Source organism: Klebsiella sp. Q2 (assembly GCF_009900705.1).
GTDB lineage: Bacteria > Pseudomonadota > Gammaproteobacteria > Enterobacterales > Enterobacteriaceae > Klebsiella > Klebsiella quasipneumoniae.
In genome coordinates, this window is record NZ_JAAABE010000007.1 from 57672 (window position 1) to 171797 (window position 114126).

General features: G+C 57.4%; 110 protein-coding genes, 3 tRNA genes and 1 pseudogene (2 of these 114 running past the window's edge). 47 read left to right on the forward strand and 67 right to left on the reverse strand.

Features of this window, described 5'->3' with window-relative positions; all coding sequences use genetic code 11:
- Together mgtA and mgtL are read right to left on the reverse strand one after the other, a co-directional pair.
- Positions 1–2121, reverse strand: partial view of a magnesium-translocating P-type ATPase gene (gene mgtA / locus GT756_RS22530; RefSeq protein WP_049092405.1) — the 5' portion only. The gene continues 588 nt to the left of window position 1, outside the view; the window shows 2121 of its 2709 coding nt (coding positions 1–2121); it begins with the start codon at positions 2119–2121; the stop codon falls past the left edge of the window.
- A 145-nt stretch (positions 2122–2266) separates the two neighbouring features.
- On the reverse strand, positions 2267–2518 hold the full coding sequence (mgtL, locus tag GT756_RS26400) for a mgtA regulatory leader peptide MgtL (protein ID WP_349817321.1): 252 nt from the start codon (positions 2516–2518) through the stop codon (positions 2267–2269).
- Between mgtL and treR the strand changes: the two genes are divergently transcribed.
- The 5 genes from treR (at position 2499) to nrdG (ending at position 9999) form a co-directional block, all read left to right on the forward strand.
- Positions 2499–3446, forward strand: a complete 948-nt coding sequence (gene treR, locus GT756_RS22535) for a trehalose operon repressor TreR (RefSeq protein ID WP_004206520.1) — start codon at positions 2499–2501, stop codon at positions 3444–3446. The genes mgtL and treR overlap by 20 nt on opposite strands.
- Positions 3447–3576: 130 nt before the next feature.
- Entirely contained in the window at positions 3577–4995 is a 1419-nt protein-coding gene (gene treB / locus GT756_RS22540; RefSeq protein WP_049092406.1) for a PTS trehalose transporter subunit IIBC, read from the forward strand.
- A gap of 51 nt (positions 4996–5046) precedes the next feature.
- Complete coding sequence (gene treC / locus GT756_RS22545; RefSeq protein ID WP_049092407.1) at positions 5047–6702, forward strand: alpha,alpha-phosphotrehalase; 1656 nt, start codon at positions 5047–5049, stop codon at positions 6700–6702.
- 385 nt (positions 6703–7087) lie between these two features.
- Positions 7088–9226: an anaerobic ribonucleoside-triphosphate reductase gene (gene nrdD / locus GT756_RS22550; RefSeq protein ID WP_160125084.1), complete on the forward strand. Its 2139-nt coding sequence runs from the start codon at positions 7088–7090 to the stop codon at positions 9224–9226.
- A 308-nt stretch (positions 9227–9534) separates the two neighbouring features.
- The gene (nrdG, locus tag GT756_RS22555; RefSeq protein WP_032456904.1) at positions 9535–9999 is read left to right on the forward strand and encodes an anaerobic ribonucleoside-triphosphate reductase-activating protein; all 465 of its coding nucleotides are present in this window, start codon (positions 9535–9537) and stop codon (positions 9997–9999) included.
- A 3-nt stretch (positions 10000–10002) separates the two neighbouring features.
- On the opposite strand, the gene GT756_RS22560 is transcribed toward nrdG, so the two are convergent.
- The 14 genes from GT756_RS22560 to pmbA all read right to left on the reverse strand — a co-directional run bounded on the left by GT756_RS22560 (position 10003) and on the right by pmbA (position 21364).
- Positions 10003–10284, reverse strand: coding sequence for a type II toxin-antitoxin system RelE/ParE family toxin (locus GT756_RS22560; RefSeq protein ID WP_049092408.1), 282 nt, complete (start codon positions 10282–10284; stop codon positions 10003–10005).
- Positions 10274–10516 (reverse strand): type II toxin-antitoxin system RelB/DinJ family antitoxin, encoded by a 243-nt coding sequence (locus GT756_RS22565; RefSeq protein ID WP_101839288.1) that lies wholly within the window; start codon positions 10514–10516, stop codon positions 10274–10276. The genes GT756_RS22560 and GT756_RS22565 overlap by 11 nt, the downstream gene beginning before the upstream one ends.
- Before the next feature lie 77 nt (positions 10517–10593).
- Positions 10594–12504, reverse strand: coding sequence for a transcription antiterminator (locus GT756_RS22570; protein ID WP_160125085.1), 1911 nt, complete (start codon positions 12502–12504; stop codon positions 10594–10596).
- A gap of 22 nt (positions 12505–12526) precedes the next feature.
- Positions 12527–13678 (reverse strand): lactonase family protein, encoded by a 1152-nt coding sequence (locus GT756_RS22575; RefSeq protein WP_094309608.1) that lies wholly within the window; start codon positions 13676–13678, stop codon positions 12527–12529.
- Positions 13679–13744: 66 nt separating this feature from the next.
- On the reverse strand, positions 13745–14485 hold the full coding sequence (locus GT756_RS22580) for a KDGP aldolase family protein (RefSeq protein WP_017900574.1): 741 nt from the start codon (positions 14483–14485) through the stop codon (positions 13745–13747).
- Complete coding sequence (locus GT756_RS22585) at positions 14482–15600, reverse strand: DgaE family pyridoxal phosphate-dependent ammonia lyase (RefSeq protein WP_130972176.1); 1119 nt, start codon at positions 15598–15600, stop codon at positions 14482–14484. The genes GT756_RS22580 and GT756_RS22585 overlap by 4 nt, the downstream gene beginning before the upstream one ends.
- A complete protein-coding gene (locus GT756_RS22590; protein ID WP_049114974.1) occupies positions 15584–16717 on the reverse strand; it encodes an amidohydrolase/deacetylase family metallohydrolase in 1134 nt (377 codons plus the stop codon). The genes GT756_RS22585 and GT756_RS22590 overlap by 17 nt, the downstream gene beginning before the upstream one ends.
- Positions 16718–16829: 112 nt before the next feature.
- Positions 16830–17474, reverse strand: a complete 645-nt coding sequence (locus GT756_RS22595) for a DUF4310 family protein (protein ID WP_004206504.1) — start codon at positions 17472–17474, stop codon at positions 16830–16832.
- A gap of 13 nt (positions 17475–17487) precedes the next feature.
- Positions 17488–18264: a DUF4311 domain-containing protein gene (locus tag GT756_RS22600; protein ID WP_002886897.1), complete on the reverse strand. Its 777-nt coding sequence runs from the start codon at positions 18262–18264 to the stop codon at positions 17488–17490.
- Between the two features lie 21 nt (positions 18265–18285).
- Positions 18286–18585 (reverse strand): DUF4312 family protein, encoded by a 300-nt coding sequence (locus GT756_RS22605; RefSeq protein ID WP_004206503.1) that lies wholly within the window; start codon positions 18583–18585, stop codon positions 18286–18288.
- A gap of 2 nt (positions 18586–18587) precedes the next feature.
- Positions 18588–18950, reverse strand: a complete 363-nt coding sequence (locus tag GT756_RS22610) for an SFCGS family glycine-rich protein (RefSeq protein ID WP_004206501.1) — start codon at positions 18948–18950, stop codon at positions 18588–18590.
- A gap of 10 nt (positions 18951–18960) precedes the next feature.
- A complete protein-coding gene (locus GT756_RS22615; RefSeq protein WP_004206500.1) occupies positions 18961–19299 on the reverse strand; it encodes a PRD domain-containing protein in 339 nt (112 codons plus the stop codon).
- A gap of 289 nt (positions 19300–19588) precedes the next feature.
- Positions 19589–19975 (reverse strand): cytochrome b562, encoded by a 387-nt coding sequence (gene cybC / locus GT756_RS22620; protein WP_002886893.1) that lies wholly within the window; start codon positions 19973–19975, stop codon positions 19589–19591.
- 36 nt (positions 19976–20011) lie between these two features.
- Positions 20012–21364, reverse strand: a complete 1353-nt coding sequence (gene pmbA, locus GT756_RS22625; RefSeq protein WP_160125086.1) for a metalloprotease PmbA — start codon at positions 21362–21364, stop codon at positions 20012–20014.
- A gap of 95 nt (positions 21365–21459) precedes the next feature.
- Here pmbA and yjgA point away from each other — a divergent pair, with 95 nt between their 5' ends.
- Together yjgA and GT756_RS22635 are read left to right on the forward strand one after the other, a co-directional pair.
- Positions 21460–22011 carry a ribosome biogenesis factor YjgA gene (gene yjgA / locus GT756_RS22630; protein WP_004206498.1) on the forward strand — a complete coding sequence of 184 codons (552 nt, stop codon included), beginning with the start codon at positions 21460–21462 and terminating at the stop codon, positions 22009–22011.
- Between the two features lie 565 nt (positions 22012–22576).
- A complete protein-coding gene (locus tag GT756_RS22635) occupies positions 22577–23785 on the forward strand; it encodes an aldose 1-epimerase family protein (protein ID WP_017900577.1) in 1209 nt (402 codons plus the stop codon).
- Between the two features lie 43 nt (positions 23786–23828).
- On the opposite strand, the gene GT756_RS22640 is transcribed toward GT756_RS22635, so the two are convergent.
- Together GT756_RS22640 and mpl are read right to left on the reverse strand one after the other, a co-directional pair.
- On the reverse strand, positions 23829–24356 hold the full coding sequence (locus tag GT756_RS22640) for a GNAT family N-acetyltransferase (RefSeq protein ID WP_017900578.1): 528 nt from the start codon (positions 24354–24356) through the stop codon (positions 23829–23831).
- A 68-nt stretch (positions 24357–24424) separates the two neighbouring features.
- On the reverse strand, positions 24425–25798 hold the full coding sequence (gene mpl / locus GT756_RS22645) for a UDP-N-acetylmuramate:L-alanyl-gamma-D-glutamyl-meso-diaminopimelate ligase (protein WP_004206494.1): 1374 nt from the start codon (positions 25796–25798) through the stop codon (positions 24425–24427).
- Positions 25799–25973: 175 nt separating this feature from the next.
- Between mpl and fbp the strand changes: the two genes are divergently transcribed.
- On the forward strand, positions 25974–26972 hold the full coding sequence (fbp, locus tag GT756_RS22650; protein WP_004206493.1) for a class 1 fructose-bisphosphatase: 999 nt from the start codon (positions 25974–25976) through the stop codon (positions 26970–26972).
- Between the two features lie 44 nt (positions 26973–27016).
- Here fbp and yjfF read toward each other — a convergent pair whose 3' ends face one another.
- From yjfF to ytfQ, 4 genes are all read right to left on the reverse strand, one after another.
- Entirely contained in the window at positions 27017–28015 is a 999-nt protein-coding gene (gene yjfF / locus GT756_RS22655; protein WP_002886825.1) for a galactofuranose ABC transporter, permease protein YjfF, read from the reverse strand.
- A complete protein-coding gene (gene ytfT, locus GT756_RS22660; protein WP_004206491.1) occupies positions 28002–29027 on the reverse strand; it encodes a galactofuranose ABC transporter, ATP-binding protein YtfT in 1026 nt (341 codons plus the stop codon). Before ytfT ends, yjfF begins: the two co-directional genes overlap by 14 nt.
- A 10-nt stretch (positions 29028–29037) precedes the next feature.
- Complete coding sequence (gene ytfR, locus GT756_RS22665) at positions 29038–30540, reverse strand: galactofuranose ABC transporter, ATP-binding protein YtfR (RefSeq protein WP_008807146.1); 1503 nt, start codon at positions 30538–30540, stop codon at positions 29038–29040.
- Between the two features lie 123 nt (positions 30541–30663).
- On the reverse strand, positions 30664–31620 hold the full coding sequence (gene ytfQ / locus GT756_RS22670) for a galactofuranose ABC transporter, galactofuranose-binding protein YtfQ (protein ID WP_002886769.1): 957 nt from the start codon (positions 31618–31620) through the stop codon (positions 30664–30666).
- A 403-nt stretch (positions 31621–32023) separates the two neighbouring features.
- On the opposite strand from ytfQ, the gene ppa reads away from it, so the two are divergent.
- Positions 32024–32554, forward strand: a complete 531-nt coding sequence (gene ppa / locus GT756_RS22675) for an inorganic diphosphatase (RefSeq protein WP_002886766.1) — start codon at positions 32024–32026, stop codon at positions 32552–32554.
- A 74-nt stretch (positions 32555–32628) separates the two neighbouring features.
- Entirely contained in the window at positions 32629–33816 is a 1188-nt protein-coding gene (locus tag GT756_RS22680) for a hypothetical protein (RefSeq protein WP_160125087.1), read from the forward strand.
- Between the two features lie 144 nt (positions 33817–33960).
- Here GT756_RS22680 and GT756_RS22685 read toward each other — a convergent pair whose 3' ends face one another.
- Genes GT756_RS22685 through tamA form a run of 3 tightly spaced genes read right to left on the reverse strand, consistent with a single transcriptional unit; the run spans position 33961 to position 39814 of the window.
- Positions 33961–34305 (reverse strand): gamma-glutamylcyclotransferase, encoded by a 345-nt coding sequence (locus tag GT756_RS22685; RefSeq protein ID WP_002886724.1) that lies wholly within the window; start codon positions 34303–34305, stop codon positions 33961–33963.
- Between the two features lie 2 nt (positions 34306–34307).
- Complete coding sequence (tamB, locus tag GT756_RS22690) at positions 34308–38084, reverse strand: autotransporter assembly complex protein TamB (RefSeq protein ID WP_064187970.1); 3777 nt, start codon at positions 38082–38084, stop codon at positions 34308–34310.
- A complete protein-coding gene (tamA, locus tag GT756_RS22695) occupies positions 38081–39814 on the reverse strand; it encodes an autotransporter assembly complex protein TamA (RefSeq protein ID WP_057212400.1) in 1734 nt (577 codons plus the stop codon). The genes tamB and tamA overlap by 4 nt, the downstream gene beginning before the upstream one ends.
- A 209-nt stretch (positions 39815–40023) precedes the next feature.
- Between tamA and msrA the strand changes: the two genes are divergently transcribed.
- From msrA to araC, 5 genes are all read left to right on the forward strand, one after another.
- Positions 40024–40662: a peptide-methionine (S)-S-oxide reductase MsrA gene (msrA, locus tag GT756_RS22700; RefSeq protein WP_032456893.1), complete on the forward strand. Its 639-nt coding sequence runs from the start codon at positions 40024–40026 to the stop codon at positions 40660–40662.
- A gap of 180 nt (positions 40663–40842) precedes the next feature.
- Positions 40843–42180, forward strand: a complete 1338-nt coding sequence (locus GT756_RS22705) for a hemolysin family protein (protein ID WP_004206485.1) — start codon at positions 40843–40845, stop codon at positions 42178–42180.
- A 200-nt stretch (positions 42181–42380) separates the two neighbouring features.
- Positions 42381–43613, forward strand: coding sequence for an oligosaccharide MFS transporter (locus GT756_RS22710; RefSeq protein WP_032456891.1), 1233 nt, complete (start codon positions 42381–42383; stop codon positions 43611–43613).
- An 18-nt stretch (positions 43614–43631) separates the two neighbouring features.
- Positions 43632–45641, forward strand: a complete 2010-nt coding sequence (locus tag GT756_RS22715; RefSeq protein WP_151629295.1) for a beta-galactosidase — start codon at positions 43632–43634, stop codon at positions 45639–45641.
- Positions 45642–45671: 30 nt separating this feature from the next.
- On the forward strand, positions 45672–46544 hold the full coding sequence (gene araC / locus GT756_RS22720) for an arabinose operon transcriptional regulator AraC (RefSeq protein WP_004206480.1): 873 nt from the start codon (positions 45672–45674) through the stop codon (positions 46542–46544).
- Positions 46545–46605: 61 nt separating this feature from the next.
- On the opposite strand, the gene GT756_RS22725 is transcribed toward araC, so the two are convergent.
- A complete protein-coding gene (locus GT756_RS22725; RefSeq protein WP_002886707.1) occupies positions 46606–46812 on the reverse strand; it encodes a DUF1107 domain-containing protein in 207 nt (68 codons plus the stop codon).
- Between the two features lie 324 nt (positions 46813–47136).
- Here GT756_RS22725 and GT756_RS22730 point away from each other — a divergent pair, with 324 nt between their 5' ends.
- Positions 47137–47694 (forward strand): YtfJ family protein, encoded by a 558-nt coding sequence (locus tag GT756_RS22730; RefSeq protein ID WP_004206478.1) that lies wholly within the window; start codon positions 47137–47139, stop codon positions 47692–47694.
- On the opposite strand, the gene cysQ is transcribed toward GT756_RS22730, so the two are convergent.
- Positions 47684–48427: a 3'(2'),5'-bisphosphate nucleotidase CysQ gene (gene cysQ, locus GT756_RS22735; protein WP_017900585.1), complete on the reverse strand. Its 744-nt coding sequence runs from the start codon at positions 48425–48427 to the stop codon at positions 47684–47686. The two genes, GT756_RS22730 and cysQ, sit on opposite strands and share 11 nt — an antisense overlap.
- Before the next feature lie 191 nt (positions 48428–48618).
- Here cysQ and cpdB point away from each other — a divergent pair, with 191 nt between their 5' ends.
- Positions 48619–50562: a 2',3'-cyclic-nucleotide 2'-phosphodiesterase gene (gene cpdB / locus GT756_RS22740; protein ID WP_108433169.1), complete on the forward strand. Its 1944-nt coding sequence runs from the start codon at positions 48619–48621 to the stop codon at positions 50560–50562.
- Positions 50563–50788: 226 nt separating this feature from the next.
- Here cpdB and GT756_RS22745 read toward each other — a convergent pair whose 3' ends face one another.
- The gene (locus GT756_RS22745) at positions 50789–51160 is read right to left on the reverse strand and encodes a helix-turn-helix domain-containing protein (RefSeq protein ID WP_004206475.1); all 372 of its coding nucleotides are present in this window, start codon (positions 51158–51160) and stop codon (positions 50789–50791) included.
- A 90-nt stretch (positions 51161–51250) separates the two neighbouring features.
- Here GT756_RS22745 and GT756_RS22750 point away from each other — a divergent pair, with 90 nt between their 5' ends.
- The 4 genes from GT756_RS22750 (at position 51251) to ytfE (ending at position 54794) form a co-directional block, all read left to right on the forward strand.
- Positions 51251–52099: an SDR family oxidoreductase gene (locus GT756_RS22750; RefSeq protein WP_017900587.1), complete on the forward strand. Its 849-nt coding sequence runs from the start codon at positions 51251–51253 to the stop codon at positions 52097–52099.
- Between the two features lie 78 nt (positions 52100–52177).
- Positions 52178–53002, forward strand: a complete 825-nt coding sequence (locus tag GT756_RS22755) for an AraC family transcriptional regulator (RefSeq protein WP_048294052.1) — start codon at positions 52178–52180, stop codon at positions 53000–53002.
- A gap of 75 nt (positions 53003–53077) precedes the next feature.
- Positions 53078–54049: a DMT family transporter gene (locus GT756_RS22760; protein ID WP_004206472.1), complete on the forward strand. Its 972-nt coding sequence runs from the start codon at positions 53078–53080 to the stop codon at positions 54047–54049.
- Positions 54050–54131: 82 nt separating this feature from the next.
- Positions 54132–54794: an iron-sulfur cluster repair protein YtfE gene (ytfE, locus tag GT756_RS22765; RefSeq protein ID WP_004206471.1), complete on the forward strand. Its 663-nt coding sequence runs from the start codon at positions 54132–54134 to the stop codon at positions 54792–54794.
- Positions 54795–54898: 104 nt separating this feature from the next.
- On the opposite strand, the gene cycA is transcribed toward ytfE, so the two are convergent.
- A complete protein-coding gene (gene cycA / locus GT756_RS22770) occupies positions 54899–56302 on the reverse strand; it encodes a D-serine/D-alanine/glycine transporter (protein WP_004206470.1) in 1404 nt (467 codons plus the stop codon).
- Positions 56303–56607: 305 nt separating this feature from the next.
- Positions 56608–57228 (reverse strand): FKBP-type peptidyl-prolyl cis-trans isomerase, encoded by a 621-nt coding sequence (gene fklB, locus GT756_RS22775; protein WP_002886687.1) that lies wholly within the window; start codon positions 57226–57228, stop codon positions 56608–56610.
- A 219-nt stretch (positions 57229–57447) separates the two neighbouring features.
- On the opposite strand from fklB, the gene GT756_RS22780 reads away from it, so the two are divergent.
- Positions 57448–58122, forward strand: a complete 675-nt coding sequence (locus GT756_RS22780; RefSeq protein ID WP_004206465.1) for a LysM-like peptidoglycan-binding domain-containing protein — start codon at positions 57448–57450, stop codon at positions 58120–58122.
- Positions 58123–58230: 108 nt separating this feature from the next.
- On the opposite strand, the gene rplI is transcribed toward GT756_RS22780, so the two are convergent.
- From rplI to rpsF, 4 genes are read right to left on the reverse strand one after another with little or no spacing between them, the layout of a single operon-like run.
- The gene (rplI, locus tag GT756_RS22785; RefSeq protein ID WP_004206464.1) at positions 58231–58680 is read right to left on the reverse strand and encodes a 50S ribosomal protein L9; all 450 of its coding nucleotides are present in this window, start codon (positions 58678–58680) and stop codon (positions 58231–58233) included.
- Between the two features lie 41 nt (positions 58681–58721).
- On the reverse strand, positions 58722–58949 hold the full coding sequence (gene rpsR / locus GT756_RS22790) for a 30S ribosomal protein S18 (protein WP_000135199.1): 228 nt from the start codon (positions 58947–58949) through the stop codon (positions 58722–58724).
- A gap of 4 nt (positions 58950–58953) precedes the next feature.
- Positions 58954–59268, reverse strand: coding sequence for a primosomal replication protein N (gene priB / locus GT756_RS22795; protein WP_002885722.1), 315 nt, complete (start codon positions 59266–59268; stop codon positions 58954–58956).
- A gap of 5 nt (positions 59269–59273) precedes the next feature.
- A complete protein-coding gene (gene rpsF, locus GT756_RS22800) occupies positions 59274–59669 on the reverse strand; it encodes a 30S ribosomal protein S6 (protein ID WP_002885691.1) in 396 nt (131 codons plus the stop codon).
- A 341-nt stretch (positions 59670–60010) separates the two neighbouring features.
- Here rpsF and GT756_RS22805 point away from each other — a divergent pair, with 341 nt between their 5' ends.
- Entirely contained in the window at positions 60011–60286 is a 276-nt protein-coding gene (locus GT756_RS22805) for a DUF1471 domain-containing protein (protein WP_004206463.1), read from the forward strand.
- A gap of 149 nt (positions 60287–60435) precedes the next feature.
- A complete protein-coding gene (locus GT756_RS22810) occupies positions 60436–61629 on the forward strand; it encodes an MFS transporter (RefSeq protein WP_160125088.1) in 1194 nt (397 codons plus the stop codon).
- A 63-nt stretch (positions 61630–61692) separates the two neighbouring features.
- On the opposite strand, the gene GT756_RS22815 is transcribed toward GT756_RS22810, so the two are convergent.
- From GT756_RS22815 to ulaA, 6 genes are read right to left on the reverse strand one after another with little or no spacing between them, the layout of a single operon-like run.
- On the reverse strand, positions 61693–62379 hold the full coding sequence (locus tag GT756_RS22815; protein ID WP_160125089.1) for an L-ribulose-5-phosphate 4-epimerase: 687 nt from the start codon (positions 62377–62379) through the stop codon (positions 61693–61695).
- The gene (locus tag GT756_RS22820; RefSeq protein ID WP_108433167.1) at positions 62379–63233 is read right to left on the reverse strand and encodes an L-ribulose-5-phosphate 3-epimerase; all 855 of its coding nucleotides are present in this window, start codon (positions 63231–63233) and stop codon (positions 62379–62381) included. The genes GT756_RS22815 and GT756_RS22820 overlap by 1 nt, the downstream gene beginning before the upstream one ends.
- 9 nt (positions 63234–63242) lie before the next feature.
- Entirely contained in the window at positions 63243–63893 is a 651-nt protein-coding gene (gene ulaD / locus GT756_RS22825) for a 3-keto-L-gulonate-6-phosphate decarboxylase UlaD (protein ID WP_008807179.1), read from the reverse strand.
- A gap of 13 nt (positions 63894–63906) precedes the next feature.
- On the reverse strand, positions 63907–64374 hold the full coding sequence (gene ulaC, locus GT756_RS22830) for a PTS ascorbate transporter subunit IIA (protein ID WP_023319570.1): 468 nt from the start codon (positions 64372–64374) through the stop codon (positions 63907–63909).
- Between the two features lie 9 nt (positions 64375–64383).
- Positions 64384–64689: a PTS ascorbate transporter subunit IIB gene (ulaB, locus tag GT756_RS22835; RefSeq protein WP_002885682.1), complete on the reverse strand. Its 306-nt coding sequence runs from the start codon at positions 64687–64689 to the stop codon at positions 64384–64386.
- A gap of 12 nt (positions 64690–64701) precedes the next feature.
- A complete protein-coding gene (gene ulaA, locus GT756_RS22840) occupies positions 64702–66102 on the reverse strand; it encodes a PTS ascorbate transporter subunit IIC (RefSeq protein ID WP_023319569.1) in 1401 nt (466 codons plus the stop codon).
- A 363-nt stretch (positions 66103–66465) separates the two neighbouring features.
- Between ulaA and ulaG the strand changes: the two genes are divergently transcribed.
- Together ulaG and ulaR are read left to right on the forward strand one after the other, a co-directional pair.
- Positions 66466–67530, forward strand: a complete 1065-nt coding sequence (gene ulaG, locus GT756_RS22845; protein WP_048294047.1) for an L-ascorbate 6-phosphate lactonase — start codon at positions 66466–66468, stop codon at positions 67528–67530.
- Positions 67531–67637: 107 nt separating this feature from the next.
- Positions 67638–68393, forward strand: coding sequence for an HTH-type transcriptional regulator UlaR (gene ulaR / locus GT756_RS22850; protein WP_004206453.1), 756 nt, complete (start codon positions 67638–67640; stop codon positions 68391–68393).
- Here the strand turns inward: ulaR and yjfP are convergent.
- Entirely contained in the window at positions 68390–69106 is a 717-nt protein-coding gene (gene yjfP, locus GT756_RS22855; RefSeq protein WP_004206452.1) for an esterase, read from the reverse strand. The genes ulaR and yjfP overlap by 4 nt on opposite strands.
- A 209-nt stretch (positions 69107–69315) precedes the next feature.
- Here yjfP and bsmA point away from each other — a divergent pair, with 209 nt between their 5' ends.
- Both bsmA and yjfN read left to right on the forward strand, forming a co-directional pair.
- A complete protein-coding gene (gene bsmA, locus GT756_RS22860) occupies positions 69316–69624 on the forward strand; it encodes a biofilm peroxide resistance protein BsmA (protein WP_004206451.1) in 309 nt (102 codons plus the stop codon).
- Between the two features lie 137 nt (positions 69625–69761).
- Complete coding sequence (yjfN, locus tag GT756_RS22865; RefSeq protein ID WP_004206450.1) at positions 69762–70037, forward strand: DUF1471 family protease activator YjfN; 276 nt, start codon at positions 69762–69764, stop codon at positions 70035–70037.
- Here the strand turns inward: yjfN and GT756_RS22870 are convergent.
- From GT756_RS22870 to GT756_RS22895, 6 genes are all read right to left on the reverse strand, one after another.
- Positions 70028–71665: an isovaleryl-CoA dehydrogenase gene (locus GT756_RS22870; protein ID WP_126065784.1), complete on the reverse strand. Its 1638-nt coding sequence runs from the start codon at positions 71663–71665 to the stop codon at positions 70028–70030. The genes yjfN and GT756_RS22870 overlap by 10 nt on opposite strands.
- A gap of 124 nt (positions 71666–71789) precedes the next feature.
- Positions 71790–72521 (reverse strand): 23S rRNA (guanosine(2251)-2'-O)-methyltransferase RlmB, encoded by a 732-nt coding sequence (gene rlmB, locus GT756_RS22875; RefSeq protein WP_002885669.1) that lies wholly within the window; start codon positions 72519–72521, stop codon positions 71790–71792.
- A gap of 79 nt (positions 72522–72600) precedes the next feature.
- A complete protein-coding gene (rnr, locus tag GT756_RS22880) occupies positions 72601–75039 on the reverse strand; it encodes a ribonuclease R (protein ID WP_004206447.1) in 2439 nt (812 codons plus the stop codon).
- 36 nt (positions 75040–75075) lie between these two features.
- Positions 75076–75501 carry a nitric oxide-sensing transcriptional repressor NsrR gene (gene nsrR, locus GT756_RS22885; protein WP_002885667.1) on the reverse strand — a complete coding sequence of 142 codons (426 nt, stop codon included), beginning with the start codon at positions 75499–75501 and terminating at the stop codon, positions 75076–75078.
- Between the two features lie 150 nt (positions 75502–75651).
- Positions 75652–76950 carry an adenylosuccinate synthase gene (locus tag GT756_RS22890; protein WP_004206445.1) on the reverse strand — a complete coding sequence of 433 codons (1299 nt, stop codon included), beginning with the start codon at positions 76948–76950 and terminating at the stop codon, positions 75652–75654.
- Positions 76951–77052: 102 nt separating this feature from the next.
- Complete coding sequence (locus GT756_RS22895; RefSeq protein WP_002885664.1) at positions 77053–77250, reverse strand: DUF2065 domain-containing protein; 198 nt, start codon at positions 77248–77250, stop codon at positions 77053–77055.
- Positions 77251–77473: 223 nt separating this feature from the next.
- Between GT756_RS22895 and GT756_RS22900 the strand changes: the two genes are divergently transcribed.
- The gene (locus GT756_RS22900) at positions 77474–77764 is read left to right on the forward strand and encodes a hypothetical protein (RefSeq protein ID WP_087771117.1); all 291 of its coding nucleotides are present in this window, start codon (positions 77474–77476) and stop codon (positions 77762–77764) included.
- An 83-nt stretch (positions 77765–77847) separates the two neighbouring features.
- Here the strand turns inward: GT756_RS22900 and hflC are convergent, their stop codons facing one another.
- From hflC to nnr, 9 genes are all read right to left on the reverse strand, one after another.
- Complete coding sequence (gene hflC / locus GT756_RS22905) at positions 77848–78852, reverse strand: protease modulator HflC (RefSeq protein WP_004192484.1); 1005 nt, start codon at positions 78850–78852, stop codon at positions 77848–77850.
- Positions 78853–78854: 2 nt separating this feature from the next.
- Positions 78855–80117 (reverse strand): FtsH protease activity modulator HflK, encoded by a 1263-nt coding sequence (gene hflK, locus GT756_RS22910; protein ID WP_004206443.1) that lies wholly within the window; start codon positions 80115–80117, stop codon positions 78855–78857.
- A 65-nt stretch (positions 80118–80182) separates the two neighbouring features.
- A complete protein-coding gene (hflX, locus tag GT756_RS22915; RefSeq protein WP_004146725.1) occupies positions 80183–81463 on the reverse strand; it encodes a ribosome rescue GTPase HflX in 1281 nt (426 codons plus the stop codon).
- 75 nt (positions 81464–81538) lie between these two features.
- Positions 81539–81847: an RNA chaperone Hfq gene (hfq, locus tag GT756_RS22920; protein ID WP_043519288.1), complete on the reverse strand. Its 309-nt coding sequence runs from the start codon at positions 81845–81847 to the stop codon at positions 81539–81541.
- A gap of 92 nt (positions 81848–81939) precedes the next feature.
- Positions 81940–82890, reverse strand: a complete 951-nt coding sequence (miaA, locus tag GT756_RS22925) for a tRNA (adenosine(37)-N6)-dimethylallyltransferase MiaA (protein ID WP_049114992.1) — start codon at positions 82888–82890, stop codon at positions 81940–81942.
- Positions 82883–84742, reverse strand: a complete 1860-nt coding sequence (mutL, locus tag GT756_RS22930; protein WP_064178448.1) for a DNA mismatch repair endonuclease MutL — start codon at positions 84740–84742, stop codon at positions 82883–82885. The genes miaA and mutL overlap by 8 nt, the downstream gene beginning before the upstream one ends.
- Positions 84743–84752: 10 nt before the next feature.
- Positions 84753–86105, reverse strand: coding sequence for an N-acetylmuramoyl-L-alanine amidase AmiB (gene amiB / locus GT756_RS22935; protein ID WP_080841775.1), 1353 nt, complete (start codon positions 86103–86105; stop codon positions 84753–84755).
- A 16-nt stretch (positions 86106–86121) separates the two neighbouring features.
- Positions 86122–86583 (reverse strand): tRNA (adenosine(37)-N6)-threonylcarbamoyltransferase complex ATPase subunit type 1 TsaE, encoded by a 462-nt coding sequence (gene tsaE / locus GT756_RS22940; protein ID WP_004206439.1) that lies wholly within the window; start codon positions 86581–86583, stop codon positions 86122–86124.
- The gene (nnr, locus tag GT756_RS22945; protein WP_174562452.1) at positions 86576–88087 is read right to left on the reverse strand and encodes a bifunctional ADP-dependent NAD(P)H-hydrate dehydratase/NAD(P)H-hydrate epimerase; all 1512 of its coding nucleotides are present in this window, start codon (positions 88085–88087) and stop codon (positions 86576–86578) included. Before nnr ends, tsaE begins: the two co-directional genes overlap by 8 nt.
- A gap of 13 nt (positions 88088–88100) precedes the next feature.
- On the opposite strand from nnr, the gene queG reads away from it, so the two are divergent.
- On the forward strand, positions 88101–89240 hold the full coding sequence (gene queG / locus GT756_RS22950; protein ID WP_017900602.1) for a tRNA epoxyqueuosine(34) reductase QueG: 1140 nt from the start codon (positions 88101–88103) through the stop codon (positions 89238–89240).
- A 270-nt stretch (positions 89241–89510) separates the two neighbouring features.
- Here the strand turns inward: queG and GT756_RS22955 are convergent.
- The 3 genes from GT756_RS22955 to GT756_RS22965 form a co-directional block, all read right to left on the reverse strand.
- Positions 89511–89586, reverse strand: a tRNA-Gly gene (locus GT756_RS22955).
- A 72-nt stretch (positions 89587–89658) separates the two neighbouring features.
- Positions 89659–89734: transfer RNA gene (locus tag GT756_RS22960), tRNA-Gly, on the reverse strand.
- Positions 89735–89802: 68 nt separating this feature from the next.
- Positions 89803–89878, reverse strand: a tRNA-Gly gene (locus GT756_RS22965).
- 294 nt (positions 89879–90172) lie between these two features.
- Here GT756_RS22965 and GT756_RS22970 point away from each other — a divergent pair.
- Positions 90173–90904 (forward strand): transporter substrate-binding domain-containing protein, encoded by a 732-nt coding sequence (locus tag GT756_RS22970; protein ID WP_004206436.1) that lies wholly within the window; start codon positions 90173–90175, stop codon positions 90902–90904.
- Between the two features lie 43 nt (positions 90905–90947).
- On the opposite strand, the gene orn is transcribed toward GT756_RS22970, so the two are convergent.
- Complete coding sequence (orn, locus tag GT756_RS22975; protein ID WP_004206435.1) at positions 90948–91493, reverse strand: oligoribonuclease; 546 nt, start codon at positions 91491–91493, stop codon at positions 90948–90950.
- 94 nt (positions 91494–91587) lie between these two features.
- On the opposite strand from orn, the gene rsgA reads away from it, so the two are divergent.
- From rsgA to mscM, 3 genes are all read left to right on the forward strand, one after another.
- Positions 91588–92649 (forward strand): small ribosomal subunit biogenesis GTPase RsgA, encoded by a 1062-nt coding sequence (gene rsgA, locus GT756_RS22980; RefSeq protein ID WP_114465944.1) that lies wholly within the window; start codon positions 91588–91590, stop codon positions 92647–92649.
- A gap of 160 nt (positions 92650–92809) precedes the next feature.
- A complete protein-coding gene (gene asd / locus GT756_RS22985) occupies positions 92810–93772 on the forward strand; it encodes an archaetidylserine decarboxylase (RefSeq protein WP_160125091.1) in 963 nt (320 codons plus the stop codon).
- A 23-nt stretch (positions 93773–93795) separates the two neighbouring features.
- A complete protein-coding gene (gene mscM, locus GT756_RS22990) occupies positions 93796–97125 on the forward strand; it encodes a miniconductance mechanosensitive channel MscM (RefSeq protein WP_064183821.1) in 3330 nt (1109 codons plus the stop codon).
- Positions 97126–97162: 37 nt separating this feature from the next.
- Here mscM and GT756_RS22995 read toward each other — a convergent pair.
- Positions 97163–97369 (reverse strand): annotated as a pseudogene (locus tag GT756_RS22995) (glutamate/gamma-aminobutyrate family transporter YjeM); the annotation flags it as partial.
- A gap of 149 nt (positions 97370–97518) precedes the next feature.
- Entirely contained in the window at positions 97519–98496 is a 978-nt protein-coding gene (gene epmA, locus GT756_RS23000; RefSeq protein WP_004206428.1) for an elongation factor P--(R)-beta-lysine ligase, read from the reverse strand.
- Between the two features lie 274 nt (positions 98497–98770).
- On the opposite strand from epmA, the gene frdA reads away from it, so the two are divergent.
- From frdA to GT756_RS23025, 5 genes are all read left to right on the forward strand, one after another.
- Positions 98771–100561, forward strand: a complete 1791-nt coding sequence (gene frdA / locus GT756_RS23005; protein WP_017900930.1) for a fumarate reductase (quinol) flavoprotein subunit — start codon at positions 98771–98773, stop codon at positions 100559–100561.
- Positions 100554–101288 (forward strand): fumarate reductase iron-sulfur protein, encoded by a 735-nt coding sequence (frdB, locus tag GT756_RS23010; RefSeq protein ID WP_004177729.1) that lies wholly within the window; start codon positions 100554–100556, stop codon positions 101286–101288. Before frdA ends, frdB begins: the two co-directional genes overlap by 8 nt.
- Before the next feature lie 10 nt (positions 101289–101298).
- Complete coding sequence (frdC, locus tag GT756_RS23015) at positions 101299–101694, forward strand: fumarate reductase subunit FrdC (protein ID WP_160125092.1); 396 nt, start codon at positions 101299–101301, stop codon at positions 101692–101694.
- Between the two features lie 10 nt (positions 101695–101704).
- Complete coding sequence (frdD, locus tag GT756_RS23020; RefSeq protein ID WP_002885526.1) at positions 101705–102064, forward strand: fumarate reductase subunit FrdD; 360 nt, start codon at positions 101705–101707, stop codon at positions 102062–102064.
- A 113-nt stretch (positions 102065–102177) separates the two neighbouring features.
- Positions 102178–102711 carry a lipocalin family protein gene (locus GT756_RS23025; RefSeq protein WP_004206426.1) on the forward strand — a complete coding sequence of 178 codons (534 nt, stop codon included), beginning with the start codon at positions 102178–102180 and terminating at the stop codon, positions 102709–102711.
- Here GT756_RS23025 and sugE read toward each other — a convergent pair.
- The 4 genes from sugE to efp form a co-directional block, all read right to left on the reverse strand.
- A complete protein-coding gene (gene sugE / locus GT756_RS23030) occupies positions 102708–103025 on the reverse strand; it encodes a quaternary ammonium compound efflux SMR transporter SugE (protein WP_004206425.1) in 318 nt (105 codons plus the stop codon). The two genes, GT756_RS23025 and sugE, sit on opposite strands and share 4 nt — an antisense overlap.
- Positions 103026–103168: 143 nt before the next feature.
- The gene (gene ecnB / locus GT756_RS23035) at positions 103169–103315 is read right to left on the reverse strand and encodes a lipoprotein toxin entericidin B (protein WP_004206423.1); all 147 of its coding nucleotides are present in this window, start codon (positions 103313–103315) and stop codon (positions 103169–103171) included.
- Positions 103316–103472: 157 nt separating this feature from the next.
- On the reverse strand, positions 103473–103604 hold the full coding sequence (locus GT756_RS23040) for an entericidin A/B family lipoprotein (RefSeq protein ID WP_004206422.1): 132 nt from the start codon (positions 103602–103604) through the stop codon (positions 103473–103475).
- 73 nt (positions 103605–103677) lie between these two features.
- The gene (gene efp, locus GT756_RS23045; protein WP_004206421.1) at positions 103678–104244 is read right to left on the reverse strand and encodes an elongation factor P; all 567 of its coding nucleotides are present in this window, start codon (positions 104242–104244) and stop codon (positions 103678–103680) included.
- Between the two features lie 41 nt (positions 104245–104285).
- Here efp and epmB point away from each other — a divergent pair, with 41 nt between their 5' ends.
- On the forward strand, positions 104286–105314 hold the full coding sequence (gene epmB, locus GT756_RS23050; RefSeq protein WP_004206420.1) for an EF-P beta-lysylation protein EpmB: 1029 nt from the start codon (positions 104286–104288) through the stop codon (positions 105312–105314).
- 129 nt (positions 105315–105443) lie between these two features.
- Here the strand turns inward: epmB and GT756_RS23055 are convergent, their stop codons facing one another.
- The gene (locus GT756_RS23055; RefSeq protein ID WP_032426204.1) at positions 105444–106088 is read right to left on the reverse strand and encodes a winged helix-turn-helix domain-containing protein; all 645 of its coding nucleotides are present in this window, start codon (positions 106086–106088) and stop codon (positions 105444–105446) included.
- Positions 106089–106564: 476 nt separating this feature from the next.
- Between GT756_RS23055 and GT756_RS23060 the strand changes: the two genes are divergently transcribed.
- The 7 genes from GT756_RS23060 to GT756_RS23090 form a co-directional block, all read left to right on the forward strand.
- Positions 106565–107125 (forward strand): fimbrial protein, encoded by a 561-nt coding sequence (locus GT756_RS23060; RefSeq protein WP_004206418.1) that lies wholly within the window; start codon positions 106565–106567, stop codon positions 107123–107125.
- A gap of 58 nt (positions 107126–107183) precedes the next feature.
- A complete protein-coding gene (locus GT756_RS23065) occupies positions 107184–107870 on the forward strand; it encodes a molecular chaperone (protein ID WP_004206417.1) in 687 nt (228 codons plus the stop codon).
- Positions 107871–107905: 35 nt separating this feature from the next.
- Positions 107906–110449: a fimbria/pilus outer membrane usher protein gene (locus GT756_RS23070; protein ID WP_023291699.1), complete on the forward strand. Its 2544-nt coding sequence runs from the start codon at positions 107906–107908 to the stop codon at positions 110447–110449.
- 22 nt (positions 110450–110471) lie between these two features.
- Complete coding sequence (locus GT756_RS23075) at positions 110472–111488, forward strand: fimbrial protein (protein ID WP_043519272.1); 1017 nt, start codon at positions 110472–110474, stop codon at positions 111486–111488.
- 336 nt (positions 111489–111824) lie between these two features.
- Positions 111825–112175, forward strand: coding sequence for a hypothetical protein (locus GT756_RS23080; protein WP_043519271.1), 351 nt, complete (start codon positions 111825–111827; stop codon positions 112173–112175).
- 102 nt (positions 112176–112277) lie between these two features.
- The gene (locus tag GT756_RS23085; RefSeq protein WP_023291696.1) at positions 112278–113564 is read left to right on the forward strand and encodes an HlyD family secretion protein; all 1287 of its coding nucleotides are present in this window, start codon (positions 112278–112280) and stop codon (positions 113562–113564) included.
- Positions 113557–114126, forward strand: the start of a protein-coding gene (locus GT756_RS23090; RefSeq protein WP_043519268.1) for a peptidase domain-containing ABC transporter. The gene runs 1554 nt beyond the window's last position; 570 of the gene's 2124 nt are visible here — the first part of the coding sequence; the start codon lies at positions 113557–113559; the stop codon falls past the right edge of the window. Before GT756_RS23085 ends, GT756_RS23090 begins: the two co-directional genes overlap by 8 nt.

Below are 114126 nucleotides of genomic sequence, written 5' to 3' on the forward strand. Positions count from 1 at the left end.
GGCGGTCATTTTGATGTACTTAAGCATGTTGGCGAAGGTGCGGCGTCCTTCGATCACCCCCTCCTCCAGTACCATCAGGCTCTTCTCCAGCAGAATGATATCCGCCGCCTCGCGGGCAATATCCACCGCGCCGTCGACCGAGATGCCGATGTCCGCCGCGCGCAGCGCCGGGGCGTCGTTGATGCCGTCGCCCATAAAGCCCACCACGTGGCCTTCGCGTTTCAGCAGCGTCACGATACGCTCCTTATGCAGCGGCGCCAGGCGGGCGAAGAGCGTGGTGCGTTTCGCCAGCGCCGCCAGCTCGTCGTCGCTCATCGCTTCAATCTGGCTGCCAATCACCACTTCGCCGGCATCCAGCCCCACTTCATGGCACACCTTGGCCGCCACCAGCTCGCTGTCGCCGGTGAGGATCTTCACCGTGATGCCGCTGGCTTTTAACGCTTTCAGCGCCGGAGCGGTGGTCTCTTTCGGCGGATCGAGGAAAGCGATGTAGCCTTCCAGGATCAGGTCCGACTCATCGGCGCGCTGGTAGTCGCCTTCGCGGGCCGGCAGATATTTGGTCGCTACCGCCACCACCCGCAGCCCCTGCCGGTTGAGGGTGTCGGTCACCCGGCGAATGCGGCGCAGCATGGTGTCGTCAAGCGGCACGATATCGCCGTTGTAGCGCACCTGGGTTGAGACGTTGAGGATCTCCTGCAGCGCCCCTTTGCAGATCAGTTGATGCGCGTCGTCCTGCTCTTTCACCACCACCGACATGCGGCGGCGTTCGAAGTCGAAGGGGATCTCATCTACCTTCTGCCAGCGCGCCGCCAGCCCGCGGGCGGCCTCCAGCTCAACGCCCTCCAGCACCGCGGTGTCGAGCAGGTTTTTCAGGCCGGTCTGGTAGTGGCTGTTGAGCCAGGCGGCATGCAGTACCCGCTCGCTGACCTTGCCGGAGACGTCGGTATGGTTCTCCAGCACGATTTTATCCTGGGTCAGGGTGCCGGTTTTATCGGTGCAGAGGATGTCCATCGCGCCAAAATTCTGAATGGCGTCGAGGTGTTTGACGATCACCTTTTGTTTTGACAGCTTCACCGCCCCGCGCGCCAGCGTCGAGGTGACGATCATCGGCAGCATCTCCGGCGTCAGGCCGACCGCCACCGACAGCGCGAACAGCGCCGCCTCCCACCAGTCGCCTTTGGTGTAGCCATTGATCAGCAGCACCACCGGGGCCATTACCAGCATAAAGCGGATCAGCAACATGCTCACCCGACTGATGCCTTTCTGGAAGGCGTTCGGCTCGTTCTCCTGCTCGCTGACGCGGCCGGCCAGTTGACCAAACCAGGTGTGGCCGCCGGTGGCGAAAACGATGGCCTGCGCCGAGCCGCTCACCACGTTGGTGCCCATAAAGCACAGGGTGTCGCACTCCAGCGGGTTCTGCTGCAGCGGATCGCGGCTGCGGGCCACTTTCTCCACCGGCAGCGATTCGCCGGTCAGCGAGGCCTGGGCGACGAACAGATCCCGCGCCTGCAGGATACGCAGGTCGGCCGGGATCATGTCTCCCGCCGACAGCCTGATGATGTCGCCCGGCACCAGCTGGTCGATAGGCAGTTCCAGCCAGCGGCTCTCCCCCTGCTCGTTGACCACCCGCAGCACGGTGGCGGTATTGCTCACCATCGCCTTCAGCGCATCCGCCGCTTTGGTCGAGCGCGCCTCCTGGATGAAGTTGAGCAGCGTCGAGATCCCCACCATCAGGGCGATAACCCCGGCGGCGAACAGATCCTCGGTGGAATAGGAGACGATGCCGAGCACCGTCAACAGCAGATTGAACGGGTTGCGGTAGCAGGTCCACAGATGCACCCACCACGGCGAGGGCTTCTGCGCCGGGATCTGGTTGTCACCGTGTTTGAGGATTTTCGCCGCCACTTCGCCTTCATTGAGCCCTTCAGGGTGGCTGTCAAAGGCGCGCCAGATCTCCTGGTCGTCCATCGCCGCCACGTCCAGGCACTGTTTGCCCAGCGACTCAGGAATGGGGCCGCTCGCCAGATGACGGGCGTCCGGCAGCGGATCGCGCTGGACTAAACGGCGTGGCAGATGGCGGCTAAGCTGTGCGAACAGCTGCCGGGTATAATTTTTCAGCATAAACAGTCCCTCCGCGCTCGCGCAAGCGAACGCAGCGTTGCCGACGGGCGTAGCAAAACCTACCTGTCAGGCATGTTATTTTTATGGCAGGGACATCAAGGACGCCACTGCTTTACGCTTTCCGGTAAAGCAGTGTTAAACAGGCTTACCGGAAAGAAAGGTTGCTCCATCGAGGATGAGGAGTGGGATCGGGGTCCATAACTATCTCCGGTAAGTGAATATAAACGGCGCGGATTATAGCGCCCTCGTTAAGGATTGTGTGGCAATAATGGCGATGATAAACCCGCGCAACTAAACCGAACGTAAACCAGACTTTGCTCATTGCGGTTTGGTTGAGTAGCATTATGCTCACTTCTACCCCCTGACGAGAATTCCGCATGCAGAACCGGCTGACCATCAAAGATATCGCGCGCTTAAGCGGCGTAGGGAAATCAACGGTATCCCGCGTCCTCAACAACGAGAGCGGGGTCAGCGAACGGACCCGCGAGCGCGTCGAAGCGGTGATGCAGCAGCACGGTTTCTCGCCCTCTCGCTCCGCCCGCGCCATGCGCGGCCAGAGCGATAAAGTGGTGGCGATTATCGTCACCCGTCTCGATTCGCTGTCGGAAAACCTCGCCGTGCAGACCATGCTGCCCGCCTTTTATGAGCAGGGTTACGACCCGATTATGATGGAGAGTCAGTTCTCCCCGGGGCTGGTGGAGGAGCATCTCGGCATGCTCGCCCGGCGTAATATTGACGGCGTGGTACTGTTCGGTTTTACCGGCATCGACGAGGCGATGCTCGCCCCCTGGCGCGACACCCTGGTGCTGATGGCCCGCGACGCCCCCGGCTTCGCCTCGGTGTGCTATGACGACGAGGGGGCCATCACGCTGCTGATGCAGCGGCTCTACGAACGCGGACATCGCCACATCAGCTTCCTTGGTGTACCGCACAGCGACGTCACCACCGGCGAACGCCGCCATCTCGCCTACCTCGCCTTCTGTAAAAAGCATCGTCTGACGCCCACCGCCGCCCTGCCGGGGCTGGGCATGAAGCAGGGGTATGACACCGTCGCCAGCGTGTTGACGGCCGAGACCAGCGCCCTGGTCTGCGCCACCGATACCCTCGCCCTCGGCGCCAGCAAATATCTCCAGCAGCAGGGCCGCGATGCGCTGCAGCTCGCCAGCGTCGGCAGCACGCCGCTGATGAAGTTTCTCCACCCGGAAATATTGACCGTCGATCCTGGCTATGCCGAGTCCGGACGCCGGGCCGCCCGGCAGTTGATCGAGCAGATCGCCGGCAGCGTCGATCCCCGCCAGATCGTGATTCCCGCCGCCCTGAATTAATCTCGTTCGGGCGATTTATGTGATCGTCGCCGGGTTTCGGGAACGTTCCCATTTTGCAAATTAAGCGGAACGGTTAGGATGCCCTCAAGGTAAAAACGGCATCTCTCCCCTCTGTTTTTGAGGCTTCATCATGAGCAAAGTAAACCAGCAGGACATCGATAAACTGATCGAACTGGTGGGCGGGCGCGGCAATATCGCCACCGTCAGCCACTGTATTACCCGTTTGCGCTTTGTGCTGAACGACCCGGCCATCGCCAGACCAAAAGAGATTGAGCAGCTGCGCATGGTGAAGGGATGCTTCACTAACGCCGGCCAGTTCCAGGTGGTCATCGGCACCGAGGTGGGCGATTACTACAAAGCCCTGCTGGCGACGACTGGCCAGACTTCCGCCGATAAAGAGCAGGTCAAACAGGCCGCGCGGCAAAATATGAAGTGGCATGAACAGCTGATCTCGCACTTCGCCGAGATCTTCTTCCCACTGCTGCCGGCGCTGATCAGCGGCGGTCTGATCCTCGGTTTCCGCAACGTCATCGGCGACCTGCCCATGAGCAACGGCCAGACGCTGGCCCAGATGCACCCGTCGCTGAAAACCATCTATGACTTCCTGTGGCTGATTGGCGAGGCGATCTTCTTCTATCTGCCGGTGGGGATCTGCTGGTCAGCGGTGAAGAAGATGGGCGGCACGCCGATCCTCGGGATCGTCCTTGGCGTCACCCTGGTGTCCCCGCAGCTGATGAACGCCTATCTCCTCGGCCAGCAGGTGCCGGAGGTGTGGAACTTCGGCCTGTTTACCATTGCCAAAGTCGGCTACCAGGCGCAGGTGATCCCGGCCCTGCTGGCTGGCCTGGCCTTAGGCTTTATCGAGACGCGCCTCAAGCGCATTGTGCCGGACTACCTCTACCTGGTCATTGTCCCGGTCTGCTCGCTGATCCTCGCGGTGTTCCTCGCGCACGCCATTATCGGTCCGTTCGGCCGCCTGATCGGCGACGGCGTGGCCTTCGCGGTACGCCATCTGTTAACCGGCAGCTTCGCGCCGATCGGCGCCGCGCTGTTTGGCTTCCTCTACGCGCCGCTGGTGATCACCGGCGTCCACCAGACCACCCTCGCCATCGATATGCAGATGATCCAAAGCATGGGCGGCACCCCGGTGTGGCCGCTGATTGCGCTGTCCAACATTGCCCAGGCATCGGCGGTGGTCGGCATCATCATCGCCAGCCGCAAGCAGAATGAACGTGAAATCTCGGTGCCGGCGGCGATCTCCGCCTATCTCGGGGTCACCGAGCCGGCAATGTACGGTATCAACCTGAAGTACCGCTTCCCGATGCTGTGCGCAATGATCGGCTCCGGCCTCGCCGGCCTGCTGTGCGGCCTGAACGGCGTGCTGGCGAACGGCATCGGCGTCGGCGGCCTGCCGGGGATCCTCTCCATCCAGCCAACCTACTGGCAGGTGTACGCCATGGCGATGGCCATCGCAGTGGTGGTGCCGATTATCCTCACCACCGTGGTGTATCAGCGCAAGTACCGTCATGGCACCTTGCAGATTGTCTAACTTCTTCTTTCGGGGCGCCTTTGGCGCCCCTCGTTGCAGCAGGAAAGTACTATGAATCAACTCCCCCACTGGTGGCAAAACGGCGTTATTTATCAAATCTATCCGAAGAGTTTTCAGGATACCACCGGCAGCGGTACCGGCGACCTGCGCGGCGTCACCTCCCGCCTCGACTATCTGCAAAAGCTTGGGGTAGACGCCATCTGGCTGACGCCGTTCTACGTCTCTCCGCAGGTGGATAACGGCTACGACGTGGCGAACTACACCGCCATCGATCCCTCCTACGGCACGATGGCCGACTTTGACGCCCTGGTGGCGGAGGCGAAGGCGCGCGGGATCCGCATCGTGCTGGATATGGTGCTGAACCATACCTCGACCGAACACGAATGGTTCCGTCAGTCGCTGAATAAGGAGAGTCCCTACCGCCAGTTCTATATCTGGCGCGACGGCGAACCGGACGCCCTGCCGAACAACTGGCGCTCTAAATTTGGCGGTAACGCCTGGCAGTGGCACGCCGACAGCGGGCAGTATTATCTGCACCTGTTCGCCATTGAGCAGGCGGATCTCAACTGGGAGAATCCGGCGGTGCGCGCCGAGCTGAAAAAGGTCTGCGAATTCTGGGCTGACCGCGGCGTCGACGGTCTGCGCCTCGACGTGGTCAACCTGATCTCAAAAGACCAGACCTTTCCCTGCGATCTGGACGGGGATGGCCGCCGCTTCTATACCGACGGCCCGCGGGTGCATGAGTTCCTGCAGGAGATGAGCCGCGATGTCTTCACCCCGCGTAACCTGATGACCGTCGGCGAGATGTCTTCCACCTCGCTGGAACACTGCCAGCAGTACGCCGCGCTGGACGGCCGCGAGCTGTCGATGACCTTTAACTTCCACCATTTAAAAGTCGATTATCCCGGCGGAGAGAAATGGACCCTCGCCCGCCCGGACTATGTGGCGCTGAAGGCGCTGTTCCGCCACTGGCAGCAGGGGATGCACAACCGGGCATGGAACGCGCTGTTCTGGTGTAACCACGATCAGCCGCGCATCGTCTCGCGCTTTGGCGACGAAGGCGCGTACCGGGTGCCGGCGGCGAAGATGCTGGCGATGGTGCTGCACGGCATGCAGGGCACGCCCTATATTTATCAGGGCGAAGAGATCGGCATGACCAATCCGCACTTCAACAGCATCAGCGATTATCGCGACGTCGAGAGCCACAATATGTTTATCGAACGTGCGGCGCAGGGACAAAGCCCGGACGAACTGCTGGCAATCCTTGCCAGCAAATCGCGCGACAACAGCCGCACGCCGATGCCGTGGCATAGTGGCGAGAACGGTGGCTTTAGCGATGGCGAACCGTGGATCGGCCTTGGCGATAATTACCAGGAGATCAACGTCGAGGCGGCGCTGGCGGACCCCGATTCAGTGTTTTATGCCTATCAGCAGCTGATTACGCTGCGTAAAACCCTGCCGCTGCTGACCTGGGGCGATTACGAGGATCTGCTGCCGGAGCATCCGTCGCTGTGGTGCTATCGCCGTCAGTGGCAGGGGCAAACGCTGGTGGTCGCCGCCAACCTGAGCCGCGACCTGCAGACCTGGCAGCCAGAGGAGGCCCCAGGCGACTGGAAGATGATTATCAGCAACTATGCCGAGACCACGCCCCGCCCGACCGGGCTGACGCTGCGGCCGTTCGAAGCGGTATGGTGGCTGCAGGCGTAAGGTATCCCCTGCCCTCCCGAGATGAGAATGTCATGCCTGGCGCCGGAGGCGAACGCCAGGCATTTTTGCTTATTTTCCAGCCAGATAAATTTACATTTATCGCCAGCGCCCATCATCCGTACTCTCACCTTTTTACCTTGTTCTGGGTCAATAAAATCGCAAACATCTTTGATGCAAATCACTACATATAGAACTTAAAATGCGTCCCGGCCCTACATGTTGTATTAATCGTCTATTATGTCACCATATCTTGTCGATGTCTGGCGGTGATGAGATGTGGATAAAACGGGCCGGACCTGAAGGCAAACAGCACGAGCCGTAGCGTGCAGCGCCTTCGGGATAACCTCCGCCTCTGTGGATAACCTGTTCTATATATGGAGTGATCATGACACCGCATGTGATGAAACGTGATGGCTGTAAAGTGCCGTTCAAGTCAGAGCGCATTCAGGAAGCGATTCTGCGTGCAGCTAAAGCAGCGGGAGTCGATGACGCAGACTATTGCGCCACCGTCGCAGAAGTCGTTAGCCAACAAATGCAGGGCCGCGCCCAGGTCGACATCAATGAGATCCAGACCGCGGTGGAAAACCAGCTGATGTCCGGCCCCTATAAGCAGCTGGCGCGCGCCTACATTGAGTATCGCCATGACCGCGATAGCCAGCGTGAGAAGCGCGGCCGCCTCAATCAGGAGATCCGCGGTCTCGTCGAGCAGACCAACTCCGCGCTGCTCAACGAAAACGCCAACAAGGACAGTAAAGTCATCCCGACCCAGCGCGACCTGCTGGCCGGTATCGTCGCCAAGCACTACGCCCGGCAGCACCTGCTGCCTCACGATGTGGTGATGGCCCACGAACGCGGCATGATCCACTATCATGACCTCGATTACTCGCCCTTTTTCCCCATGTTTAACTGCATGCTGATCGACCTGAAAGGCATGCTGACCCAGGGCTTTAAGATGGGCAACGCGGAGATCGAGCCGCCGAAGTCTATCTCTACCGCCACCGCGGTGACAGCGCAGATCATCGCCCAGGTCGCCAGCCATATTTACGGCGGCACCACCATTAACCGCATCGATGAAGTGCTGGCGCCGTTCGTCAGCGAAAGCTTTAACAAGCATCGCAAAATCGCCGAAGAGTGGCAGATCCCGGATGCCGAAGGCTATGCCCGCGCCCGTACCGAAAAAGAGTGCTACGACGCCTTCCAGTCGCTGGAGTATGAGGTTAACACGCTGCATACCGCCAACGGCCAGACGCCGTTCGTCACCTTCGGGTTCGGCCTCGGCACCAGCTGGGAATCGCGGCTGATCCAGCAGTCGATTCTGCGTAACCGCATTGCCGGCCTCGGTAAAAACCGTAAGACCGCGGTGTTCCCGAAACTGGTGTTCGCGATCCGTGACGGCCTGAACCATAAGTTCGGCGATCCGAACTACGACATCAAACAGCTGGCGCTGGAGTGCGCCAGCAAGCGCATGTACCCGGATATCCTCAACTACGACCAGGTGGTGAAGGTTACCGGGTCGTTTAAAACGCCGATGGGCTGCCGCAGCTTCCTCGGGGTGTGGGAAAACGAGAACGGCGAGCAGGTGCACGATGGGCGCAATAACCTCGGCGTTATCAGCCTCAACCTGCCGCGCATCGCCCTGGAAGCGAAAGGCGACGAAGCCGCCTTCTGGGCGTTGCTGGACGATCGCCTGCAGCTGGCGCGCAAAGCGCTGATGACCCGTATTGCCCGCCTGGAAGGGGTAAAAGCGCGCGTGGCGCCGATCCTCTATATGGAAGGGGCCTGCGGCGTGCGACTGAAAGCCGACGACGACGTCTCCGAGATTTTCAAAAACGGCCGGGCGTCGATTTCGCTGGGCTATATCGGTATCCATGAAACCATCAATGCACTGTACGGCAATCAGCACATGTACGACAGCGAGGCGCTGCGCGAGAAGGGTGTGGCCATCGTCCAGCGCCTGCGCGACGCCGTCGATTTGTGGAAGGAAGAGACCGGCTACGGCTTTAGCTTGTACAGCACGCCGAGCGAAAACCTGTGCGATCGCTTCTGCCGTCTCGATACCGCCGAGTTTGGCGTGGTGGAAGGGGTGACCGACAAAGGTTACTACACCAACAGCTTCCACCTCGACGTGGAGAAGAAGGTCAACCCGTACGACAAGATCGATTTTGAAGCGCCGTATCCGCCGCTGGCCAACGGGGGCTTCATTTGCTACGGCGAATACCCGAACATCCAGCACAACCTGAAGGCGCTGGAGGACGTGTGGGATTACAGCTATCAGCATGTGCCGTATTACGGAACCAATACGCCGATCGATGAATGCTACGAGTGTGGTTTCACCGGCGAGTTCGAGTGCACCAGCAAGGGTTTTACCTGCCCGAAATGCGGTAACCACGACGCCTCCCGCGTTTCCGTTACCCGCCGGGTGTGCGGCTACCTCGGTAGCCCGGACGCGCGTCCGTTCAACGCCGGCAAGCAGGAAGAAGTGAAGCGCCGCGTGAAGCACCTGGGCAATGGGCAGATCGGTTAAAGAACAATGCGCTTTTCCCGGATAGCGGCGCGCAGCGCCTTATCCGGGCTACCACTGCCTGGTGAGTCGTAGCCCGGCCGAGCGCAGCGACGCCGGGAAATGGCCGCACTCCTCCGTTTTCGCAAAGCAAATAACGTCAGAGCAAGGCGGCAAACGAAGGGATCCCAGACAGCCAGGTGGGTTTCCTCAAATCAGTTGGCGTTGTAGCAAGGCGGCAAACGAGTAAGTCCCGGGGAGCTTACTGGAGTAAGTGACCCGGGCGAGCGAGCGCAGCCAACGCCGCTATGGCGTTAATTGAGAAGCGAAAAATGAATTACCATCAGTACTACCCGGTAGATATTGTCAACGGCCCCGGCACCCGCTGCACCCTGTTTGTCTCCGGCTGCGTCCATGAGTGCCCGGGCTGCTACAACAAAAGCACCTGGAGGGTGAATTCCGGCATGCCCTTCACGACCGAGATGGCCGACCGCATCATTGCCGACCTCAACGATACCCGCATCAAGCGCCAGGGGATTTCACTCTCCGGCGGCGATCCGCTGCATCCGCAAAACATCGCGGAGATCTTAAAGCTGGTTCAGCGCGTGCGCGCCGAATGCCCCGGCAAAGATATCTGGGTCTGGACCGGCTATAAGCTGGAAGAGCTGAATGAGGCGCAGATGCAGGTGGTGAACCTGATCAACGTGCTGGTCGACGGTAAGTTTGTGCAGGATTTAAAAGACCCGGCGCTGATCTGGCGCGGCAGCAGCAACCAGGTCGTGCATCATTTGCGATAGCGTTTAGAGCCGTTTATTCGCCTGATGATAAACGGCCGCTTTCTCTCTTTTGCCAATGGCAATAACGTAAACCACCACCACCCTATCTCGTACTTGATACACCAGCCGATAACCTGACGCCTTAAGCTTGATTTTGTCGCAATCCGGCAAATCGCTCAGCCTGGCCGACTCAATTCGCGGATTCTGCACAATCTGCTGGAGCTTATTTTTGAACTGTTTTTTGACCGTCTCGCCAAGCTGCCATTCGCGCCAGGCTCGTGGATCAAACTCCAGTTCATAGGTCATCCAGACTCACCTTAACCCCCGGCCGTGGGTTTTCCAGCCGCTCGCGGACGGTGCGTAATAATGCCGCTTCGCTATCGCTGATAGTCATACTTTTCACCGGCATGCGGCCATTTTCCGCAATGTATTGAAACAGCAGGCGTACCGCCTCCGTTGGCGTCATATCGAGTTTCTCCAGCACGGCATAAGCCTCTTTTTTGAGTTTATCATCCAGTCGAACGTTGAGCGTGGCCATTATGCCTCCAGAAAGGGATATTTTGTAATGCATTATAGCATTACATTTGAATTACACTCGAATCTGGAAAACGCCTCTCAAAACCGGCTGACGCATTCCATCGCCACCATTTTAAACTCATCGAAGCTGCGGGTCGTGGCGAGGCGGCTCATGGCGCGCTCGCGCAGGAAAGTCACGAAAATATCGTAGATCGCCATCGCCTCTTCATACTCGCGCTTGCTGATAGCGAGCAGGAAGATGATATGGGCGGTTTCGTCCCCCCAGGCGATGCCCTGCGGGGCAATAACGGTATAGACCACCGTCTTTTTCGCCAGCAGACCCAGGGAGTGCGGCAGCGCAATACCGTCGCCGAGCATGGTGCTGACGATCGCTTCACGCTCCACCACCGAAGCATGAAACTCCGCATCGACGAAGCCTTCCTCCAGCAGCTGCTGACACAGTCCGGCGAACAGCGTTTGCTGATCCATCGGCGTGTCGATCACCCGGAAATGGGCGGCATCGAAGTACTTATTCAGCATCCACGGACGGGTGCGGTCCACCAGCACCAGCTTGCCGATCTGATCCAGTTGATAGTCAGTGGGGAACGGCGCGATGGTCACTACCGGCTTGTCTTTTTCGCTGATCCGCACCGTGGAGATAACAAAATCCGCCTCGATCGCGTCCCGCTGTTCGTACTCGCGCTGGGAAATAGTGGCGGCGATCTCCAGCTGCGGATATTTGCGCTGCAGGATCGCCTCAATCATCCGCACCATCGCATTGCTGGTATCGCACACCAGCAGCACCTGCGGCTGACGCTGGTAACCGATGTTGTAGTGGCGCTCCAGCCCGACGCCGATATGCAGCACCAGAAAACCGATTTCGTTTTCGCTAATGGTATAAGGCGTGTATTTGCCCCAGCTGGAGACCGCGGCGAGGGTCATATCCCAGGCCATCGGGTAGTGCTGTTTGATGTTATCCAGCAGCGGATTGGGGATCATGATCTGGTAGCGTACGCGGGTGATCATGGTCTTTATGTGGGTCAGCAGATCGGCGTGCAGCTGGGCATCGTCCAGCAGATTGTAGTTATACTGGCTGTTGATGTAGCGCAGGATGTAGTTGACCAGCGCTTCGTCATCGTCGGCGCTGATGGTTTCCGGGTCCACGTCCTGTACCTGACGGGCGGCGATATGCACGCACAGCCACTCTTCTTCCGCGGGCGATAAAGGTTTACCGGCCAGCCGCTGCAGTTCGCCCGCCAGATCGCGCGCGGCATCACGGACGTTCTGCGCCACATCTTCAGCACTGAAATCCGCCAGCGGGTAGCCTTCGCTGACGCGGCGCACCACCACCGCCCCGTACAGGCAGATAAAGCGCTCGCCGACGTCGGTGAGGCGAATATGGTGCCGGGTTAGCGTCTCCTGCAGCACGGGCTCCAGCAGCGCAGGCACCTCCGCGGCAAAGGCCTCGGCGCCGATCGGCGGCGCGATACCGCCCTGCTGGGCCAGCTCCCACAGCAGGTCGGTGAGGCAGGCGCGAACCGATACCTCGCTGCCAAACAGCTTCATACCGTGGCGCGGGCGGTTTTCAAGGGTGAGCTGATAGCGCTGGAAGCGCTCGCGCACCTCGACCATATCGTTCTGCAGCGTGGCGCGGCTGACGAACCACTCATCCGCCAGGTCTTCCAGCTTGATGGAGAACGCCGATGTCAGAAAACGCACCAGCAGAAACGTGATGCGATCCTGGGCGGTACGCGGGACATGCTGCGCCTTCGGCGACGTCTCCTCCAGTGTCTGAAAGCTCGCCGGGTTATCAATTTTCAGCTGATAACCACTGCCGCGGTTAAGGATAAACTGCGCGCCATACTGCGCCAGTAGCGCATTCAGGGCGGTAATATCGGCGCGCACGGTACGGGTGGAAACCGACAGGCGTTGCGCCAGCTCATCCTGCGGCAGCGTTTCATTCCGCAGCAGGGTGAAGAGTTGCGCTAAGCGTTGGTTGGGAAATCGCATGTCAGTTCCTTGTGGTTACGGCTCAGGGTTGGGCGGATATCACCATCTGCGATGGGCTGCCGACCGGCGTGTAGTCTGAGACAAAGGTCAATTTGCCATCCTTCGGCGCCACGCTGAAGCGGGTAATATTATCGCTACGCTGGTTCATGACGTACAGCCACTGCCCCTGAGTATCCAGGGTCAGCGTGCGGGGGTAATCTCCGCGCGTCCAGATATCCTCCTGGTGGCTCAGGCGGCCATCGGCCTGCACCGTAAAGTGGGCGATGCTGTTATGCAGACGGTTGGCGACGTACAGCTGTTTGCCGTCGTTGCTCAGCGCCAGACCGGCGGCAAAGCTGGTGCCCTTATACTCTTTCGGCAGCGCGGAGACGGTTTTGCCTTCGCGCAGCAGACCGCTTTGCTGATCCAGATGATAGAAGGTCAGCGTCGACGCTTCTTCGTTAATCAGCCACAGGCCGTCGCCCTTTGGCGTAAAGACGAAGTGGCGCGGGCCGGCTCCCGGCGACGAAGCGGCGATAAATGGCGGATCGTTCGGCGTCAGCTTGCCGCTGGCGCTATCCAGCCGGTACTGATAGATCCGATCCAGCCCCAGATCGGTAGAGTAAACGTATTTTCCGCTGGGATCGGCGGCGATCATATGGGCGTGCGGGCCATTGTGATCGCTGATGGCGAAGCTGCCCTCGACGGCCGCCGCCGGGCGTTCGGCCCCTGCCGGGCCTTCATCCTGATGCCTGTCCACCGCCTCACCCAGGCTACCATCTTCTTTGACCGGTAGCACGGCGATGCTGCCGCTGACGTAGTTGGCTACCAGCAGCTGTTTACCGTTTGGCGTCAGGGAGAGATAAACCGGCCCGGCGCCGCCGGAGGCGACCTGATTGAGTGCGGTCAGCTCACCGTTCTTCTCAATGCGCCACGCCTGCACCACGCCTTTCTCTACCTCGCTGGCGGCATACAGCGTTTTGCCATCGCGCGAGACGGTCAGCTGCGCGACATTCGCCAGCGAGCTCACCAGCGCCTTGTCCCGCAGCGCGCCGGTTTGGCCATCAACGGTAAAGCGGTACAGACCTTCGCCATTGGGATTATAGGTGCCAATCCAGGCGTAGTGGGTTTGCGCGGCGGCGCCGGCCGCAAGCAAAGACAGTGAAGCAACAAGCAGGTGACGAGCGGTTGGCATGGTAACTCCTTGATGGTTCGGTGGGATCAGTTGCCCCTCACCCTTTGAGGGTGAGGGGCAAGGGCACTACTTCACTAACTGTTTGGTCATCTCCAGCAGCTGGCGAACATCGGCCGGGCGGGTGTTGCCGCTGGCCTTATCGATAATCGAGCTGTAGATATGCGGGATGATTTTGCTCACCCCGGCATCGAGGGCGATCTTCAGGATCGCGCTGTAGTTTTCCAGATCGATACCGCCGGTCGGCTCCAGCCAGAAATCGTGCGCGGCGCAGGCTTTGGCCACTGCTTCGAACTCGTCGCGGTGCTTCAGGCCGCCCATCGGGAAGTATTTGATGGAGCTGCCGCCCATATCTTTTAACAGCGCGATGGCGGTTTCCAGCGGCACAATCCCATCCGCCGCGCCGCTGCTCAGCGGGCCGGTGGAGATCTTCACCATCCCCGGGGTGCCGGTGGGCGAAACCAGGCCGTTGACCACCGTCTCGTTCTGCCCGAGCAGCGCGCGGCTGGTGGCCACGCCGGTGAAGACCTGGTTGACGTGCTGCGGCTGCACCTGGCGAGAAATCTCGCTCACCATCGCCGACTGATTCGGATCCCCCGCGCCCAGCCCGACGGAGAGGGCGTTATCAATCAGCTTCGCGTAGTCGCGCATATCGGCCACCGCGCTGGCGACGTCCGGGTAATTTTTGGAGAGCACGCCGACCAGGACATGACCTTCCGCCGCGTCGTAGATTTCCCGAGCGTTGTCTTTGCTGCCCGCCAGGACGTTCAGGCACACGCGGTCACGGTAAAAGTTTGGGGTCAGTTTCATGCTTGTTTCTCCTTGTGTAGAACTTCCGCGATGCGACGGGCGACCACCGCCAGCTGCTGTGCGTTAACGCTGCGGACATCGGCTTCGATAATGCCTTCATTCGCTTTATAGCCGCGGAAGTAGATGGCGTATTCGCCTTGCTTCAGCGCGTTAACCAGATCGCCGGTCTTCACGCCGGTCACCGCTTCGTCGAATTTGATTTCGGCGCGGGCGATATCGCGGCCGGCGCTGTCCCATACCACACGGGCAGTGACGCCGTTGAGGGTGTTGAGCTGTTCGATAAACGGCGTCATCTTCGTCACCATCTCCTCACCGCTCTCTTTGCTCGCCGTCAGGTAGTGTTCAATGGCGCAGGTCAGGCCGAGGATCCCCTCTTTCCCCACTTTCATCGCCCGGCCAATGCCCATCGACTGGCGTTTAACCCACTCAACGTACTGCGTTTTGCCGATCACCAGCCCGCTGGTCGGCCCTTCAATCGCTTTCGCGCCGCTGTAGATAACCAGGTCGGCGCCCATGCGGTAGTAGCACTGCAGATCTTCCTCCGCCGCCGCGTCGACGATCAGCGGTAAATGATGCTGACGCGCTACTTCCGCGGCCTGCGCGACGTTGAGCATGCTTTTCTGCACGCAGTGGTGGGATTTGATGTAGAGGATCGCCGCGGTGCGCGGGGTGATCGCCGCCGCCAGCTGTTCGGCAGAGCATTCGTTGGCGTAGCCCGCTTCCACCAGCTTACCGCCGCCCAGCGCCACCATGGTGCCGACCGGCGCGCCGAAGTTGACGTTGTGGCCCTTCGGCAGGACGATTTCGTTATTCTCTATCGGCGTAACGTGCAGGTTCTCCAGCAGCCAGTCGCTGTCTTTCACCAGCACCGCCGCCACCGACTGGGCAATCCCTGCCGACGCGCAGGAGACCACGGTCGCCCCTTCCACGTCCAGCAGCCTGGCGATGTACTCGCCGGTCTTATTCACCAGGTCTTTCATTTCAAAGTACTGGTTCATACCGGCCATCGCGGCTTCCACCACTTCCGGGCGCGGCGTGGAGACGCCCAGCGCCGTCATCCGGCCGGAAGTGTTAATTACTTGTTTTAAACGGTATTTTTCAAAAATCGAAGGCATGTTCCGCGCTCCCTTGTTCGGTCAGATAGCCTTTGCCCGCGCGGATCGCGGCCAGCGGCACCAGAATGTTGTCTGCCTGGAGGCTCTCTTTTTCGGCATCCACCAGCAGCGTTGGCTGGCGCTCCAGGCGAAATAGCGTGAGATCGGCGTCGAAACCCACTTCCAGCCGCCCTTTACGCGACAGGCGCAGCCCCTCGGCGGCGCTGACGGTCACGCAGTCAATCACCTGCGGCAGGGTCATGCCGATAGCGAGGAATTTCGACATCACCAGCGCCAGCGAACGTACCGGGCCGTCGATGCGGTTGCGGCAGTAAATATCCGAGCTGATGGTGTGCGGCAGAATGCCCAGCGCAATCGCCCGGCGCGCCACTTCAAAGCTGAAGCTGGCGGTACCGTGGCCGACGTCAAGGCGCACGCCGCGGTGCAGGGCGCGGGTAATCGAACTGCGCAGTTCGCCGGCAGGATTCAGAATGCGGTTCGGCTTGCCGTTATAGCAGTGGGTAATGATGTCGCCGCGACTCAACAGCTCGGCAATTTCATCGAGGTTCGGCGGATTATTGCCGATGTGTACCATCAGCGGCAGATCGCCGTTTTCCTGCTGCATAGTCTTGGCGCGCGCCAGCGGCGTAATGCCGTTTTCCCCCACCACGCTGCTGCTCATGCGCGCCTTCAGGCCGACGATAAAGTCGGGATGGCGCTGCACCGCCTGCTTCACCGCCTCGGCGTCGATATTGGCCATAATGGCCAGTTCGTTCTGGGCAATCAGCCCGACGCGGGAAATATTGAGCAGGGCATAGACTTCCGTCACCGCTTTGCGGGTTAACTGGTAGAAGTCGTCCACATCGTCGGCGCCGGTGCTGCCAGCATCAATCACGGTGGTGACGCCGGTGGCGATGCCGACGCTGTCCGGCTCATCGTGATATATCGGCGAATTCGGGTAGCAGTGAACGTGGGAGTCAATCCAGCCGGCGCTGACGTAGCTGTTGCCCTGCAGATCGATGGTTTTACGGGAGGGCGCGCTAATCTCGCCCAGCGCCGCGATTTTCCCGTCCTGAATGGCGATATCAGTCAGGGTATCGTCGACGAGGCGCGCGCGGCGCAGGAGTAAATCAAACATAGCTATCTCCTGATGAAAGAGTGAATCTGTTGCCGGATGGCGGCGTACCGCCTTATCCGGCCTACACATCGCGCTGACCTGTAGGCCCGATAAGCGCAGCGCCATCGGGCGATTAGCTAATCGCCACCGGGAAGATCGAGCCAAGGATCATCGCGCCGAGGATGGCGCCACCGGTGATCGGTTTCTGCCAGATGTAGAACAGCAGTGCGCCAACCAGCGAGCCGATCCCGATAGGAATCGAGGCGGTCATTGCGCTGAGGATAATCAACGGCCCCAGGAAGCGGCCGGAGGCGTTACCTGCGCCCATCATCACGTCGGCGCCGTAGGTGGAGTCGCTCTGGTTGATGGTGAACTTACGCGCCAGAATGATGATGTAGCCCACCGCCAGGCCGAGGATCAGGCCGGTTGCCAGCGAGGCGGCGAAGTTCGCCACCGGGAAGACAAAGCCCGCGCCGAGCAGCAGCGCCGGGACGCCAAGACCGATCCCGGTCTGAATAGCGCCGCCGATATCGAGGATCCCCACCAGCGACCCTTCGATGATGCGGGCGAACAGGAAGCTGGCGCCAAACGCCGCCACCGCGCCGTAAACGCCGGTATCAATCCCCGACTTCAGCATCGCCACGAAGGCGACTTCGTTAAAGGCGCCGATGCCGTACAGGTAGTACATGTGGGTCCCGGCGAAGACGCCGGAGGAGAGCAGGCCAACGAAGATCGGGAACGACCAGTCGGCATACCAAAAACCTTTATTCTGTTCCATTATCAGGCTCCCGTTATTTGCCGCTGAGTGAGTTGTGGATCATGTCCAGCCAGTTCGGCACGGTCAGATGGAAGGATTCGATCATCTTCATGTCGAAGCCGCGGAAGAAGCCGCTGAGGACGAACAGGGCGACAATGGCCACCATCATCACTTTGGTGACCCGGTTCCAGCCGCTCTCTTCAACGCCTTTGCCGATCAGAATACCCAGCACCAGCCCCGGTACGGCGTTGCCCATAATCAGCTGCGCCGCGCCGCCGAAGATGGTCGCCCAGAAGCCTGATTTTTTACCGGCGTCGATCGCCGCCAGCCAGAAGATCACCGGCATCACGGTGTTCACCAGCAGGTTTGCCGCCGGTACCAGTACCTTAACCGCGGTCACCTGCAGCGCTTCCGGTACGGACGAGGCGGTAAGGTTGAGGAAGGCGACGACAATCATGCCGATGATGCCGCAGGAGATGGCCATTTTTTTCGGATCGTGCAGCGTTTCGCCGACGTTACGATTTTTCAGCATCAGCGCCGCCGCGCCCCAGTTGGGGATAATGCGGTGGTCAACATCCTGGGTGAAGGAGCCTGCTGCAACGGAAGAGGCCCAGGCGTTAAAGAAGAAACCGAGGCCAAAGGAGAAGTGGGAAGCCGGATCGCCCTCACAGGAGTTCAGCTCGCCCAGGGTTCGAAACGCCCCCATCCCCTGGGTGGTAGGGGCATGAAACATGCGTGCCGCTCCGGCGCCCACGCCGACGCCGACCAGGCCGCCGATGATAAGCGATTTTATTAAAATTATCAGGAACATAGTCAGACCCTTTGCTAACAATCAGGTTTGCGTGACGAAATCCACTTTATCGAGATCGATGGCGGTCACGTTGACGGTGACGTCCAGCTCCACGCTGTAGGTCCGTCGTTCACGGCGCAAAAAGAAAAACAGGAAGGCCTCTTTTCGTACCGCTTCGCGCGCATGAACAACCGTCACGTCCTGTGGCTCAATACGCAGCAGAATGTGCGATGAGGTTTTCATCACCGCAGCCTGCACATGGTTCAGGGCATCGGCGAAGGCCCGTGATTTGCTTTCGCCTTTGCCGGCAACCCTCACCGTGGTGGTGAATTGCTCTTTCATACTTATGCGCCGTATTTCTTTTTCCAGGCTTCTACCAGGCGCTCGCCCAGCTCTTCTTTATCCATAAAGCCGAAGCCCAGCACGTTGCAGCCTTCGTTGATGGCGGTGACGCCCTCTTCAACAGAACGCATGCCGTATTTCGCTTTGTAGCCGTATTTGGTCTGGGCGGTGATGGCGCCGGCGCCGCCGCTGCCGCAGAAGGAGATGCCGAAGGTGGCGTTTTCCGCTTTCATCATGTCGCCAAGCTTCATGTCGGCAGCAACGCCAGGGACGACCACTGCGCGTGCGCCGGCTTTCTCTGCGCCTGCGGCGACCTTTTGGCCTTTACCCAGGCGGTCGCCAATAACTACGGTGATTTGTTCCATGTTTTGCTCCTTACAGGTTTTCTTTTGCGACTTCGAAGTGGACGGAGAGCAGCCAGGCCTCTTCATCAGGCAGGTTGCCGAACTGCGCGACCACTTCGCGGGCCAACGTCATTGAATCTGGTGAAATCTCTTCGAACAGGCTGGCATCCACTTCCGGCAGCGGTTCGCCGCTGATTGACCGGTGGGCCATCGCCCGCACGTGGGAAGTCAGCATTTGCTCCTGAACGTCGTTAGGGACGATGCCGTGACGGCTTAACAGGGCAAAAACCTGCTGCAGCATCTTGTCAGCCAGGCGTTCGGTCTGCGCTGCCTGCTCCCCTACGTCGTGTATTACCGCTCCGTTATTCACTTCTGATACCCCGCTGATGTCTCTGGGAATCAAAGTAGCGCCGGGGGGTGGGAGTTTGTAGCGAGTTGTTTTCCACTTCGAAGTGGAAAGGGAGACGGCAGGCGTGATCGACACCACATATTCACTGGAAAAATGAAAAAACAGCAATTATGGCGTGAGACGTATCACAACAATGCGCGCGAATGAGCCGCCCGCGGCTGCGGAAAGGCCGGAAAAAGAAAAGGGAAAAATGTGATACAGGTAGGTTTTCAGGCGGGAGACATCGGCTGATGCCTCCCGAAAAGAACAGTTAGCGGTACTTCTTATGGTAGGTGTTGCGGGTGGTTTTAAACTCCTCCGCGGCGGCCTGCGCCTCTTTCACCTTGCCTTCATTCGCCAGCTTCAGCGCGCCGTCGATCTGGCCGATCAGAATATCCAGACCGTGACGGTAATCTTTCATCTCAGCGCTGTCGGCCGCTTTGCCTTCCAGCTTCGGCGGGGTCTCTTTCTGGGCATCAACCGCGGCGGTACGCATCTTATTCAGCGCCGCTTTCAGCTCGCCGGCGTCGGAGGTCTTCTGTACCACTTGCAGGTTTTCTGCCAGAGTGTCCATGTCTTCGCCCAGGTCGGCGAAGGCCGACGCTGAACCGAGCGCAAAAGCAGAGACAGCCAGCATCGCTAACAGTTTTTTACGCATTGCTCACTTCCTTTTTATTATTTAAGCAAACAGGTGTTATTGTCCGGCGATTTTCATCTCCGGCAGCAGCACAGAACCACACTGAATGTTGCTGCGCGTTTCAATATCATCGCCAATGGTCACGATATTACGCCACATTTCTTTCAGATTTCCTGCAATGGTGATCTCACTGACAGGATATTGAATTTCGCCATTTTCTACCCAGAAGCCGGATGCGCCGCGTGAGTAGTCTCCGGTGACGCCACTGACACCCTGCCCCATCAGTTCGGTAACCACAAGACCGGTGCCCATCTCTTTAAGCATCTTTGCAAAACTCAGGCCGCGGCCGTTAATGCGCCAGTTATGGATGCCCCCGGCGTGGCCGGTGCTTTTCATCCCCAGCTTGCGGGCGGAGTAGTTGGTCAGCAGCCACTGGGTCAGTACGCCATCTTTGACGATATCGCGACGCTCGGTGCGCACGCCTTCGCTGTCGAAAGGCGTGGAGGCCAGCCCTTTCAGCAGGTGCGGATGCTCTTCAATGGTCAGCCACTCCGGCAAAATTTGTTTGCCCAGCGAATCGAGCAGGAAGGTGGATTTGCGGTATACCGAACCACCGGCAATCGCTCCGACCAGGTGGCCAAACAGCCCGGTCGCCACTTCGTTGGCGAAAATCACCGGCGCCTTCATGGTCGACAGCTTACGCGGCGCCAGGCGCGACAGGGTGCGGCGGGCGCACTCTTCCCCGACCCATTCCGGGGATTGCAGATCCTCGATTGCCCGGCCAATGGTGTAGGCGTAGTCGCGTTCCATATCGCCGTCATCTTCCGCAATGACGCAGCTGGAGAGCGAATGGCGAGTCGAGCAGTAGCTTTGCAGCATGCCATGGCTGTTGCCGAACACTTTGATGCCATAGTGGCTGTTAAAGCTGCCGCCTTCGGTGTTGGTGATGCGTTTATCGGCCTTCAGCGCCGCTTGCTCCGCGCGGGCGGCCAGTTCAATGGCGTCGTCCGGGGAGACCTCCGCCGGGTGGAACAGGTCCAGATCCAGGGCGTCAAAGGCCAGCAGCTCTTTATCGGCCACGCCGGCAAACGGGTCCGGGGAGGTATAGCGCGCGATATCCAGCGCCGCCTGCACGGTACGGGCGATGGCGTCCGGGCTGAGATCGGTGGAAGAGGCGCTGCCCTTGCGGTTCTGGTGGTAAACCGTGATGCCTAACGCCCCATCGCTATTGAATTCTACATTCTCCACTTCGCCATAGCGGGTGCTGACGCCGATGCCTGTCGTTTTGCTGACGGAGACTTCTGCGCCATCGGATTTACCTGCCGCCAGTTCCAGCGCCGTGGTCACGGCCTCTTCCAGCGTCTTACGTTGCTGGGCAACTTGAGAGATCACTTTCATTGCTAATGCCATAATGTAAGAAGGAGTTAACTGAAGTCTAACAGAGAACCGTTTTTCAGTGCGCGCCTTAACTGGTAACATTAGCCTCTTTTTTTAAGGAGCCTGAGATGACAAAGCAGCCCGAAGACTGGCTCGACGACGTTCCCGGTGATGATATCGAGGATGAAGACGATGAAATTATCTGGGTCAGTAAGAGTGAAATTAAGCGCGACGCGGAAGAACTGAAGCGTCTTGGCGCTGAACTCGTTGACCTGGGGAAAAACGCGCTGGATAAAATTCCGCTGGATACTGACCTGCGCGACGCCATCGAACTCGCCCAGCGAATCAAAAAAGAGGGTCGCCGCCGCCAGCTGCAGCTTATCGGTAAGATGCTGCGCAATCGCGATGTCGATCCGATTCGTCAGGCGCTGGATAAGCTAAAAAACCGCCACAACCAGCAGGTTGCGCTGTTCCACAAGCTGGAGCAGATTCGTGACCGACTGATTGACGACGGGGATGACGCCGTAGCTGAAGTGCTGAACCTGTGGCCAGATGCTGACCGTCAGCAGCTGCGTTCCCTAATCCGCAATGCGAAGAAAGAGAAAGAAGGCAACAAACCGCCGAAATCCGCGCGCCTGATCTTCCAGTATCTGCGCGAACTGGCGGAAAACGAAGGCTAATTCCCGCCGCTTTTGCCGCACAAGTCACCCGGATGGCGGCGCGCTGCGCCTTATCCGGGCTACTCCGCTGTTTCCGGCGTTGTGCCGGATGGCGGCTACGCCTTATCCGGCCTACGAAAGGCTGCTTAACCTGATTTATCAAACGCTTGCTCAACACCGTAGGCCCGCGCAAGCGCAGCGCCGCCGGGCAAACTGTATCCGGCGCCGTTTCCGGCGTTGTACCGGATGGCGGCTACGCCTTATCCGGCCTACCTTCCCCAGCTACAACGCCAACATCGCGCCAGCAGGGGGTTCCCGCTGCATCTCCTGAGTCCCCCTAATCCGCACAACGATACTTTTGTTTATTGCCTCACCACCGCTGAATCGTTAAAGCTAAAAGCAATGCAGATCACATCTTGTGGTGATAATTAATCATGCCTTAGCACAATAATACGACACTTATCGCATTTAACATCTTCAAAACGGCCACTTTCTCACCAGGTGAGGCGCTTCACATTTTAATCACCCCCATGCCGGTAGATTTCACACGTCAATGACACAATCGATTCAGCAAAAGGGAATAAAAATGAAAAAGACATTGGTTCTGACGGCTATCGCTCTGCTGGTTTCTGGCTCCGCCGCGGCAAAAACATGGGTGCTGACGAGTGCTGAAGAGGGCATGGATAAAGGAAACTGGCAGATCAGCAGCGATCAGCTGAAGGTGAAAGACCATACGTTCAGCATTGAGCAAAAAGTCCTGCACGGCGGCAAGCAGGAAGGCAGCAAAATCCTCACCATTCGCAGTAAAGACGGCCTGACAATCACCCTCAGCCCGACGCGGGGCATGAACTTGCTGCGAGTGGAAGGCTTCGGCAGCCGGATGGGCTGGGATTCGCCGGTCAAAGAGGTTGTTAACCCGGCGTTTATCAACCTGGAGAGCCGCAACGGACTCGGCTGGCTGGAAGGGTTCAACGAGATGATGGTCCGCTGCGGCTATGAGTGGACCGGCCATCCAGTCACCGCGGACGGGCAAATTTATACCCTGCACGGCAAGGCCGGCAACACGCCGGCCTCCCTGGTGGAGGTTGAGGTGGCCGACAGCGCGCCGTATGAAATTCGCGTCCGCGGGCTGGTGAAAGAGAGCACCTTCAAAAAAGCCGATCTGCAGACCATGACCGAGCTGCGCTATATCCCGGGCAGTAACAGCTTCAGCCTGCACGATGTCTTAACCAATCACGCCGACTATCCGCATGATTATCAGATCATCTACCACAGCAACTTCGGTACCCCGATCCTCGAAGAAGGCGCACGTTTCCTCGCCCCGATGTCCAGCATCAGCCCGTTCAATGATTACGCCAAGAGCGGGTTAAAAACCTGGCAAACCTATCAGGGACCGACCAAAGACTTTGACGAGATGGTATTTAATATTCAGCCGCTGGCCGATGAAAATCACCAGACGCTGGCCGCCGTGGTCAACAAGGCTGGCGATAAAGGCGCCTCTATTCAGTTCGACACCCGCCAGCTGCCGGTCCTGACGCTGTGGAAAAACACCGACACCGTCAAACAGGGTTACGTCACCGGTATCGAGCCAGGGACCAGCTACGCCTATCCGGTGACCATTGAACGCGAGCAAAAACGCGTGAAGCAGCTGCAGCCGGGCGCCAGCGCGCAGTTTGATCTGACCTACACCTTGCTGCACGACAGCGCCCAGGTGGCCGCCGTCGAGCAGAAGATCGCGCAGATTCAGGGCGACAATAAAGTGGTGGAGAACGAAACGCCGATCGCCAAAGAGTAAAAATACCCCCAGCCGAACGCCCGGAGCGGTACGCCGCGCCGGGCTACTCCCGCCCCATCACCTCGTGCCCGAGATCCCGGGCAAACTGCTGGTACTGTCGCTCATCGATTGGCTGCGGGTAGCTCAGCACCAGCAGCTCATGATCCGCGATGCCCTGATGATAGGTGGGATGACGATGCGCCCAGGGGTTAGCGTGAAATCCCATCGACTGATAAAAGCGCAGTCGTTTATGGGCGATCTCGCTGGTGAGCGGATCGATTTCCAGAATAGTCAGCGGGGCGCGCGTCAGGATCTGCGCCAGCAGCTGTTTACCATAGCCACGGGAGCGCAGCGTATCGTCGATCGCCAGATGTTCGACATAACCGTAGCCGGCAAAAAGCCAGCAGCCGCTGAGGCCGATAAATACGTTCTCATCGAACCACGCCTCCAGCGCGTAGTGCGGGTGGCTCAGCGCCTGAAGTTTGGCCTCGCTTTCGCGCTGCTCGTGCCACGGAAAGGCGCGTGCGTAGAGCGCGTCCAGCATGGCGAAATGGGGCGAGTCGGTAGTTAGTACGCTTTCGCAGGTCAGCATCACACCCTCCCTGTTGGTAAAAACAAAACTGCCCTCACGCGGAGGGCAGTGACCGGAGGCGCTCGGGCTTACTCTGCCGCGGCCGCTTTTTGCGCCAGCTTATCCAGCAGCTTTTGATGAATGCCGCCGAAGCCGCCGTTGCTCATCACCAGGATATGGTCGCCAGGATGGGCGGTTTTGACCACCATCTCCGCCAGGGTATCGACGTCGGCGCTCCAGTGGGCCGGCTGGACGCAGGCTTCCGCCACTTCCGCTACCTGCCATGGAATATGCTGCGGCTGCAGGAGGAACACTTCATCGGCGCGGCCAAGGGACGGCGCCAGATCGTCCTTGCAGACGCCCATTTTCATGGTATTAGAGCGCGGCTCCAGCACGGCGAGAATGCGCGCGGTGCCGCCCACTTTGCCGCGCAGCGCCTGCAGCGTGGCGAGGATCGCCGTCGGATGATGAGCGAAATCGTCATACACGGTGACGCCGTTGGCTTCGCCGCGCAGCTCCAGACGACGGCGGGCGTTGATAAAGCTGCCCAGCGCGTTCGCGGCATCCGCCGGCAGTACCCCGACGTGACGCGCCGCGGCAATGGCCATCAGGCCGTTATGCATATTATGTTCGCCGACCAGCGCCCACTTCACCTCGCCGACCTTTTCGCCGTCAAACAGCACTTCCCACTGCGAGGCGTCGGCGTTCAGCTTCTTCGCCTGCCAGTGGCCCTGCTCGCCCACCAGCTCCTGCTCGCTCCAGCAGCCCATCGCCATCACCTGCTTCAGGTTGATGTCGTTCTCCGGCAGGATAATTTTGCCTTTGCCCGGCACGATGCGCACCAGATGGTGGAACTGCTTCTGAATCGCCTTCAGGTCGTCAAAGATATCCGCGTGGTCGAACTCAAGGTTGTTAAGGATCAGCGTCCGCGGGCAGTAGTGAACAAATTTGGAGCGCTTGTCGAAGAAGGCGCAGTCGTATTCATCCGCTTCAATGACGAAGAACGGGCTGTCGCCCAGGCGCGCAGAGACGTCGAAATTGCCCGGAACGCCGCCAATAACGAAGCCCGGCTGGTAACCGCAGGCTTCAAGGATCCAGGTCGCCATGCCGGCGGTGGTGGTTTTGCCGTGGGTCCCGGCGACGGCCAGCACCCAGCGATCGCGCAGCACGAAGTCGTGCAGCCACTGCGGGCCGGACATATAGGGAATATTGTTTTCCAGCACCGCTTCAACGCACGGGTTGCCGCGAGTCATGGCGTTACCGATGATCACCAGGTCCGGCCGGGGCTCCAACTGGCTGGGGTCATAGCCCTGAATTAAATCAATCCCCTGGTTTTCCAGCAGGGTGCTCATCGGCGGATAGACGTTAGCATCCGACCCCGTTACCTCATGACCGAGGGAGCGCGCCAGCATGGCCAGGCCCCCCATAAACGTGCCACAGATTCCTAAAATATGAATGCGCATTCGTCATTTCCTTCTCTTATCCGGGGCACATTTTACCCATATCCCGGGCCCTGGCGAAATGCATTTCAGGCGAATCTGTATTTTGCTGGCGCGATTCACCAGTGCGCACTTTTTTGATTCTTTGTTAAGATTGTTGCGTTCGTTTTACTCAACATAAAAATGCAGGGAACGAGTTATGAAAACGTTAGGTGAGTTTATTGTTGAAAAGCAGCACGAGTTCTCCCACGCCACCGGTGAGCTGACTGCTTTGTTGTCAGCAATAAAGCTGGGCGCCAAGATCATCCACCGCGATATCAACAAGGCCGGTCTGGTCGATATCCTGGGTGCCAGCGGTGCTGAAAACGTTCAGGGCGAGGTTCAGCAAAAACTCGATCTGTTCGCTAATGAAAAATTAAAAGCCGCACTGCGAGCACGCGATATTGTTGCCGGGATCGCCTCTGAAGAAGAAGATGAGATTGTCGTCTTCGAAGGGTGTGAACACGCCAAATACGTGGTGCTGATGGACCCTCTGGATGGCTCCTCTAACATCGACGTTAACGTCTCTGTCGGTACGATCTTCTCTATCTATCGCCGTGTGACGCCTGTTGGCACGCCGGTGACAGAAGAAGATTTCCTGCAGCCGGGAAACAAGCAGGTGGCAGCGGGCTATGTGGTCTATGGCTCTTCGACAATGCTGGTGTATACCACCGGCTGCGGCGTCCACGCCTTCACCTATGACCCGTCCCTCGGCGTCTTCTGTCTGTGCCAGGAGCGCATGCGCTTCCCGGAGAAGGGCAATACCTACTCCATTAACGAAGGCAACTACATCAAATTCCCGCAGGGCGTGAAGAAGTACATTAAGTACTGCCAGGAAGAAGACAAAGCGACGCAGCGTCCTTATACCTCACGCTATATCGGCTCTCTGGTGGCGGACTTCCACCGCAACCTGCTGAAAGGCGGCATCTACCTCTATCCAAGCACCGCCAGCCACCCGGATGGTAAGCTGCGCCTGCTGTATGAATGCAACCCGATGGCCTTCCTTGCCGAACAGGCGGGCGGTAAGGCCAGCGATGGTAAAGAGCGTATTCTGGATATTGTTCCGGAAAGCCTGCACCAGCGCCGCTCCTTCTTCGTCGGCAACAACCACATGGTGGAAGACGTCGAGAACTTTATTAAGTCGTTCCCGGACGCCTAAACGCCCTGCCCGCTCCTCCCGCGCCTGCGGGAGGAGCCTCTCGCTTAGCGACTCCCCGCCCCGCTCACCCGCGTCACCGCCGCATTCTGCCGGTTTTCCCACAGCACGGTCAGCCCACGCTGCAGCGCGATAAAGATAAACAGCAAAATGCCGATGGCGATTTTCGTCCACCATGAGCTGAGGGTGCCGTCGAAGTTGATGTAGGTCTGAATCAGCCCCTGGATCGCCACCCCGAACAGGGTTCCCAGCACGGTGCCAACGCCGCCGCTGAGCAGCGTGCCGCCGATCACCACCGAGGCAATGGCGTCCAGCTCCACGCCGACGCCCGCCAGCGCATAGCCCGCCTGGGTATAAATGGAAAAGACGATCCCGGCCAGCGTCGCCAGCCCGGTGGAGAGCATATAGATACGGATTGTGGCGCTGCGGGTGGAAATCCCCATCAGATTCGCCGACGTCGCGTTGCCGCCGATGGCATACACCTGATTGCCGAAGCGGGTGCGGTGGGCGACAAAAATACCGGCCACCACCACCAGCAGCATCAGCAGCCCCATGGCGCTGAGGCGTCCGCCGCCGGGAATGGTCCATGCCAGCCCGGACAGGGTGTCATACACCGGGTGGTTAATCGGAATCGACTCCTCTGATACCAGATAGCTCACGCCGCGCAGGAAGAACATGCCGGCGAGGGTGATGATAAAGGCCGGGATCTTCAGGGCGTCAATCAGCAGCCCCATAAACGCGCCGAAGGCGCAGCCCATCACCAGCACCAGCGGAAACGCCACCAGCGGTGATATTCCCCAAAAGCCAATCGCTTTGGCGAGAAAGACGCCGGTAAAGGCGATCACCGACCCGACAGACAGATCGATCCCGCCGGAGAGGATCACGAAGGTCATGCCCACGGCGATGATCCCGAGGAAGGCGTTATCCGTCAGGATATTGCAGATCACCCGCGTCGAGGCAAAGCCGGGGAATTGCGTCAGGCAGTAGAGATAGCCCAGCACAAACACCGCGAGGGTGATCATCAACGGTAAATTACGTTTTATCATGGCCGCGTACCCCTTTCAGTAAACCGATAAAGCGCGGCGACTGGACAATCAGTACGCACAGCACCACCACCGCTTTCACCACCTGGTTGAGCTCCGGCGGGAAGCCGGAGAGCAAAATCCCGGTGTTCATGCCCTGGATAATCAGCGCCCCCACCACCGACAGCAGCAGGTTGAATCGCCCGCCCATCAGCGAAGCGCCGCCGATGACCACCGCCAGAATGGCGTCCAGCTCCAGCCATAGCCCGGCGTTATTGGCATCCGCGCCGCGAATGTCCGCCGCCACGATGATCCCGGCGATCGCCGCGCAGACGCCGCTCAGGACATAGGCCAGCATCACCACGATGCGGGTATTAACGCCGGCGTTTTTCGCCGCGCGGATATTGATCCCCACCGCTTCGATAAACATGCCCAGCGCCGTTTTACGGGTAAACAGCCAGAACAGCAGCAGCGTAGCAGCGGCGACGATCACTGGCGTCGGAAACAGCAGAAACGATCCGCTGCCAAGCCACGCCAGCGCAGGGGAATCAAAGGTGACGATCTGCCCGGCGGTGATCAACTGCGCTACCCCGCGTCCGGCCACCATCAGGATCAACGTCGCTACAAAGGGCTGGATCTTAAGGACCGCCACGAGGATGCCGTTCCACAGCCCGGCCAGCGCGCCCGCCGCCAGCGAGGCCAGCAGCACCACCGCCAGGCTGTGTCCGGCGACGGTCATCGAGGCGGCCGTCGCGCCGGCAATCGCCATCACCGCCCCCACCGACAGGTCGATGCCGCCGGTGGCGATCACCAGCGTCATGCCGATGGCCAGCAGCGCCACCGGAGCGGCGCGGTTGAGAATATCGATTGGGCTGCCAAACAGGCGGCCATCCTGGAGCACTACCTGATAAAAATGGGGCGCCACCAGGCTGTCGACCAGCAGAACCAGCAGCAGAGCAATGATCTGCGGGGTGCCCTTCGGCCAGGTGAAGCGTCGCTTCTCCGGGCCGGTTTGCGAAAGAGATCGAGGCATCATGAGTTACTCCTTATGCCGCAATAGCGTTCATGATCGCCGGTACAGAGAGCTCGGCGAGCGGGATCTCGGCCACCTGCCGGCGATCGCGCATGATAATGACCCGATCGGCGTAACCCACTAGCTCCTCCAGTTCAGAGGAGATGACCAGCAGCGCCAGACCATCGGCGCAGAGGGTTTCAATCAGGCGAATAATTTCCGCGTGGGCGCCGACGTCAATGCCGCGGGTCGGTTCATCGAGGATCAGGAACTGCGGTTTGGTCAGCAGCCAGCGGGAAAGTAATACCTTCTGCTGGTTGCCGCCGGAGAGAAACTCGATCGGCTGCTCCGCGCTGGGGGTACGGATCCCCAGCTGGCGAATAAAGCGCTCGGCGATCTCGTTCTGTTCACGCCGGGGTATCGGCCGCAGCCAGCCGCGCTGCGCCTGCAGGGCAAGGACGATATTTTCCCGCACCGAAGCGGCGGCGATAATGCCGTCGGTTTTGCGATCCTCCGGACAGAAGCCGATCCCGAGGCAGGAGGCCTGATGCGGAGAGCGCAGGGTTTGCGGTTTGCCTTTGATCCATGCCTTCCCGCTGTCCGCCGTTTTAATGCCGAAGATCACCTCGGCGGTTTCAGTGCGTCCGGAACCCAACAGGCCGGCGAGGCCGACAATTTCGCCCGGACGGACCTGCAGGTCGAACGGGGCGATGGTGCCTTTCTTGCCGTAGCCTTCGAACGCCGCCACCGGCTTATCGCTCAGCAGGGTTCGGCCCGCCCGCTGCAGGGCGTTGTGGTCCAGTTCGCGGCCCAGCATCATTTTCACCAGCTCAATCTGCGGCAGCTCGCGGGTTTCGCGGCAGCCGACGAAGCTGCCGTTGCGCAGCACGGTAATGCGGTCGCTGACCGCATAGACCTGGTCGAGAAAATGGGTGACGAAGATCAGGCTGACGCCGTTATCCCTGAGCTGGCGCATCAGGGTAAACAGCATCTCCACCTCCTGAGTATCGAGGCTGGCGGTGGGCTCGTCGAGGATCAGCACCTTGGCCGACAGGTCGATAGCCCGACAGATAGCAACGATCTGCTGCATCGCTACTGAAAAGCGGTTCAGCGGCTCGCGCACATCGAGGGAAAAGCCATAGGAGGCCATCAGCGCCGTCGCCCTGGCCTCCATCTCTTTACGCCGCAGCAGGCCAAACCGCCGCGGCTCACGGCCGATAAACAGGTTGTCCGCCACCGACATATTCGGCAGCAGGTTCACTTCCTGATAAACGGTGCCGATCCCCAGCTGCTGGGCATGGGCGGTATTTTTCGGGGAAATGGCCTGGCCTTCCAGCCAGATGGTGCCGCGATCGGCATGGTAAACGCCGGTAAGCGCTTTGATCAGCGTCGATTTTCCGGCGCCGTTTTCGCCCAACAGGGCCATGATTTCGCCGCGCCGCAGGCTAAAGTTGACGTTATCCAGCGCCTTAACGCCGGGGAAGAATTTACTGAGTCCTTCGGTGCGAAGGATCTCCTGGTGTGCCTCGGCGCTCATAATCGATATCACCTTCAAATGATGTCAGGTTGCCCCGGTTCGCGCTCTGCTTGCCGGGGTTACTGGAACGCTGCCTGTTACCCTCTCCGCTTGCGGAGAGGGCCGGGATGAGGGGCTAGCCACTCAGTAGCCCATATTTTTCTTCTTCTCTAACTCTTCTTTCGCCGTATCCGGCAGATACAGCGTCGATTTGGTAATGGTCAGCTTCTCCGGCAGGGTGCCGTCTTTTTTGTATTTCTCCAGCGCATCAAACGCCGGGCCGGCCATATTCGGCGTCAGCTCGACGCTGGCGTTGGCTTCGCCGGCGATCATCGCTTTATAGATATCCGGCACGCCGTCGATGGAGCCGGTCAGAATATCTTTGCCCGGCTTCAGACCGGCTTCTTTAATGGCCTGGATGGCGCCGATGGCCATATCGTCGTTATGAGCGAATACCATGCAGATGTTTTTGCCGTTATTCTCCGCCTTGATAAAGCTCTCCATGACCTCTTTCCCTTTGCTGCGGGTGAAGTCGCCGGACTGAGAGCGGATAATTTTGATATTCGACGCTTTGGCGATAGCGTCGGCGAAGCCTTTCTTACGGTCGATGGCCACGCTGGCCCCGACGGTGCCCTGCAGTTCAACGACGTTACACGGCTTACCGTCGACGGTTTTCACCAGCCAGTCGCCAATCAGCTGGCCTTCCAGCACGTTGTTGGCGGTCACGGTGGTCATGTAGAGATCTTTATCTTTCACATCAATGGAACGGTCGAGGAGGAAGACCGGGATCTTGGCCTCTTTCGCCTCTTTCAGCACCGGCTCCCAGCCGGTGGCCACCACCGGCGCAATGAAGATCGCGTCAACCCCCTGGGCGATAAAGGAGCGCACCGCTTTGATCTGGTTTTCCTGTTTTTGCTGACCATCAGCGATCTTCAGCGTAATACCGCGCTTGGCGGCTTCCTCTTTCGCGACGCTGGTTTCCGCCGCACGCCAGCCGGATTCAGAACCGACCTGCGAAAAACCTACGGTTAGCGGGGCAGCTATCGCCATAGACGACATAGCTGCGGAAACTGCTGTGACAAGAAGTAAGCGCTTCCACATAAGGGTATCCTCGTAGGGTTATTGTTGGTTAAAGTCTCACCTGCGGACAAACTATAGACAATCGGTGATGTAACTGAATGCGTTACATCACACTTCAAAAAAGTAAATGAGATGTTAATGACGGCCCCATTGCCCAGCGGAGAGCGGATAAGGCTTAGCGGGGAGCGCGGCAGCGGCGGTTTGTGACGTTTTTTTAAGCAGTTTGATAAATCAATCACATGCAATGAAAACGGTTACATAAATTTATTCATGATGTGGCTATGTTTATGGATTTTCATGTCATTATGGCGTGCAAAATTCAGAGCACTCCGCGGCGAGATCGGGAAAAAGAAGCGAAGACATTCGATGTGAGTTGGCTATAATACCGAGCACTTGTTTGCCATACATTTTAAAGGAAACAGACATGAGCTTACTCAACGTACCTGCGGGCAAAGATCTGCCGGAAGACATCTACGTCGTGATCGAGATCCCGGCGAACGCAGATCCCATCAAATACGAAGTCGACAAAGAGAGCGGTGCACTGTTTGTTGACCGTTTCATGTCCACAGCGATGTTCTATCCGTGCAACTACGGCTACATCAACCACACCCTGTCCCTGGACGGCGACCCGGTTGACGTGCTGGTCCCGACTCCGTACCCGCTGCAGCCGGGCTCCGTGATCCGCTGCCGTCCGGTTGGCGTTCTGAAGATGACCGACGAATCCGGTGAAGATGCGAAACTGGTTGCCGTACCGCACACCAAGCTGAGCAAAGAATACGATCACATCAACGATGTGAACGACCTGCCGGAACTGCTGAAAGCCCAGATCACTCACTTCTTTGAGCACTACAAAGATCTGGAAAAAGGCAAATGGGTTAAAGTCGACGGTTGGGACAACGCGGAAGCGGCGAAAGCCGAAATCGTTGCCTCTTTCGAGCGCGCTAAGCAGAAGTAATTCTGTCTCAGGCAGGGTCATCCCCTGCCTGATTGCGGCACGGATTGCCGCGATAACACCATGGAGGGTGTCCCGTGAAAAGCGTTCGCTATTTCACTCTTAACTTTTCTGGCTTCACGACCGCCGCCTCTGAAAAACAGGGGTATCTGCGCCTTATCGCCGGCGAGCATGTCTTTTATACCGATAAACGCTATTTTAACGACCCCTCGCTTTTTGACCGTCTGAAGATCAATCAGCCCCTGCATCTTGGCACCCGCCGCCTGGACAACGGCAGTTACTGGATCCACTGGCTCAGCGATGGCGAAACGCTCCTTGAGCCCAGTCAACACGTAAAGCGCTGGGCCCGGCCACTGCTGTTTATCAGCCTGCTGACGCTCATCGTCACCCTTATCCCGCTCCTGGTGAGCGCCTCGGAATGGGGTAGGTTCGGCTGCGGCATTATCGCGATACTGGCCTTCATCGCGCTGTTAACCGGGCTCTGGGAGCGACTGTTCCACCCGGCGCTAAAACGGCACCCCGCCATGCGCGATCTGCTGGCGAAGATGGCAATGGCTCGCCGCCGCGACGTCTCCTTTTGCCAGCCGCTACCCGCCACGACGCAAGCCCTCCGCCAGTCGGCAATGCCTTTTACGCAAGCCCTGCCGGAACGCTATGCCGCTCAGGCAGACATCATCACCGACACCCACTTTAAGAAGTGGTACGCAGGCAATCCGACCCGGGAATATCACGGTCTCGGGATACAATTCGGTTCCCTGCCGCTGGCCTTCTGGTGGCAGGCAGGCTGCGCTAATTTCGCGCTGCATCCGGTGTTTTACCGTTGTCAGCCGCCGTTTCTTGCCACCGGCGATCGCATCCTCGCCGTATACGAGCGCGACAGCCGGGCGATCCATGCGCTATACAATGCCAGCGACGGCGCGGCTTATATAAAAAACCATCCGCTCTATCCTGGACGCCGACAGCTGTCGCTGCTCTATTACCTGTTTTACGGCCTCGCGCTGGTGATGTATCTGTTATTTCTCGGGGTAGAACTCGTCAGCGCCCTTCAGTCAGGCCGGCGCGTCTGGTGGCAGGTTCAGGATTCACTGGACATGCTGTCCTTATTGTTACTCTGTTTTGGCGGGGTACTGGCGGTGCTGGAGCTGATAGGCCCAACGGCCTGGTTATTGTCACACCGGGTGGCTGACTGGCTGAAGCTGCGATCGGCGATGCGGCGTTACCTGCGGGGGGCTGCCCCTCCTACCACGCTAGAGGAGGTCATGTAATGTTCAGCACCCCAACACGACGATTAGTATTCCTCGCGCTGACGACGCTGGCTTCCACAGCGTGGCTGGCGAAGGATTATCTTCCGCTCTGGTAAGAGGTAGGCGCAGAAAAAACAACGCCACCCGAAGGTGGCGCTGTCATGGTTAATACTGGTCGCGATCCAACCAGTTGCCGTTCGCTATCAACGTACAACCCTCAACGGAACGTTGATAGACATACATCCATGCGCTGCCGTAAGGCGTCTGAATCAGGTGGCGCGCATACTCGCCCCCCTTGGTGCGGAGCGCATCCAGTTCGGCCAGCGTCGATGCATCAATACGATAAACTTCACCATGTACTGTGCCTTCGCCGGGCACCGCGCCTGGATAGTGGCCCAGGCTGTACAGCTGATAATCGTCGACACTATGAGCGCCCAGCCACTGGGCGTTGGTCATCCAGTGGCTGTTGCCTTGTTTGCGTCGTAAACTGCCGTAAACAAATATTCGCATTGCTAAAACTCAAACTGATAGAGCAAATCGAGCGCCTGGTCGATGCCAGACACCGCTTCCACATATAGCTTAGGCATCAGGCGATAACGTAAAGTCAGCGTCGCCAGGGAATCGAAGATACCGACCCCGTATTTTACCTGCAGACCCGGCAGTACATAGCCGCTGACCACCACCTGGGAAGAGTCGCCTACCCCTTCGGTGTCCAACGCCAAATTGCTTACGCCAAACGTCTCGCCGATTTTACCCACAACCTGACCACTTTGTGCAACCCCCATACCAATAAGCATTGAGGTCATCGCGGCGCTATCGCTCTGTCCGCTGCTCAAACCCTGGCCGCGCAGCAGATAAGACAGCGCTTCCTGCTGGGACATAACCGGGTCAGAGAAGATCTCCGCTTTCGGCTGATCGGCGGAGCCGGTGACGCGAACGCCGGCGATCACGTCGTCTTCGGTGGCATCCGGGTTACGAATTGCTTCGATATTCAGTAATGGCTGATCCGGCGGACCGGAGAACAGCAGTTCCCCTTTGCGCACAATCAAATCCTGGCCATAGGCGTGGAAGCGGCCGTCCGGAATATTGATCTGCCCGTTGAGTCCCAGCCCCTGCTTGTCCTGCGCCACTTTCAGATCGCCGGTCAGACGCGCTTTCAGACCGAAGGCTTCCAGACGAACGTTGTTGCCGACGTGGATCGTCAGGTTGCTGTTGATCGGGATCCCGGCGCTCTGCTGATTAATCGGCTTGAGGTTTTTGTCGAGCATCACTTCATCAGAAGACACGCCAACCGCGCTCTCCGGCACTTCGTTGACCACGATCCGCGCCCAGGGCACATCCACCTTGCCATCGAGGTTGAACAGGCTTGGCGTGGCGGTAAACACCACGTCCGGCGATACATCGAGACGGACCATCGGCGGCACCGTGATCCGCACCCGGCTGCCTTTCGCCGCAATTTGCGCCCGCCAGTTATCGATCTGCGTCCAGTCGGCGTTGCCGCTGAGGGCGATTTGCCCCTGACGGGTGTTCACCGTCCCCTGCAGGGTCGAGCGCGTGCCGTTGAAGTTCATCGCCAGCTGGCTCGGCTGCATATCAAACGGCATAAAGTTGCCGTCGATATCCACCCCGCTTAACTGCATCTGGCCGAACAGCTGCGGACTCTTCACGTTGCCGCCCAGGCGCAGACGGGCGTTGAGCCTTCCCTCCGCCTTTTCACCGCGGGCGAAAATCGGGTTGATCATCGCCAGCGAGAAGTTGCTGATATTGACGTTGCCGCCGAGGTTACGCCGCCCCTGCGGGTCGGTGACCTGCACCTGCCCATCCAGCTGGCCATTGTTGGTCAGGCGGATAAGCCAGCCCAGCTCCGCGCGATTGTTATGCAGGTCGGCGCTGAGGTTCAGCGTATCGAATGCCACCGGCAGCGGGGCGTCATTGACCACCTGGGTCACTTTGACGTTGCGCCCGCTGAGGGTCACTTTACCCTGCGGCAGCCCCTCTTTGGTGGTGTCCCAGCTGACATCGGCATTACCGGTAAAGACGCCGCTGGCCTGGGTCGCCTCCGGCATAAACGGCTTGAGCATCGCCAGGTCGAAGCGGTTGAGATTCACCCGCGCCCGCCCGCTGGCGCCTGCGTCAATGGTCTCAGGCACGCAGAGCTCGGCGTTCGGGTTGGTCCAGCAGTGTGGCCCGATGCTGATTTTCTGCTCCTGGTTGCGATAGTCCAGCGCGATACTGCGCGTCAGCGCCACCGGCCCCACCGGCGTCTGGAAGCGGGTATCGCTTAGCGCGCCTCTCCAGCGCTCGGCCTGACGATCGAAGCTGCCCGCCAGCGCCAGCTGGCCGGAAACCGGATCGCCTTGCACCCGCAGCCGCAGCTCATGCTGCTTCTCAGTGCCTTTGGCATTGAGCTGCACCAGGCTGATATTCACCCCCGGCTGGCTGATGCGATCCACCCGTACGTCCAGGTTGCCGCCGATCTGATCGGTGGATTTCACATCCCCTTTGACGTTGACCTGGGCGATGGTCAGCTCCTGCCAGCGCAGCGCCCGGGCGGTGATGTCCGCCAGCAGCTGCGGCGCATCGACAGTGCCGCGCACTTTCACCAGCCCCTTCGCCGTCCCGCCGAGCCCCGGCAGCGCATTATCCAGGTGCGGCGCATCGATGGTGGCGTCGAGATTCAGATCCTTCACCCCCAGCTCGCCTTTGATATCGGCGCTGTTCGGGCCTAACGCCAGATGCAGCCCCGGGATTTTCCACTGCAGATAGCTGTTGCCCTGCAGCGAGCCCGAAACATCCACCTTGTTCTGTTTCACGTTGCCGGTAATTTTCAGCTCCGGCACCGACATCTGCCAGCTGCCGCCGTACAGGCTGCCCTGGGTCTTGATCCTGCCATTGAGCTTCGATGGCCAGTCCGGCACCTCTTTGGCGGTGTTGATGCCGTCGAGGGTCAGCTCGCCGCGCCAGCTGATCGCCTGCTGCCAGTCGAGGAGCGCTTTCAGCTCGGTTTTCCCTTCCAGGGCATTGACCGTCAGCTTGTCGAGATTGATCTGCCGCTCATTGCCTTTGGCGTTGAGGGCGATTTTCGCCGGCGGCAGCGACTGGCCTTTCACCGCGGTGGAGAAGGCCAGCGCATAGTCGGTCATTTTGCCGCTGAACTTCAGCTGGACGTCGTCGGCCTGGAACTGCTTCTCGCCGCTGAACGGCCAGGCGAGCTGCTTACTTTTCAGCTCCATATTGAGCGGCAGCCCGGCCTCCGCCAGCTGCGCGTCCGCCCGCAGCGTGGCCGCGACCGGCCCGCTTAAGTCCACTCCGACCTTAAGCGTTTTACGTATCTCGCCGCCCACCTTCAGCTGCACCTTCTCCCCTTTCATCGGGTCGACGTTCAGCGTTCCGGCGAGGGTGATGTCTACCGGCCAGTTATCCTGTAGCTGGGCGCTGCCCGAAGCGCTGACCTTGCCCTGATCGGAGTCGATGTCGAGGGCGTCGAGCTTCATCTGCCCGTCGATACTGCTGACTTTCAGCAGCAGGTTGTACACGGTGATATCGGTATCGCCGGTCAGGCGCAGCTGCTCGCCGCGGAACGCCTGAATATTGAGGTTAAGCGGCAGATGGACATCGGTCATCGCCGGCAGCACCGGCTGCGAGAAGAGGTCGGTCATCGTCTCGCCGAGCGGTTTCTCCTGCGGCCGCGGGTTGTCGATTTTCGGCTCGACCACCTGCTCCTGCGCCACTTTCGCCACCTTCGGCAGAGCGATCAGCAGCCCCTGCAGCGAGGTCGGCGTCAGGGTCAGGTTTTTCTCCTGCCAGTTCAGGCCGGTGGAAAAATCGCGCACGGAGACCGCGGTATCGTCGATTTTGACGTTGACGTTATGCAGCGCGACGCGGCTGAGGGCGATCGGATAAGGGGTGGAGAGATTCAGCGGCCCGCTCTCCTCTTCCTCGACCGGCGCAGAGGGCGGCATCTTCTTCGTATCGACGGCGACGTAAATATCGCGCAGCGAGATGTCGTTTACGCACAGACTGCTGTCCCACAGACAGCGCAGCCTGACGCTGAGATGAAACTGGCCGGCGGTCACCGCCACGCCGGGCTGCTCATAGCGGACATTATCGAGGGTTAAATCACGCCAGCCGCCGGTCACTTTGCCGATTTCCAGCCCCGGCACCCAGCGATCCGCCGCTTTGAACACCAGATGCAAGCCGGTGGTGGTGCCCACCAGGAACCCGACGGTGCCCAGCAGGAGAACCAACACGATTAATACGCCGAGGCTTATCTTCTTCCATAAACTCATAATTCAGGCCCCAGACCGATGTAAAACTGTAAACCATGCTCTTCTTTGTCGCCGATTGGCCGGGCGATATCCAGCTTGATCGGCCCCACCGGCGACTGCCATCGCACGCCTACCCCGGCGCCGGTTTTGAAATCACTCTCGCGAATATCGCTGACCGCTTCGCCGCTATCGACAAACACGGCGCCCCACCACTTGCCACTGACGTTGTACTGATATTCCAGCGAGCCGGTGGCCAGCTTCGAGGCCCCGATCAGCTTGCCGTCATCGTCCTTCGGCGAGATGGATTTGTATTTATAGCCGCGAATACTGCGATCGCCCCCGGCGAAAAAACGCAGGTCCGGCGGCACCTTGTCAAAGTTGTCCGCTTCGATCCAACCCAGGTTGCCGCGCACCACAAAGCGGTGGCGGTCATAGAGGGTACGGATCCAGACGTCCTGAGCCTGCATCACGATAAAGTTGATGTCCGAGCCCCACATGGTGTTGGAGTAGTCCACCGAGTAGCGCTGCGAATCGCCCCAGGTAGGCATCAGGCCGCCGCGGGAGCGAGTGCGGTTCACCGAGACCCCCGGGTAAATCAGCATGGTGGTGTTGGTGACGTTCGCCTGGGTAAAGTGGTCCAGGCTCCAGCGCAGGTTAATCGCCCGCTGCCAGCCGCTCGACATCTCCCAGAAACGCGACAACCCCAAGGTGGTGGAGTCGGCCTGGGTGTCATTGAGATCGGTACGCTTAAAGCCGCCCTGCATCAGATAGTACTGCTCGAGCGGGCTCTTGAGCAGCGGGACTTTATAGGTGAAGTCAAACTGCTGCTCCGGGGCGGAGAGGCTGACGCTGGAGGTCAGGCTGTGGCCATAGGAGTTCATCCACGGTTTTTTCCACGTGGCTTTCACCCGCGGACCGACGTCTGTGGAGAACCCTACCCCGGTTTCCACGGTGTTCTCTTTGCGTGGCGAGACAACGCCCTGCAGAGGCAGCACCTTGGTTTTCCGTGACTTAGCAAAATCAGGCGCCACCACCACCGAACTGAACCACCCGGTCGCCGCCAGGCGGCGGTTTAGCTCAGCCAGGTCCTGCGAGGTGTAGTAGTCGCCCTCTTTAAACGGCACGAGGTTTTGCAGGTATTCATCGCGAATTTGCGATCCGGAGAAGGTGACGTGGCCAAAGCGATAGCGTTCGCCGCTGTCGTAATCGATATCCCAGAACGCCTGATGACGGTCGAGGGAGACCCCAAGCTGGCTTTTATTGAACTCGCTGTCAAAGTAGCCTTTGCGCAGGGCGACGCGGGTCAATGAGCTCTTGAAACCGTCGTAATCGCCGTGGTTGAGCACCGTCCCGATGGCCGGGCGGGTTTTCAACAGCGCCAGATAGTCGCTGTCGGTGCGGGCGCCGCCGCGCAGAATCACCTCGGTTCCGCCAATGCGCACCGGCTCACCCGGGGTCACTTTGGCGATCAGCACCTGACGGCCCCTTTTCGGCGGCGGACGCAGATCAAATTCAATCGTCGGCTCGTAATATCCCAGCGCTTTCAGACCTTCCCGAATGGCGTCATCGACGCGCGCGCGAAAGCGACGATCCGGCGTGACCTCATCACTCTGGATGGTGGAAAGCTGGGCGCGAACGTTTTTCTCCAGCTCTCCGGATAATCCCTCAACCTGCAAACGCACATTCGCTGCGCTGGCGACCCCGCTGACCAGCAAAAGGCTGGTGACACATAACTGGCGGATTTTTAGCACATTTTCTCCTGAATATCCCTGTTTCCCCCTACAGGAAACACTGGCGCCGCTCCACGGCTTAACAAAACCCTAACAACTTAGGGTTGAAAAAGTGGCAATAACCCAAATAATTCTTATGTATTAATCTAGACGTATTACGCGTATTTATTGTGTTAAAAGACACGCTTCGTTACAACCTTAACGACGATTTCTGTATTGAGAGGCCCACCGTGAGTCTATTTGATAAAACGCATCTTGTCGCCCAGGCGGATGCGCTGCCTGGACGCAATACCCCGATGCCAGTGGCGACGCTCCACGCAGTTAACGGCCACTCGATGACCAACGTCCCGGCGGGGATGGAAGTGGCACTGTTCGCCATGGGCTGCTTCTGGGGAGTTGAACGTCTGTTCTGGCAATTGCCGGGGGTTTACAGCACCGCCGCCGGCTACACTGGCGGCTATACGCCCAATCCGACCTATCGCGAAGTGTGCAGCGGCCAGACCGGTCACGCGGAAGCGGTGCGCGTGGTCTACGATCCACAGGTCATCAGCTATGAGCAGTTATTGCAGGTGTTCTGGGAAAATCACGACCCCGCGCAGGGCATGCGACAGGGTAACGACCTCGGCACCCAGTACCGTTCGGCGATCTATCCGTTGACGCCGGAACAGACGGAAGCGGCAAAGGCCAGCCTCGCGCGCTTCCAGGCGGCGATGAACGACGCGCACGATACCCGTCACATCACCACCGAGATCGCCACCGCCAAACCGTTCTACTATGCCGAGGACGATCACCAGCAGTATCTGTATAAGAACCCGCACGGCTATTGTGGCATTGGCGGCATTGGCGTCTGCCTGCCGCCTCAGGCGTAATTCTGATTTCCGCCTCAACAGCGAGGCGGTTAATGAACGCTCTGGCGGCTTTACATTCCCTTACGCTATACTACCCAGTGTGACAGCCGGTCCAGCGCCTTCGGACCGGTTTTTTATGTATTCCACATTTAAGTTATCAACTTCCCTTCCGAGGATCTGACCTCAACGGTCAGAAAAGATATGTTAAACAGTATTTTAGTAATACTCTGTCTGATAGCCGTCAGTGCGTTTTTTTCGATATCGGAAATCTCACTGGCCGCCTCACGTAAAATCAAACTGAAACTGCTGGCCGATGAAGGCAACGTCAACGCACAGCGGGTGCTGAAGATGCAGGAGAACCCGGGCACCTTCTTTACCGTCGTGCAGATTGGCCTCAACGCCGTCGCCATTCTTGGCGGTATCGTGGGCGACGCGGCCTTCTCCCCGGCGTTTCATAGCCTGCTCAGCGGGTATTTGTCACCGGAGCTCTCCGAGCAACTGAGCTTCATCATCTCTTTTACCCTGGTCACCAGCTTGTTCATCCTGTTTGCTGACCTGACTCCGAAACGCATCGGTATGATTGCGCCCGAAACTGTGGCCCTGCGCATCATCAACCCGATGCGCTTCTGCCTGTTAGTCTTCCGCCCGCTGGTGTGGTTGTTTAACGGCATGGCCAACATGATCTTCCGCATCTTCAAACTGCCGATGGTGCGCAAAGACGATATCACCTCCGACGATATCTATGCCGTGGTCGAAGCCGGCGCGCTGGCCGGGGTGCTGCGCAAGCAGGAGCATGAGCTGATTGAGAACGTCTTTGAGCTGGAGTCCCGCACCGTTCCTTCCTCCATGACCCCGCGTGAAAGCGTCATTTGGTTTGATTTGCATGAAGACGAGCAGAGCCTGAAGAATAAAGTGGCCGAACACCCGCACTCGAAGTTCCTCGTCTGTAATGAAGATATCGACCACATTATCGGCTACGTCGATTCAAAAGATCTGCTGAACCGCGTGCTGGCGAACCAGAGCCTGGTGCTGACCGGCGGCGTGCAGATCCGCAACACGTTGATCGTCCCGGATACCCTGACCCTGTCCGAAGCGCTGGAAAGCTTCAAAACCGCCGGGGAAGACTTTGCGGTGATCATGAATGAATATGCGCTGGTGGTCGGGATCATCACCCTTAACGACGTGATGACAACTCTGATGGGCGACCTCGTCGGCCAGGGGCTGGAAGAGCAGATCGTCGCCCGCGATGAAAACTCGTGGCTAATCGATGGCGGTACGCCGATTGATGACGTGATGCGCGTGCTGGATATCGACGAGTTTCCGCAGTCCGGGAACTACGAGACCATCGGCGGCTTTATGATGTTTATGCTGCGTAAAATCCCCAAACGCACCGACGCGGTGAAGTTCTCCGGCTATAAGTTCGAGGTCGTGGATATCGATAACTACCGTATCGACCAGTTGCTGGTGACCCGCATCGATAACAAGCCCACGGTGCTGGTGCCCAAGCAGGCGGAAGCGGCGGAAAGCCAGAACGCCTGAGCGTAATCCTTTCTCTCTCTTAAGGGCGGATGATCATCCGCCCTTTTTATTGCCCGAATGTGAAGCGGCTCACGCCCCTCTGCCGATAGCAGATTATTACTGCTCGATAGCGAAACGTTTATGACTCCCCCGTGCGCAAAAAGGTAACGTTGCTCGCGTCTACACGATCATATTCCTGAATAAAGGAAGCGAGGGTTACCATGATAACGTCGAATAAAAATTACTTTATCAGCTGTCTGTTTTTCCTGTTTTTCTTTATAGGCTGGGGATGCTGCTACCCCTATTTATCACTGTGGTTAACGGAAACCATCGGTATTAACTACACGGACGTCGGTCTGGTTTATTCTTTCACTGCCATTGTGGCCGTCTGCGTTCAGCCATTATTCGGTTTTATATCGGATAAGCTGGTGTATCGTAAGAATCTGATGTGGATGCTGGCGATCATTATCACCTTATTCGCTCCATACTGGATCTATGTCTTCGCGCCTCTGTTAAAAATAAATGTGTTCCTCGGCGCGCTGGCTGGCGGCCTCTATATTGGCATGGCCTACGGCGCAGGCTGCGGGATTTGCGAAGCCTACATCGATAAGGTCAGCCGCGCCTCCGGCTTCGAATTTGGTCGGGCGCGGATGTTCGGCGGCATCGGCGCCGCGATCGGCACCTTTGCGGCAGGAAAGCTCTACGGCATCGATCAGAACATGATTTTCTGGCTGGCCAGCGCAGCAGGCGTCTGCCTGCTGGTGATTGTCTGGAAAATGCAGATCAGCACCCATCAAAAGCAGGGGCTGCTGTCCGGCAAAACGTCGCCGGTTACCCTCCGCGATGCCGTCTCGTTGTTAAAAATTAAAAAATTCTGGTTCTTCGCCCTCTATGTCATTGGCGTCGGGGCGGTCTATGAAACCTATGACCAGCAGTTCGCTATCTACTACAGCCATTTCTTTGAGAGTAAAGCCCGGGGTGCAGAAGTCTTCGGTTATTTAACCACGGGTCAGATTTTCCTTGATGCCATCGTGATGTTCTTTGCGCCATGGTTTGTGAATAAAATCGGCCCGAAAAATGCGCTGTTATACTGCGGGCTGATTATGAGCTTGCGCATTATCGGTTCCGCGTGGGCTATTGGCCCGGTATCCATCAGCCTGATTAAACTACTCCATGGATTTGAAAGCTCGGTGTTACTCGTCGCGGCGCTTAAATATATTACCGCTAACTTTAACCCCCTGCTTTCCGCGACGGTTTACTTAATTGGCTTCCAGTTTTCAAAAAGCTTTAGCTCTATTTTTCTCTCCACCGGCATCGGCCATATGTACCAGAGCATGGGCTTTACCAGCAGCTATATTGTGCTCGGCAGTATCGCCCTGTGCTTCACGCTCATTTCGTTTATCACGCTGGATAAAGCGCGTGTCTTCTCTCCACAACCCGTGCCCGCGAATTAATGTCAGGAGGTAGTCTGCATGTCTCAGTTATTTTATGGCGTGGCGTATTACGATGAATATATGCCGGAAGATCGGCTGGCCAGCGATATCGCCTTAATGCGCGAAACCGGCATTAACGTGGTGCGTATCGCCGAGTCCACCTGGAGTACGCTGGAGCCTGAAGAGGGCCAGTACAATTTCTACCATATCGACCGGGTGCTCGAGGCGATGCATGAGGCCGGCATTGCGGTCATCGTCGGGACGCCCACCTACGCGGTACCGGCCTGGCTGGCGGCGAAACATCCCGATATTCTGGTCACCACCGTCGCGGGGCAGCAAAAATATGGTCCGCGGCAGATCATGGATATCGTCAACCCGACCTTTCGCCGCTATGCCGAAAAAATTATCCGCACGCTGATGGCCCATGTGCAACACCATCCGGCGATTATCGGCTGGCAACTGGATAACGAAACCAAGCATTACGACAATATTGGCCGCTATATGCAGGAGGGCTTCGTGCGCAGCCTGCAGGAGAAATATCCAGACCTCCGACAACTGAATCACGATTTCGGTCTGGATTACTGGAGCAACCGCATTGACCGCTGGCAGGATTTTCCGCCGGTGGAAAACACCATCAACGCCAGCCTCGCCTGCGCCTTCTCCCGCTATCAGCGCCAGCAGGTCACCGAGTATCTGGCCTGGCAGGCGGAGATTGTGCGCGAGTACGCCCAACCGCACCAGTTCGTCACCCACAACTTCGATTTTGAATGGCGCGGTTACTCTTACGGCGTGCAGCCGCGGGTCGACCATTTTGCGGCGGCGCAGGCGCTGGATGTCGCCGGCGTCGATATCTATCACCCGAGCCAGGCACACCTGACCGGGCGGGAAATCGCCTTTGGCGGCGCCATCACCCGCTCGCTTAAGCCGGGCCAGAACTACTTCGTGCTGGAAACCCAGGCGCAGGGCTTCGCCCAGTGGACTCCCTACCCGGGCCAGCTGCGCCTGCAGGCGTTCAGCCATATCGCCTCCGGCGCCGCCATGGTCTCCTACTGGCACTGGCATTCGATTCATAACGCCTTCGAAACCTACTGGAAGGGGCTGCTCAGCCACGACTTCTCGCGTAACCCGACCTGGCAGGAGGCCACCACTATCGGGGCTGACTTTGCCCGCCTGTCGCCGCAGCTGGCGGAGCTGAAGGCCGAAAACGACGTTGCGCTGCTGATAAGCAATGAGGCAATGGACGCCCTCAATCACTTCCGTCCTGGCGATGCCGAGGGCAACATTTATAACGATATCTTTCGCCGCTTCCACGATGCGCTGTATGACCACAATATCAGCTTCGACATCATCCACGATGTAAACGAGGAAACCTCGCGCTACCGAGTGCTGATCGTTCCCGGCCTGTACGCTGCCGATGATGGCCTGCTGGCGCGTATCAATCACTATATCGCCGAGGGCGGCAGAGCGCTTATCGGCTTTAAATCGGGCTTTAGCGATGAAAACGTCAAGGTACGCCGCAGCGCGCAGCCTGGGATCCTGCGGCAGAGCTGCGGCGTCAGCTACAGCCAGTTCACCCTGCCGGAAGGGACGACGGTAAGCTCTTGCTGTGCAGAGATTGATTGCCGCAATGACAATCAGGCTGAGCTGTGGATGGAATTGCTGACGCCCGATGATGGGACCCGCACCTTGCTGCGCTATCAGCATCCGGCATGGGGCGAATACGCCGCCGCCACCGAAGCGGATTATGGCCGGGGACGAGCGATGTATGTTGGCTTCCTGCCGCAGAAGGGATTGATTAGCCAGCTGTTTGATGTACTAACCGCCGATCTCGCATTGCGCTCGCGCACTTCCGCCTATCGCTTCCCATTAGTGGTCAAAAAAATGCGTAATCGCGCCGGGAAAACCACCCACTTCCTGTTCAATTACTCCGGCGAGACGCTGGAATTTGTCAGCGAGACCGCGGGTAGCGCGCTGCTGAGCGGGGAGACAGTATACGTCGGCCAGCCGTTGCGCCTCAGGGCCTGGGAATTTACTATCATCGAAAGCTAACGACGCGGCGGCGCTCAGGTGGGAGAGAGAATGGAACTGGATATAAATGAGCTACTCAATTTCTCGCCATTGATGAAGACCTTTACCTTCAATGCCTGGGTCGTCGCAGGCTTCACGCCGATTACCCGCGGCTCCACGCTGGACTACTACATTAACCGCCCGCAGGGGATGAAAGGTTACATCATTAATCTGACCCTGCGCGGCCAGGCGCGGGCGAAGGCGGGCGATGGCTTCCTTCTGTGCCGGGAAAACGATCTGCTGCTGTTTCCTCCCGGGGTGCCCCATCACTACGGCAGGGACGAGCACAGCGAGTATTGGGACCATCTGTGGATCTACTTTATCCCCCGCCCCTACTGGATAGACTGGCTAAAGTGGGACCAAACCACTCACGGTATCGGCAAAACAACCATTAACGATCCCGAACAGCTCCAGCAGCTGCGCGATCTGTTCTACGAAGTGATACGCCATCACTCGGCATCCGCGCCGCTGTCGGAAGCGCTGGCGATGAACGCCCTGGAAAGATTGATCCTTCACTGTTTTCAGCGACAGCCCATCAGCAACCGTCACGCCCACGACCCACGGATTAACGCCGTCTGCGACTACCTCAACGCCCATATTGCGCAGGAGGTAAAAATCGAGACCCTGGCGGCGATGGTATTTATCTCCCCTTCACGTCTGGCGCACCTTTTCAAAAATGAACTGGGGCAAACGGTTTATGCATGGCGGGAAACGCAACGCATCAACCGCGCCAGGTGGCTTATTCAGAGCACCTCGCTCCCGCTTAACAAAATTGCTTTATCGGTAGGCTACAGCGATCCGGTCTATTTCACCCGCTTGTTTCGTAAACATAACGGTATTCCACCGGGCGAATATCGCAAACGCTATGCGGAAATGAAGGGCTAAAAACATCAACGGCTCCCATCGGGAGCCGTCTTTTACCTACTACGTACTGCTACGTTTCAGGTTATGCCATCTCAGTTTGCAGACGCAACACCTGACGATTGACTTCGGACATCACTGACAGATGCAGCTTGTCCTTGACCTTCGGGATAAGGATTTTGCCCTTATCAAATTCAAATGCGCCAACGTCCTTGATGTACAACCGTCCACGAAACAGGATCTTCACGTACTTCGCCACTTGCAGCGGATTGTAGCGTTGGAAAATTTTCATTCTTCTCTCCTGCCAGGGTTACGCTCCTGTGGTGCCACAGTTAGCCCACGTATCGGGAGCGCAAATTTTAATGCCCTAAAACTATAGTCCAGAATCTCAGAGGGACCCAGTATGTATAAGTTTATTTACCCTTTGATGACAATAATTCAGAATTTTCGTTTCAGACATACGATGAAGTAAGTATAAGTCGCCGTTTTTCGACTAATTTGTGCGTCAACACGCAAACTGGCATCCTCATTGCGGGTAATCACCACCAATCGCACTTATGATTAAACGAGACCAAGTGGTCGGATCACCTGCACAAAAAATGATTAAGGAAACCGTATGACCCTACGTAGCATACTGGCCGCCTCGTTACTCCTCGTGCCGCTGCTGGCCTCAGCGCATAACTTTGTCGATGGCCAGCGCGTGGCGCCGGTCGGCGTCGCGGATCGGGGCGAATTAATTCTGGATAATGATAAGTTTAGCTATAAAAACTGGAATAGCTCGCAGCTGGCGGGAAAAGTGCGCGTCGTCCAGCACATCGCCGGACGCTCGTCAGCAAAAGAGAAAAATGCCAATCTGATCGAGGCGATTAAAGCGGCGGGCTTCCCGCACGATCGCTATCAGACCACCACCATCGTCAATACCGACGATGCCATCCCGGGCACCGGTATGTTTGTGCGCAACAGTATCGAAAGCAATAAAAAGCTCTTCCCATGGTCGCAATTTATCGTCGACAGCAATGGATTGGTGCGAAAAGCCTGGCAGCTGGACGAGAAGAGCTCGGCGATTGTGGTGCTGGATAAGAGCGGGCGCATCCAGTGGGCCAAAGACGGCGCGCTCACTCAGCAAGAGGTGCAGCAGGTGATCGACCTGCTGCATAAATTGCTTAATAAATAGAGACCCGGAAGCCGGGATTGAGGAAGGATTCACGCGGCGTGTAGTCGAGGGTTTTGCCCTGCCAGTCGTGAACATGCGCCCCGGCGGCGACCGCGACAGCATGGCCGGCGGCAGTGTCCCAGGTGCTGGTCGGCCCGAAGCGCGGATAGAGCTGGGCCTGGCCTTCCGCCACCAGGCAGAACTTCAGCGAGGAGCCGATGGAAGTGGTCTGGTGCTCGCCCAGCTGCTCAAGGTACTCCTGCAGCTCCGGATCGTTGCCATGGGAGCGGCTGATCACCACCAGCGGTGGACGGGCATCGCGGACCTGGATCTGCTTGCGCACGCCGCACTCTTCTTTCCAGGCTTTGCCTTTTTCCGCGCTGTACATCACCTTCATCACCGGCGCATAGACCACGCCCAGCGTCGGCTTGCCGTTTTCAATCAGCGCGATATTAACGGTGAACTCGCCGTTACGCTTAATAAATTCTTTGGTGCCGTCCAGCGGGTCGACCAGCCAGTAGCGCTGCCAGTGCTGGCGCACTTCCCAGGCCGGCGGGTCCTCTTCCGACAGAATGGGAATGGTGGCATCCAGCGCCTGCAGGCCGCTGACAATGACTTTATGCGCCGCGATATCCGCCGCCGTGACCGGAGAATCATCTTTCTTGCTGGCGACGTTGATCGGCTGGTTTCCATCGTAAACTTCCATGATGGCATCGCCCGCGTTCCGTGCAAGCTGACATACTTGTTCTAACATTCTCCACCTCGTCTGGTTACAGTGGCGTTAACTTGTTGTTTTATTTATATCGCATCACCGCAAGTTCCGCTATCTGTGATAACGATGGCGGTTTCTCTGCCCGCTTTTCTGGCAAGATTCACATTTCTGTAAGCAACAGAATATAAATACATTTTCTTCTGTGCTATCGCTCATAAAAAAGGACGCCTCTGATGATTAAGTTTAGCGCAACGCTCCTGGCCACGCTGATCGCCGCCAGCGTCAACGCCGCAACGGTCGACCTGCGGATCATGGAAACCACCGATCTGCACAGCAATATGATGGACTTTGACTATTACAAAGATGCCGCCACGGAGAAATTCGGCCTGGTGCGTACCGCCACCCTGATTGAACAGGCGCGGGCAGAAGCGAAAAACAGCGTACTGGTGGATAACGGGGATGTCATCCAGGGGAGCCCGCTGGGCGACTACATGGCCGCCAAGGGACTGAAAGAGGGCGATGTTCATCCGGTGTATAAGGCGATGAATACCCTGAATTATGCCGTCGGCAACCTGGGCAACCATGAATTCAACTATGGCCTCGACTTCCTGCACAAGGCGCTAGCCGGGGCGAAATTCCCCTACGTGAACGCCAATATCATCGATGCCAAAACCGGCAAACCGCTGTTCACCCCGTACCTGATCAAGGATACCCCGGTTCAGGACAGCGCAGGTCAATCCCACACCCTGCGCATCGGCTATATCGGCTTTGTGCCGCCGCAGATCATGACCTGGGATAAAGCCAATCTTAGCGGCAAAGTGACGGTCAACGACATTACCGAAACCGCGCGCAAATATATCCCGGAGATGCGGGCGAAAGGGGCTGATGTGGTGGTAGTGGTCGCTCACTCCGGCCTCTCCGCCGACCCGTATCAGGCGATGGCCGAGAACTCAGTCTACTACTTAAGCCAGGTGCCCGGCGTTGACGCCATCATGTTCGGCCACGCCCACGCGGTATTCCCAGGCAAAGACTTCGCCACCATTAAAGGCGCGGATATCGCCAGAGGGACGCTGAACGGCGTACCGGCGGTGATGCCGGGAATGTGGGGCGATCATCTCGGGGTGGTCGATCTGGTGCTGAACAACGACAGCGGCAAATGGCAGGTGACTCAGAGTAAAGCGGAAGCACGGCCAATCTACGACGCGGTGGCGAAGAAATCGCTGGCGGACGAAGACGGTAAGCTGGTGGCGGTGCTGAAAGCCGATCACGACGCTACTCGCGAGTTCGTCAGTAAGCCGATCGGCAAGTCCGCCGACAACATGTACAGCTATCTGGCGCTGGTGCAGGACGACCCGACGGTGCAGGTAGTCAACATGGCGCAGAAAGCCTACGTTGAACACTACATTCAGGGCGACCCGGATCTGGCGAAACTACCGGTACTCTCCGCTGCCGCGCCGTTTAAAGTCGGCGGGCGTAAAAACGATCCGGCGAGCTTCGTGGAAGTGGAAAAAGGCCAGCTTACCTTCCGCAACGCCGCCGACCTCTATCTCTACCCGAACACCCTGGTGGTGATGAAGGTCAGCGGGAAGGAGGTCAAGGAGTGGCTGGAGTGCTCCGCCGGGCAGTTTAACCAGATTGACCCGACCAGCAGCAAGCCGCAGTCGCTGATCAACTGGGACGGCTTCCGCACCTATAATTTCGACGTGATTGACGGGGTGAACTACCAGATCGACGTCACTCAGCCGGCCCGCTACGACGGCGAATGTCAGATGATCCATCCGCAGGCAGAGCGTATTAAGCACCTGACCTTCAACGGCAAACCGGTCGATCCGCAGGCCACTTTCCTGGTCGCCACCAATAACTATCGCGCGTACGGCGGTAAATTCGCTGGCACCGGCGAAAGCCATATCGCCTTCGCCTCACCGGATGAAAACCGTTCAGTGCTGGCGGCGTGGATTGGCGCGCAATCGAAGAAGGATGGCGCGATCCATCCGGCGGCGGATAACAACTGGCGTCTGGCGCCGATCCACAGTAAGACGCCGCTGGATATCCGTTTTGAGACCTCGCCTGGCGACAAAGCCGCGGCGTTTATCAAAGAGAAAGCCCAGTATCCGATGCGTCAGGTGGCCACCGATGATATCGGCTTCGCCATTTATCAGCTGGATTTGAGTCAGTAATCCCTGTTCCCCGGTGGCGCTGCGCTTACCGGGGTTACAAACCGGAGCTGACGAGTAGCCCGGATAAGGCGCCAGCCGCTATCCGGAAATATCTCCCCGGTGGCGCTGCGCTTACCGGGGCTACAAACCGGAGCTGATGGGTAGCCCGGATAAGGCGCCAGCCGCTATCCGGGAACATCTCCCCGGTGGCGCTGCGCTTACCGGGGCTACAGGGAGTGATACATTTTCACTCCTCGTGGCTAGCCAGCACCGCCGGCAGATTAACCTCGATCCAGTCCGCCAGGGCCGCCACCTTCTCGCTCACCTGCAGGCCGAGCGGCGTCAGGCTATATTCAACGTGCGGCGGCACCACCGGATAAGAGACGCGGTCGATAAAACCATCCTGCTCCAGGGCCTGCAGCGACTGCGCCAGCATCTTTTCGCTGACTCCGCCCATTTTGCGCCGCAGATCGCTGAAGCGATGAGTTCCTTCGCGCAGCGCCACCAGAATCAACACGCCCCAGCGGCTGGTGACATGTTTAAGCACATCGCGCGACGGGCACTGTTCCGCAAACAAATTGCCATTGCGCAGTTTCTCGCTCAGCGTCGGTTCGGCCATTTTCACACTTACCTTTTTGTACGTACTTACTAAAAGTTAGTTAAGGTGTTAGCTTACCACAACTGCCACTAAACACGAAGGAGAAGACTAATGATCGCTCTTACCGGTGCCACCGGCCAGCTTGGCCACTACGTTCTGCAAGACCTGCTTAAAACCGTCCCTGCCGGCCAGATTGTGGCGATTGTCCGCAACCCGGCCAAAGCCCAGACTCTCAGCCAGCAGGGCGTTGTCGTCCGCCAGGCCGACTATAGCGACGAAGCGGCGCTGACCGCCGCGCTGCAGGGCGTGGATAAACTGCTGTTAATCTCCTCCAGCGAAGTCGGCCAGCGCGCCGTACAGCACCGCAACGTCATCAACGCCGCCAAAGCCGCTGGGGTGAAGTTCATCGCCTACACCAGCCTGCTGCACGCCGACACTTCGCCGCTGGGCCTGGCCGCAGAGCATATTGCAACTGAGCAGATGCTGGCCGACTCGGGTATCGCTTACGCCCTGCTGCGTAACGGCTGGTATACTGAAAACTATCTGGCCAGCGCGCCGCCGGCGCTGGAGCACGGCGTGTTTATCGGCGCCGCCGGCGAAGGTAAAATTGCCTCCGCTACCCGCGCAGATTATGCCGCCGCGGCCGCCCGCGTTATCGCCGGTGAAGGCCATGCAGGGAAAGTTTATGAACTGGCGGGTGATAACGCCTGGACGCTGAGCGACCTGGCTGCTGAGCTGAGCAAGCAAAGCGGTAAAAACGTGGTCTACCAAAATCTCAGCGAAGCCGACTTCGTCGCCGCGCTGAAAAGCGTCGGCCTGCCGGCGGGTCTGGCCGATATGCTGGCAGACTCCGACGTCGGCGCCTCGAAAGGCGGGCTGTTTGACGACAGCCGCACCCTGAGTACGTTGATCGGCCGTCCGACCACCTCCCTTGCCGAAAGCGTGAAAGGCATTCTGTAACCGCCCCTCTCAGCTTTTGCGGTTGCGTCCCGGCGGTTCCTCTCTCATATTGAAGAGATTAATCGTCGGGAGGCAGGCATGCAGGGCGTACCACCCCAATTTAGTGATGAAAAAGATCGCGCGCGCTTTCGCCATCTCGAACAGCTGCCCGGGGTAGAGCTTTACCACGCCCATATCTCCCGCTACGCCTTTGAACCCCATACCCACGAAGCTTTCGGCATTGGCGTGATTGAGCAGGGCGCCGAGCGCTTTCGCTACCGCGGCAGTCAGCACATCGCCGCCGCCAATGCCATTGTCACCATGAATCCCGACGAGCTGCACACCGGCGAAGCGGAAACCGCCGACGGCTGGCGCTACCGGATGATTTATCTGGAGCCCGACCGTCTGGAAGCCATCACCGGGGTGCGCGACTGGTGGTTCAGCGAGGTGGTTCGCGAGGATCCCCTGCGGTCCCGGCGGATTGGCCAGCTGATTTACGGTCTGTGGCACAGCGAAGATGCGCTGGCCCAGCAGGGAATGCTGCTCGACCTCATCGACGCCTTTCGCCCTCTGGCCCACCATGCCTCGGCGCAGGGTGAGGCCGGGCATCGCTTCGACCGCGTGCGCGACTACCTGCATGATAACTATATGCGCCCCATCACCCTCGACGAGCTGGCGCAGGTGGCGGCGCTGAGCCCGTACCACTTTCAGCGCCAGTTTAAAGCCCACTATCACGTAACGCCCCATCAGATGCTGATGGCCATCCGCCTGTGGCGCGCCAAAGCGTTTCTCACCCACGGCATGCCCGCCGCCGAAGTGGCGATAGCCGTCGGCCTCACCGACCAGTCTCACCTGACCCGCACCTTCACCCAGCGTTACGGCATTACGCCGGTACGCTATCAGAAGCAGGTCGCCAGGCGCTGATGCGCAATCTCATACAATATTCCCGCCCGGCCTCCTTCTACACTGCAGACAACAGTGATGACAATGGATGCAATGATGATTAGTGGTGTGTTGTACGCCCTGCTGGCGGGGCTGATGTGGGGTTTAATTTTCGTCGGGCCTTTGCTGGTGCCAGAGTATCCGGCGATGCTGCAGTCGATGGGACGCTATCTGGCGCTGGGTCTGATCGCCCTGCCGCTGGCATGGCTCGGGCGCGCGCGTTTGCGCCAGCTGAGCCGGAACGACTGGTGGACCGCGCTGGGTCTGACGATGATGGGAAATCTTATCTATTACGTCTGCCTGGCCAGCGCCATTCAGCGTACCGGGGCGCCGGTCTCCACCATGATTATCGGCACGCTGCCGGTGGTATTGCCGGTCTTCGCCAATCTGCTCTACAGCCAGCGCGACGGAAAGCTGCCATGGCGGCGCCTGTTTCCGGCGCTGGTCTGCATCGCCGTCGGCCTGATCTGCGTTAACGTCGCGGAACTGCGCCAGGGGCTGCCTGATTTTAGCCCGTGGCGCTACGGCTCCGGCATTGCGCTGGCGCTGGGGTCGGTGGTCTGCTGGGCCTGGTATGCCCTGCGCAACGCCCGCTGGCTTCGGGAGAACCCGCATCAACCGCCGATGATGTGGGCTACCGCTCAGGCGCTGGTGACGCTTCCGGTTTCGCTGGCCGGCTATCTCGCCGCCTGCGCCTGGCTGCACGGTCAGCAGGCCGGGTTCCCACTGCCCTTCGGCCCGCGCCCGGCGGTGTTTATTACGCTGATGCTGGCCATCGCGGTGCTCTGCTCATGGGTCGGCGCGCTGTGCTGGAATATTGCCAGTCAACGATTACCGACGGTGATCCTCGGGCCGCTTATCGTTTTCGAAACCCTGGCCGGGCTTCTGTATACCTTTCTGTTGCGGCAAAGTTTACCGCCGCTGCTGACCCTGAGCGGTATCCTGCTGCTGGTGCTCGGCGTGGTCTCCGCCGTCCGCGCCAGGCCGGAAAAACCGACGTTGCAACCGCTGACGAACGAAAAAAAGTAGCCGGGCCCTATTAAGGGGTATTCCCTCGCCATAAAGATGCATTTAAAATACATCTTATATTCCTGATGACGAGGTAACTGCTATGGCTTTCCGTGACCAACCTTTAGGCGAGCTGGCGCTGACCATCCCGCGCGCCTCCGCCCTGTTCCGTCAATACGATATGGATTACTGCTGCGGCGGCAAACAGACGCTGGCGCGCGCCGCATCGCGCAAAGCGCTGGATGTCGCGGTGATTGAGGCCGAGCTGGAGAAACTGGCCGGGGAGCCTATCACCCGCGACTGGCGCGCGGCGCCTCTGGCGGAGATCATCGACCATATCATCGTTCGCTATCATGACCGGCACCGCGAACAGCTGCCGGAGCTGATCCTGCAGGCCACCAAGGTTGAACGGGTCCACGCCGATAAACCGAATGTGCCGAAAGGTCTGACGAAGTACCTGACCATGCTGCAGCAGGAGCTCTCCAGCCACATGATGAAAGAGGAGCAGATCCTGTTTCCGATGATCAAACAGGGGATGGGCGCCCAGGCCGGGGGCCCGATCGGCGTAATGGAAAGCGAGCATGATGAAGCGGGCGAACTGCTGGAGGTAATCAAACATATCACCCATAACGTGACGCCGCCGCCGGAAGCCTGCACCACCTGGAAGGCAATGTATAACGGTATCAACGAGATGATCGACGATCTGATGGAGCACATCAGTCTGGAAAATAACGTGCTGTTCCCGCGTGCCCTCGCCGGTCAGTAAAGAAAAAGGCGCCCGCAAGCGCCCTCGACATTGTCCGTCTTATTTGGCCACGTTGAGTGGCCTTTTTTATGACGATCCGTTGCAAGCAACGTTAAAATTTTCGTTTATTTCGCCAGACGTTTTTTGCCGGCAAACAGCCAGCCCGCACCCAGCAGAACAAACCACAGCGGGGTGACCATCAGCGCTTCACGGGTATCATCTTCGAGGGTCAACAGCACCAGTACGAAGACGAAGAAGGCCATGCACACCCAGCACATTAATTTGCCCAGCGGCATCTTATACTTGGACTTCTCGTGCAGCTGCGGACGCTTTTTACGATAGACCAGGTAAGAGCAAAGGATAATCGTCCAGACGAACATGAACAGGATCGCCGACACCGTGGTGATCATGGTGAACGCGGCGATCACGCTCGGGTTGACCATCAGCATCACCACACCGCCCAGCAGGCACATGCAGGAGAAGGTTAAGCCCTTCGCCGGCACCGCACGCTTCGACAGTTTGGCGAACATCTTCGGCGCCTGACCATCCTGCGCCAGACCGAACAGCATACGGCTGGTGGAGAAGACGCCGCTGTTGGCTGAGGAGGCTGCGGAAGTCAGCACCACGAAGTTAATCAGGCTCGCCGCCGCCGGCAGACCGACCAGCACGAACAGCTCAACGAACGGGCTCTTGCTCGGCACCACGGAGCTCCACGGCGTCACCGACATAATCACAATCAATGCGAAGACGTAGAACATAATGATACGCAGCGGGATGGAGTTAATCGCCCGCGGCAGGGATTTTTCCGGGTCTTTGGTTTCAGCCGCAGTGGTACCGACCAGCTCAATCCCCACGAAGGCGAATACCGCAATCTGGAAGCCGGCGAAGAAGCCGCTCAGCCCTTTAGGGAACCAGCCGCCGTCATTCCACAGATGCGCGAAAGAGGCTTCGACGCCGGTCGGCGATTTAAAATGCATCATGACCATCACCAGGCCGACCACGATCAGCGCCACGATGGCGACGATTTTGATCATCGCGAACCAGAACTCCATTTCGCCAAACATTTTGACGGTGGCAAGGTTCAGGCCCAGCAGCAGCAGGATCACCGCCAGAGACGCGACCCAGTCGGAGAGTCCGGGAAACCAGAACTGCGCGTAGGCGGTGATCGCCACCACGTCCGCCATCCCCGTCACCACCCAGCAGAACCAATAGGTCCAGCCGGTAAAGTAGCCCGCCCAGGGGCCCAGCAGATCGGCCGCGAAGTCGCTGAAGGATTTATATTCGAGGTTCGACAGCAGTAATTCGCCCATGGCTCGCATAACGAAAAACAGCATAAAACCGATAATCATATAAACAAAAATAATGGATGGCCCGGCAAGGCTGATGGTTTTGCCAGAACCCATAAATAATCCAGTGCCGATCGCCCCGCCAATTGCAATCAGCTGAATATGTCGGTTTGTGAGATTTCGCCGTAGCGATTGTTCAGTCGGCTCCTGCTCGATAGCAGCGACTTTAACCTGATCTACCATGTGATTTCTTCCTGTTGTACCTGTCTGTGTTGTTCAGGCTCTGATGGCCTGTCGTCTGTCATTAACCCCAGCAAGGGCTAGTCGATATTAGGTAAGAATCGGAGGGATGAATACTATGATTTAGATATAATGTTAATTTTATGTTTAAAGTGAGTGTTATATCACTCATCTAACGCGAAATAGCTCACAAAAATACACCCATACGCGATGAATGCAAAACATAATTCCAATTAATTTTTAACTTAAGGATTTTACGCTATTTTTGTGGCTTCCCCCGCCGCTGGGGAAGAGGAAGCCTCTGCTGTTTAGATAATATCCAGCAGTTCAACTTCGAAGATCAGGGTGCTGAACGGAGGGATCGACGCGCCAGCGCCGCGCTCGCCGTAGGCCAGGTTGTGCGGGATGGTCAGTTCCCATTTGGAACCTACCGGCATCAGGGTCAGCGCTTCAATCCAGCCGCCGATTACGCCGGTCACCGGGAACTCTGCCGGTTCGCCGCGGGCGACGGAGCTGTCGAAGACGGTGCCGTCGATCAGTTTACCGGTGTAATGCACGCGTACGCGGTCGGTACGGGCCGGGATCGGGCCTTCGCCCTGGGTCAGCACGCGGAACTGCAGGCCGGACTCGGTGCTGTTCACACCCTCTTTCTCGCGGTTTTCATCAAGGTACTTCTGGCCGTCAGCGGCCATCGCCTGGAAACGCTCGCGACGCACGGCGTCGGCGCGCTCGTGGATTTCACGCAGCGCACGGTGGACGGCTTCTACCGGCACCTGCGGCTGGTTACCTTCCAGCGCATCGGCGATACCCGCCACCAACGCTTCCGGCAGCAGCCCCTGCAGGCCGGATTCGCTCAGCTGTTGTCCAACCTGCAAGCCGATACCGTAACTTGCCTGCGCTTCGATAGTGTCAAAAGTTGGGGTTGCCATCTTTGTTCCTTTTTTGGGTGATAAACATCAAGAGAAAAGCGTCCGGAAGCATAACAGCCATAGCGAAATGGGTAAAACTTTGTCGGCGGATGATGACAAATCTCAGCGAAAAAGAAACAATAGGCGGCATCAGGTTAACTTCACTTTGTTCCGGTCATCAGGACGTTAGCCATCTATACTCATATGCAGGATAAAAATATGCGGAGCAGGAGGAAAGCCATGCCCGGGCGCTTTGAACTGACATCTACCCTGGCGAAAATCTGGCACGCCCCGGATCATTTTCGCCTCCTGGACCCACTGCCCCCGATGCACCGCCGGGGAATTATCGCTGGCTTCCTGTTGGTTATCATCGGCATTCTGCTTCCCTCAGACGATAGCCAAAACCCGGCGTCCGCCAGCCGTGAAGCAAACCTGAATCTGCAGTCGCAGTCCCAGCCGCAAGCTGGCGGCAATCAGGCTGTTCCCCTGCCGCCGATCACCAATACGCCTACCGTGAGCGATGCCGACCAGATGGCACCGGTCGCCCCGGAGCCGATTCAGGATGAGCAACCGGACCAGGCGCAAACGCAGCAGCCCGCCGCCTCCCAGCCCTATCAATCCTCATCGCAGCAGTCCGCGCCGGGCATTGAGCAACAGTGGCGAACCTATCGCATCGAGTCAGGCAAAACCCTGGCCCAGCTGTTCCGCGATCATGGGCTGCCGGCCACCGACGTCTACGCCATGGCGCAGGTTGAAGGCGCTGGTAAACCATTAAGCACGTTGCAGAGCGGACAGACGGTGCAGATTCGGCAGAACGCCAACGGCGTGGTCACCGGGCTCACTATTGATACCGGCAATGGTCAGCAGGTGCTGTTTACCCGCCAGTCGAATGGCAGTTTTGTGCGTGCGCGCTAGCAGAGAAGACGACAGCGAGCGTTACGCCGCCGCAAAATGAAGGGCTCTGGAAAGCAAAACGCCGGCACAAGGCCGGCGGTTTGTTGTTACCAGAACGTCAGATGCCGATTACTCAGCAACCACGTTGATGATAACTTTAGCGAATACTTCGCTGTGAACCTGGAAGTCCACTTCGTGCTCGCCAACGTTACGCAGAACGCCGTTCGGCAGGCGAACTTCGCTCTTAGCAACTTTAACGCCTGCTGCAGTGACAGCGTCGGCGATGTCGCGAGTACCGATGGAACCGAACAGTTTACCTTCGTCGCCAGCTTTAGACGCGATGGTTACGGATTCCAGGGCGTTGATCTGCGCAGCACGAGCTTCAGCAGCTGCCAGAACGTCAGCCAGTTTGGCTTCCAGTTCAGCGCGACGCGCTTCGAAGAATTCAACGTTTTTCTTGGTAGCAGGAACAGCTTTACCCTGCGGGACCAGGAAGTTACGAGCATAGCCCGCTTTAACGTTAACCTGATCACCCAGGCTACCCAGGTTTGCTACTTTATCAAGCAGAATAACTTGCATTACCTTATCCTCTCAAAGTCGTATTAATGGACCGTGACCGATTACTGATGACGATCAGTGTACGGCAGCAGGGACAGGTAGCGAGCGCGTTTGATAGCGCGTGCCAGCTGACGCTGATATTTTGCACGGGTACCGGTGATACGGCTCGGGACAATCTTACCGCTTTCGGTGATGTAGTTTTTCAGCGTAGCGATATCTTTATAGTCGATCTCTTGAACGCCTTCCGCGGTGAAACGGCAGAACTTGCGACGACGGAAATAACGTGCCATATGGCTAGTCTCCAGAATCTATCAATTCAATCTGCTCGGCATGCAGAACCATTTTGCTCAAGCCGTTCTTTGCCTTATGGCAAGAGATGAACCCTCGAACGGTTACTGCGCTACCGACCGTTATACTGTGAGTAATGGCCTGGTTCTCGTGACCGCTAATAATAACGGGCATCTGACACCATGCCTGCCGGTGAAAACCGGCTTCCTCCTGCACTGAACGATGCTCAAGCACGAACTGGCAGTGAGGAATTCCTGACGGGCTGACCTTACGAAGTGGAGTCCTGCAAATAATGCCGGACAGCTCCAGACGGTTGGTCATCAGGATTACTCTTCAGAATCCCCAGCTTCAGAATCATCTGCGGTTTCGTTGGCGAAATCTTCGCGACGCTCACGGCGCTCGTCTTTCGCTTTAACCATCGGAGATGCTTCGGTAACAGCGTGCTTAGTACGCATTACCATGCTGCGGATAACGGCGTCGTTGAAGCGGAAGTTAGTTTCCAGCTCATCGATCGCTTCCTGCGGCGCTTCAACGTTCATCAGAACGTAGTGAGCTTTGTGCAGTTTGTTGATCGGATAAGCCAGCTGACGGCGGCCCCAGTCTTCCAGACGGTGGATCGTACCTGCTGCTGCAGTGATTGCACCAGTGTAACGTTCGATCATGCCCGGAACCTGTTCGCTCTGGTCAGGATGGACCATAAAAACGATTTCGTAATGACGCATCGAATTGCTCCTTACGGATTATTCAGCCTCCTGTCTGGGTCAGCCGCGGCCCATGGAGGCAAGGAACGTGTTAAAGGGCGGCTGAAAAATTGACGCGTCATTCTAATGGCGGCCCCCCAGGAACACAAGCGCATTTGCACAAATAATTCGCACTATGCGTCAAGTTGCGCTAAGTGGGTGATTTAAAATTAACCAGCAAAGGAAGCGGCATTTTTTTGAACAACTGCATCAGAAAAGGTCGCCATGCGACGAACGCGCAGCGATTACACTTATATCAAAGCCCAACGACCACAGGAGAGCCCCCGAGTCAGCGTCAGGACTGTCAGTCAGGAGCGTAGTATATGAAACTGAAAATCATCGCCATGATGGCTGCGCTTTTCTTCAGCGCCAACGCGCTGGCAGCTATCCAAATCACCGAACGACAGGCCCGCAACATGGACGACGTGCAGAGCCTCGGCGTTATCTATATCAATCATAATATGGCCACTGAGCACGAGGCTGAACAGGCCCTTAGCCAGCTGAGCGATGCGCAGGGGGCGAAATACTTCCAGCCCATCCTGATGCATGAACCAGAAACCAACGGCCCGCTTCGCGCCAGCGCGGTGATATACCGCTAACGCCGGGCCCATTCTTCGCCTCTCCTCGCGAGGGGCGAAGCGAAACCCTCACCTAAACGCAATTGAGAATTATTTTATAAATCGACTTATCAGCGTCATTGCAACCTGATTTAATCATCAGTCTGTTTTTTGATAATCAGGAGTAATGGATGGTTCCGCGTTTCGCCACCTTAGGCCGCATCCCCAAAGGCGTTTGGGTGCTCGGCGGCGTCAGCCTGCTGATGGATGTGTCGTCCGAGATGATCCACAGTCTCTTACCGCTGTTTATGGCCACCACCCTCGGCGCCAGCGTGATCATTATCGGTCTTATCGAGGGGCTGGCGGAAGCCACCGCCCTGATCCTGAAAGTCTTCTCCGGCGCGATCAGCGACTACGTCGGCAAGCGCAAAGGGCTGGCGCTGCTGGGCTACGGCCTGGGCGCGCTCAGCAAGCCGCTGTTTGCCATCGCCCCGACCGCCGGCGTGGTGTTTAGCGCCCGCATGATAGACCGCGTAGGCAAAGGCATTCGCGGCGCGCCGCGAGACGCGCTGGTCGCCGACGTCACCCCACCGGAGATCCGCGGCGCTGCCTACGGGCTGCGTCAGGCGCTGGATACCATTGGCGCCTTTCTCGGCCCGCTGCTGGCTGTGCTGCTGATGTTTCTCTGGGCCAACGATTTTCACGCCATATTCTGGGTGGCGGTTATTCCCGCCGTGCTCTCCATTCTCCTGCTGGGTTTTGGTCTGCAGGAGCCAAAATCCGCCATCGGTCATAAACGCAGTAATCCGCTGAAGCGCGAAAATCTGCAAAAGCTCTCCGCCGCCTACTGGTGGGTGGTCGCCATCGGTAGCATCTTCACCCTTGCCCGCTTCAGCGAAGCCTTTCTGGTGCTGCGCGCCCAGCAGATGGAGATCCCGCTGTTTACTATTCCGCTGGTGATGGTGGCGATGAACCTCGTCTACAGCGTTACGGCCTACCCGTTCGGCAAGCTCTCTGACAACATGAGCCACAGCAAACTGCTGCAGTGGGGACTGCTGGTGCTGATCCTCGCCGATATCGTGCTGGCCCTCAGCGGCCACTGGAGCACGCTGCTGGTCGGGGTCGCGCTATGGGGAATTCACATGGGGATGACCCAAGGGCTGTTGGCGGCGATGGTCGCCCATACGGCGCCGCCGGAGCTACGCGGCACGGCGTTCGGTATGTTCAACCTGATGAGCGGCCTGGCGCTGTTGCTGGCCAGTACCTGCGCCGGAGTGCTGTGGGAAACCTTCGGCGCCGCTTCGACGTTTTACGCTGGCGCGATAATTTGCGTGGTCACGCTCATCGGCATGCGCGCTATGCCCTCAGCTTATCGTCAGGGCTAAAAAACAGCTCCGGGGCCAGACCAGTTGTTTCACCGTGACGGTGAAAGCCCCGGAGCGCGTCGTTTACTTCTGCCCGTAGTAGGCGTTCGGCCCGTGTTTACGCAGAAAATGTTTTTCCATCAGCCAGCTATCAATCGGCTGCAGCTGCGGATTAATGCCGCGGGCAATCCACGCCATGCGCGCCACCTCTTCCATCACTACCGCGTTGTGCACCGCCTCGTGGGCGTCTTTCCCCCAGGAGAACGGCCCGTGCTGATAGACGACGATCCCCGGCGTATACAACGGGTTTGCCTCGCCCAGCGTTTCGATAATCACCTTCCCGGTGTTCAGCTCGTAGGCCTCATCCACCTCCTGCGCGCTAAGCGCCCGGGTGCAAGGGATATCGCCGAAGAAATAGTCCGCATGAGTGGTGCCGAGCGCCGGGATCGCCAGCCCCGCCTGCGCCCAGGCGGTAGCGTGCGTCGAATGGGTATGCACCACCCCGCCAAGGTCGGGATAACGGCGATAGAGCGCCAGATGGGTGGCGGTATCAGAGGAGGGACGCCAGCGCCCTTCCACCACGTGCCCCTGCAGATCAACCACCGACATGTCATCGACGGTCATTGACTCGTAGGCGATGCCGCTGGGCTTAATCACCACCAGCCCACGCTGCCGATCAATGGCGCTAACGTTACCCCAGGTAAAGGTCACCAGGCCGTAGCGCGGCAGATCCATATTGGCCTCGAACACCTGCTGTTTCAGCTGTTGCATTATGCCGCCTCCATCAGGCCCGCGCGGGCCATCCGCGCCTTCACCCAGTCACGCGCCTTCGCCACCTCCGCCAGCGGGTCAGCGCTGGTTTCGCTCCACATCTCAATCAGGTACGGTCCGCAGTAGCCGGTCTGCTTGAGCGTTTCGAAGCAGCGTTCAAAATCGACCACCCCTTCGCCGAACGGCACGTTTTTAAAGACGCCGGGCTTCGTGTCTTTGACGTGTACCGCCACGATATGCCCGCTCCCCGCCTTCAGCTCCATCTGGACGTCGTTATCCCACGCCGACAGATTGCCGATATCCGGGTAAAGCTGGAACCACGGATTATTCAGGTAATGGGCATAGCCCAGCGCTTTACTGATCGAGTTCATCAGCGGGTAGTCCATGATCTCCATCGCCAGGGTTACCTGGGCCCGGCTGGCCATCTCGACGCTCTGTTTCAGGCCGTCGCGAAAGCGGCGGCGCGTCTCATCGTTCGCCTGCTGGTAATAGACGTCGTAGCCTGCCAGCTGGATCACCCGAATCCCCACATCCTGCGCCAGCTGAATAGCTTTACGCATAATTTCCAGCCCCTGATGCCGCACCGCGTCGTCTTCACTACCCAGCGGAAAACGGCGATGGGCGCTAAGGCACATCGACGGCACCCGGACGCCGGTTTCAGCCACCGCCTTGACCAGCGCCAGACGCTGCTCCGGGCTCCAGTCCAGCCGCGCAAGGCGGGCGTCCGTTTCATCGAGAGACATCTCAACGAAATCAAAGCCCAGCGCTTTCGCCAGCTTTAGCCGCTCCAGCCAGCACTCCCCGGCGGGGAGCGCTTTTTCATAGATGCCGAGCGGAATTTGTTTCGCCAACATAGCCGCTCCTTAACCCCACAGCTGGGCGATAGAGCGTTTAAACTGGCGCGCCGCTTCCACCGGCGAAGCGGCATCGCGGATGCTGCGCCCGGCAATAAAGACGTGGATGGGGATGCCAGCGAACAGCGGCAGGTCCTCCAGCGCCAGGCCGCCGGTGACGGTCACTTTGAAGCCCATATCGGACAGACGCTTAATTGCGCTGATATCCGCCTCGCTCCACGCCACGCCCGCCGCCTGCGCGTCGCGGCTGCGGTGATAGACCACCTGCTGGATGCCCGCCTCGCGCCATGCCTGCGCCTGCTCCCAGGTCCAGAAGCCGGTTAGCTCGATCTGAACGTCGCCGTTGAACTCTTTGGCGACATCCAGCGCCCCTTTGGCGGTATTGATATCGGCGCAGCAGATCACCGTGACCCAGTCGGCGTTGGCTTCAAAGCACATCCGCGACAGAATCTTGCCGGCGTCGGCGATTTTGGCGTCCGCCAGCACAATTTTATGCGGGTACAGCGCTTTCAGATCGCGCACCGCACGCACCCCTTCCCCGACGCAAAGGATGGTGCCGACTTCAATGATATCCACCTCTTCGGCGATCAGGCGGGTGGTCTCGTAGGCGCTGGCCAGCGTTTGGTTGTCCAGTGCGACCTGTAACATAGGTAATGACATGATAGTGTTCCTTTTAAACAGCCGCCGCGGTGGCGTTTTTAATTAAATCCAGCACTTCCTGCTCGCTGCGGCAGGCGCGTAAACGGTCGAAATTGGCTTCATCATCAAACAGATTAACGATCTGCATAATCCCCACCTCCTGGTGAGTGGTGGCGTCAACCGCCGCCATGGTGATCAGAATGTCGACCGGGTCATTATCTTCGTGGTTGAAAATCAGCGGTTTTTTCAGGGTCACCAGCGCAAACCCGGTTTTCCTGACGCCCTCTTCCGGCCGCCCGTGCGGCATCGCCAGCCCGGGGGCGATCACAAAATAGGGGCCGTGCTCGGCCACGCCGTCGAGAATGGCCTGGTAATAGCGCGGTTCCACGACGTCGGCGGCCACCAGCAGATCGACGCCGATTTTTACCGCCTCCTGCCAGGTTTCCGCTTCCGCCTGCAGGCGGATGGAGTGGTTCTGCGCCAGCGATTCATGAAGTTTCATGGCCGCTCCTTATTTCACGTCCTGCGGGAAGTGAGCTTTAATCACCTCCAGCAGCTTGGGACCGAAATCCGCTGGCGAAAGCATGTTACGCACGCCCACCACATGTTTATTACCGGAGACGGTAATCTCCCCCGCGATATGGGTTGAAGCGATGATGATATCCGCGCCGTTCAGCTCGCTTTTGTATTCACCTACCGCGCAGCTGTTTACCGTGTGGTCGATGTTGGATTGCGTCAGGAACTGGTCCACCTTCATTTTCATGATCATGGAACTGCCTTGCCCGTTACCACACACAGCCAGAATACGTACGGTCATAATCAGAACTCCTTATTGGGCAGAGGCCTCTGCCAGTTGTTTTTCCGCGTCCTCCTCGGCGCGCAGCGCGCGGCCGGCGAAGAACATATAAGCCAGTGCAATCAGGATGATGACGGCCATAAACGCCAGCCCGACGGAGGCGAAGCCCTGCATCATCGGCGGCGCCAGAATCGACCAGTCCGCCATCCCCATCCAGGCGCTCATGCCGGTGAGTTTCACCGCCCATACGCAACCGAATATTTCAATCATGCCCATCACCAGGCAGATTTTGAGCGCCGCGCGCCAGCCGCCAAAGTGGTTGGCAAAAACGCCAATCGTCGCGTTGGAGAAGAACATAGGGATAAAACCAGGAATAATCAGAATCGGGGAGCCGACGCCGACCAGAATGCCGACGGCAATCAGCTGACCGATGGTGCCCCACATAAAGCCCCAGACCACCGCATTCGGCGCGAAGCTATAGATAGCGGCGCAGTCGATCGCCAGCACCGCCCCGGGGATCAGACGCTGCGAGATACCGTTGAAGGCTTCGGACAGCTCGGCGACGAACATCCGCACGCCCTGAGTGATGATGAAAATCGCCACCGCGAAGGAGAAACCGGTCTGCAGGATATAGACCGTCCAGTGGGTTTTACCCGCCATCGCCTGCACCACGTCAATGCCGAAAGAGAGCAGGATCGCACCGAAGAAGATAGTCATCACAATCGCGGTGGAAACGATGTTGTCGTGGAAGATGTTCAGCCAGCCGGGCAGCTTGAGGTCTTCGACGCTTTCCTCTTTTTTCCCCAGCCAGGGCGCCACTTTGTAGGCAATCCACGAGGCGAACTGCTGCTGGTGCCCGATAGAAAACCCGCAGCCGTCGGTGACCAGCTGAGTAGGCTTGTACATCATATTGGAGGTAATGCCCCAGTAGAGAGACACCAACACCGCGGTGCAGATGATGGTGGTCCACATGGAGTAGCCGAAAATAAAGAACGAGACCGCAATCAGCCCCGCCTGCTGAAACATGATATGGCCCGTCAGCATGATGGTGCGGATGCCGGTAATCCGGCGCAGCAGGACGTAACAGATATTCAGCGCCAGCGCCAGCAGCACCGCGTAGCCCACCCAGCTATAGGCCTCGCCCATCCGGTCGATGGTCGCCATCATCGAGGCATAGGTGTCAGAGATGGCGCCGTTAATGCCGTACACCTCTGACATTTTCGCCACCACCGGCTTAAAGGTGCTGGTGAGGATGCCGGAGCCGGCTTGTAACAGCATGAAACCGATAATGGTTTTGATGGTGCCTTTGATAATCACGCTGACGCTTTTACGCAGCAGGATATAGCCCAGGCAGGTCACGATACCCAACAGCAGCGGGGCATTAGTCATCACCTGATTAAAGAAAACGGTAAAGATGTTGTAGAGGATTGCCATAACACACTCCCGATGGTGAAGGCGCTGAACGCGCCTTACGCTCAGCATTTCTCGTTGCTCACTCTAATAATCAAAAATAATCACAACAAGATTAAATTTGATTAAATGTGACGCACACCGCAATAATCCTTTCCTTCACTCAGGTTATTTCCATTCATTTATAATGAAACATAAATAAACATTTTAAATCATATAGATAAAACAAAAACCAAGGCACGTAAGCTGTGAAAAAGACGGGAGATCATGCGTATCAGATCGCAAAAGGGATGGAAAACATGATTGCAATCCTGGAAGCACAGTGACAACATAAATCAAAACCAATCAAATAATGATTACTTTTGAAAATGCACGAGGAAGACCGCGATGAGTAAAGTACAGACCATCACCCGTGAATCATGGATCCTGAACACCTTTCCGGAATGGGGTAGCTGGCTGAATGAAGAGATTGAGCAGGAGCAGGTTGCGCCCGGCACCTTCGCCATGTGGTGGCTGGGCTGTACCGGCATCTGGTTGAAATCCGAAGGCGGCGCCAACGTCTGCGTCGATTTCTGGTGCGGCACCGGCAAGCAGAGCCACGGCAATCCACTGATGAAAACCGGCCATCAGATGCAGCGGATGGCAGGGGTGAAGAAGCTCCAGCCCAATCTGCGCACCACCCCGTTCGTGCTCGATCCATTCGCCATTCGCCAGATTGACGCGGTCCTCGCGACCCACGATCACAACGATCATATTGACGTCAACGTCGCCGCCGCCGTCATGCAGAACTGCCCGGCCGATGTGCCGTTTATCGGCCCGAAAACCTGCGTCGATATGTGGATCGGCTGGGGCGTGCCGAAAGCGCGCTGTATCGTCATGAAGCCCGGCGATGTCGTGAAGATTAAGGACATTGAGATCCACGCGCTCGACGCGTTCGACCGTACCGCGCTGATCACCCTCCCGGCGGATCAAAAAGCCGCCGGCGTGCTGCCGGACGGGATGGACCAGCGCGCGGTCAACTATCTGTTTAAAACACCGGGCGGCAACCTGTACCACAGCGGCGATTCCCACTACTCCAACTATTACGCGAAGCATGGCAACGAGCATCAGATTGACGTCGCCCTCGGCTCGTATGGCGAGAACCCGCGCGGGATCACCGACAAAATGACCAGCGCCGATATCCTGCGCATGGCAGAGTCGCTCAACGCGAAGGTGGTGATCCCGTTCCACCATGATATCTGGTCGAACTTTCAGGCCGATCCGCAGGAGATCCGCGTCCTGTGGGAGATGAAAAAAGATCGTCTGAAGTACGGCTTCAAGCCGTTTATCTGGCAGGTCGGCGGCAAATTTACCTGGCCGCTGGATAAAGACAATTTCGAATATCACTACCCGCGCGGCTTCGATGACTGCTTTACCATTGAGCCGGACCTGCCGTTCAAATCCTTCCTGTAAGCCGCCTCCGGCAGGCACTGCCTGCCGGAAATACCCCGCCGCAGGGTTAGTATTTTCACATGATTTCAAATATCATCTTTGCCGTTCACTTTTAATCGGATTCGCTCATGACGGAAGCGCAAAGGCACCAAATTCTGCTGGATCTGCTCGCCCAAACGGGGTTTGTTACCGTAGAGCAGGTGATGTCGCGGCTCGGGATCTCACCCGCAACGGCCCGACGTGATATCAACAAGCTGGATGAAAGCGGCAAACTGAAAAAGGTACGCAATGGCGCGGAAGCCATTAGCGAGCAGCGCCCCCGCTGGACGCCGATGAATATCCACCAGGCGCAGAATCTGGATGAAAAAGTGCGTATTGCGCGCGCCGCTTCGCAGCTGATCGCGCCGGGTGAGAGCATCGTCATCAACTGCGGCTCCACCGCCTTTCTGCTGGGGCGTGAACTGTGCGGCAAACCGGTGCAGATCATCACTAACTATCTGCCGCTGGCCAACTACCTGATCGACCAGGAACACGACAGCGTGATTATCATGGGCGGGCAGTACAACCGCAGCCACGCCATCACCCTCAGCCCCCACGGCAGTGAAAACAGCCTCTATGCCGGGCACTGGATGTTCACCAGCGGCAAAGGGTTAACCGCCGAGGGGTTATACAAAACAGATATGTTGACCGCCATGGCCGAGCAGAAAATGCTCAGCGTGGTCGGCAAGCTGGCGGTGCTGGTCGACAGCAGCAAGATCGGCGAGCGCGCCGGAATGCTATTCAGCCAGGCCGGGCAAATTGACGTGGTGATCACCGGCAAACAGGCCGATGCCGCGATCCTCAAGCAGCTTGAGGACCAGGGCGTCAGCGTGATCCGCGTTTAAAGATGCTGCTGAAAAAAGGCGACCGTCGTGGCCAGCGCCTCCGGGGTGATGCGATGGCGGACGCCTTTCTGCCAGACGCAGGTCAGCCTGGCTGCAAGGTCGCTCTGCCTGAGCGCTTGCTCAAGACGGAAGGTCTCTTCCGGCGGCACCACGTCGTCGGCATCGCCATGCCAGAGCAACAGCGGCCGCCGGGCGAGCGACGCCAGCTGATGGCTGACATCCCATTCGCTGAGGCTGTCGCCATCAAAGCCAGGCGAGGGAAACAGGGTTTGCGACAGCGAACGAAAATAGCCTGATCCCATCAGGCAGGCGACGCTGTTCAGCTCGGGATGGTGCGTCATGATACCCAGGGCCGTCATTCCCCCCATCGACGCCCCCGCCACCGCCAGTCGCTCTCCTTCCAGCCAGCCTTCGGCGATAATCGCCTCACGCAGCGCGGGAAACTCGCTGAAATTCTGCTGCAGGATCGGCCAGAAGCGCTGCATCCGCCCGGTCTCATCACCGTGATAGCGCGCGCCATGCTCCGGCGCGTCCGGCATAATCACCCGGAAACCCGCCTGGGCCAGCGCCACCGCAAAGTAGCTGTAAACCAGTTTCGACGAGGTAAAGCCATGATAAAAGACGATACAGGGCAGTGGTTTGTCCAGACTCTCCTGCGGGCAGGCATGCAAAATTTCGCCACCGCCGAGGTTGCGCATTTCTAGTGCAATCATTTATCGTCTCCCTTCTCTATTGTGGTTAGGCGGCATGGGAAAATGCATTCACCAGGCAACCCAGTTTGCTACGATTCATAATGTTGAGAACCCGGTTACGCTTTCACAACATTTTCATTCGAAAATCGCGTCAGAGATAACAGTTCGGGAACATTCCCCGGAAATCCTGTTAAGGCTACCACTACACTATCACTATCAGGAAACGAGATATGGTTATGCGCAGGTTGTCTCCGTGGTTACTGGCTATCGTCCTCAGCGGGTGTAGTGCTCTGCAGGGAACGCCGGAAGCCCCGCCGCCCGCCACCGACCATCCGCAGGAGATCCAGCGCAACCAGACGGCTGGCCTGCAGAAAATGGCCACGGTGAGCGTACTGATGTACGGTTCGCCGATGGATGTCGAAGCGGCGCTGAAGGCCAAAGCAGAAGCGGCCAAAGCCGATTACTACGTCATCATCATGATCGATGACACCATGGTACCCGGCCAGTGGTATTCGCAGGCGATCCTCTATCGTCGATGACGAGGCGGTGTCTTTAAATCTGCTTTACATAGCTTTGCGTCCATTCACGTTCTCCTGTGCATAATAACGTTCGGCCAGCCACCTGGCAGGACGTTAGCAACGGACTGCCCTTGGGACTACGTGAAATGGAGCTGACGATGAAACGATCTTTTACCCTATCCAGCCTGCTGTTAACCACTGCGACGGCCAACACGTCCGCGCAGTCAGCCGAATTCGCCAGCGCGGATTGCGTTACCGGCCTGAATGAAATCGGTCTGATCTCCGTCGCTAATCTTTCCGGCAGCCAACAGGATGTGGAGCACGCCATTGCCCGCAAAGCGGACGAGCAAGGCGCCTCCTGGTATCGCATTATTCAGATGTACGAGGAGCAACAGCCGGACAGCTGGCGCGTGCAGGCCATTCTCTACGCCTGAGGCGCCTGGCGCCCCCGCCCCATGGCCCGCAGCAGCAGGTCGTCGAGGGTCGGCGCGTCAAGACGTATGCCGCCGCGCGTGTCGAGCATCATCCGGCACCAGGCTTCGGCCAGCGGCGGCGAAGCGAAACGCAGCATCTGCGCCCCCGCCCCCAGACGATAGACCAGCCGGGCAATCTCTCTGCCCTGCTCTTCGGCGGGTCGTTTCAGCAATTGCTGCAGCTGACGCCATGCGCGGTCGAGATGGCGGTTCTGTCCTTTCACCTCCGCACACTCCGCGGCCAGCAGCTCCATCGCCGCCGGCTGCTTGCTCAGTACCCGCATCACATCGAGGCACATAATATTGCCGGAGCCTTCCCAGATGCTATTGACCGGCATCTCGCGATACAACCGCGGCAACTCACTCTCCTCGCAATAGCCGATCCCTCCCAGGACTTCCATCGCCTCAGCGACAAACGGGATACCGGCCTTGCAGATGGCAAACTTGGCCGCAGGCGTAAACAGACGCGCCCAGGCACTTTCCCGGGCATCATCCCGACGGTCCCAGGCTCGCGCCAGACGAAACAGAAACGCGGTCTGTCCTTCAAGACGGAGCGCCATTTGCCCCAGCAGCTGGCGCATCATCGGCTGATCGACCAGATTTTTACCGAACGCCTGACGCTGTAGCGCATGATACAGCGCTACGGAGAAGGCCCGGCGCATCAGGGCATGGCTGCTCAGCGCGCAGTCAAAGCGGGTGAGACCGCCCATCCTGAGGATCTGCCGCACGCCATCGCCTTCGTCACCCACCAGCCAGCCGCAGGCGTCATAAAACTCCACTTCGCTACTGGCGTTGGAGCGGTTGCCGAGCTTTTCTTTTAAGCGCTCCAGACGCACCCCGTTGCGCTGCCCGTCGGGCAGCAGGCGCGGCACAAAGAAGCACGACAGACCCGCAGGCGCCTGGGCCAGCACCAGGTGCGCATCGCTCTGCGGCACCGAGAAAAACCATTTGTGTCCCACCAGCCGGTAAAACCCTTCCGCTGTTTTCTCCGCGCGGGTGGTATTGCTCAGCACATCGGAACCCCCTTGCTTCTCGGTCATCCCCATGCCAATCAGCAGACCGCGCTTCTGGTCGCCCGGCGCGAGGTGGGGATCGTAACGGTCGCTCAGCAGCGGCGACAGCCAGTCGCCAAAAGGCGCGGGCAGGGCGCGCTGCAGCAGGGGCGTCGCGGCGAAAGTCATGGTAATCGGGCACAGCGTTCCGGCCTCTACCTGGGCGTGAAGCAGAAAGCGAGCGGCGCGCGCGACAAACGCGCCTTCACGGGCATCCTCCTGCCAGGCGAGATTATGCACCCGGTTCGCGCACAGCCCCTGCATCAGCAGGTGCCAGGCGGGGTGGAAGCGAACGTCGTCCAGTCGGGCGCCGGTGGCGTCATAGCGCAGCAGCTCCGGCGGGTTGCTGTTGGCCAGGCGTCCCAGCTCCAGCGATTCTGCGGTCCCCAGCTGCTGGCCAATGCTGGCGAGCAGATCGCCATCCCAGCCGGCGCCTTCGCGGACCACCGCTTCACGTAGGGCGGTATCGGACAGGAACAGATTGCTGTTATTCAGCGGGGTCGGTTGATTAAAAACGGTGTGGGTTTGCCAGTGCATCGTGTCTCCCTCCATCAATGGCGATAAGCCTAAGTATGGTTATCCGGGGGGATACTCGCCCGCGAGAGCGGTCACAAAAAAGCCATCCCGAAGGATGGCTTTTCAGTTTCGTCAGCGGGTCAGCTTAGCTGCGCTGGCGTACCGCCTCAAACAGGCAGATGCCGGTGGCCACCGAGACGTTCAGCGAGGAGACGCTGCCCGCCATCGGAATGCTGATCAGCTCATCGCAGTGCTCGCGGGTCAGGCGGCGCATGCCTTCGCCTTCCGCGCCCATCACCAGCGCCATCGGCCCGGTCATTTTGCTCTGGAACAGCGTATGGTCGGCTTCACCTGCGGTTCCAACGATCCAGACGTTCTCCTCCTGCAACAGACGCATGGTGCGCGCCAGGTTGGTGACTCGGATCAGCGGGACGTTCTCCGCCGCGCCGCAGGCCACTTTCTTCGCCGTCGCATTCAGCTGCGCGGAACGATCTTTTGGCACAATCACCGCGTGCACGCCGGCAGCATCGGCGCTGCGCAGGCAGGCGCCGAGGTTATGCGGATCGGTCACACCGTCAAGGATCAACAGGAACGGCTGATCGAGCTGCGCCAGCAGATCCGGCAGATCGTTCTCCTGATACTGACGCCCCGGCTTCACGCGGGCAATGATCCCCTGGTGTACCGCGCCTTCGCTCTTCTCATCGAGAAACTGGCGGTTGGCCAGCTGAATCACCACGCCCTGCGCTTCCAGAGCGTGGATCAGCGGCAGCAGGCGCTTATCCTCACGGCCTTTCAGAATATAAACTTCCTGAAAACGCTCAGGTGCGCGCTCCAGCAGTGCCTGCACCGCATGGATGCCGTAAATCATTTCACTCATTGATGTACTCGTTTTAGGTTCTGTTATCCGCCCTTCACCCCGTCCTGCGTCAGCAGACTTCAGGATGAAGGGTGGTCAATCACTCGGCGCTCTTCTTCTTTGCCGCGCGCTTGGCTTTGGTGGCGGCGGCGATTTTCTGCGTTTTCGCCGACGGTTTTTTCGCTTTCTTCTCGCCTTTCGGCTTCGCTTTCGCCTGGTCTTTTTCTTTGCGGAACGCGCTGTCTGGCTCGAAGTTCACCTGCTTACCGACCTGACGACGACGGCCGCCCGGTTTGCCGGAGGTGCTCTTTTTCGCTTTCTCACGGGCGGTTTTGCCGACATTACGCGGCGCGCGCTCGCTGGAGATTAGGGTAAAGTCGATTTTACGCTCGTCCATGTTGACCGCTTCCACACGGACTTCCACGCGGTCGCCCAGGCGATAAGTCTGCCCGCCGGACTCGCCGATCAGACGCTGCCCCACCTGGTCGAAACGATAGTAGTCGTTATCCAGAGAGGAAACATGCACCAGGCCGTCGATAAACAGATCGTTGAGACGGACGAAGAAGCCAAAGCCGGTCACGCTGGCGATAACCCCGGAGAAGATGTTGCCTACCTGATCCTGCATGAAGTCGCACTTCAGCCAGTCGGAGACTTCGCGCGTCGCTTCATCAGCGCGGCGTTCGGTCATCGAGCAGTGCTCGCCCAGCTGCAGCATCTCTTCCATGCTGTAGTGCCAGCCGCCGGTCTCCGTGCTGTTGCCTTTATGCCCCTGCTCTTTGGCCAGCAGATATTTGATGGCGCGGTGCAGCGACAGATCCGGGTAACGACGGATCGGCGAGGTGAAGTGGGCATAGGACTGCAGCGCGAGGCCAAAGTGGCCGCGGTTTTCCGGATCGTAGACCGCCTGCTTCATCGACCGCAGGAGCATCGTCTGAAGCATCTCCGCATCCGGGCGATCGGCGATGGAGGTCAGCAGTTCGGCGTAATCGCGCGGCTCCGGCTTGTTGCCGCCAGGCAGTTCCAGCCCCAGCTCCGCCAGCACGCTGCGGAACGCGGTAATCGCCTCGGTGCTCGGCTTATCGTGAATACGGAACAGCGCCGGCTCCTGCGCCTTCTCAACGAAGCGCGCGGCGGAGATGTTCGCCAGGATCATGCACTCTTCAATCAGCTTGTGCGCATCGTTCCGCTGGGTCTGTTCGATACGCTCGATACGGCGCTCGGCGTTGAAGATGAATTTAGCTTCTTCACTTTCAAATGAGATACCGCCGCGCTCTTCGCGGGCGCCATCCAGCACCTTGTAGAGGTTATGCAGTTCTTCAATATGCTTCACCAGCGGCGCGTAGTGCTCGCGCAGCTCCTGGTCGCCCTGCAGTATATGCCACACCTTGGTATAGGTCAGGCGAGCATGTGAACTCATCACCGCTTCATAGAATTTATAACCGGTCAGACGGCCTTTTGACGAAATCGTCATCTCGCATACCATGCACAGGCGATCGACCTGCGGGTTCAGCGAGCACAGACCGTTAGACAACACTTCCGGCAGCATCGGTACCACCTGCGACGGGAAGTAGACCGAGGTTCCACGGCTGCGCGCTTCCGCGTCCAGCGGCGTCCCCGGACGCACGTAGTAGCTGACGTCGGCAATGGCTACCCACAGGCGCCAGCCGCCGCCGCGTTTCTTCTCGCAGTACACCGCGTCATCGAAGTCGCGGGCATCTTCACCGTCAATAGTGACCAGCGGCAGGGAGCGCAGATCGACGCGCCCGGCTTTCGCCTCTTCCGGCACCTGCTCTTTCAGGCCGGAAACCTGATTTTCCACCGCCGGCGGCCAAACGTACGGAATTTCATGGGTGCGCAGCGCCATATCGACAGCCATGCCGGTACCCATGTTGTCGCCCAGCACTTCGACGATTTTCCCCACGGCTTTGGTGCGGCGGGTCGGGCGCTGGGTCAGCTCGACCACCACCACGTAGCCCATCCGCGCGCCCATAATCTCTTCCGGCGGGATCAGGATATCGAAGCTGAGGCGACTGTCGTCCGGGACAACGAAACCGACGCCAGCGTCGGTAAAGTAGCGGCCAACAATCTGGCTGGTTTTCGGCACCAGGACGCGGACGATGCGCGCTTCGCGGCGGCCCTTGCGGTCCGCGCCCAGCGGTTGGGCCAGCACCTGGTCGCCATGAATACAGGTTTTCATCTGCTCTGACGACAGGTACAGATCGTCTTTGCGCCCTTCAACACGCAGGAAACCATAGCCATCACGGTGACCAATAACGGTTCCTTTGAGGAGATCAAGGCGCTCCGGCAGCGCATAGCACTGACGGCGGGTGAAGACCAGCTGACCGTCGCGTTCCATCGCGCGCAGGCGGCGGCGCAGCGCTTCGGTTTGCTCTTCGCCCTCGATATTTAACTCGATGGCCAGCTCATCGCGGCTGGCGGGCTTTTCCCGTTTGGTTAAATGTTCGAGGATAAATTCCCGGCTCGGGATTGGGTTCGCGTACTTCTCAGCTTCGCGTTCCTGGAATGGATCTTGTGACATATCGGTTCCTCCGTTGTCATCTCCGGCAGAGTGGCGTCACTCCACCAGCAATAATTTATAAAGCGGTTGATTCTTCTCAACCAAATCAGCCAGCGTATAGTTATCCAGTTCCTTGAGAAAACTCTGCGCGGCTTCAGCTAGTGCCTGTTTCAGACGACAGGCTGGTGTAATGTGGCAAAACTCGCTGCTGCAGTTGACCAGCGATAAGGGTTCCAGGTCGCGTACCACGTCACCGACGCGGATCTGTCCAGCTGGTTTGCCGAGGCGAATGCCCCCGTTCTTCCCCCGCACGGCAGTCACATAGCCCATGCGACTTAACTGATTGATTATTTTAACCATATGATTACGGGAGACGCCATAGACCTCGGTTACTTCCGAGATACTGGTCATCCGTCCTTCCGGCAGCGACGCCATATAAATCAGCGCCCGTAGTCCGTAATCGGTGAAACTCGTTAACTGCACATAAACCTCAGGGAAAAGAAAACAGGGTATGTCGAGCGACATCATTATTATTGATGATAAACCAGCCAGCGCTCAGGCCGCTAATTTATTTAAAATGGGGCGGGCGAACAGCAAAAACAAGGGCGCCTGAACGGCGCCCCTTGCGAGTGATTATGCGTCGAACGGGTCGCGCAGAATCATGGTCTCGGAACGGTCTGGACCAGTAGAGATGATATCAACCGGTACGCCGGTCAGCTCTTCAATACGCTGGATGTAGTTCAGCGCTGCCTGCGGCAGGCCGCTGCGCTCTTTCACGCCGAAGGTGGTTTCAGACCAGCCCGGCATGGTTTCGTAGATAGGCTCGATACCTTCCCAGTTGTCGGCTGCCAGCGGAGTGGTGGTCACTTCGCGGCCATCCGGCATACGGTAGCCGACGCAGATTTTCACTTCTTTCAGGCCGTCGAGGACGTCCAGTTTAGTCAGGCAGAAGCCGGACAGGGAGTTAATCTGCACCGCGCGACGAACCGCGACAGCGTCCAGCCAGCCGGTACGACGACGACGACCGGTGGTGGCGCCGAATTCGTTACCCTGCTTGCAGAGGAACTCGCCGGTCTCATCAAACAGCTCGGTCGGGAACGGACCCGCGCCGACGCGAGTCGAGTAAGCTTTGATGATACCCAGAACGTAATCCACATAACGCGGGCCCAGGCCGGAGCCGGTCGCCACGCCACCCGCGGTGGTATTGGAAGAGGTTACGTACGGATAGGTACCGTGGTCGATATCCAGCAGCGTGCCCTGTGCGCCTTCGAACATTACGAAGTCGCCACGTTTACGCGCCTGATCCAGCAGGTCGGAAACGTCTACCACCATGCCGGTCAGGATGTCGGCAATCGCCATCACATCGTCCAGCACTTTCTGGTAGTCAACCGCTTCTGCTTTGTAGAAATTCACCAGCTGGAAGTTGTGATATTCCATCACTTCTTTCAGTTTATCGGCGAAGGTTGCTTTATCGAACAGATCGCCAACGCGCAGACCGCGACGAGCGACTTTATCTTCGTAAGCCGGGCCGATGCCGCGACCGGTGGTGCCGATCGCCTTCGCGCCGCGCGCTTTTTCACGCGCCACGTCCAGCGCCACGTGATAGTCAAGGATAAGCGGGCAGGCTTCAGAGAGCAGCAGACGCTCGCGAACCGGGATACCACGGTCTTCCAGGCCCTTCATCTCTTTCATCAGCGCAGCCGGAGACAGCACGACGCCGTTACCGATGATGCTGGTGACGTTTTCACGCAGAATGCCTGATGGAATAAGATGGAGAACGGTTTTTTCACCGTTGATTACGAGAGTATGGCCGGCGTTGTGACCACCCTGGTAGCGCACAACATATTTAGCCCGTTCTGTCAGGAGATCGACGATCTTCCCTTTACCTTCGTCACCCCATTGGGTGCCCAGTACGACGACGTTGTTACCCATTTTTCAAAATCACCGTTTGCTTAAAAATGGATTCTACCATCGCTTTTTCAGAGTTACAGCACTTTTTGCATCCAAAATAAGGCAAATCCGACCACTTTTTGATCAGCCAATCGATTTCCTCAACATGTAGTAGATCACAATCCCGGCAACCACAAGTCCGCCGCCAAAGCGCCGCAATAAATTATCCGGGAGCTGGCTCAGGCTGGCGACCATCTTGCGCCAGGCGCGCGGATAAAGTAGCGGGCCAAGCCCTTCGAGTACTAAAACCAGCGCCAGCGCCAGCCAAATGGTGGAGTTCATCGTCAACCCTAATTGAAAAGTATCATCGCCGCCTTCGCAGGCGTCATCGGCCAGCATAGTGAATGCATTCACTCAATTCACATTGTCCCGTATTTCCTCTTCATTATGAACCGGAAAGGTGAAACAAAATTCATAACCAGTTGTATTGCTGTCTATTTTTTAAATTGCAACTATGCCGTCGCGTACTACAACCCGGTACGTCTACATAATCAGGAAGATTATCATGAGAGAATTAACCGCATTTGAAATCGAAAATGTGAGCGGCGCAGGCTGGTTACAGGATGGCCTGGCCTCCTTAGGTAGTAAGGTCGGCGCCGCCGTATGGACGATGGGCACCGATGCCCTGAGCATCAACCTGCCGCTGCTTGGCACCATTAATCTGGCCGATCTGGCGCCGGACCTGGGCAAAACCCTGGGCAAAAGCGTTGGCTCATCTATCGGCGGCACCATCGAGAGTACGCTGGCGAGCCTGCCGGTGATCGGTGGCCTGCTAAACAAGCTGCTCGGCAACTAATTCACGCCGTCGTAGCATAAAAAAAGGCGCCTGTCTCAGGCGCCTTTTTGCATTAACCACTGTAGGTTACTGTCATCTTCGACTTATTTACGCACCGAATCCGGTGAACGCATATAGCGGAAGAAATCGCTATCCGGGCTCAGGACCATGACATCCTGATTGCTCTGGAAGCTCTTCTCATAGGCGCGCAGGCTACGAATAAAGGAATAGAAGCCCGGATCCTGGCTGAACGCGTCGGCAAACAGTTTTGCCGATTCCGCATCGCCTTCACCACGCAGGATACGGCCCTGGCGCTCGGCTTCCGCCAGCGTCTTGGTGACTTCATAGTCCGCGGTCGCGCGCAGTTTTTCTGCCTCTTCCTGGCCCTGTGAACGGTGACGACGGGCAACCGCTTCACGCTCCGCGCGCATACGGTTATAGATCGCTTCCGACACTTCCGCCGGCAGGTTGATCTGCTTGATACGCACGTCGACGACTTCAATACCCAGCGCCGCCATACTGTTCGGGTTGATCACCTGCACTTTGCCGTTGGTTTCCGCTTCCACGCGCTCTGCCGCTTTGGCAATCGCATCGTCAGCCGCCGGCGTGCTAACCTCGTCTTCCGTACCGGCCGACCCTGAGTTCAGCGCATCACGCACTTCCAGCGTCAGGCGGCCACGGGAGTCGGTGACGATGTCTTTCACATCCAGACGGCCGATTTCAGAACGCAGACGGTCCGAGAATTTACGCTTCAGCAGCACCTCTGCCTGGGAGACGTCGCCGCCGCCGGTGGCCAGGTAGTAACGGCTGAAGTCGCTGATACGCCATTTGATGTAGGAGTCGACGATCAGGTCTTTCTTCTCTTTGGTGACGAAACGGTCAGCCTGGTTGTCCATGGTCTGAATACGCGCATCCAGCATCTTCACCGATTCGATAAACGGGATCTTGAAGTGCAGGCCTGGCGCGTATACCAGCGGCTTGTTTTCGTCGTCGCGCAGAACTTTACCGAAACGCAGCGTGATACCGCGCTCGCCCTCCTTCACGACAAAGACTGACATGTAGAGCACTACCAGCACGATGACAATGATCGCGATAACAGATTTACGCATCGTTATTCCCCCTGACGCTGGTAGTCGTTACGCTGCGCGTTAGCGCGGCGTTGGTCCATAATGCTACCCCCGGTTGAGCTCGAGGTTGATGAGGTGCTGGCGCTGCCAGTGCTGGATGCAGGCGGCAGACGCAGCAGATCGCTGGCGTCACTGCTATCGCTCTTTGCTGCCGGCGCAGCGGCGCCTTTCAGCATCTGGTCCAGCGGCAGAACCATCAGATTGCCGTTTTTGCTGTCATTAACCAGCACTTTACGGGTGTGGCTCAGCACTTTTTCCATGGTTTCGATGTACAGACGCTCGCGGGTAATCTCCGGCGCGGCTTTGTATTCCGGCAGGATCTTAGCAAAGCGAGCCACTTCACCCTGGGCTTCCAGGACGGTCTGGGTCTTATAGGCGCGTGCCTCTTCGAGGATACGCTGCGCCTGACCATTCGCGCGCGGCTGGACTTCGTTGGTGTAAGCCTCCGCTTCACGAATGTACTGCTGTTCGTTCTCACGCGCGGCAATGGCATCGTCAAACGCGGCTTTCACCTCTTCCGGCGGACGTGCCGTCTGGAAGTTGACGTCCAGCAGAGTGATGCCCATGTTGTACGGGCGAATCGTCTCTTCCAGCTCACGCTGAGTATCGCTACGGATCACGGTACGACCTTCGGTCAGAATGCGATCCATAGTGTATTTACCGATCACCCCGCGCAGCGCGCTGTCGGTGGCCTGACGCAGGCTGTCGTCCGCGCTGGTGACGCTAAACAGATAGCGCTCCGGATCGGTGACGCGGTACTGCACGTTCATCTCAACGCGCACCACGTTTTCGTCAGAGGTCAACATGACGCCGGACGCCGCCAGTTCACGTACCGACTCCACGTTTACTGCCTGCACGTTATCGATAAAGGTCGGCTTCCAGTTCAGGCCCGGCTCAACCAGATGGCTGAACTTACCAAAGCGGGTGACCACGCCGCGTTCGGCTTCTTTAATAGTATAGAAACCGCTGGCCGCCCAGATAATCACTGCCGCCGCGGCAACGATGCCGACAATACGCCCGCCCATCGGTCCGCGAGGTCCCTGCGCGCTATTGCCGCCGCCCAGTCCGCCCTTGCCGCCGCCGAGCCCGCCAAGTTTTTTACTTAACTTGCGGAAGATATCATCCAGATCCGGCGGCCCCTGCTCGCGACCGCCTTTGTTGCCATTTCCCTCAGAGTTGCCGCCAGGTTTGCTGCTCCCCCACGGGTCGCGGTCCTGTCCGTTATTACCGGGCTGATTCCACGCCATGTATATGCTCCATATTTGTTTTTGATATCCCCACAGGGGTCAATATCTTCAGGCAAGCTGCAAGGTCAAACCACATAGTCAACAAGCGTTGGCTCTTGCTTACAGAGGCGCCGCCAGTCAACGATCGGCATGCGCACCTGCAGACTCACGCTGCCGTCATCCTCCATCCACTCTTTTTCTATCGCCTGAAGCTGATAGAAACGGCTTCTCAGTCGCCCTTCTTTCGGCGGTAAGCGCAGCGTATGCTGGGCCACTTCACCGGAAAGGCGCTCCGTTAACGCCTGAAAAAGCAGTGGTACGCCAACCCCGGTCTGAGCGGAAAGCCAGACCCGAATCGGTTTATTTTCATCGTCGCGATCGATGCGCGGTTCAAAATCGTCCAGCATGTCGATTTTGTTCATCACCAGCAGCGCCGGGATCTCATCGGCCTCAATTTCAGCGAGAACCGTATTTACCGCATCAATGTTTTCCTGCACGCGGACATCCGCAGCGTCAATCACATGCAGCAGCAGCGTCGCCTGACGCGTCTCCTGCAACGTCGCTTTAAACGCGGCCACCAGATCGTGCGGCAGGTGGCGAATAAAGCCGACGGTATCGGCCAGCACCGTTTCGCCGACGTCAGGGACGTCAATGCGGCGCAGCGTCGGGTCCAGAGTGGCGAACAGCTGGTTCGCGGCATAGACCTCGGCGGCGGTGATCTGGTTAAAGAGCGTTGATTTTCCGGCGTTGGTGTAGCCCACCAGCGACACGGTTGGAATATCGGCTTTCGCGCGCGACCGCCGCCCCTGCTCACGCTGTTTTTCGACTTTTTCCAGCCGCGACAGGATCTGCATGATGCGGTTACGCAATAAACGACGGTCAGTTTCGAGCTGGGTTTCACCCGGGCCACGCAAACCGATCCCGCCCTTTTGTCTTTCAAGGTGGGTCCAGCCGCGGACAAGGCGGGTCGCCATATGGCGCAGCTGCGCCAGCTCGACCTGCAGTTTCCCTTCATGGGTGCGCGCGCGCTGAGCGAAAATATCTAAAATAAGACCGGTACGATCGATAACCCGGCATTCGCACAGGCGTTCCAGGTTGCGTTCTTGCGCCGGACTCAGGGCATGATCGAAGAGCACGACCGAAGCGCCGGTCGCTTTAACGGCTTCCGCAATTTCGACTGCCTTACCTTCACCAACAAAATACTTCGGGTGCGGTGCTTTACGGCTACCGGTAATCACCTGCATTGCTTCGACACCGGCGGAAGAGGCCAGAGTTTCAAACTCCTGGAGATCTTCCATATCTTTGTCTTGCGAAAAATAGATGTGTACCAGTACCGCCTGCTCACCGGCGTCATAACGGTCAAACAAGCGTAAACCCCTTATAAAATACCAGCGGGGAACGCAGAAAACCTGGCTCCCCGGCGTGGAAAAACAGCACTAGCCTTATTCGGCGTCGTCGCTGTCTTGTTGCGGCGCAGAAGAGCTCTGCGCGCTACCACCGTGGTGATAGTTACTGGAACCGCCGCCAGCATTGTTGCTGTGGTGAGACACCGGGCGAGACGGGACAACAGTAGAAATTGCGTGCTTATAGACCATCTGGCTGACCGTGTTCTTCAACAGGATCACGAACTGATCGAAAGACTCAATTTGCCCTTGCAGCTTGATACCATTCACCAAATAAATAGAAACCGGAACGCGTTCCCGACGCAAAGCGTTCAGGAACGGATCTTGTAAAGATTGCCCCTTAGCCATTCTCTCTTTTCCTTATATGTATGCTTGTTTTGTACTCAGAACCTTACGATTCTCAAAAAAAATTACGCACGATACCGTTTAATTGTACACGTTCAGTTCTGGCTCGCACCAACAACCTGTAATACTTTGTTGAGCGCTTGTTCAGGTTGTTCACTGTCTAACCAATGCACACCTTCCCAACCGCGCAGCCAGGTGACCTGACGTTTGGCTAACTGTCTCGTGGCGCAAACACCTCGATAAACCATCTCATCATATGGGATCTCGCCATTGAGATATGACCACATCTGGCGGTATCCGACACAACGGATGGAAGGCATATCCGTATGCAAATCTCCGCGGGCAAAAAGCGCCCGTACTTCTGCTTCAAAACCTGAAGCTAACATCTGATGAAAACGCTGTTCTATGCGTTGATGGAGCAGTTCACGGCTCGCCGGGGCGATGGCGAACTGATGCACCTGATATGGCAGAGCGTCTCCTGACGTTTGCGTCAGTTCCGTTAAAGTTTTACCCGAAATGAAAAAAACTTCCAGTGCCCGGGAAAGCCTTTGCGGATCATTTGGATGAATACGCGCAGCCGCCACGGGATCGATCTCCTGCAACTGCTGATGTAACGCGCTCCACCCTTGCTCTGCGGCCTGCTGCTCAATCCGCGCTCTGACCTCAGGGTCAGCGGACGGTAAGGGCGACAATCCTTCCAACAACGCTTTGAAATACAACATCGTCCCGCCGACTAACAGCGGAATTCGCCCGGCGGCGACAATTTCCGCCATCGCCGCCAGCGCATCGCGGCGAAAATCCGCCGCGGAATAGGCCTCTGCCGGATCCAAAATATCCAGCAGTCGGTGTGGCGCAGCGCTAAGCTCTGCGGCATCCGGTTTGGCGGTGCCAATATCCATTCCCCGATAAATGAGGGCGGAATCAACGCTAATCAACTCTACTGGCAAAACTTTACGTAAGGCTATCGCCAGCGCGGTTTTGCCGGAGGCCGTCGGGCCCATTAAAAAAATTGCCTTGGGCAGGCTCGCCTCGGTTACATCATTCATCTTTCAGGGCATTCATCGCCGAATGGAGATCTACAGGTTGTAACAGGCCACCCGGCGGCGTTCTCACCAGCTGCGGGCAAAGACGCTCAACGTCCGCCAGCAGCGCAATCGCCTGCGCCATATTCCATGACGTCTGTTCGCTCGTCAGATTACGCGCCATCCATTGGGCGATATTGCCGACGTCGAATGCGTTTTGCTGCGCCAGGTAGCCTATCAGTTCAGGAATCAAGATTTGTAAATTTTGTTGTCTTAAGGGTAAAGGGACCGCGCGCACCGTCACGTGCAGGGCATCGGTATGCATATCGATCCCCAGCTGCGTCAGCGCCGGATGCGCGGCGGCCAGCGCCTGTTTTTCCCCTTCCGTCACTTTTAACCGCAGGGGGATCAGCAGCGGCTGGGCACAGACGGCCTCTGCTCCCGGGGTCAACTGCGCCTGGCGCAGCCAGCGCTCGGCAACGGTCAACGACAGCAGCGCCAGGCCGCCCTCGCGCTCCAGCAGCGCGCAGTCGCGGCTCACAATCGTCAGCACTCTGCCAAAGCTCTGGCTGTGACCGGCCAGTTCCGCCGCGCCCGGAGTCTGTAACGCGGGCTTTGGCGCCGTTGGCGTGTCGAGCAACTGACGATAAAGCGCCCCTTGCTGCTTCTGGTAACCCGGCTGCGCGTGCGGCCAGCTCGCGCCGCCCGGCCTGCCGCTGGAGGCCGCAGACTCACGCGATGGCGTGATGCTGAAACGGGTTGCCGGTTCACGCGCTTCCGACGGCCGCGCAAACTGGTTGCCGCCCGCCGCGATCCGGTTCTCCGGCATCGCACGGGGCGCCGGCGGGTCGTCTTTTTCCGCCAGCGGCGCGTCAAGCTGCTGCTGCAGCACGCTCAGTACGCCCTGGTAGATAAAGTCATGCACCAGGCGCGACTGATGGAAACGCACCTCATGCTTGGCCGGGTGGACGTTCACATCCACCTGATGGGGATCGATCTCCAGATACAGCACAAACGCCGGCTGCTGATCGGCCCCCAGTTTGTCTTCACAGGCCTGGCGGATAGCGTGGTTGATCAGCCGGTCGCGCATCATCCGCCCGTTAACGTAGCAATACTGAATTTCCGCCAGCGCAGGGGTGGTATGCAGCGGATCGGCGACCCAGCCGCGCAGGGTCAGATCGCCATGCTGCCACTCGATCGCCAGGGCATGTTCAAGAAAGGCGGCGCCACAGATGGTTCCCAACCGCCGCTCCCGCTGGCCATCCTGAGCGACTGCCCGATACTGGCGCATCACCTTGCCGTTATGGCTGAGGTTGATGGTGACGTCGAATCGCGCCAGCGCAATGCGGCGGACCACCTCGTCAATGTGGCCGAACTCGGTCTTTTCGGTGCGCATAAATTTGCGCCGCGCCGGGGTGTTGTAGAACAGATCGAGGACTTCAAGGGTAGTGCCGACCGGGTGCGCCGCCGGCTTCACCGTCACCGCCTGATCGCGGCCTTCGGCATACGCCTGCCAGGCTTCCTGCTGTTCCGCCGTCCGCGAAGTGAGCGTCAGGCGCGCCACCGAACTGATACTGGCCAGCGCTTCGCCGCGAAAACCGAGGCTGATAATGGCTTCGAGATCGTCGAGCGAGGCGATCTTGCTGGTCGCGTGGCGAGCCAGGGCCAGCGCCAGCTCGTCTTTTTTGATGCCGCAGCCGTTATCGCGAATTCGAATAAGCTTCGCGCCGCCGCGTTCGATATCAATATCAATCCGCGTGGCGCCTGCATCAAGGCTGTTTTCAACCAGCTCTTTCACCACCGACGCGGGCCGTTCCACCACCTCGCCGGCGGCAATCTGGTTGGCGAGCTGCGGCGGCAGAACCTGAATCGGCATCCCCTGCTCCTTAGTTAATCAACATCCCGCCCGGCGAGGCGGCGCTGGCGGTCTGCGCCGCCTCGCCGCGAGGCGCCGACTGCAGCGGATGCTGCATAAAGTAGTTGCGCAGACCGTTATAAATCGCCTCCGCAATCTGCTCCTGGTAATCATCGCTCCCCAGCAGCCGTTCTTCCCCGTTGTTACTGATGAAGCCCGTTTCCACGAGGATCGACGGAATGTCCGGCGAGCGCAGTACGCCGAGGCTGGCATGCTCCGGACGGCGTTTATGCAGATTGCCAATCCGCTGCAGCTGGCTGAGCACGTTGGTCGCGACATCGTAGCCGACGCGTTGGGAGTGACCGAACTGCAGATCCAACACCGCCTGGCTCAGGTAGGGATCGGCCTGGCTGTTCGCCAGCACATCGCCCGCGCCGCCGAGCAGTTCAGACTGTTTCTCATGCTGTTCCAGCCAGCCGGCCATTTCACTGTTGGCGCGACGGTTAGAAAGTACCCATACCGAGGCGCCGGTGGCGTCGCGGTTTGGCGCGGCGTCGGCATGGATTGAGACGAGGAAGTTGGCATTTTGCTTACGCGCCACATCCGAGCGTCCCATTACCGAAATAAAGTAATCCCCGTCACGGGTCAGCACCGGTTTAAACTGCGGATCGGCGTTCAGCAGCGCCCGCAGCTTGCGCGCGATGGCGATAGTCACGTTCTTCTCTTTGGTGCCATTCGGGCCAATCGCGCCAGGATCCTGACCGCCGTGCCCGGCATCGATGGCGATAATCACTTTATCCTGCGCCGACACGGTGCGGGCCGCCGGACGGGTCACGGTTTGATTGTTGGTCATCGCCGGCTGAGAGGGGGTCATCACCGTCTGCCGATCGTGGCCCGACGAGCTGAACGGATTGCGTCCCGCCGTCACCGTCCGGGAAGGCATCACCGGCGGCGGGTCGGCCCGTTTCACCACCACAGGAGGTGGCGGCGGCGGAGGCGCGTCGGCGTTGATGGTAAAGACCACCGTGTAATTCGCCCCGTTCTGTTGCTTCACCGCCCGGGTTTTGCCATCTTCCGTCAGATCCACCAGCAGACGCAGCGTCTGCGAATCCTGCGGCGTACCGGCACGAATGCTCTTCACCAGGTTGCTGCCGCTAAATTTCAGCGGCAGTCCCTGCAATACACCGGTCTGTTTGATATCCAGCGCCACCAGTCGTTTGCCCTGGGGGGTAAAAGAGTACTCCGGTTCACCGACAAAGCTAAGAGTAATACGGGCCTGCTGGTCTCCGTTGGAGACCTGGATATCGGATAAACTCGCCGCAGTGGCGTGAAGACTCGACAGCATCAGCGCAGCGGCAAGCCAGGTGGTTATGCGATACTTCATCCCGTCATCCTTCAGGCTAAATGGCTAAACGTGCCAGTAAAGACTCACCCCGTGAGGAGATCGCGGTAATGCGCGCCTCACGCCCTTGTGCCTGGTAATCAAGGTGAATTTCAACGTCCGGGTCAGGCAGGACACCTGCGCCTTGCTGCGGCCATTCCACCAGGCAGATGGCATCGTCGGCAAAATAATCGCGGATCCCCATAAATTCCAGCTCCTCAGGATCCGCCAGGCGGTAGAGATCGAAGTGATACACCATCAGCTTGTCGAGGGTATACGGTTCCACCAGGGTATAAGTTGGGCTTTTGACATTGCCGCGGTGACCGAGCGCCTGTAAAAAGCCGCGGCTAAAGGTGGTTTTTCCCGCGCCTAAGTCACCATAAAGGTAAATCACGGTGGCGCCGGTACAGGCCTGCGCAATACGGTCGCCCAGGGCCAGCGTGGCCTGCTCATCGGGTAAAGGAATCACTCGGTTAATCATGGTCTACGTCAATCACATCCGGGTTAACAACACGCTTGAGCGTGGAAAAGAGATCGGTCGCCAGCATGCCGCGGGTGCCCTCGCGGGCGGCCAGTCGGTCGGCGGCATCGCCATGCGCGACGCACCCGGCACAGGCAGCATCATACGGCGTCAGGTGCTGTCCTAACAATGCGGCGATAATGCCAGTGAGCACATCGCCCATTCCGCCGCTGGCCATCCCGGCATTGCCGGCGTCGATAATGCCCATCGCTCCGCTTTCACTGGCCACCACCGTGCCCGCGCCTTTCAGCACGACCACGCCGCCATACCGTTTTACCAGACGCTGCGCAGAAAGTAAGCGATCGCTTTCAATTTCTGCCACGCTGATATTCAGCAGACGGGCCGCTTCGCCGGGGTGCGGCGTCAGCACGCGATTGTGACGTTTATCGGGATTGAATGCCAGCAGGTTCAGCGCATCGGCGTCCCAGACCATCGGTTTGTTAACCCTTTCCACCATGCACAGGGCGCTGCGTCCCCACTCGTTCTGCCCCAGGCCCGGGCCAATCGCCACCACCTCCGCCCATTCCAGCGCGGCTTTCAGGGTCTGCGGCGTCAGTTCATCCACCATTAATTCCGGCCGGGCGGTGACAATGGGCGCCACGTTCTCAGGGTGAGTGAGTACTCGCACCAGCCCTGCGCCGGCGCGTAAAGCCGCTTCACCGCACATGCGAATCGCGCCTGCCGTGCCGCGATCGCCGCCGACGATCGCCAGCTTGCCGTGATCGCCCTTATGGGAGGTGGCCCGGCGCGGCGGCAGCCAGTCGGCAAGGTGGGCGGCGCAAAACCGCGTCAGGGGGGTACTTTGCCCGGCGAGCCAGCGCTCAAGCCCCAGCGCATGATGGTGGAGCTGCCCGACGACATCCCGCGCCTTGCCGGTCAGCAGCCCCGGTTTGAGCGCGATAAACGTCAGCGTATGGTCGGCCTGAATGACCGCCCCCGGCGTCGCGCCGGTCTGCGCGTTCAGGCCGGAAGGGATATCCAGAGCCAGCACCGGCGCAGGATGGTGGTTCGCCTGGTGAATGAGCACCGCGACGTATTCACGCGGCGCACTGCGCAACCCGGTGCCGAGCAGGCCATCAATAATCAGTGAGATATCGTCTGGCCAGGGGACAGTGGCCGCATGGATCACGCCGCCGGCGTTAAGCCATGCCTCCCGCGCCGCCTGCGCCTCTTCCGGCAGCGGGCTGTCACTCTCTACCGCCAGCAGCGTCACCCTCCGCCCGGCGGCCTGGGCCAGACGCGCGACGACATATCCGTCACCGCCGTTGTTGCCATGCCCGCAGAGGATCAGCCAGTGCGCGCTGTCAGGAAAAGCGCGGCTGGCCAGTTGGAACGCCGCCTCGCCCGCGCGCTGCATCAGTTCAAACAGCGTCAGTCCCAGGCTGTCCGCCGCCTCTCGTTCGGCCAGGCGCAGCGCCTCCGCAGGCCAAATGTTGTATGGTATACTGTCAGGGTTTTTCGTCATTGTATGGTCCATCATGTCACAGCCCCTCGATCTCGTTCAGTTAGCGCAACAAATCAAACAATGGGGCACAGAGCTCGGGTTCCAGCAGGTCGGTATCGCTGATACCGACCTCAGCGCCAGTGAACCCAAACTGCAGGCATGGCTGGATAAACAATACCACGGCGAAATGGAGTGGATGGCCCGTCACGGTATGATGCGCGCCCGCCCCCACGAACTGCTGCCCGGTACGTTACGCGTCATCAGCGTGCGGATGAATTATCTGCCCGCCAACGCCGCCTTTGCCCGCACCCTGAAAGATCCCGCGCTGGGTTACGTCAGCCGTTATGCCCTCGGGCGTGATTATCATAAGCTGCTACGTAATCGCCTGAAAAAACTGGGTGAGAAGATTCAGGAACAGTGTGCTTCGCTCAATTTTAGACCTTTTGTCGATTCCGCGCCTATCCTGGAACGGCCCATTGCAGAAAAAGCGGGCCTTGGCTGGACAGGTAAGCACTCACTTATCTTAAGCCGCGACGCCGGATCATTCTTTTTTCTCGGCGAACTGCTGATTGACCTGCCCCTGCCGGTCGACAGCCCGGTCGCGGAGGAGTGTGGACGCTGTGTCGCCTGCATGACTATCTGCCCCACCGGGGCCATCGTTGAGCCCTATACCGTCGACGCCCGCCGCTGCATCTCCTATCTCACCATCGAACTGGAAGGCGCTATTCCGGAGGAGTTCCGTCCGCTCATCGGCAACCGGATCTATGGCTGCGACGACTGCCAGCTTATCTGCCCGTGGAACCGTTTCTCACAGCTCACCGATGAAGAGGATTTCAGCCCGCGCCAGGCGCTGCATGCCCCGCCGCTGGTGGAGCTGTTCGCCTGGAGCGAAGCGTGGTTTCTGAAGGTGACCGAAGGGTCGGCGATTCGTCGCATTGGTCACCTGCGCTGGCTGCGTAATATCGCCGTCGCGCTGGGCAATGCGCCCTGGGATGAAGCCCATCTTCGCGCACTGGAGAGTCGCCTGGGCGAGCACCCGCTTCTCGACGAGCACATTGAGTGGGCGATTGCCCAGCAACTGAAAAAGCGCAGCGTCGACGCCGTCGAAGTACAGCTGCCGAAAAAATTACGTCTGGTCAGGGTGGTAGAGAAAGGCCTGCCGCGCGACGCCTGATTCATTCACAGGCTGTGAATAAAATCTAAAACACATTGAGTTTCAAGGCGCAGACCGAGGTCAAGTGATCGGATTAACATTTCGAAATGAAATTTAATTGTTAAATTTCAATTAGATATAAAGATATTATTTACAAAGCGAAGCATTTACGCCGTCAGAAGCGAAACGACAACCTGTGGATAACTCTGTTTACAGTATTTCTGCAGACCAAACGAAAATCATCCCCGGCGCTGGATTGCACTGTGGATAAATAAGAGATGGAAGAAAATTTGGAGCGGGAAACGAGACTCGAACTCGCGACCCCGACCTTGGCAAGGTCGTGCTCTACCAACTGAGCTATTCCCGCTTAATCATCGTCATTCAAGCTACCGTGTAGCAACCTGAAAACTGCGACTGGTGTGGTGTGTCATTCAAATTTTGGAGCGGGAAACGAGACTCGAACTCGCGACCCCGACCTTGGCAAGGTCGTGCTCTACCAACTGAGCTATTCCCGCTTAATCTTCGGCTTTCGCCCCGCATCTGCGAGATGAAATCCTTTGATCAGGATGGTGCTTTCAAATTTTGGAGCGGGAAACGAGACTCGAACTCGCGACCCCGACCTTGGCAAGGTCGTGCTCTACCAACTGAGCTATTCCCGCGTTACTGCATTTTTTGCCATATTTCGATGGCGTCGTAATTTGCATTTCTGCGTCGTTACGGGAGGCGCATTATACGAGAATTCGATGCCCCTGCAACCCCCTGTTCATCACTTTTTTGCGTTTTTTGTTTAAATGGATATTTTCTCGCCACCTACGCCGCTGAATTGTATAAATAAGCGTCATTTCGGGCAAAATCGCTTTTTCCGCCCGCCTGAATGACGCAAAATCGCTCGCATCATACAGCGGTGGCGCGACGTAAAACGAGGCCACCACGCCGCCAAACAGGGAATTAGCATGAGAAAAGTCCTCACCGTCCTGCTGCTGAGCACGCTGGCCATCGGAACCGCGTCAGCCGAGACGCTCCATTTTGGCACCAGCACGGCCAATCCGCCGTTTGTCACCGCCAACGGCAAAAATCAGCCTGTCGGCTTCGATATCGATCTTGCCCAGGCCCTGTGCCAGCAGATGCAGGCGCAGTGCCAGTTCACGGCGCAGCGTTTCGATACGCTGATCCCGGCTTTACGCTTCAAGAAATTTGACGCGGTGATTGCCGGCATGGAAGTGATCCCGATGCGTGAGAAGCAGGTCGCCTTCAGCCGTCCCTATCGCCAGGCGCTCTCCGGGGTGGTGATCGTCAACAAAGATGTCGCCCATACCTTTGCCGACCTGAAAGCCAAAAAAGTCGGCGTGGTGAAAGGCACACTGCATCAACACTATCTGCGTGATAAACAGAAAGCCGTACAGGCTGTTCCTTACGACGACGTCGCCAGCGCCCTGGCCGCGCTGAAGGCCGGGCAAATAACCGGCGTCATGGGCGACTTCGCCACCCTCGACGCCTGGCAGCAGGAGAACCCTGACTACGCCATCATGGATGAACGTGCCACCGACCCGGCTTATTACGGTAAGCAGTATGCGATTGCGGTGCGCAAAGACGATCCGGAGCTGCTGAATGCGATCAACGATGCCCTGACCGCGGTCATGGCGACACCTGACTTCCAGCAGATGCAGCAGAAGTGGTTTAAATAACGCAGAAAGGTGTACCGGGCCGCGCACAGGGCCCGGTCGCGGTTTACAGCTTAATGAAATGCTCGCGGTAGTAAGCCAGCTCGGCGACTGACTCGCGGATATCGTCCATTGCCTGATGGGTACCCTGCTTTTTAAAGCCGTCGAGAATTTCCGGCTTCCAGCGACGCGCCAGCTCTTTCAGCGTGCTAACGTCCAGATAGCGATAGTGGAAATAGGCTTCCAGTTGCGGCATGTACTTAAACAGGAAGCGACGATCCTGGCCGATGCTGTTGCCACAGATCGGCGACTTGCCCGCCGGCACCCACTGCTTAAGAAACTCAATGGTCGCCAGTTCGGCGTCGTGCTCGCTGACGGCGCTGGCCTTCACGCGATCCACCAGCCCGCTGCCGGTATGCGTCCGCACATTCCACTCGTCCATCAGCGCCAGCTGGGCATCTGATTGATGCACCGCGATGGTCGGCCCCTCGGCCAGAATGTTCAGGTTGGCATCGGTCACCAGGGTGGCGATTTCGATAATGCGATCGCGCTCCGGATCCAGCCCTGTCATCTCAAGATCGATCCAAATGAGGTTGTTTTCATTTGCACTCATGCTATTTTCCACCCTTCTTGCGTGACTATATTCATCTAAAATAGCGTGTATCATAGAGGTTTTGCCCCATCAGGGCGACCAGGAGCCAGTTCGATTGAGTAAAAATAAACTCTCCAAAGGCCAGCAGCGCCGCGTCAAAGCCAACCACCAGCGCCGTCTGAAAACCACTGCGGAGAAGGCCGACTACGATGACAACCTGTTTGGCGACCCGTCGGAAGGCATTGTCATTAGTCGCTTTGGCATGCATGCCGACGTCGAATCCGCTGACGGCAGCGTGCATCGCTGCAATATCCGCCGGACGATCCGTTCGCTGGTCACCGGCGACCGCGTGGTCTGGCGGCCGGGTAAAGACGCTGCCGACGGCGTAAGCGTCAAAGGGATCGTCGAAGCGGTTCACGATCGCGCCTCCGTCCTGACGCGTCCGGATTTTTACGACGGCGTGAAGCCTATCGCCGCCAATATCGACCAGATCGTGGTGGTTTCCGCGATCCTGCCTGAGCTATCGCTGAATATTATCGATCGCTATCTGGTGGCCTGCGAGGCGCAGGATATCGAGCCGTTAATCGTCCTGAACAAAATCGATCTGCTGGATGACGATGGCCTGCGCTTCGTCAATGAACAAATGGACATCTACCGCCACATCGGTTACCGCGTGCTGCTGGTCTCCAGCCGTACTCAGGACGGCCTCAAGCCGCTGGAAGCGGCCCTGACCGACCGCATCAGCATCTTTGCCGGGCAGTCCGGGGTGGGTAAATCGAGCCTGCTGAACGCCCTGCTGGGGCTGAATGAGGATCAGATCCTCACTAATGATGTCTCGGACGTTTCCGGCTTAGGCCAGCACACCACCACCGCGGCGCGCCTCTACCACTTCCCGCACGGCGGTGATGTGATTGATTCACCGGGAGTACGTGAGTTCGGCCTGTGGCATCTGGAAGCGGAACAAATCACCAACGGCTTTGTCGAATTCCATGATTATTTAGGCCGTTGCAAATATCGCGACTGTAAACACGATACCGATCCTGGCTGTGCGCTTCGTGAAGCGGTAGAGAACGGCAAGATCGCCGAGAGCCGTTTCGAGAACTACCACCGCATCCTGGAAAGCATGGCGCAGGTACAGGTAAAAACGCGTAAAAACTTTTCCTCGACCGATGACTGACCATTAAGCTGAGCGTCACGTCAGGCGCTGCCGGGCAGCGGTGATGGCGCGGCTTACGCGGATGCCATTTGGCGAGTTTTACGTATAGAATCGTCCCCTTTTTTCAGGTCCCCGCCCACAGGCGGGGTCAGGAACGACATATCATGGCCTGGAGGCTACTTTGTTAAACGATCTTAAACTTTCACTGCAATACATTCTGCCTAAACTGTGGCTCACCCGCCTCGGAGGCTGGGGTGCGAGCAAACGCGCAGGTTGGCTGACGAAGCTGGTCATCGATCTGTTCGTGAAATACTACAAGGTCGATATGAAAGAGGCGCAGAAGCCGGATACCGCGGCCTATCGCACCTTCAACGATTTCTTTGTGCGCCCGCTGCGCGACGACGTTCGCCCGCTGAATACCGATCCTAACGTACTGGTGATGCCGGCCGACGGCGTGATCAGCCAGCTTGGTGCCATTGAGAACGATAAAATTCTGCAGGCCAAGGGCCACGACTACAGCCTGGAAGCCTTACTGGCCGGCAACTACCAGATGGCCGACCTGTTCCGTAACGGCAGCTTCGCCACCACCTATCTGTCGCCGCGCGACTATCACCGCGTGCACATGCCGTGCAACGGTATCCTGCGCGAAATGATCTACGTTCCTGGCGACCTGTTCTCCGTTAACCATCTGACGGCGCAGAACGTGCCAAACCTGTTCGCCCGTAACGAGCGCGTCATCTGCCTGTTTGATACTGAGTTTGGCCCGATGGCGCAAATTCTGGTGGGCGCGACTATCGTCGGCAGCATCGAGACCGTGTGGTCCGGCACCGTAACCCCGCCGCGCGAAGGCATTATTAAACGCTGGACCTGGCCCGCTGGCGACAGCGAAGGCTCCGTCGCCCTGCTGAAAGGCCAGGAGATGGGCCGCTTCAAACTGGGCTCCACCGTGATCAACCTGTTTGCCCCGGGCCAGGTGAAGCTGGTCGACACGCTGCAAAGCCTGTCCGTGACTAAAATCGGCCAACCGCTGGCGACAACGGTGGAAGCAACCACCGCCGCTGAACCGGCGCCGTTACCGGAAGAAGAGATCCGCGCCGAACATCGCGCCAGCCCGCTGGTTGACGATAAACAAGACCAAGGTTAATTCTTCAGCAAAAGGGTTATGCCGTGCGCCTGATATACACTTTCCTGTTGGCCTTGAGCCTCAGTTTCGGGGCGTACGCTGCGACAGCCCCGGATGCTAAACAGATAACCCAGGAACTGGAACAGGCGAAGGCGGCAAAGCCCGCCCAGCCTGAAACCGTTGAAGTTCTGCAGTCCGCCCTGAACGCGCTTGAGGAGCGAAAATCGTCTCTCGAGCGCGCCCGTCAGTATCAGGACGTTATCGACAATTTCCCCAAACTGTTTCAAAGCCTGCGCGCCCAGCTCAACAATCTGAGCGAAGAGCCGCGCCAGGTGCCAGTCGGCCTGACCGCCGATGCGCTGAACCAGGAGATCCTCCAGGTCAGCAGCCAGCTGCTGGAGTCAAGCCGTCAGGCGCAACAGGAGCAGGATCGCGCGCGTGAAATCGCCGACTCCCTGAACCAGCTGCCGCAGCAGCAAACCGACGCCCGGCGTCAGCTCAATGAGGTTGAGCGCCGCATCGGCACGCAAACCGGCAACAATGCTCTCGCCCAGGCGCAAAATCTTGCCCTGCAGGCGGAATCGGCGCGCCTGAAGGCGCTGGTGGATGAACTCGACCTCGCCCAGCTCTCCGCCAATAACCGCCAGGAGCTGTCGCGCGCCCGTTCTGAACTGGCGCAAAAGCAGAGCGAGCAGCTGGATGCCTATCTGCAGGCGCTGCGTAATCTGCAGAACAGCCAGCGCCAGCGTGAGGCGGAAAAAGCACTGGAGAGTACCGAACTGCTGGCGGAGAACAGTGAAAACCTGCCGCCGGACATCACCGCCCAGTTTAAAGTCAACCGCGAACTCTCCCAGGCGCTGAACCAGCAGGCGCAGCGTATGGATCTGGTGGCGTCCCAGCAGCGGCAGGCGACGAATCAAACGCTGCAGGTGCGCCAGGCGTTAAACACCCTGCGCGAGCAGTCGCAGTGGCTGGGCTCCTCTAATCTGCTGGGCGAAGCCCTGCGCGCCCAGGTGGCGCGGCTGCCGGAGCGCCCTCGCCCGCAGCAGCTGGATACGGAGATGGCGCAGCTGCGCGTGCAGCGTCTGCGCTTTGAGGATTTACTCAGTAAGCAGCCGCAGCTGCGGCAGATCCGTCAGGCCGACGGCGAACCGCTGACCAGCGAGCAGAACAAGATCCTGCAGGCGCAGCTACGCACGCAGAACGAGCTGCTGAACTCGCTGCTGCGCGGCGGCGATACCCTGATGCTGGAGCTCACCAAGCTGAAGGTCGCCAACGGCCAGCTGGAAGACGCGCTGAAGGAGATCAACGAAGCCACCCACCGCTATCTGTTCTGGACTTCGGACGTCAGCCCCATCGGCTTCTCCTGGCCGCTGGAGATCGTCCAGGATCTGCGGCGCCTGATCTCCCTGGATACCATCAGCGAGCTGGGTAAAGCCAGCGCGATGATGCTCACCAGCAAAGAGACCCTGCTACCGCTGTTTGCCGCCCTGCTGCTGGTTGGCTTCAGCATCAGCTCCCGGCGCCATTTCACCCGCTTCCTTGAGCGCTCCAGCGCTCGGGTGGGGAAAGTCACCCAGGATCACTTCTGGCTGACGCTGCGCACGGTCTTCTGGTCGATACTAGTGGCTTCGCCGCTGCCGGTGCTGTGGATGACGCTCGGCTATGGTCTGCAGTCCGCCTGGCCCTTCCCGCTGGCGGTGGCGATTGGCGATGGGGTCACCGCGACGGTGCCTCTGTTGTGGGTGGTGATGATCTGCGCCACCTTCGCCCGGCCAAACGGGCTGTTTATCGCCCACTTCGGCTGGCCGCGTAACCGAGTGGCGAAAGCGATGCGCTACTACCTGATGAGCATCGGGCTGATTGTGCCGCTGATAATGGCGCTGATCATGTTCGATAATCTTAACGACCGCGAGTTCTCCGCCTCGCTGGGCCGCCTGTGCTTCCTGCTGATCTGCGGCGCGCTGGCGGTGGTCACTCTGAGTCTTAAGCACGCCGGTATCCCGCTCTATCTGGATAAAGAGGGGAATGGCGACAATATGGTGAACCGCCTGCTGTGGAACCTGATGCTTGGCGCGCCGCTGGTGGCCATGCTGGCGGCGGCCGTCGGTTATCTCGCCACCGCCCAGGCGCTGCTGGCGCGTCTGGAAACTTCCGTCGCCATCTGGTTCCTGCTGCTGGTGGTCTATCACATCATCCGCCGCTGGATGCTGATCCAGCGCCGCCGGCTGGCCTTCGACCGGGCCCGCCATCGTCGCGCGGAAATTCTCGCCCAGCGCGCCCGCGGCGAAGATGAGCCTGTTCACGTCAGCAGCCCGGAAGGGTCGGTGGAGACGGAGGTCAGCGAGGTCGATCTCGATGCCATCAGTACCCAGTCGCTGCGCCTTGTGCGTTCCCTGCTGATGCTGATCGCGCTGCTGTCGGTCATCGTGCTGTGGTCGGAAATTCACTCGGCGTTTGGCTTCCTTGAGAATATCTCGCTGTGGGACGTTACCTCAACGGTACAAGGAGTGGAAAGCCTCGAGCCCATCACCCTTGGCGCGGTGCTGATTGCCATTCTGGTGCTGATCATCACCACTCAGCTGGTGCGCAACCTGCCGGCGCTGCTGGAGCTGGCGATCCTCCAGCACCTCGATTTAACGCCCGGCACCGGCTACGCCATCACCACCATCACCAAGTATCTGCTGATGCTGGTCGGTGGACTGGTGGGCTTCTCGATGATCGGCATTGAGTGGTCGAAGCTGCAGTGGCTGGTCGCCGCACTGGGTGTGGGTCTCGGGTTTGGCCTGCAGGAGATCTTCGCTAACTTTATCTCCGGCCTGATTATTCTGTTTGAGAAACCGATCCGCATCGGCGATACGGTCACCATCCGCGACCTGACGGGCAGCGTCACCCGCATCAATACCCGCGCCACCACCATCAGCGACTGGGACCGGAAAGAGATTATCGTGCCGAACAAGGCGTTCATCACCGAACAGTTTATCAACTGGTCGCTGTCGGACTCGGTCACCCGCGTGGTGTTGACGGTGCCGGCTCCGGTGGACGCCGATACCGAAGAGGTGACCAAGATCCTCATCGCCGCGGCGCATCGCTGTTCGCTGGTCATCGATACCCCGGCGCCGGAGGCGTTTCTCGTCGACCTGCAGCAGGGGATCCAGATTTTCGAGCTGCGTATTTTTGCCGCCGAGATGGGGCACCGCATGCCGCTACGCCATGAGATGCATCAGCTGATCCTGGCGGGCTTCCGCGAGCATGGCATTGATATGCCGTTCCCTCCGTTCCAGATGCGGCTGGAAAGTATCGACGGCAGGCAAAGCAGTAAAACCATGACCTCGGCCGGGAAAACCAGCCGACGTACGGCTGGCAGCCTGTAGGCCATACCCTGCCCGGCGGCGGCGCCGGGCAGGCTTTCTAGCTCTCCATTACCAGCACACCGGACGCCAGGCGCCGACGGTAGCTTTCGTAAATGGCCAACGCCAGCAGCGAGAAGAAGATCGGCCCGCCGACCATCCACAGCGTGCTGTTCCAGTCCCCGCTGTCGATGACCGGCTGAATAATGGTGAAGATATTGGCGAAGGTCACCATCAGCAACACCACGCCGGTCGCCAACAGCGTCGCCTGGCCTCATAAAACGAGCGCGGATAGTAGCAAAAGCACCGAAGGAAATTGTGGATATTCGGGCGAAAGCCGGGATAGCATGAGGGAGGGGGGATCAGGGCAGACCTGTCACCTCCCTCGCCCGCAGGCGGCGGGAGGTGACAGCGCCATCAGGCGCGGTCGACCGTAAAGGCGATCACCTCGCCGATGCTTTCAGCGCCCAGCGCCAGCATCACCACGCGATCAACGCCCAGTGCCACGCCGGAGCAGTCCGGCAGCCCCGCCTCCAGCGCCGCCAGCAGGTTGTTATCGATGGGCTGCTGCGGGAGACCGCGCGCGGCACGCTTGCGGTTGTCCTGCTCAAAGCGCAGGCGCTGCTCATGGGCGTCGGTCAGCTCGTGGAAACCATTTGCCAGCTCAATCCCTTTGTAATAGACCTCGAAGCGCTCCGCGACCCGATGATCTTCCGGGCTGATCTGCGCTAAAGAGGCCTGAGTCGCCGGGAAATGATAAATGAACGTCGGCCGATCTTTGCCGATGTGCGGCTCCACGCCCATGGTGAACAACAGTTGCAGCAGCGTGTCGCGATCTTCTTCAGTATCGGCGATATTGCTCAGATCCAGCTTCGCCGCGACTTCGCGCAGCTGCGCTTTATCGGCAGAGAGCGGGTCAATATCCAGATGACGCTGGAACGCCTGCTGATAGGAGAGGCTTTCCGCCGGCTGGCACTCCAGCACCTGCTGCAGCAGATCGTCCACCTCGTTGATCAGGCGATACATGTCATAGCACGGACGATACCACTCCAGCATGGTGAATTCCGGATTGTGATGCCGCCCCATCTCTTCATTACGGAAGCTGCGGCACAGCTGGAAAACCGGGCCGCAGCCCGCCGCCAGCAGGCGCTTCATATGGTATTCCGGACTGGTCATCAGGTACAGATTGAGTCCCTGTGAGTGGCCCGGGCCGACGAAACGGGTTTCAAACGGGAACAAATGGATATCCGTTACCGTCGCCTGACTCATGCAAGGCGTCTCCACCTCCAGCACGCCGCGATCGGTAAAGAACCGGCGGATTTCCGCCATCACCGCCGCGCGTTTCAACAGATTGGGAATGGGTGCGCTCGGCTGCCAGGTTGCCGTCTCGCTCATGGTACTTTCTCCGATTGCAAACAAGGGCACGAAGTCTACTCGCAACCGGCGAGTGAAACAAATTTTGTGCAATCCCCGGCAGATTACATGCCATTAATCTATCGTTAACCTAAATGCATAAATATCACTGATAAATAACCGCACATATCGATAAAAAAATCGAACACGTCAATTTTCCATACTGACCCTACGGCTATACTCCTGTACCTATAAAGGAGCAGTGATACTTTTTCGCCAGCCCGGCGGCGAAATACACTAAAACTGGAGGAATGTCGTGCACACTTTTCAAGCCGATCTCGCCGTAATTGGCGCCGGCGGGGCAGGCCTTCGCGCCGCTATCGCCGCCGCCCAGGCCAACCCCAATGCCAAAATCGCCCTGATTTCTAAAGTCTATCCGATGCGCAGCCATACGGTCGCTGCAGAAGGGGGGTCCGCAGCCGTTGCCCAGGATCACGATAGCTTTGAGTACCATTTTCACGACACCGTCGCCGGAGGCGACTGGCTGTGCGAGCAGGATGTCGTCGACTATTTCGTTCACCACTGCCCGACGGAAATGACCCAACTGGAACAGTGGGGATGCCCGTGGAGCCGCCGCCCTGACGGCAGCGTTAACGTCCGGCGCTTCGGTGGCATGAAGATCGAACGTACCTGGTTTGCCGCCGATAAAACCGGCTTCCACATGCTGCATACCCTCTTCCAGACCTCCCTTCAGTTTCCCCAAATTCAACGCTTTGATGAACATTTCGTCCTTGATCTGCTGGTCGATGACGGCCAGGCCCGCGGCCTGGTGGCGATGAATATGATGGAAGGCACGCTGGTGCAGATCCGCGCCAACGCGGTGGTGCTGGCCACCGGCGGCGCCGGACGCGTCTATCGCTACAACACCAACGGCGGCATCGTTACCGGTGACGGGATGGGTATGGCGCTGGGCCACGGCGTGCCGCTGCGCGATATGGAGTTCGTTCAGTATCACCCGACCGGTCTGCCGGGTTCCGGGATCCTGATGACCGAAGGCTGCCGCGGTGAAGGCGGGATTCTGGTCAACAAAAACGGCTATCGCTATCTGCAGGATTACGGCATGGGCCCGGAAACCCCGCTCGGCGAACCGAAGAACAAATATATGGAGCTGGGCCCGCGCGACAAAGTGTCCCAGGCCTTCTGGCACGAATGGCGGAAAGGGAACACCATTCCCACGCCGCGCGGCGACGTGGTCTACCTCGATCTGCGCCACCTCGGCGAGAAAAAGCTGCTGGAGCGCCTGCCGTTTATCTGTGAGCTGGCGAAAGCCTACGTCGGCGTCGACCCGGTGAAAGAACCGATTCCGGTACGCCCGACCGCGCACTACACCATGGGCGGCATCGAAACCGATCAACAGTGCGAAACCCGCATCAAAGGGCTGTTTGCCGTGGGCGAATGCTCGTCCGTTGGTCTGCACGGCGCCAACCGCCTGGGCTCCAACTCGCTGGCCGAGCTGGTGGTCTTCGGCCGCCTGGCCGGGGAACAGGCCATGCGGCGCGCCGCACAAGCGGGCGAAATGAACGGCTCCGCCCTCGATGCGCAAGCTGCCGATGTGGAGCGTCGTCTGAAAGATCTCGTCAACCAGGAGGGTAACGAAAACTGGGCGAAAATCCGCGACGAAATGGGGCTCTCGATGGAGGAAGGCTGCGGCATCTACCGGACGCCAGAGCTGATGCAGAAAACTATCGACAAGCTGGCTGAGCTGCAGGAGCGCTTTAAGCGCGTGCGCATTACCGACAACTCCAGCGTATTCAACACCGATCTGCTTTACACCATTGAGCTGGGACACGGTTTAAACGTTGCCGAATGTATGGCGCACTCGGCCATCGCCCGTAAAGAATCGCGCGGTGCGCACCAGCGTCTGGATGAAGGCTGTACCGAACGCGACGACGTCAACTTCCTCAAACATACGCTCGCCTTCCGCGAGGCTGATGGCACCACCCGCCTGGAATATGGCGATGTGAAGATCACCACGCTGCCGCCGGCGAAACGTGTTTATGGCGCTGAGGCGGAAGCGGCTGAGAAGAAGGAGACCACCCATGGCTGAGATGAAAAACCTGAAAGTCGAAGTGGTGCGTTACAACCCGGAGGTCGACACGGCACCGCACAGCGCGTTCTATGACGTGCCTTACGATGAGCAGACCTCGCTGCTGGACGCGCTGGGCTACATTAAAGACAACCTGGCGCCCGACCTGAGCTACCGCTGGTCCTGCCGGATGGCGATCTGCGGCTCCTGCGGCATGATGGTCAATAAGGTACCGAAGCTGGCCTGTAAAACCTTCCTGCGGGATTACACCAAAGGCATCAAGGTTGAAGCGCTGGCCAACTTCCCGATCGAGCGCGATCTGGTGGTGGATATGACCCACTTTATCGAAAGTCTGGAGGCCATTAAGCCGTACATCATCGGCAATAACCGCACCCCGGACCAGGGACCAAACAAGCAGACGCCGGCCCAGATGGCCAAATACCATCAGTTCTCCGGCTGTATCAACTGCGGACTGTGCTATGCCGCCTGTCCGCAGTTCGGCCTGAATCCGGAGTTTATCGGCCCGGCGGCGATCACCCTCGCCCACCGCTATAACGAAGACAGCCGCGACCACGGCAAAAAGGAACGCATGGCGCAGCTTAACGGCCAGAACGGCGTCTGGACCTGTACTTTCGTGGGCTACTGCTCGGAAGTGTGTCCGAAGCACGTCGACCCGGCGGCCGCGATCCAGCAGGGCAAGGTGGAAAGTTCGAAAGACTTTCTTATCGCCACCCTGAAACCACGCTAAGGAGTGCATTATGACGACGAAACGCAAACCCTACGTGCGGCCGATGACCTCCACCTGGTGGAAAAAGCTGCCGTTTTATCGCTTCTACATGGTGCGGGAAGGCACGGCGGTACCGACGGTCTGGTTTAGCATTGTGCTGATTTACGGGCTGTTTGCCCTCAAGCACGGCGCCGAAAGCTGGGCGGGATATATCGGATTCCTGCAAAATCCAGTGGTGGTGTTCCTCAATCTGATCACCCTGGCGGCGGCGCTGCTGCACACCAAAACCTGGTTCGAGCTGGCGCCGAAAGCCGCCAACGTCATCATCAAAGGCGAAAAAATGGGGCCAGAGCCGGTGATTAAAGGTCTCTGGGTGGTGACGGCGGTGGTCACCGTGGTGATCCTGTTTGTCGCCCTGTTCTGGTAAGGAGGCTGAGATGATTAATCCCAATCCGAAACGTTCCGATGAACCCGTTTTCTGGGGGCTGTTTGGCGCTGGCGGCATGTGGGGCGCGATTGTCGCGCCGGTGATGGTGCTGCTGGTGGGCATTTTGCTGCCGCTGGGGCTCGCCCCCGCCGACGCCTTCAGCTATGAGCGCGTGCTGGCCTTTGCCCAAAGCTTTATCGGCCGCGCGTTCATCTTTCTGATGATTGTCCTGCCGCTGTGGTGTGGGCTGCATCGTATTCACCACGCCATGCACGACCTGAAAATCCATGTGCCAAACGGCAAATGGGTCTTCTACGGTCTGGCGGCGATCCTCAGCGTCATTACTCTGGTTGGCGTACTGTTTATCTGATCCTGCAAGAGCCCGGCAGCAATTCTGCTACCGGGCTCGCTTCATAGAAAAATCTTGCCGCCTTTGCCCTGCCGGACTCTACACTTAGCTTAAAAGCCAGCAAGGAGCATACCATGCGTATCCTGCCGATAATCACCGCGGTCGCCGTCTCGTTCCTGTCTGTCGCCTGCAGCACCCCTGCCCCGCCGCCAGGCGTCACCGTGGTCACCCCCTTCGACGTTCAGCGCTATCTGGGTACCTGGTACGAAATCGCCCGCTTCGACCATCCTTTTGAAAGCGGGCTTGAAAAGGTCACGATCGCCTGGCAGCCGCGCGATGACGGCGGTCTGGACGTGGTCAATAAAGGCTATAACCCCGACCGCGGCATGTGGCAGAAAACGGACGGGGTGGCGTATTTTACCGGCGAACCCAGCCGCGCCGCGCTGAAGATCTCCTTCTTCGGCCCCTTCTATGGCAGCTATAACGTCATTGCGCTGGATAAGGAGTATCGGTACGCGCTGGTCTGCGGCCCCGACCGCGACTATCTCTGGCTACTGGCGCGAGCCCCCACCATCGCCCCGGAAGTCAGGCAGCAGATGCTGGATATTGCCACCCGGCAGGGTTTTGATATCAGCAAACTGGTCTGGGTCAATCAGCGCTACAACTAGTGCGCGCTGATCTTCAGGCCAATGATGCCGACCACGATGCAGACAAGACTGGCGATACGCATAGCGCTGGCGGATTCACCTAACAGTACGATACCGGTCACAGCGGCGCCCACGGCGCCGATCCCCGTCCAGACGGCGTAAGCGGTACCCACCGGCAGGGTTTTCATCGCCCATGAAAGCAGCGCCATGCTGACGACCATCGCGACGATGGTGATGACGCTGGGAACCAGGCGGCTAAAGCCATGGGTATATTTCAGGCCGACGGCCCACACCACTTCCAGCAGGCCAGCGATAAATAAGACTATCCAGGACATAAGGCTCCTTTGCTGGGGCCGTCCCCGGATGAGAAACGCTTACGGGTCGTCCCGTAAGGTGGATGAAAAGTCGTAGTGAGTATATCCAACAGAATGGGGGAAGTGAAGAACGGTACGGCGCAAAACCGTACCGTCGAAGGCTGTTATTGCTGAGCTTTGGTTGCTGCGCCAGAGATTGCGCTGCCGCCCTCTGAAATATCCTGACCCACACCGCGCGTGGTGTTACAAGCGGTCAGTGCTGAAGAGAGGACCAAAACCGTAAAGAACGCTGCAATCGTTTTTTTCACCATAATGTCATCCTTAGTGTCAGTTTTGTTTTCATGCCCTATAAGCATAGACAAACCGTCCACAGATGAAGGGATCTTTGCGTTTTTTAAGAGAAAAGGAGTATTCGTGAAGGAAGCAGGCGCACCGGAAGGCGAGCGCGGCAGGCGAAACGGAAGGAAGTCAGCTTACAGCGCGAGAGATGGCGTGGCCCAGGCCCTGAATATCTTCACCGAAACCGCGGGCGGTATTGCAGCCAGACAGCAGTGCGCTGCTCAGAAACAGTAACGCCAGGAGTTTTACGCTGCGCTTCATGTGTCGTGCTCGTCGTGCCAGTACAGAAAGAGCGGCGCAGCACAGAGGCTGCGCCAGTCATCATGACGTGAAATTACTTCACGCGGGATACGTATTCGCCAGAGCGAGTATCCACTTTGATCACTTCGCCAATCTGGACGAACAGCGGCACTTTAACCACAGCGCCAGTAGACAGGGTCGCTGGTTTACCACCGGTACCCGCGGTGTCGCCTTTCAGACCTGGGTCGGTTTCAACGATTTCCAGCTCAACGAAGTTCGGCGGGGTGACCGCGATCGGCTGGCCGTTCCACAGGGTCACGATGCACTCAGCCTGATCCAGCAGCCATTTGGCATTGTCACCGATCGCTTTCGCGTCAGCAGACAGCTGTTCGAAGGTTTCGTTGTTCATGAAGTGCCAGAACTCACCGTCGTTATACAGGTAAGTCAGGTTCATATCGACAACGTCCGCGCCTTCTGCAGAATCAGTAGATTTGAAGGTTTTCTCAACGCGGGTGCCGGTCAGCAGACGGCGCAGCTTAACGCGCGCAAACGCCTGACCTTTACCTGGTTTAACGAATTCGCTGGCTTCTACCGCATAAGGTTCGCCATCTAACATGATTTTAAGACCAGCACGAAAATCGTTGCTATAGTAAGTCGCCATAAGGCCCTCTGAAATTGTTTAACTGGTAGCTAAGCCACAAAATGGCGCATATTGTAACCCTAAATACCCCATCCAGAGAAGATTGGATAACGCAACTTGCCAATGTTGTGACCAGTCCTGATGAACTGCTGCGTCTTTTAAATGTAGACGCTGATGAAAAACTGCTGGCCGGACATGAGGCCAGACGCCTGTTCCCGCTGCGAGTCCCGCGCGCGTTTATTGCCCGAATGGAGAAAGGCAACCCTGACGATCCGCTGCTTCGTCAGGTACTTACCGCCGAAGAGGAGTTTATCGTCGCCCCCGGCTACTCCACCGATCCGCTGGAAGAACAGCACAGCGTCGTGCCCGGCCTGTTGCACAAATATCGCAACCGGGCCCTGCTGTTGGTGAAAGGCGGTTGCGCGGTCAATTGCCGTTACTGCTTCCGCCGCCACTTCCCTTATGCCGAAAATCAGGGCACCAGGCGCAACTGGCAGACGGCAATGAACTATATCGCTGAGCATCCGCAGCTTGATGAAATCATCTTCTCCGGCGGCGACCCGTTGATGGCGAAGGACCATGAGCTTGACTGGCTAATGACCCAGCTGGAAGCCATTCCGCACGTTAAGCGTCTGCGTATTCACAGCCGCTTGCCGATCGTGATCCCGGCGCGCATCACCGAGATGCTGGCCAGCCGCTTCCACCGTTCGTCGCTGCAGGTGATCCTGGTTAACCACGTCAACCACGCTAATGAAATTGACGGCGAGTTTCGCGCGGCGATGGCCATGCTGCGTCAGGCGGGCGTCACGCTGCTTAACCAGAGCGTGCTGCTGCGCGGGGTGAACGATAACGCGCAAACCCTGGCCGATCTCAGCAATGCGCTGTTCAATGCCGGGGTAATGCCCTACTACCTGCACGTGCTGGACCGGGTACAAGGGGCGGCACACTTTATGGTCAGCGATGATGAAGCCCGTGAAATCATGCGTGAACTGTTGACCCTCATCTCCGGCTATATGGTGCCGAAGCTGGCGCGAGAGATCGGCGGCGAACCCAGCAAGACGCCGCTGGATTTAGGACTGAAGCAGCGTTAGCTCCCCTCCCTTGTCTGCCAGGTCGTGCTGGCAGACATCTTAATATGAATACACAGCCAGGTTGGGACTAACATACTCGGCAATCCACTTTACCGTTACCTTCTCGATATAAACCCCAGCGGCGGCGTATTATCGATGTAACACGATCAGTACGATAACATTGATAACTATCATCACGACAATCAGCGCGATTAACCAGGTGGGAACTTTAAAGGTTATATGTAATCGTTCCGATAGTTTCTCTGCCACCTTCACGCTATTTTCCCGCCTATCATTCTCCTGGATTGCTAAATTCACTGTTAGTGGAAGACTTAATTTATGGTCAATTTTCCCCGTATCATTGAAAATGACATCAGCAGTTTTACTACTGTGAAAATGCGTTAATCTTTCCCGATTCATATTCTCGCACTCTTCATCCGAGAGCGGGATAACTAAAGTATCCGGGGCGACGCTAAAGCCTTTTTGTCTGACGGTGATAATGATATCCTCAGATAGTCCGGCTTTGAGCAGCGATTTTCTCAACAAAGAGATATTTTGATAAAATGTATTTTGCGAAACTACCACACCCCGTGTTTCCCATACAGCCGCCAGAAATTCATCCCGAGAAATCACTTTGCCGCAATTCTGCAATAGCAGCAGCAAGCATCTGGCGGTAGGCGCATTGAGGCTGATGCTCTCCCCATTCCCGGCAAGCGGTCGCAGCTCATTCATATTGGCATTAAATATAATTTCCTGATTAATTATACAGCCATTAAATAATGCAATATCATCCATATCCTTGCCCCACGCAACCCTATTATCCATAACAAAAATAAATAATCCCAGCCAAACCATGGCGTGAACATTATCGCTTCAGACAGAAGCGGGGTCAGTTCACATTGAACTTCAGCTTTGAGGATACCGCATAAAAAATGACAAGCGATAGTTATCTTGTTTAAAAGCCACATTTTCAGATTAAATTTATCTCAACCTAACTCAATATCTCATTAGAAAAGGTCATTATTAAATTCACGTGTGCTTCATCAAGAATTCACAAGCATTTTTTGCACCAGACTTTTAAATTACCCCCGCTTCTCCATGGTTCGCTATGGCAAGTGATATTGTAGCGTCGTTCACAGGAGGGTAGGTTTCAGCACTATATAAGGAATGCTGGCGCTTATTTTCAATATCAATAGGAATGCATATTCCATTCCCATGATAACTGTTATCGATTCTACACAGGACTAAGTATCTATATATGGATTAATTAAATGAAAAAGACAATCGTAGCTGTAATGGTCGCTGCTTCTGCAGTTCTGAGTGCTCAGGTAATGGCAACCAACACCGCTCAGGTAACTGTACTGGGTGAAGTCTCTGATGCAGCTAACTCTTGCGTCGTGACTCCGACGGGTACCCTGAACAACGGTATCGTTCAGCTGATGACCGTGACCACTACCGAAGCGAATGCTGAAGCGGCTGGTGCTCTGTTTAAAACTCAGGACTTCGGTTTTGACGTGAAAGACTGCGCACAGGGTAGCGCCACTCCGGTTACTGCTGTAACCGTCAATGTGACCGGTGCCTCCAGCAACGCTAACATCCTGGACAACACCGCACCTGGCGGCGCTACCGGCATTGGTATCGGTATCCAGCGCGTACGTGATGCACACCGCGTAGGTTTCGACGGTTCTGACCTCATGACCGAAAGCTACACTGCAGCTGGCGGCACTCAGCTGAAGTACACCACTGGTTATGTGAAAGTGAACTCCGCGACTCCGGTTACCGAAGGTCCGGTTAAAGGTGTTGCGACCTTTACTATCGATTATACCCTCTAATTTTTCCCCGAAGGGCTCCGCTTCACGGCGGGCCCTTTTTCGCATTCAGAGAAAAACCATGTTCAGGAACTTATTAAATATCACCGCATCCTGTGCATTACTCCTCAGTAGTATTGCCCATGCTGGTATTGTGATTGAGTCCACCCGCTACCTCTATAAAGAAGGTGCGCGTGAAATCACCGCGCAAATCGAAAATAAAGATGACATCCCTTATCTGATTAAATCCTGGGTTGAAGCGCCGGCAGGGAAAACGCCCTCTTTTATGGCTACACCTCCGTTATTCCGCCTTGAGGGTAAGCAGCAGAATACCGTGCGTCTATTTTCTACCGGAAACGTCAATGCCCCGAACGACCGGGAATCCATATACTATTTTAACGTGATGGCCATCCCGCCGGCGGACGATGAGAAAGCCAACGCCAATACTATTCAACTGGCGGTCCGCCACCGCATGCGTCTGGTCTATCGTCCAAAAGCACTTTTCGACCTTTCTCCAAACATTGAAGCCAAAAAACTCGAATGGCGGAAATCAGGCACAAAACTGACGATTAAAAATCCGACACCGTTTTTCTTCTATTTCCATAGTGTTCAGATTGGTAGCAAAGAAGTGAAGCCGGAAGTCAACTCGGTCGCTCCAATGACGACCAAAGAAGTGACATTAAAAGAAAATATCAATGCCTCCAGCGTCAACTGGAAAGTAGTTAATGATTATGGCGGAGCAGGATCGCTCTATTCCTCATCGCTGTAATAAGAATTTTATTTTATCATTATAGGGATGTGTCTATGCCAAATAAGAATAATGGATTATTCAAACTATCCGCGGTCTTCCTCGCAATGCTTCCGGCATTGCTTTCTGGTTTGAATAATAAAGCGCAAGCACGTGACTTTTTCGATCCCTCATTCATTAGCTCATTGAATGGTAGCGATCCATCAACCACTCCCGACTTATCTATTTTCCAGACGCAGAACGCACAGGCGCCAGGGGATTATCGGGTAGATATCATGTTTAATGGTCGCTATCTGGATACCAGGACAATGAAGTTTGTTGCGAATAGCCGTGCCACTGGGAATAATCGAGAGCCCGCCCTGGTGCCCTGTTTGAGCCTGAAAACATTGGCAGAGTATGGCGTACGGGTTAAAGCCTTTCCCGAACTGGTCGAGGATAAAAACGGCTGCGCCAATCTTTCAGTCATCCCGGATACCAAAGCGGATTTCGACTTTACCGTCCAGCGCTTGAATATATCCATTCCGCAGGCGGCACTATCTACCACCGCGCAGGGATATATTCCACCGGATCAGTTTGATGACGGCATCAACGCCCTGCTGGTGAACTATCAGTTCAGCGGCTCAAACGACATGCAGGCCAATGACGAATACTACAGCCTGAACCTGCAGTCTGGCCTCAACGTTGGCCCATGGCGTATCCGTAACCTCAGCACCTGGAATAAAAACAACGGCGATGCGGGTGATTGGGACTCAGCCTATCTCTACATGCAGCGCAGCATTCGTCCCATCAACAGTAACCTGGTGATGGGTGAGAGCTCGTCACTCTCAGGCATCTTTGACAGTGTACCGTTTACCGGTATTCAACTGGCCACCGATACATCAATGTTGCCGGAAAGTATGCGCGGCTATGCGCCGATTATCCGTGGTATCGCCAAAACCAACGCCCGTGTCTTCATTAAACAAAACGGCTACCAGGTATACCAGACCTACGTGGCGCCTGGCGCGTTTGAAATCACCGATATGTACCCGAGCGGCGGTAGCGGCGACCTTTACGTCACCGTGGAAGAGTCCGACGGTTCTAAGCAGGAGTTCGTCGTACCGTTCGCTACGCTGCCGGTGATGGTCCGTGAAGATCAGCTGGAATATGAAATTACGTCTGGTAAATATCGTCCTTACGACGGCGGGGTCGATGAAACGCCCTTTACGCAAGCTACCGCGACCTACGGTGTCTCAAGCAGCCTGACGCTTTATGGCGGGGTGCAGGCCGCATCGCGCTATCAGGCCCTGTCAACAGGCCTCGGCTATAACCTCGGCGAGCTTGGCGCCGCCTCGGCAGACGTCACCCAGGCCTGGTCAAAAATGAAAGACGACGAAAAGACCTCTGGGCAGTCATGGCGTGTCCGTTACGGGAAAAATATTATCGAAACCGGTACAAACGTGACTATCGCTGGCTACCGCTATTCCACCCGCGGATTTAATACCCTCTCTGAAGTGTTAGATAGCTATTCTAATGATGGCAAGTATACTCCTCGCTCGCTGCGCAACCGCACCAATCTGACGCTGAATCAAAGCCTGGGTAAAGGCCTCGGCAGTCTGTCTATCAGTGGATTGATTGAAGATTACTGGGACGATAAGCGCACCAACAAGTCGATCAGCGTGGGGTACAACGGTGGCTTCCGCAATGTAAACTATTACCTCGGGTACAGCTATAACCGCTATACCTGGAGCGGGAATAACTCCGGGAAAGACGCCCAGGACGATCAGCGTATCTCGCTGACCGTCACGCTGCCGCTGAGCAACTGGCTACCGGGCACCTATACCAGTTATCAGTTAACCAACAGTAATCCGGGGTCTACCGATCAGTCGGTCTCCATCGGTGGTAACGCGCTGGATAACGACAGCCTGGAGTGGAGCCTGCAGCAAGGATACAGCAACCGGGAATACTACAGCGGCGATATGCGCGCAACCTATAACGGTGCTCGCGGCAGCGTCAATGCCGGTTACAGCTACGATCGCGGTAGCGAGCGTATAGACTATGGCGCCAACGGCAGCATTGTCGCTCATGCCGATGGGGTCACGCTTGGTCAGGACATCACCGATGCCGCCGTACTGGTTAAGGCCCCAGGTTTGGATAACGTCAAGCTGGCCAACGATAACACCATCACCACCGACTATCGTGGTTACGCCATCGTACCTTATGTCACGCCTTATCGTCGCACCGATATCACCCTCGATAGTACTTCGCTTGGCGAAGATATGGAGCTTCCGGAAACCACGCAGAGCGTCGTTCCGACACGCGGCGCCATCGTGCGGGCCAATTATGCCGGTAATATCGGCCAGCGCGCATTTGTCCATCTGAAAACGGCCAGCGGCCAGGACGTACCTTATGGTGCGATGGTGTTACTCGCCGGGAGCAGCCAGGCACAGCCAGGCATCGTCAGCGACGCCGGGATGGTCTATATGTCCGGCCTGCAGCAAACCGGAATACTTAACGTGCAATGGGGCAAAAGCGCGGCGCAGCAGTGCAATGCTTCCTTTACTTTACCGGCCAGGGAAGGCAAAGCGGCTGGCATCAGTCAAATCGAAACAATTTGTCGCTAATATTGACCAAGGACAATAAAGAATGAGAAAAACACTGATTTTTCTATCTATATTATTATGTTGTTGTGAAGCAGCTGCCAAATGCGATTATGATGGTTCCGATGGGCAAGCAGTATTTAACTTAAGTCCTAAAATCGCAACGGATCCAACAATACCCGTTGGTACAGTTTTGTATACCAAAAAAGTTGGTACCGGACACTATAAAACCTTTGAATGCAGCAAGATAATGGGTGATCAGTATATCATTACCTCATCCGCACCCGAGGTCTCTGGTGTCACGGGTATAATGGGAAAACCGGTCTATGAAACGGGGATTGATGGTATTGGTTTTCAGTTTTCAGATATTCTGGACAGCAAGCATGGTTCAATTAAACCCGCAGTGGCACAATCTACGATTGTGCCAATTTTAAAGTCGAATGATGACTACAGATTTATGACAGTATGGTTAATAAAAACAAAACCTGTCATTGATACATCCGGCGTCAGTACCAATCCGGTATTTAAATTCTCAGCGGGTAACTTAAGCACCAACCCCAGGGCGTCAGATCGTCTGTTAATGACTGCGTCTCTGAAGTTCAAGAGTATTTCTTATAAGGCGACCTCCTGTGATATTTCTGTGTCTGGACCGAGCCAAATCACCTTAAATACAATTGAAAAAAATACATTAATGTCAATCCCTCGGGGTGGCACAACCCCATCACAGAAAACTATCACAATGGACGTTTCATGCCCAGCGGGTTCAATTGGTAATAAACTTTACTATTGGTTTAACCCAGTTAGTGGCACCAGTCCTGCGGGGAATGGCATCATCGATAATCTGCTAACAGGAGGCGGAGCAGCAAGCAACGTTGGCATTATCTTCAAAAAAGACAATAGTCCCGTTATATTTTATGACGCAGAGACCTACAGTATTGCCAGCGCTCAAGCATCGCAAAAAATTAACTTTACCGCCGATTATTACCGAATGAGCGACAACAGCGCTGAAGTCTCGGCCGGGCATGTAAAAGCGATACTTGAGGTAGTAGTTCAGGAAGAATAAAGAGAACCATAATCTCATAAAAGGTGGATAATGATATCCACCTTTTTTATTTTTCCATACATAATCAAAAGCATTATGATATATACGGATGAAAGTAATGCACTACAATTTGAGTCACGTCCATAATAATAGCTTAATTTAACTTGCTAAAATTAATATTGCTTTATGAATCTATAAAATAATTAGATTAGATTAGATTCAGAATGAATCTGAAATTTCATCAACAATTCACATTAAGTTGAGTTGATTCATACTACAGCAACGACTATCTTCTCTGCGGACCAACTTCCGGTCTGGAATGAACATATAATTTTAATTTTAGTTAAAGGACTAATCATGCATCAATTAACTGTATTTGAAATGGAAGAGATTTCTGGCGGCGCGCTGACTGATACTCTTACCGATATTATGACCTGGGCTGCTAAAGAAGTAGGCGCCATCGCTCTGGGCGCCTCTCTGGGGGCGATTTTTGGTACAGGTTACGCTGGACGTTGGGGCGGCGTAAGCGGCGGTATCTTTGGTATCGGCTCGATTGGCCAGGGTGTAGGAATGATTGCCGGGGTTATTCTCGGTGGCGTCTGCTTTGGTATTGCTGCGGGTATCGTTGGCTGGGATATGACGCTGCATTATGCAACAGGTGTAATGGATGCCGTTTATGATGGCACATTAAACTTCTGGAGCAATTAATTTACGCCTCAGCTGTTTGCTCAACGTTTTGTTGACATTCTTTACTAAGTAAATAGGGCCTGAAATATCGGGCCTTTTCATTTCATTATGTAAGTGATAATTATGTTAAGAAAAATCTATCGCAAGGAAGCGATCGAATACAAAAAGCATCACTGGAAAGGAAAGGCTTTGCTGCTAGCAGGGCTTCCAGCATGGCTTATTGCATTACTTTCTTTTGCCTTTTTAGCCATTCTAATAACCACCACAATATTTTGTACCTTTACCCAACGCATTGATGTTCGTGGGGAAGTTATTACTTTACCTCATTCTGTCAATGTTTATGCGCCACAGCAAGGGTTTGTTATTTCCCAATATGCAAAAGTCGGTGACCTTGTCGCCAAAGGACAGTCTTTATATGAAATTGACATCTCCCGAAATACAACAACAGGCAACGTCAGTACGGCGCAAATAGAAGTCATTAATGAAAAGATTGCGAACGCTGAAGATATCATCACCAAACTTTCTCATAATAAAGAAGAAACTCGCTTATCTTTAGATAAACAGCTAAAAACCATCAATGATTCGTTAAAAGAAACTAACCGCATGCTGGTTAATGCGCAGACTGGTTTAAAGAAAATGCATGATAATCTTTCCAGTTACGATAAATATCTTCGTGATGGCCTTATCACCAAAGATCAGTATAACTATCAGCATTCATTATACTTTCAACAACAGAGTACCTATCAGTCTTTGGTCAGTCAGAAAATGCAACTGGAATCCCAGGTAACCCAGTTAAATAGCGATAAAATCACAAAAACGGCAGATTTTGACAACCAAATATCATCTCAGGAAAACCAGATTAATGATTACAAAAACCAGTTGGTTGAATCAAATGCCAATGGTAATGTCATTATTAAAGCAACCACAGAAGGACGCATTGAATCGCTGGCTGTAACAAAAGGACAAATGGTCGACAAAGGCAGCAGTTTAGCGCAAATCAAACCCACTGGTGATATAGAATATTATCTTATTTTATGGTTACCTAATAATAGCATACCTTACGTCAAACCGGGTGATGTCATTAACATCCGCTATGATGCTTTCCCATCAGATAAATTTGGGCAATTCCCGGGGAAAATACTTTCAATATCTTCGGTCCCGACATCCCGACAGGAACTGTCTGAATACACTAATGTTAATAATGGAACGAACCAGCAGGAACTGGCACTCTATAAAACCATTGTCAAAATTGAAAACAAAACCTTTAATTACAATGGTAAAACGCTTTCGCTTTCGAATGGACTGAAGGCTCAAGCCGTTGTATTTCTCGAAGAGCGCCCACTTTATATGTGGATGTTTACCCCTGTGTATAAGATAACTCAAAGCATTACTGGGCCAATCCATGACTAACGAATTGTTCAAAACCATTGTTGCAAAACTAAATTTTTCTCTGGTTAACAAAACGCCTGTTATTCTACAGTCAGAATCATCGGAATGTGGAGTTGCCTGTCTGGCGATGGTCTGTGGTTATTATGGGTTAAATATCGATTTATTTAATTTTCGTCAACGATTCGGTAGCCCCTCACAGGGCTCCTCACTGCTGTCTCTAAGCAAAACAGCCGAGCAGGCTGGTTTAAAAAACCGTGCGCTAGCGCTCGACCTCGATGAAATAAAACAGCTTAAGCTTCCCTGCATCATCCACTGGGGAATGAACCACTATGTAGTCCTTACAAAAGTAAAGAAAAACGGATTTGTGATTCACGATCCCGCGCTGGGTAAACGAATCATTGGCATCAGTGAGATGTCAAATAATTTTACCGGCGTTGCGCTTGAACTCTGGCCTGATCATAACTTCCAACAAGAGGAGGCGAAATCCCGTTTACGACTCCTGGATTTAATGCATAAAATTGTTGGTTTAAAATCGGCGCTGATTAAGATCTTTGCTTTCTCTGTTGTGGTAGAAGCGATTGGC

Excerpts from the sequence above, each read along its gene's own strand:
- treR (WP_004206520.1), top strand. The coding sequence starts at position 2,499 with ATGCAGAACCGGCTGACCATCAAAGATATCGCGCGCTTAAGCGGCGTA.
- mgtL (WP_349817321.1), bottom strand. The coding sequence starts at position 2,518 with ATGGTCAGCCGGTTCTGCATGCGGAATTCTCGTCAGGGGGTAGAAGTG.
- treB (WP_049092406.1), top strand. The coding sequence starts at position 3,577 with ATGAGCAAAGTAAACCAGCAGGACATCGATAAACTGATCGAACTGGTG.
- treC (WP_049092407.1), top strand. The coding sequence starts at position 5,047 with ATGAATCAACTCCCCCACTGGTGGCAAAACGGCGTTATTTATCAAATC.
- nrdD (WP_160125084.1), top strand. The coding sequence starts at position 7,088 with ATGACACCGCATGTGATGAAACGTGATGGCTGTAAAGTGCCGTTCAAG.
- nrdG (WP_032456904.1), top strand. The coding sequence starts at position 9,535 with ATGAATTACCATCAGTACTACCCGGTAGATATTGTCAACGGCCCCGGC.
- GT756_RS22560 (WP_049092408.1), bottom strand. The coding sequence starts at position 10,284 with ATGACCTATGAACTGGAGTTTGATCCACGAGCCTGGCGCGAATGGCAG.
- GT756_RS22565 (WP_101839288.1), bottom strand. The coding sequence starts at position 10,516 with ATGGCCACGCTCAACGTTCGACTGGATGATAAACTCAAAAAAGAGGCT.
- GT756_RS22570 (WP_160125085.1), bottom strand. The coding sequence starts at position 12,504 with ATGCGATTTCCCAACCAACGCTTAGCGCAACTCTTCACCCTGCTGCGG.
- GT756_RS22575 (WP_094309608.1), bottom strand. The coding sequence starts at position 13,678 with ATGCCAACCGCTCGTCACCTGCTTGTTGCTTCACTGTCTTTGCTTGCG.
- GT756_RS22580 (WP_017900574.1), bottom strand. The coding sequence starts at position 14,485 with ATGAAACTGACCCCAAACTTTTACCGTGACCGCGTGTGCCTGAACGTC.
- GT756_RS22585 (WP_130972176.1), bottom strand. The coding sequence starts at position 15,600 with ATGCCTTCGATTTTTGAAAAATACCGTTTAAAACAAGTAATTAACACT.
- GT756_RS22590 (WP_049114974.1), bottom strand. The coding sequence starts at position 16,717 with ATGTTTGATTTACTCCTGCGCCGCGCGCGCCTCGTCGACGATACCCTG.
- GT756_RS22595 (WP_004206504.1), bottom strand. The coding sequence starts at position 17,474 with ATGGAACAGAATAAAGGTTTTTGGTATGCCGACTGGTCGTTCCCGATC.
- GT756_RS22600 (WP_002886897.1), bottom strand. The coding sequence starts at position 18,264 with ATGTTCCTGATAATTTTAATAAAATCGCTTATCATCGGCGGCCTGGTC.
- GT756_RS22605 (WP_004206503.1), bottom strand. The coding sequence starts at position 18,585 with ATGAAAGAGCAATTCACCACCACGGTGAGGGTTGCCGGCAAAGGCGAA.
- GT756_RS22610 (WP_004206501.1), bottom strand. The coding sequence starts at position 18,950 with ATGGAACAAATCACCGTAGTTATTGGCGACCGCCTGGGTAAAGGCCAA.
- cybC (WP_002886893.1), bottom strand. The coding sequence starts at position 19,975 with ATGCGTAAAAAACTGTTAGCGATGCTGGCTGTCTCTGCTTTTGCGCTC.
- pmbA (WP_160125086.1), bottom strand. The coding sequence starts at position 21,364 with ATGGCATTAGCAATGAAAGTGATCTCTCAAGTTGCCCAGCAACGTAAG.
- yjgA (WP_004206498.1), top strand. The coding sequence starts at position 21,460 with ATGACAAAGCAGCCCGAAGACTGGCTCGACGACGTTCCCGGTGATGAT.
- GT756_RS22635 (WP_017900577.1), top strand. The coding sequence starts at position 22,577 with ATGAAAAAGACATTGGTTCTGACGGCTATCGCTCTGCTGGTTTCTGGC.
- GT756_RS22640 (WP_017900578.1), bottom strand. The coding sequence starts at position 24,356 with ATGCTGACCTGCGAAAGCGTACTAACTACCGACTCGCCCCATTTCGCC.
- mpl (WP_004206494.1), bottom strand. The coding sequence starts at position 25,798 with ATGCGCATTCATATTTTAGGAATCTGTGGCACGTTTATGGGGGGCCTG.
- fbp (WP_004206493.1), top strand. The coding sequence starts at position 25,974 with ATGAAAACGTTAGGTGAGTTTATTGTTGAAAAGCAGCACGAGTTCTCC.
- yjfF (WP_002886825.1), bottom strand. The coding sequence starts at position 28,015 with ATGATAAAACGTAATTTACCGTTGATGATCACCCTCGCGGTGTTTGTG.
- ytfT (WP_004206491.1), bottom strand. The coding sequence starts at position 29,027 with ATGATGCCTCGATCTCTTTCGCAAACCGGCCCGGAGAAGCGACGCTTC.
- ytfR (WP_008807146.1), bottom strand. The coding sequence starts at position 30,540 with ATGAGCGCCGAGGCACACCAGGAGATCCTTCGCACCGAAGGACTCAGT.
- ytfQ (WP_002886769.1), bottom strand. The coding sequence starts at position 31,620 with ATGTGGAAGCGCTTACTTCTTGTCACAGCAGTTTCCGCAGCTATGTCG.
- ppa (WP_002886766.1), top strand. The coding sequence starts at position 32,024 with ATGAGCTTACTCAACGTACCTGCGGGCAAAGATCTGCCGGAAGACATC.
- GT756_RS22685 (WP_002886724.1), bottom strand. The coding sequence starts at position 34,305 with ATGCGAATATTTGTTTACGGCAGTTTACGACGCAAACAAGGCAACAGC.
- tamB (WP_064187970.1), bottom strand. The coding sequence starts at position 38,084 with ATGAGTTTATGGAAGAAGATAAGCCTCGGCGTATTAATCGTGTTGGTT.
- GT756_RS22705 (WP_004206485.1), top strand. The coding sequence starts at position 40,843 with ATGTTAAACAGTATTTTAGTAATACTCTGTCTGATAGCCGTCAGTGCG.
- GT756_RS22710 (WP_032456891.1), top strand. The coding sequence starts at position 42,381 with ATGATAACGTCGAATAAAAATTACTTTATCAGCTGTCTGTTTTTCCTG.
- GT756_RS22715 (WP_151629295.1), top strand. The coding sequence starts at position 43,632 with ATGTCTCAGTTATTTTATGGCGTGGCGTATTACGATGAATATATGCCG.
- araC (WP_004206480.1), top strand. The coding sequence starts at position 45,672 with ATGGAACTGGATATAAATGAGCTACTCAATTTCTCGCCATTGATGAAG.
- GT756_RS22725 (WP_002886707.1), bottom strand. The coding sequence starts at position 46,812 with ATGAAAATTTTCCAACGCTACAATCCGCTGCAAGTGGCGAAGTACGTG.
- GT756_RS22730 (WP_004206478.1), top strand. The coding sequence starts at position 47,137 with ATGACCCTACGTAGCATACTGGCCGCCTCGTTACTCCTCGTGCCGCTG.
- cysQ (WP_017900585.1), bottom strand. The coding sequence starts at position 48,427 with ATGTTAGAACAAGTATGTCAGCTTGCACGGAACGCGGGCGATGCCATC.
- cpdB (WP_108433169.1), top strand. The coding sequence starts at position 48,619 with ATGATTAAGTTTAGCGCAACGCTCCTGGCCACGCTGATCGCCGCCAGC.
- GT756_RS22745 (WP_004206475.1), bottom strand. The coding sequence starts at position 51,160 with ATGGCCGAACCGACGCTGAGCGAGAAACTGCGCAATGGCAATTTGTTT.
- GT756_RS22750 (WP_017900587.1), top strand. The coding sequence starts at position 51,251 with ATGATCGCTCTTACCGGTGCCACCGGCCAGCTTGGCCACTACGTTCTG.
- GT756_RS22755 (WP_048294052.1), top strand. The coding sequence starts at position 52,178 with ATGCAGGGCGTACCACCCCAATTTAGTGATGAAAAAGATCGCGCGCGC.
- GT756_RS22760 (WP_004206472.1), top strand. The coding sequence starts at position 53,078 with ATGATTAGTGGTGTGTTGTACGCCCTGCTGGCGGGGCTGATGTGGGGT.
- ytfE (WP_004206471.1), top strand. The coding sequence starts at position 54,132 with ATGGCTTTCCGTGACCAACCTTTAGGCGAGCTGGCGCTGACCATCCCG.
- cycA (WP_004206470.1), bottom strand. The coding sequence starts at position 56,302 with ATGGTAGATCAGGTTAAAGTCGCTGCTATCGAGCAGGAGCCGACTGAA.
- fklB (WP_002886687.1), bottom strand. The coding sequence starts at position 57,228 with ATGGCAACCCCAACTTTTGACACTATCGAAGCGCAGGCAAGTTACGGT.
- GT756_RS22780 (WP_004206465.1), top strand. The coding sequence starts at position 57,448 with ATGCCCGGGCGCTTTGAACTGACATCTACCCTGGCGAAAATCTGGCAC.
- rplI (WP_004206464.1), bottom strand. The coding sequence starts at position 58,680 with ATGCAAGTTATTCTGCTTGATAAAGTAGCAAACCTGGGTAGCCTGGGT.
- rpsR (WP_000135199.1), bottom strand. The coding sequence starts at position 58,949 with ATGGCACGTTATTTCCGTCGTCGCAAGTTCTGCCGTTTCACCGCGGAA.
- priB (WP_002885722.1), bottom strand. The coding sequence starts at position 59,268 with ATGACCAACCGTCTGGAGCTGTCCGGCATTATTTGCAGGACTCCACTT.
- rpsF (WP_002885691.1), bottom strand. The coding sequence starts at position 59,669 with ATGCGTCATTACGAAATCGTTTTTATGGTCCATCCTGACCAGAGCGAA.
- GT756_RS22805 (WP_004206463.1), top strand. The coding sequence starts at position 60,011 with ATGAAACTGAAAATCATCGCCATGATGGCTGCGCTTTTCTTCAGCGCC.
- GT756_RS22810 (WP_160125088.1), top strand. The coding sequence starts at position 60,436 with ATGGTTCCGCGTTTCGCCACCTTAGGCCGCATCCCCAAAGGCGTTTGG.
- GT756_RS22815 (WP_160125089.1), bottom strand. The coding sequence starts at position 62,379 with ATGCAACAGCTGAAACAGCAGGTGTTCGAGGCCAATATGGATCTGCCG.
- GT756_RS22820 (WP_108433167.1), bottom strand. The coding sequence starts at position 63,233 with ATGTTGGCGAAACAAATTCCGCTCGGCATCTATGAAAAAGCGCTCCCC.
- ulaD (WP_008807179.1), bottom strand. The coding sequence starts at position 63,893 with ATGTCATTACCTATGTTACAGGTCGCACTGGACAACCAAACGCTGGCC.
- ulaC (WP_023319570.1), bottom strand. The coding sequence starts at position 64,374 with ATGAAACTTCATGAATCGCTGGCGCAGAACCACTCCATCCGCCTGCAG.
- ulaB (WP_002885682.1), bottom strand. The coding sequence starts at position 64,689 with ATGACCGTACGTATTCTGGCTGTGTGTGGTAACGGGCAAGGCAGTTCC.
- ulaA (WP_023319569.1), bottom strand. The coding sequence starts at position 66,102 with ATGGCAATCCTCTACAACATCTTTACCGTTTTCTTTAATCAGGTGATG.
- ulaG (WP_048294047.1), top strand. The coding sequence starts at position 66,466 with ATGAGTAAAGTACAGACCATCACCCGTGAATCATGGATCCTGAACACC.
- ulaR (WP_004206453.1), top strand. The coding sequence starts at position 67,638 with ATGACGGAAGCGCAAAGGCACCAAATTCTGCTGGATCTGCTCGCCCAA.
- yjfP (WP_004206452.1), bottom strand. The coding sequence starts at position 69,106 with ATGATTGCACTAGAAATGCGCAACCTCGGCGGTGGCGAAATTTTGCAT.
- bsmA (WP_004206451.1), top strand. The coding sequence starts at position 69,316 with ATGGTTATGCGCAGGTTGTCTCCGTGGTTACTGGCTATCGTCCTCAGC.
- yjfN (WP_004206450.1), top strand. The coding sequence starts at position 69,762 with ATGAAACGATCTTTTACCCTATCCAGCCTGCTGTTAACCACTGCGACG.
- GT756_RS22870 (WP_126065784.1), bottom strand. The coding sequence starts at position 71,665 with ATGCACTGGCAAACCCACACCGTTTTTAATCAACCGACCCCGCTGAAT.
- rlmB (WP_002885669.1), bottom strand. The coding sequence starts at position 72,521 with ATGAGTGAAATGATTTACGGCATCCATGCGGTGCAGGCACTGCTGGAG.
- rnr (WP_004206447.1), bottom strand. The coding sequence starts at position 75,039 with ATGTCACAAGATCCATTCCAGGAACGCGAAGCTGAGAAGTACGCGAAC.
- GT756_RS22890 (WP_004206445.1), bottom strand. The coding sequence starts at position 76,950 with ATGGGTAACAACGTCGTCGTACTGGGCACCCAATGGGGTGACGAAGGT.
- GT756_RS22895 (WP_002885664.1), bottom strand. The coding sequence starts at position 77,250 with ATGAACTCCACCATTTGGCTGGCGCTGGCGCTGGTTTTAGTACTCGAA.
- GT756_RS22900 (WP_087771117.1), top strand. The coding sequence starts at position 77,474 with ATGAGAGAATTAACCGCATTTGAAATCGAAAATGTGAGCGGCGCAGGC.
- hflC (WP_004192484.1), bottom strand. The coding sequence starts at position 78,852 with ATGCGTAAATCTGTTATCGCGATCATTGTCATCGTGCTGGTAGTGCTC.
- hflK (WP_004206443.1), bottom strand. The coding sequence starts at position 80,117 with ATGGCGTGGAATCAGCCCGGTAATAACGGACAGGACCGCGACCCGTGG.
- hfq (WP_043519288.1), bottom strand. The coding sequence starts at position 81,847 with ATGGCTAAGGGGCAATCTTTACAAGATCCGTTCCTGAACGCTTTGCGT.
- miaA (WP_049114992.1), bottom strand. The coding sequence starts at position 82,890 with ATGAATGATGTAACCGAGGCGAGCCTGCCCAAGGCAATTTTTTTAATG.
- mutL (WP_064178448.1), bottom strand. The coding sequence starts at position 84,742 with ATGCCGATTCAGGTTCTGCCGCCGCAGCTCGCCAACCAGATTGCCGCC.
- amiB (WP_080841775.1), bottom strand. The coding sequence starts at position 86,105 with ATGAAGTATCGCATAACCACCTGGCTTGCCGCTGCGCTGATGCTGTCG.
- tsaE (WP_004206439.1), bottom strand. The coding sequence starts at position 86,583 with ATGATTAACCGAGTGATTCCTTTACCCGATGAGCAGGCCACGCTGGCC.
- nnr (WP_174562452.1), bottom strand. The coding sequence starts at position 88,087 with ATGACGAAAAACCCTGACAGTATACCATACAACATTTGGCCTGCGGAG.
- queG (WP_017900602.1), top strand. The coding sequence starts at position 88,101 with ATGTCACAGCCCCTCGATCTCGTTCAGTTAGCGCAACAAATCAAACAA.
- GT756_RS22970 (WP_004206436.1), top strand. The coding sequence starts at position 90,173 with ATGAGAAAAGTCCTCACCGTCCTGCTGCTGAGCACGCTGGCCATCGGA.
- orn (WP_004206435.1), bottom strand. The coding sequence starts at position 91,493 with ATGAGTGCAAATGAAAACAACCTCATTTGGATCGATCTTGAGATGACA.
- epmA (WP_004206428.1), bottom strand. The coding sequence starts at position 98,496 with ATGAGCGAGACGGCAACCTGGCAGCCGAGCGCACCCATTCCCAATCTG.
- frdB (WP_004177729.1), top strand. The coding sequence starts at position 100,554 with ATGGCTGAGATGAAAAACCTGAAAGTCGAAGTGGTGCGTTACAACCCG.
- frdC (WP_160125092.1), top strand. The coding sequence starts at position 101,299 with ATGACGACGAAACGCAAACCCTACGTGCGGCCGATGACCTCCACCTGG.
- frdD (WP_002885526.1), top strand. The coding sequence starts at position 101,705 with ATGATTAATCCCAATCCGAAACGTTCCGATGAACCCGTTTTCTGGGGG.
- GT756_RS23025 (WP_004206426.1), top strand. The coding sequence starts at position 102,178 with ATGCGTATCCTGCCGATAATCACCGCGGTCGCCGTCTCGTTCCTGTCT.
- sugE (WP_004206425.1), bottom strand. The coding sequence starts at position 103,025 with ATGTCCTGGATAGTCTTATTTATCGCTGGCCTGCTGGAAGTGGTGTGG.
- ecnB (WP_004206423.1), bottom strand. The coding sequence starts at position 103,315 with ATGGTGAAAAAAACGATTGCAGCGTTCTTTACGGTTTTGGTCCTCTCT.
- GT756_RS23040 (WP_004206422.1), bottom strand. The coding sequence starts at position 103,604 with ATGAAGCGCAGCGTAAAACTCCTGGCGTTACTGTTTCTGAGCAGCGCA.
- efp (WP_004206421.1), bottom strand. The coding sequence starts at position 104,244 with ATGGCGACTTACTATAGCAACGATTTTCGTGCTGGTCTTAAAATCATG.
- epmB (WP_004206420.1), top strand. The coding sequence starts at position 104,286 with ATGGCGCATATTGTAACCCTAAATACCCCATCCAGAGAAGATTGGATA.
- GT756_RS23055 (WP_032426204.1), bottom strand. The coding sequence starts at position 106,088 with ATGGATGATATTGCATTATTTAATGGCTGTATAATTAATCAGGAAATT.
- GT756_RS23060 (WP_004206418.1), top strand. The coding sequence starts at position 106,565 with ATGAAAAAGACAATCGTAGCTGTAATGGTCGCTGCTTCTGCAGTTCTG.
- GT756_RS23065 (WP_004206417.1), top strand. The coding sequence starts at position 107,184 with ATGTTCAGGAACTTATTAAATATCACCGCATCCTGTGCATTACTCCTC.
- GT756_RS23070 (WP_023291699.1), top strand. The coding sequence starts at position 107,906 with ATGCCAAATAAGAATAATGGATTATTCAAACTATCCGCGGTCTTCCTC.
- GT756_RS23075 (WP_043519272.1), top strand. The coding sequence starts at position 110,472 with ATGAGAAAAACACTGATTTTTCTATCTATATTATTATGTTGTTGTGAA.
- GT756_RS23080 (WP_043519271.1), top strand. The coding sequence starts at position 111,825 with ATGCATCAATTAACTGTATTTGAAATGGAAGAGATTTCTGGCGGCGCG.
- GT756_RS23085 (WP_023291696.1), top strand. The coding sequence starts at position 112,278 with ATGTTAAGAAAAATCTATCGCAAGGAAGCGATCGAATACAAAAAGCAT.